The following is a 102,015-nucleotide window of genomic DNA, read 5'->3' on the forward strand; positions in this document are numbered from 1 at the left end:
CAATCCTGGCAGGGGGCGTGGCGCAGTGTAGCGCCGCCTGCACGGGGCCTGGCTTAAAATCGCCGTACCCCACACCGAAGCACCCCCATGACCCCGATCCCCGAGACCGTGCCGCCCACCGAAGTGCGCATGGCCGAAATCGTCTTCCCCAACCACACCAACCACCTCGGCACCCTGTTCGGTGGCCAGGCGCTGGCGTGGATGGACAAGGCCGCGTTCCTGGCGGCCGCCCGCTACTCGCGCCGCACCGTGGTGACCGCGCGCAGCGACCAGGTCGACTTCAAGCTGCCGATCCGCATCGGCCAGATGGTGGAAACCATTGGCCGCATCGTCGAAGTCGGCCGCAGCTCGATGAAGGTCGAGGTCGAACTGGTCGCTGAAGACCTGCACAGCGGCGAGCGCAAGCTGTGCACCCGCGGCCACTTCGTGATGATCGCGCTGGACGAGGAAGGCCATCCGATCGCGGTGCCGCCGCTGCCGGCGGCCTGAGCCCGCCGACTGAACCGGCGCTTGCGGGGGCGCTTGCGCGCCCCCATCTGGCAGCCATGACCCCACCGCTGACCGACTTCATCGACCGCGCCCAGCGCTTGTTCGTGCTGACCGGCGCCGGCTGCAGCACCGCCTCGGGCATTCCCGATTACCGCGATACCGACGGCCAGTGGAAACGCACGCCGCCGGTGACCTACCAGGCCTTCATGGGCGAGGCGGCCACCCGCCAGCGCTACTGGGCGCGCAGCCTGCTGGGTTGGCCACGCTTCGGCCTGGCCCGGCCCAACGGCACCCACCAGGCCCTGGCCGCGCTGGAAAGCCGGGGCAAGCTGCAGCTGCTGCTGACCCAGAATGTGGACGGCCTGCACCAGCGCGCCGGCAGTCACAACGTGATCGACCTGCATGGCCGCCTGGATCTGGTGCGCTGCATGGGCTGCGAGCGTCGCAGTGGCCGCGAGGACTTCCAGCAGCGCCTGCTGGACGCCAATCCCGGCTGGGACGCGCTGGAGGCAGGCATCGCGCCCGATGGTGATGCCGATCTGGAGACCGATTTTTCCACGTTCGTGGTGCCCGACTGTCCGCACTGCGGCGGCCTGCTGAAGCCCGACGTGGTGTTCTTCGGCGAAAACGTGCCGCGCGAGCGGGTGGCGGCGGTGCACGATCATCTGCAGCAGGCTGATGCGGTGCTGGTGGTGGGGTCGTCGCTGATGGTCTATTCCGGCTTCCGCTTCGTGCAGGCGGCGGCCAGGGCAGGGCTGCCGGTGGCGGCGCTGAACCGTGGCCGTACCCGTGCCGACGACCTGCTGTTGTTCAAGGATGAGCGGGACTGCGCTGAAGCGCTGGCGTCGGTTATCGCTGGATAGAGTCTGCTATCGCGTGCAGCGCGGGCTTTTCGCCGCCGTTGGAAAAGCAGTCGACTGGCAGTCGACTCTACCGAGAACCCGCCCCCGCGAAACAGCGATCCATCCAGACGGTTGATTCGCAGGCCGTGCGGCGGTGCAATACGCCCCCTCCATCCGCCTGACCCCCGCATCGCCGTGACCCAGCTGTTTTCGCCGATCTCGTTCGGCCCCCTGACCCTGTCCAACCGCATCGTCATCGCGCCGATGTGCCAGTACTCCGCCGAAGATGGCCGCGCCAGCGACTGGCACGCCATGCACCTGGGCAACCTGGCGCAGTCCGGCGCCGGCCTGCTGATTCTGGAAGCCACCGCGGTCGAACCGCGCGGCCGCATCAGCTGGGCCGACCTGGGCCTGTGGGACGACGGCACCGAGGCCGCGCTGGCACAGGTGCTGACCAGCGTGCGCCGCTGGTCGCCGATGCCGCTGGGCATCCAGCTGGGCCATGCCGGCCGCAAGGCCTCGGTGAGGCGTCCTTGGGACGGTGGTGGCCAGTTGCCGGCCGACGATGCGCGTGGCTGGGCCACCGTGGCGCCGTCGCCGCTGCCGTTCCATGCCGCCGATCCGGCACCGCAGGAACTGGACGAAGCCGGCATCGCCGAGGTCATCGCCGCCTTCGCCGCCAGTGCGGTGCGCGCCGAGCGCCTGGGCTTCGAGTTGATCGAACTGCATGGCGCGCACGGTTACCTGCTGCACCAGTTCCTGTCGCCGCTGAGCAACCGCCGCACCGATGGCTACGGTGGCTCGCTGCCGAACCGCCTGCGCCTGCTGGTGGAGGTGTTTGATGCGGTGCGTGCGGCGGTGTCCGACAAGGTCGCCGTGGGCGTGCGCATTTCCGCCAGCGACTGGGTCGATGGCGGCTGGGACCTGGTGCAGAGCGAGGCCCTGGCCCAGGTGCTGGACGCGCGTGGCTGCAACTTCCTGCATGTCTCCAGCGGCGGCCTCGACGAGCGCCAGAAGATCACCGTCGGCCCGGGCTATCAGGTGCCGTTCGCAGCGGCGATCAAGGCCAAGGTGCGCATGCCGGTCATCGCCGTGGGCATGATCACCGAACCGGAGCAGGCCGAATCGATCCTGCGCCATCGCCACGCCGATGCCGTGGCCCTGGCGCGCGGCATCCTCTACGACCCGCGTTGGCCGTGGCATGCCGCCGCCGCATTGCGCGACAGCGTGGAACCGGCGCCGCAGTACCTGCGTTGCGAGCCGCGCGATGCGCGCGGCGTGTTCAAGGCGCGCTGAGGCTCACACCCGCCAGGCCGGCGCCATGCCGGCCTGCAGGTGCTCGAACAGCGCGCGGATCTTGGCAGTGAAATCGCGGCGGTCGCTGACGCAGAAATAGACTTCCATCGGCTCCGGGCGCCACGTCGTGTCGGCGCCGAACACCGCCTGCAGGCGGCCATCGCGCAGGTACGGCTCGGCCACGAATGCAGCCAGCCGGGTGATGCCGGCGCCGGCCGCCGCCAGCGTCGCCAGCGCGTCGATGTCATCGCAGACCATGCTCGGCGGCAGCGCGGCGTCCACGCGCTGACCGTCCTTCAGCAGGCCCCAGCGCAGCGGCCGGCCATCGGTGGGGAAGCGATGCAGCAGCCCGCGATGGCCGCCCAGGTCGGATGGCTGCTGCGGGGTGCCGTGTGCCTTCAGATAGGCCGGCGAGGCGCAGAACACGAACGGCACGCGCGCCAGCTGCCGCGCGACCACACCGTCTTCCAGCTGCGCGCCGATGCGGATACTGGCATCCACCGCCTCTGGACCATGCTGCACGGCACGGTCGGTCAGCCGCAGTTCCAGCTGCAGCTGCGGGTAGCGTTGCTGCAGTGACGGCAGCAACGGTGCCAGCACGTGGCGGCCGAACGCGCTGCTGCTGGCGATGCGCAGCGGCCCGGCCGGTTCGATGTCACCGGAGGTGACCATCGCCTGTGCACGCGCCAGGTCGGCTTCGATGTGGCGCACCTGCGCCAGGTACAGCGCGCCAGCCTCGCTGAGCGCCAGCTGCCGCGTACTTCGGTTCAGCAACCGTACGCCCAGATGCGCCTCCAGCCGGTTGATGTTCTGGCCGACTGCGGTGGCGCTGATGCCAAGGATGCGGGCCGCGGCGGCAATGCTGCCGGTCTCTGCGGTGCGGGTGAAGCTGCGGATCAGTTGCAACAGGTTCATGACCGACCAGCTTGCCATGGAGAAACCCAAGTATCGCTTGGGACTGAACCAAGCAGGTCGGTTGCATCGGTGACCATCGATCCCGAGGACAGGCTGCTGCCCTACACTCGGGCGATGCGCCCCGATTCCATCCTCACCCTGTCCTGCCCCGACCGTACCGGCATCGTCTACCGCGTATCCGGCCTGCTGTTCGACCACGGCTGCAACATTCTCGACGCCCAGCAGTTCGGTGACGAGGAGAGCGGCCGCTTCTTCCTGCGCGTGCATTTCGATCGCGATGCCGGCCTGCCGCTGGAGACCGTGCACGCCGCCATGGCCACGCTCGCCGCCGGCTTCGGCATGGACTGGCAGCTGCATGATGGCCGCCGCCGCGCACGCCTGCTGGTGCTGGTCAGCAAGCAGGGGCACTGCCTCAACGACCTGCTGTTCCGTGCCCACAGCGGCCAGCTGAAGGTGGACATTGCCGCAGTAGCGTCCAACCACGCCGACTTCGCGCCATTGGCTGCGTCCTACCAGGTACCGTTCCACCACCTGCCGGTGACCGCCGATACGCGTGCGGTGCAGGAGCAGCAGATCATCGACCTGGTCGAGCGCGAACGCATCGACCTGGTGGTGCTGGCGCGCTACATGCAGATCCTGTCACCCACGCTGTGCCGCGCGCTGGCCGGACGAGCGATCAACATCCACCACAGCTTCCTGCCCAGCTTCAAGGGCGCGCAGCCGTACCACCAGGCGCACGCGCGCGGGGTCAAGATCATCGGCGCCACCGCGCACTACGTCACCGAGGATCTGGACGAAGGACCGATCATCGAACAGGACGTGGCCCGCGTGGACCACGCCATGGCGCCGCGCGAGCTGGTGCGGCTGGGCAGCGATACCGAATCGCTGGTGCTGGCCCGCGCCGTGCGCCGCCATGTGGAGCACCGCATCCTGCTCAATGGGCACCGTACAGTCGTGTTCCGGTAGTGCCGGCCGCTGGCCGGCACCGCAGAGATCCCGAGGCTGCCGGCCAGCGGCCGGCACTACCGTTTCGGGTCGGATTACCGGTAGCGCCGGGCCGTGCCCGGCGGTGGTGGCTCAGATGATCGAGATCCCCGCCTTGCCCAGCGTCTCGCGCACCATCGCGTCGTTGGCCTCGGTCACCGGCTTGGTCAGGTCCCACAGGAACTTTACCCGGAAGCCGGACTTCACCGCGTCCTGCGCGCTCCACAGCACGCAGTAGTCGCGGGCCAGGCCGCACACATGCACTTCGCGGATGCGGCGTTCGTGCAGCCAGCCGGCCAGGCCGGTGGCTGGGCGCTCGCCGTCGGGCCCGTGGTTCTCGCGGAAGGCGCTGTACGAATCCACCTGTTGGCGCGTGCCCTTGCGCAGGATCATGTCGGCCACCGTCCAGTCCACGCCCGGGTGCAGCGCGGCACCGGCGCTGCCCTGCACGCAGTGGTCGGGCCACAGGGTCTGCGGCTGCGCGTGCAGCAGGATGGTCTCGAACGGGCGCTGGCCGGCGTGCTGGCTGGCAAACGAGGCATGGTCGGCGGGGTGCCAGTCCTGGGTCGCCACCACGGTGCGGTAGCGGCGCTGTGCCAGCAGATCGGCAATCGGTGCCACCAGCGCATCGCCCTGGTCGCAGGCCAGCGCGCCACCAGGCATGAAGTCCGGCTGCAGGTCGATCACCAGCAGGGCGACATCGGCGGGCAGGGCAGTCATGGTGGGTCCAGCGCGAACTCAAGGGGCGACCAGCGTGGCCGCCCCATGCCTGCACGTCAATCGCCCTGCGGCGTCTCAGCGTCCTGCCCGTAGTACAGCAGGCCGATCTTGATCCGCTCGCGGCCATTCTCGCGGCGGTGGCGGTTGGCATCGCGCAGCGAGTACACGCAGCCGCAGTATTCCTGCTGGTAGAACTGCTCGCGCTTGCTGATCTCGATCATGCGGCTGGCACCGCCGCCCTTGCGCCAGTTGTAGTCCCAGTACTGCAGGCCTTCATAGCGCGAGGCGGCGCGGATGCCGCAGTCGTTGATCTGCGCCATGTTCTTCCAGCGCGAGATGCCCAGCGACGAACTGATGGTGTCGTAGCCGTGCTCGTGCGCATACAGCGCGGTGCGCTCGAAGCGCATGTCGAAGCACATCGTGCAGCGGATGCCGCGCTCGGGCTCGTTTTCCATGCCGCGTGCACGGCTGAACCAGTTGTCGGTGTCGTAGTCGCAGTCGATGAACGGGATGTCGTGCTGCTCGGCGAAGCGGATGTTCTCCTGCTTGCGCAGCTCGTATTCCCTCACCGGATGGATGTTGGGGTTGTAGAAGAAGATCGCGTAGTCGATCCCGGAGGCGGTGATCGCCTCCATCACTTCGCCGGAACAGGGCGCGCAGCATGAATGCAGCAGCAGGCGCGTGCCGTCGGCGGGCAGGGTCAGGGTAGGGCGTTGGAGCTCGGTCATCGTCAGGTACCGCATGGACCGCCGGCAACGGCGGTGGCCCATGCATCAGCGCGTGGGTGAACAGGTCTGGCCGGATACCGTGAACAGGACGCGCGCGGCCGCGCGGCCCGCATGCGCAGGACGACGACGGCCCCGGCAACCTCCCCGCGGAGATTCCAGGTCGAGTCAGGGGACGGTCGTGTCCCCCGGCCGGGGCCGGTATTCGGGCTGATGGACACGGGCCGCAGCCCACCTACTACCTGCCGCTTCCCAGGCGTGAGCCCAGTGCTGTTGGCAGGATTCGTTTCCATTCACCGCTGCGGGGCAGCTCCGGAATGGGCGCGCGAGGCGCCTTCACCGGATTCCCGTTTAAATCCCTCCCCGCGCCGGAGCGATGGGAGGGATACCTTCGGCGTGTGCAAAGTGGACCTATTGGTGGCGCGGGTCAAGAGCGCAGGGGTCAGAGCCCGTTGCGCTGCAACGGGATCCGACCCCAGCGGAAGGAAGGGGTCGGATCCCGCTGCCACGCAGCGGGCTCTGACCCCGGTCGGAATGCACCTTCAATGCCCCGCAGCGGCCCGCGTGCGGATGTCGTCCAGGCGCTGGTCGTGCAGCAGACGGCCGTTCTCCCACACGGTCACCATCGCATCCTCGAAGCCGTCCGGCAGGGTGTCGTCGCCGTTGGCCGGCAGCGGCACCGTGTGCAGGCTGCCGTCATCCAGACGCCGCAGCAGGCGCATGCGGCCGCGCTTGCTGGTCTTGCCGGCGTCGGTGATCGGGTCCTTGTAGACATCAATCCACTCACCGTCCACCCGTGCGGCCGAGCACTTCAGCGCGAACTTCTGCGTATCGCGGTCCAGCCGCTGCAGCAGTGCACCGCCCATGCCGAAGGCCACGTTGTCGGCGGCGTAGCCGTCGTCGGTGATGCGCTGCAGGATCGCCCGGATCGTGTCCGGATTGATGCCATCGCCCTGGATCACCCGCACGTGGTTGAGCACGCGGTAGCCCTTGCCGTTGAAGGTGTGGCCGAAGGCTTCGTCCAGCCGGCGCAGGCTTTCGGCCACCACCTCCACCGGGTCGCCCGAGTCGGGGCGGATGACCAGGGTGGCGCCCGAGGCGATCACTTCATCGCGCAGCGTCGTGCCCCAGTGCTCGCTGATCGCGTGGTAGATGTCGTAGCTGTCCGATACCACCGCCATGATCGCGCCGGGCTTGCCGAACCGGCGCAGCATGTTGCGGTAGGCGTCCACCTCGCGCTCGCGGCCCCAGCTGGTGATGGTGCTGTGCTCGGCGGCGGGAATCGAATAGCCGGCCATCGGCGCGTGATAGTGCGCACGGGCCAGGCACAGGGCCGAGACGGTATCGGTGCCGAGGAAGTTGACCAGATGCGCGGCACCGCCCAGCGCGGCCGACTCCAGGCTCGAGACACCGCGCGCGCCGAAGTCGTGCAGCTTGAACGGCAGCTGCCCCTGCGGGTCGTCGCTGGTCTGCTGCAGGAACGCGGCAATGGTCTGCCGTGCATGCCAGCTGATGGTGGCCACGGTGACCGGGTACCACACGCGCAGCAACAGCGTTTCCAGGTACGACGGTACCCAGAACGCGGCCGGATCGGTCGATTCGATGGTCATCAACGCCTGGTGGGTGGGCACCACGCTGCCCTCGGGCACGGCGCGGATGCGCACCGGCAGGTGGCCGCCAAGCCGGTCGACGATATCGCGCCAGCCGGCTTCGTTGAACGGTTCGCCATGCGCGGCGAACACCGCAGCGGCGTCGTCGATGTCGGCGTGGGTGACCGGCCTTGCCAGGGCGTCCTTGAGGATCGCCTGCAGGCCGAAGAACACCGTGCGATCGTGCAGGCCGCCGCGCGATTCCACGTAGAAGAAGGTGGCATCGGTACCCGGCGGGTACTGCAGCCAGTGGCTGGCCTTGTAGCTGTCGGTGTTGAGGAGAAGATTATCGAGGTAATGCATGACGGAAGCTCCTTCGCGTCGGGTGGCACCGGCGGTCTATCCGCCAGTGGGAAAGCCGGGCCTGTCAGCCGCGGCCGAGGAAATACTCCAGGATGTGCAGGTGGTCTTCGTACAGCTGCGGGCCCATCTCCAGTGCTTCGCTCACCGGGATCCAGCGTGCCTTGTCGGCGTCGTCGCCGCCGCGCACCGGCGGCAGGTCACCGGCCGGAAACTCGAAGTGGAAGCCGTGGGTGATGGTGCGGCCGCGCTGGCTGCGGTCGGGGTGGTCGAAGACCTGCTGGCCCTTCAGCGATCCCTTCAGCACCGGCAGCGGAATCTTCAGCCGGGTTTCCTCGCGCAGTTCGCGCAGGCAGCTGTCGAGCAGGCTCTGCTCCTGGCCGACGAAGCCGCCGGGCAGCGCCCACAGGCCCTTGCCGGGTTCCGAACGGCGACGCACCAGCAGCACGTGGCCCGAATGCACCACCACCGCATCGGTGGTGACGAAGGTGGGCGCGTAGGGCGCATCCTTCCAGGCGGCCTTGTACTGTTCGATGAAGCGGTACTCGGCCACCAGCTGGCCATAGGCAGGCGCGCTCCTGCGGAACGCTTCGAGCATGTCGTACACCGGCGCCGGCACATTGCCACGCAGCATCAGCAGCGCGCCGTGGAAGTCGACGTCGCCGGCTTCGAACAGGTAGCGCCGCAGCTCGGTGGCCGACAGGGTGGCGGTATGCTGCACGTCCACCAGCGGCCACTGCGGGAATTCGCGCAGGTAGTAGCTGGAGGCGTCCTTGTCCATGCCGATCAGGCCCACCTTTGCATCGGCGGCGGCACCGTCGTTGCGCAGGGCTTCGGCCACCTGGCGCTGCACATTGGCGATCCACTGCGCTTCGTTGTACAGGTGGTCGCGCAGCGGGCGGATCAGCAGGCGGTCGGTGTGGCCATCAAGGGCGGCCTGGATCATCACGGCGCGTTCGGCCACGGTCCAGGGGTTGCGCAGGCTGCGGGGGGTATCGGCAGAGCCGACCAGGAAGATCAGCTTGCGGGCCCGGCTCAGGGCCAGGCGGGCAACGGCGGCATGGCCGTTGTGGAAGGGCTCGAATCGCCCGATGAAGACGAGATAGTCGAATTCCATGAGAATCCCTCATGACGTTGTGGCAGCCGCGGGTCTGTCCCTTGGCTTGCTGCGGATGCTACGCCAATGGCGGGGCGGGTCAAGCCTGCAGGCATGCCTTCCGCTGAACGCCGAAGATTCGTGCCGGGACTGCGCTGCTGTTCTCAGGCCCTGAGAAGCCTCTGCGCCATACTGGCACCCACGCGGCGGACGGCATGCTCGGGGGCAAGACAGTGGCGGACAAGTACTGCGATCTGGTCATGAAAGGCGGCATCACCAGCGGCATCGTGTACCCCAATGCGGTGCTGGCGCTGGCGCGCGAGTACCGCTTCAAGAGCATCGGCGGCACTTCGGCCGGTGCCATCGCTGCGGCGGTGGCGGCTGCGGCGGCATGCGGTGATCGCCGCCAGCAGGCCGGCGAGCACCTGCCCGGCGATGCCGGCTATGGCGGGTTGTCGGCGGTGTCGGCGCAGCTGTCGCGGCGCGGTTTCATCTACAGCCTGTTCCAGCCGGCACGGGGCGCACGCGCCGCCTACCGGCTGCTGGTGGTGCTGACCGGCAATGCCGGCCTGCCGCACAAGCTGCTGTGCCTGGCCGTTGCCGTATTCGAGATCGCGCCGCTGGAAGTGCTGGTGTCGTTGGCACTGCTGCTCGGCCTGGGCTGGTGGGGCGGTGGCTGGAGCGGCGTGGCCGCCACGCTGCTGCCGTCGCTGCTGTGCGCGTACGGTGCCGGCGTGGCCGGTGCCGCGCTGCGGGTGGCGCGGGTGGCGCGGCGCAATCTGCTGGGCCTGTGCAGCGGCCTCGGCCGCGATGCACGCACGCCGGCGTTGACCGAGTGGCTGCACGCGTGCCTGCAGCAGTTGTCCGGCAAGCCGCTGGATGCACCGCTCACGTTCGCCGACCTGCACGATGCGCCGCGCTATGCCGGCGAGCCGGACAGCCCGCATGCGATCAGCCTGCAGATGATCACCACCTGCGTGTCGCACAACGAGCCGCGTACGTTGCCGCTGGGCGGCGCGCAGTTCTGGTTCCTGCGCGAGGAGTTCGAGCAGCTGTTTCCCGCCAGCGTGGTGCAGTGGCTGGTGACGCAGGCCGGCCCGCCGCTGGAGGTTGAAGGGCGCCGGTACTACCACCTGCCGCAGGGCCCGAAGCTGCCGGTGCTGGTGGCCACGCGCATGAGCCTGAGCTTCCCGCTGCTGATCAGTGCGGTGCCGCTGCATGAGCCCTCGCGCCGCGAGCGTCGCTGCGAACCGACCGCACCTGCGGCCGACCAGGAGCACAACGTGGCCGACAGCATGGAAGGGCTGACCAGTGCCGGGCAGACCTGCGGACCGGTGATCACCGCGTTCCGCATCTGCTGGTTCTCCGATGGTGGCATCAGCAGCAACTTCCCGATCCATCTGTTCGATGCCGCGTTGCCGCGCTGGCCAACCTTCGCCATCAATCTGGTTTACCCGCAGCATGCCGAAGACGTGAGCCACGGCAGCAGTGGCCGCCAGGCGCTGGAACATGCCGTGTTCCTGCCCACCGAGAACCGCCACGGCTGGCAGCGCACCTATCAGTCGATCGCCACGCCGTTGGCGGCCGCCGAGCTGGGCCGCTTCCTGTTCGCGGTGGTGGCGACCATGCAGAACTGGCGCGATCTGCTGCAGGCGCGCGCGCCGGGCTACCGCGACCGCATCGTGCACGTCAGCCTGCAGGGTGACGAAGGCGGCATGAACCTGGACATGACGCAGGACGTGCTGACCCGCATCGCCGACAAGGGCAGCCTGGCCGGTGCACGCTTCTGTTCGTTCTCGTTCGAGAACCATTACTGGATCCGCTGGCGCAACCTGGCCTCCGCCTACCAGCGCTACACGCTGGAAGTGGCGCGTACCGATGACCCGGCGCAGCAGGTACTGGCCTACCGTGCAGCGTACGCGATGGTTGCCAGTGGCCAGCCGACGCCACCGTCGTACAAGCTGGGCTCGGAAGACAAGCGGCTGGCCTCGCAGCAGCTGTGGGGCTTGATGGTCGAGCAGGGACGTACCTGGGAAGACCTCGGCCCGGACCTTACTGACGGCGCACCGCGTCCGCTGCCGCAGATGAAGGTCACGCCGATCTACTGATCTCCGCCGCAGCCGATTGAACTGTTCTGGTGGGTGCCGACCTTGGTCGGCACGATCTGACCCCTGCGGTGCCTCATCGCCACGACGCCACCACCGCATCACCCTGCAACGGCGCATACAACGGCAACGCCAGCTCCTGCTTCACCCAGCCCGGATTGAGCGCACGCAGTCCTGCCAGATACTCGCGCGCCAGCGCCGTATCGCCCTGCCGCATGGCCAGGCGCGCAGCGCGCGCCCAGGTACGGTCCCAGCCATGGGCCAGCGACAACGAGGTCGCCAGTGCTGCACGCGCCCCTGCCACATCGCCTTTCTCCCAGCGCTGCTCGGCGCGGATGATCGCCTCGTTGGACAGGCGCATGTCGTACAGCTCGCGCAGCCTTGCGACCGCGCGTGGGTCAGCGTCCACGCGCAGGTCGGTGTCCTGCCAGTCGCCGCCGGGCGTGCGTACCAGCAGCGCCGCCGACCATTGTCCACTGCGCTGCCCGCCTGCTGCCTGGCCAGCTTCCAGCGCCGCCAGCAAGCGCGCCGCCAACTCACCCTGAGATGCAGCGAAGACGCGTTGCATCGATGCCAGCACCTCTGGCCCGGCCAGACCATTGCCCTGCACGCTCAGCATGCCCTCGCCCTGCGCACCGGCCCAATCCGCCTGCTGCGCGGTGGCGCCGGTGTACTGCGCATTGCCGCCGCGCGCGCTGACCAGCCCCACCTGGCGCTCGGCAAGCGTGGTGCCATCGAAGTTGCCGTCTTCATCGAGCAGCTGCTTCAGCACCTGGGCAGGCGTGCGGCCTTTGGCCATCAACTCCAGACCCTTCGACCCATAGGTCGGGTTGGTCTCGAACTGGCTGGCGACCGCACCCACCTTCGCCTGCGCCCACGGCACACCCACGCCGCCGACCGCCAGGTTGTGCGTGGCTACCGCCACCCCGCAGTCGCCGGCCTCGTTGCAGGCCGCAATGGAGAACGTCGCCCACGCCGGCGCAGCGAAGGCAGCGAGCAGCAGGACCAGGCAGGAACGCAGCAGGAACATGGCCAACTCCGTGGGCAGGCATTGCAATGGGATGCAGCCTACGCACGAAAGGTTTAGTAGACCCACGCCATGCGTGGATGGAACCCCATCGAAATCGAGCATTTCGAACATCGAAGAGCATCCACGCATGGCGTGGATCAAGCGTGTCGACCAAGGTCGACACCCACCAACAGCAGCGTGCCGACCAACGGTCAGCACCCACCAACAGCAGCGTGCCGACCAACGGTCAGCACCCACCAACAGCAGCCGGAAACTGTCGAAGGCGGGGTGGGTCCGGTTGCGGGGGTGTCCGCGGGATGGATGCCGCGGCCAAGCCCCCAGGGACGGGTTCACGGCGTCCCCGCAATCCGACACGACACCGCCCCGCCATTCCACGGAATGCCAGCTGTTGCTTTTGAGGTTGCCGGCCAGCGGCCGGCACTACCGCAGGTGCAGGGCGCAGCCCTGCCGAACCACCCCTACCGCCCCGGCAACTGCGCGAACGCGCGCTGCATGCAGTCCTCACGTGGACACACCCGGCAACCCGGGCCGATCGACACCGAATTGCCCGGGCTCTGCACATCCAGCCCCAGTGAATACACCAGCCGCTCGGCATGCTGCAGATCGCAGCCCAGCGCCACCGCGAACGTCTTCCGCGGTTGGCCATGGCCCACCGGGCCACTGCTGACCTGCCGCGCCAGCCAGAAGTGGCGCCGCCCATCGGGCATGCGCGCGGTCTGTGTCAGGATCCGCCCCGGCTGGTTGAACGCCTCGTAGACGATCCACAGCGGGCACGAACCACCCACCTGAGAGAAGTGGAAATCGGTGGCCGAATGACGCTTGGACACATTGCCGGCGCGATCCACGCGGATGAAGAAGAACGGCAGCCCGGGCGCACTGCGCCGCGCCAGCGTGCTCAGCCGGTGGCAGACCGCTTCGAAGCCGACGCCGAACTGATGCGCCAGCAGTTCGATGTCGTAGCTGCTGGCTTCGGCCGCACGCAGGAAGCGCATGTACGGCATCACCAGCGCGCCGGCGAAATAGTTGGAAAGACCGATCCGCGCCTGCGCGATGCGTGCCTCATCGGTGAACCCGGCGCGCGCCACCACCGCGTCGATCTGCGGCAGGTAGCCGTGAAGGGCCAGCTCGGCCGCCATCTGGAACGCCTGCTGGCCGGGCTCCAGGTAATCGGGCAGCCACAGCCGCCGCGCACCGGCATCGTATTGCCGCTTTTCGCGCCCGGCCTGCAGTGCGGCCACCTCCACCAGCACGCCATGGCGGTCGGCCAGCAGCTGGCGCAGCCGCGGTGCCACGTGCCCGGGCGACAGCCCCCATTCGGCGAACAGCTGCTCGGCCAGCTCGTCCAGCTCGGGAATGTGGTTGTGCATGCGATTGAAGAATTCGCGGACCTGGTCGCCGGCCGGCAGGGTGCTGCCTGCGCCGGGCTCGCCCAGCTGGAACTCCAGCGCGGCGGCATGCTCGCGCAGCGCCAGGTGGCGGCGGTGCAGGTCCAGCAGCGCGCGGCTGACCTGCGGCAGGTTGCCGGCCAGCGCGCGCAGTTCGGTGGCGCTGACCTCGGACAGGCCCAGGTCACGCAGGGTTTCACCCAGTGCTTCCTGCAGCGCGGCGGGCTCATCCTCGTCGAACAGTGCGGAAACGTCGCCCAATACCTCGCCCAGCTTCTTCTGCACCGCTGGCGTGAGTGGGCGCTTGTTGCGCTCGATCTGGTTCAGGTAGCTGGCCGACAGCCCCAGCGCCCGTGCCAGATCCGCCTGGCTGTAGCCGCGCTGCTCGCGCAGCCGCAGCAGGCGCAGGCCAAGTTGTCGCTGGGGGGCTGAATAATTCACAAAATTAACATGAATCGTCTGGCGTGTTCGCCAGATTAAGCGGATTCAGCCCGGAAATCGAGGTGGACGCTGTGAATAATGCCAAGCATCTTTCGCACCCCGTGGGATTGTCGTCATGACTGTTGCAGCGCCCCGTATCCGCATGCTGATCGATGGCCAGTTCGTTGAATCGGCCACCTCCCACTGGCAGGACGTGATCAATCCGGCCACCCAGGACGTGCTGGCCAAGGTGCCGTTCGCCACCACCGGCGAAGTGGACGCCGCCGTCGCCGCCGCCAAGGACGCCTTCAAGACCTGGCGCAAGACCCCGATCGGCACCCGTGCGCGCATCTTCCTGAAGTACCAGCAGCTGATCCGCGAAAACATGAGCGAGCTGGCCCACATCCTTACCGCCGAACAGGGCAAGACCCTGCCGGACGCCGAAGGCGATGTGTTCCGCGGCCTGGAAGTGGTCGAGCACGCCGCCGCCATCGGCAACCTGCAGCTGGGCGAGCTGGCCAACAACGTGGCCAATGGCGTGGACACCTACACGATCATGCAGCCGCTGGGCGTGTGCGCCGGCATCACCCCGTTCAACTTCCCGGCGATGATCCCGCTGTGGATGTTCCCGATGGCGATTGCAACGGGCAACACCTTCATCCTCAAGCCGTCCGAGCAGGACCCGATGGTCACCATGCGCCTGGTCGAGCTTGCGCTGGAAGCCGGCATTCCGAAGGGCGTGCTGAACGTCGTCCACGGCGGCGAGGAAGTGGTCAACGCGATCTGCGACCACCCGGACATCAAGGCCGTGTCGTTCGTCGGTTCCACCCGCGTCGGCACCCACGTCTACAACCGTGCCTCGCTGGCCGGCAAGCGCGTGCAGTGCATGATGGGCGCCAAGAACCACGCCGTGGTGCTGCCGGACGCCAACAAGGAACAGACCCTCAACGCGATGGTCGGCGCCGCCTTCGGTGCCGCGGGCCAGCGTTGCATGGCCGCCTCCACCCTGGTGCTGGTCGGTGAAGCACGCAACTGGGTGCAGGACCTGGTCACCAAGGCCAAGACCCTGAAGGTCAGCGGCGGCACCGTGGCCGGCACCGACGTCGGTCCGGTCATTTCCTGCAGCGCCCGCGAGCGCGTGGAAGGCCTGATCGCCTCGGGCGTGGAGCAGGGCGCCAAGCTGGTGCTCGACGGCCGCAAGCCGCAGGTCGATGGTTTCGAGAAGGGCAACTTCGTCGGCCCGACCATCTTTGCCGGTGTCACCACCGACATGCGCATCTACCAGGAAGAAATCTTCGGGCCGGTGCTGGTCATCCTCGAAGCGGAGACGCTGGAAGAGGCCATCGCGATGGTCAACAGCAACCCGAACGGCAACGGCACCGCACTGTTCACCCAGTCCGGCGCGGCCGCGCGCAAGTTCCAGGAAGACATCGACGTCGGCCAGGTCGGCATCAACGTGCCGATCCCGGTGCCGGTGCCGCTGTTCTCGTTCACCGGTTCGCGCGCCTCCAAGCTGGGCGACCTGGGCCCGTACGGCAAGCAGGTGGTGCTGTTCTACACCCAGACCAAGACGGTCACCGCGCGCTGGTTCGATGACGAGACGCTCAGCCATGGCGTCAACACCACGATCAGCCTGAAGTAACGGCAGGAGCAGCCATGAGCCACTCGATGACGACGGAACTGGAAGAAGCGCAGCAGGCGTACCGCGAGGCGGCGCGCGACTTCGCACAGGCCGAACTGGCGCCGCACGCCGCGCGATGGGATGCGGAGGGCATCTTTCCGCGCGAGGCGATCGCCAAGGCCGGTGAACTGGGCTTCTGCGGTCTGTACATGGACCCGGAAGTGGGCGGCAGCGGCCTGAGCCGACTGGACGCCGCCGTCGTCATCGAGGAGCTCGCCAGCGTCGATCCGTCGACCGCGGCGTACATCAGCATCCACAACATGGCCTCGTGGATGGTGTCCAAGTGGGGCCAGCCGGCACTGCGCGATGCGTGGGGCCAGGATCTGGCCGCCGGCCTCAAGCTGGCCTCGTACTGCCTGACCGAACCCGGTGCCGGTTCCGACGCGGCCTCGCTGAAGACCACCGCCGTGCGCGATGGCGACTTCTATGTGCTGAACGGCTCGAAGGCCTTCATTTCCGGCGCCGGTGCCACCGAGCTGCTGGTGGTGATGGCGCGTACCGGTGGTGCCGGTGCCGGCGGTGTCAGCGCCATTGCGGTGCCGGCCGACCTGCCGGGCATCAGCTTCGGCCGCAAGGAAGAGAAGATGGGCTGGAACAGCCAGCCCACCCGTGGCATCACCTTCGAAAACGTCCGCGTACCGGTCAGCCACCTTCTGGGAGAGGAAGGCGGCGGCTTCAAGCTGGCGATGAAGGGGCTCGATGGCGGCCGCATCAACATCGCCGCCTGCTCGCTGGGCGCCGCGCAGGGTGCGCTGGACGCTGCACGCCGCTACATGGGCGAGCGCCGCCAGTTCGGCAAGGCACTGGCCGAGTTCCAGGCCCTGCAGTTCAAGCTGGCCGACATGGTCACCCAGCTGGTGGCCGCCCGGCAGATGGTGCACACCGCTGCGCGCAAGCTCGATGCCGGTGCCAGCGACGCCAACGTGTGGTGCGCGATGGCCAAGCGCTTCGCCACCGATGCCGGTTTCAACGTCTGCAACGAAGCACTGCAGATCCACGGTGGCTACGGCTACATCCGCGAATACCCGATCGAGCGCCTGCTGCGTGACTGCCGCGTGCACCAGATCCTGGAAGGCACCAACGAGATCATGCGGGTGATCGTTGCCCGTCACCTGCTCAACACCGAAGAGGAACTGCGATGAAGGATTGGCGTACCCAGGAGCACGTGGGCCTGAAGGTCGAGGCCGATGGCCACACCGCGGTCATCACCCTGCACAACCCGCCGGCGCATACCTGGACCGTGCACAGCCTGTCGGCACTGCGCGACCTGGTGGGCGCGCTCAACGCAGACCGCGAGATCTACGCGCTGGTGATTACCGGCGATGGCGAGAAGTTCTTCTCCGCCGGTGCCGACCTCAACCAGTTCGCCTCGGGCGACAAGGCCGCCGCACGCGAAGCCGCACGCCGTTTCGGCGAAGCCTTCGAGGCGCTGTCCGGTTTCCGTGGTGTGTCGATTGCCGCGATCAACGGCTACGCCATGGGCGGTGGCCTGGAATGCGCGCTGGCCTGTGACCTGCGCATCATCGAAGACCATGCCCAGGTCGCGCTGCCGGAGGCCACCGTCGGCCTGCTGCCGTGCGCCGGTGGCACCCAGAACCTGCCGCGCCTGGTTGGCGAGGGCTGGGCCAAGCGCATGATCCTGCTGGGCGAGCGCATCAACGCCGAGACCGCGCTGCGCATTGGCCTGGCCGAAGAAAAGGTCGGCAAGGGCGAAGCCAAGGCGCTGGCGCTGGAATGGGCGAAGAAGGCCGGCAAGCAGAGCCCGACCAGCATCGCCGCCTGCAAGACCCTGGTGCAGGCCACCCGCACCGGCACTCACGCTTCGGCGCTGGTGGCCGAACGCGAAGCCTTCGTCGACCTGTTCGACACCGCCGACCAGGTCGAGGGCGTGATCGCCTTCCTGGAAAAGCGCGCTGCGCAGTGGAAGAACGCATGAGCACCGACACCGCTGCCGACGACGCACCGGTGCTGTTCGAAGAGCGCGCAGCCGGCAATGGCACGCGCATCGGCATCGCCACGCTCAACGCGCCGCGCACGCTCAACGGCTTCTCGCTGCCGATGGCGCACCTGCTGCTGAAGCAGTTGAATGCCTGGGCCGACGACGACGGCATCGCCATGGTGGTGCTGCAGGGCGCCGGTGAAAAGGCGTTCTGCGCCGGCGGCGACCTGCACAGCCTGTACAAGAGCATGGCCGCCTTCCGCGAGGCCGGCCGCAGCGACATCCGCGAGAACGACTACGCGGCCGAGTTCTTCGACGTCGAATACCGCGTCGATTACCTCATCCACACCTATGCCAAGCCGATCCTGTGCTGGGGCCATGGCATCGTGATGGGCGGTGGCATCGGCCTGATGTCCGGTGCCAGCCACCGCGTGGTCAGCGAGCGCTCCAAGCTGGCCTTCCCGGAAATCACCGTCGGCCTGTTCCCCGATGTGGGTGGCAGCTGGCTGCTGCCACGCGTACCGGGCAAGGGCGGGCTGTTCCTGGCCCTGACCGGCGCACTGCTCAATCCAGGCGATGCCATCTATGCCGGCCTGGCCGATGTGCACGTGGCCGAAGAACGCCGCAGCGCGGTGTTCGACGCGCTGCTGCAGGTCGCGTGGTCCAGCAACGCCGCACACAACCACGAACGCCTCAGCCATCTGCTGCAGTCGCATGCCAGCGATGCTGCCACGGGTCCGTTGCTGGCCAATGCGGCGCAGGTTGATGCGTTGTGCGAAGACGATGACCTGCAGGCCATCATTGCGCGCATTGCCGGTCTGCAGACCGACGATGCCTGGCTGCAGGCAGCACAGAAGACCCTCGCCGCCGGTGCACCCGGTTCGGCACGGCTGTCGTACGAACTGCAGCGCCGCAGTGCCGGCCAGGACCTGGCCGCGATCTACCGCCTGGAGTACATCGTCGCCCTGCATTGCGCCGCCCACGGTGATTTCGCCGAAGGCATCCGCGCGCTGCTGATCGACAAGGACCGCAATCCGCAGTGGAACCCGGCCACCCTGGCCGAGGCCACCGGCGCGTGGGCCGACACCTTCTTCGCTTCCCCCTGGGCCGATGCCGCGCATCCGCTGGCCGACCTGGGCACTCCCCTTGTTGAAAGGAGCCTTGCATGAGCCGCATTGCATTCATCGGGTTGGGCAACATGGGTGGCCCGATGGCCGCCAATCTGGTCAAGAACGGCCATACCGTGCGCGTGTTCGATCTGGTCCCGGCCGCGGTGCAGGCCGCCGTCGATGCCGGTGCCAGCGCGGCCGCATCGGCGCGCGAAACCCTGGCCGGTGCCGAGGTGGTGATCTCGATGCTGCCGGCCAGCCGCCACGTCGAAGGCGTGTACCTGGGCGACGACGGCATCCTCGGCGCGATCCCGGCCGGTGCGCTGGTCATCGACTGCAGCACGATCGCCCCGGCCAGCGCCCGCAAGGTCTCCGAAGCCGCTGCCGCACGTGGCCTGCAGATGATCGACGCGCCGGTATCCGGCGGTACCGCCGGTGCCCAGGCCGGCACCCTCACCTTCATCGTCGGTGGCGAGGAGGATGCGCTGGAGCGCGCTCGCCCGGTGCTGCAGGCGATGGGCAAGAACATCTTCCATGTCGGCGCCAGCGGTGCCGGCCAGGTCGCCAAGCTGTGCAACAACATGGCGCTGGGCGTGATCATGGCGGTCACCGGCGAAGCCATCGCCCTCGGCGTGGCGCATGGGCTGGACCCGAAGGTGCTGTCGCAGATGATGGCGGTCAGCACCGGCCGTAGCTGGGCCACTGAAGTGTGCAACCCGTGGCCGGGCGTGCTGGAAAACGCCCCGGCCTCGCGCGGCTACAGCGGCGGTTTCGGCAGCGATCTGATGCTGAAGGACATGGGCCTGGCGGTGGAAGCGGCGATGAGTGTCGGCGCTTCGATTCCGCTGGGCGAAGTGGCCCGCAACCTGTACTCGATGAACCACCAGGCCGGCCGCGGCAAGCTGGATTTCTCCAGCGTCGTGCAGCTCATCACGAGCGAGAAGTGACCTGGTAGCGCCGGCCGCTGGCCGGCAACCTCATGCCCCCGTGCGGGACAACGAAGGTGGGATGGGCGGATGTTCGGTTTCGACCGGCATCCGCCCATTTTTTTTGGGGTCGGATCCCTTTCGCAACGCGAAAGGGCTCTGACCCCCGAGTACTCTGCGATGGGGTCAGAGCCCTTTTACCGGTGGCAAAGGGCTCCGACCCCGGTCCCATCAGGCAACGATCAGCGTCACGTCGATGTTGCCACGCGTGGCATTCGAGTACGGGCACACGATGTGCGCCTTCTGCACCAGCTCTTCCAGCTGCTCGCGCGGCACGCCCGGAGCGCTGATGGTCAGCTCGGCTTCGATGCCGAAACCGGTCGGGATCTGGCCGATGCCGACCTTGCCGGTCACGGTGGTGTCGGCCGGCAGCGCGACCTTGGCCTGGCCGGCCACGAACTTCAGCGCGCCCAGGAAGCAGGCCGAGTAGCCGGCCGCGAACAGCTGTTCCGGGTTGGTGCCCGGGCCGCCGGCGCCGCCCAGCTCGCGCGGGGTCGACAGCTGGATGTCCAGCACGTTGTCGGAAGAGACGGAACGGCCTTCACGGCCGCCGGTGGAGGTGGCCTGGGCGGTGTACAGAACCTTTTCGATGGACATCGGGATGCTCCTGGTCGGTGGGTGGGTGTTGCGTTGGAGCCTACTTTGCCCGGTTTCCGCGTACGTTGGGTTGCAATGCGTACGAAAAACTTGATCGATCGTCCTGCTGGCCTAGATCGTCCACTCGCGGTCAGTGGTGAACATGATGGTCAGCCAGCGATCCGGCGAGGCTTCGCCCAGCGCATCGCCGATCTCGTCGCGCAGCTGATCCCATTCCACCAAGGGCCGCGGTGGGTCGTTTTCCGGCACCACGAAGAACAGCTCGATCTGCTCGCCACGCCCCACCTGGGCCACGTAGCTGCGGTGCTCGACGAAACCGTGCTTGGCCACGATCCCGCGTGCCACTGCATCCACATGGGCCTGCAGTTCCGGCGGGGTGACCAGCAGGATGCCGGCCAGCGCCCGGCGCACGGTGCCGAGCGGGGCGATCATCACCAGCACGCAGACGAAGGCGAGGATGGCCGGGTCGATGTACGGCCCGACCCAGGCCCACGAGGTGCCCTGTACCAGCACGCCGCCGAGGAAGGCCAGCAGGTAGCAGGCCGACATGCTGGCGGCGATCACCCAGTTCTTCGCGTCCAGCGCGATGAACTCCGAACCGATGCGGCGGTTGGCGCGCAGGATGAACCAGGCCAGCGCGGCTTCGCCCACGATCGACAGCCCGGCGAAGGCGATGGCCGGGCCGAGCGCGATATGGCGGCCCCCGGACATCAACGCGTCCACCGCATTGACCAGCGCATACAGCGCCGCACCGATCATCAGTGTGCCGCTCACCCCCAGCACGATCGGCTCCAGGTGCCAGAAGCCCATGGTGAAGCGCTGGTTGAGCCGCGATTGCAGCGCATCGGTCTGTGTGGACAGTGCGATCAGGCGCGCCACCAGCAGCGACAGCCAGGTCATCACCACGTCGATCAGGCCGTAGATGCCGTCGAAGATGATCAGCGAAGAATTGGCCAGCAGGCCGAACACCACCGCCGCCGCGGCCAGCAGCAGCGAAGCGGCGATCGACAGGCGCAGCACCCCCTGTTCGGTGGCGGGGTCGAAGAACTGCGGGCGGTTGGCGGCCATGGTTCAATTGTAGAGCGGAGCCAGGCTCCGCTGCCTTCGCCGGCCAACCGCGCTACCCCCGTGGGGCCGCTTCCCGTAGACTGCGCCCCTCCCACGTACCGACGCCCGCCTGCAGTGATCACGCCACCCTGACCCTTGCCGCACATCGGCAGCCGGCCTGCCCGGCTCAGGAACCCGTGTCTTTCCACTGCAGCGCCATGCGGCCACGCCCGCCTGCGCGCGGAGCTTTCCCATGCAAACGTCCTACCCCCTGCGCCAGCAATGGCTCGGCAACATCCGTGGCGACCTGCTGTCCGGCATCGTCGTCGCCCTGGCCCTGATTCCCGAGGCCATCGCCTTCTCGCTCATCGCCGGTGTCGACCCCAAGGTCGGCCTGTACGCCGCGTTCTCGATTGCCGTCATCACTGCCATCGCTGGCGGCCGCCCCGGCATGATCTCCGCCGCCACCGGTGCAATGGCGCTGGTGATGGTCGACCTGGTCAAGGACCACGGCCTGCAGTACCTGTTCGCTGCCAGCATCCTGGCCGGGTTGCTGCAGGTACTGGCCGGCGTGTTCAAGCTCGGCGCGTTGATGCGTTTCGTCTCGCGCTCGGTCATCACCGGCTTCGTCAACGCGCTGGCGATCCTGATCTTCCTGGCACAGATGCCCGAGCTGATCGGCCGCGGCCCTGCGGTCTACGTGCTGTGCGCCGCCGCGCTGGCGATCATCTACCTGTTGCCACGCCTCACCCGCGCCGTGCCATCACCGCTGGTGGCCATTGTGGTGCTTACCGCCGTGGTGATTGGCTTTGGTGTGGAGGTGCGCAGCGTCGGCGACATGGGCCAGTTGCCTGACAGCCTGCCGCATTTCCTCATCCCCGATGTGCCGCTCACCTGGGAAACGCTGCGCATCCTGCTGCCGGTATCGGCCACGCTGGCCGTGGTCGGTCTGCTCGAATCGATGATGACCCTGCAGATCGTCGAGGACATCACCGAGACGCCCAGCGAGCGCAACCGCGAATGCGTCGGCCAGGGCGTGGCGAACACGGTCACCGGCTTCCTCGGTGGCATGGCCGGCTGCGCGATGATCGGCCAGTCGGTGATCAACGTGACCTCCGGTGGCCGCGGCCGCCTGTCCTGCCTGGTGGCCGGTGTGTTCCTGCTGGTGCTGGTGGTGTACGGCAGCGATCTGGTACGGCAGATCCCGATGGCGGCGCTGGTTGCAGTGATGATCATGGTCAGCATCGGCACCTTCAGCTGGCGCTCGCTGCGCGACCTGCGCACGCATCCGCGCAGTTCCTCTGCGGTGATGCTGCTGACCGTGGTGGTCACCGTGGCCACCCACGATCTGGCCAAGGGCGTGCTCAGCGGTGTGCTGCTGTCGGCCCTGTTCTTCGCGCGCAAGGTCGGCCGCATGCTGGACGTGCAGCGCGACGATGCCGGTGACACGCAGGTCTACCGCGTGCGCGGGCAGGTGTTCTTTGCCTCGGCGGGGCAGCTGGGTGCGGCGTTCGATTACCAGCACGTGGCGCCGAAGGTGCAGATTGATCTGCGCGATGCCCACCTGTGGGACCTGACTGCCGTGGCCGCGCTGGAGCGGGCGCAGGAAAAGCTGGCCGCGCACGGTGCGGAGGTGACGGTGGTGGGGCTCAATGCGGCCAGCCAGACGTTGATCGAGCAGGTGGGCGGCGCGCGCGGGGGGCATTGAGGCGGTAGCGCTTCAATGCCCGTGTCAATTCTGGGGGCGGCTAAGCCTCCAGAATTTTCCTGAATCGGCCTTTCAGTGCGGTAGTCCCATTACTGATGGAGAGTCCATATGCGGCCAGCGCCTTGGCAGACTCGGTGCCATCCTTTGCCTGCCATGAAAGGGCAGCGAGCAGGGCCCTGCGGACGCGTGTGATCGAACTGAAATGTGCCGGCGTCGAGTCGGCCTGAATGGCCGCGACCGTCAAAGCTTCGCAGATGGAATCGATGTCCTGGAACTTTGAAAAGAAGGGAAGGGCATTCTCTTTCAAAAGAGCATCCACCTCGGTCTTGAGCAGATCAGCATCCTGTTCAACGCTTATCCAATGGTCGCTTTTCCCCGGAGGAGCTGCCCTGCATCTCACGTCGCAGTCGGTTTCGTTGAGATTCGTGGTCTGATCCATGCAACGCCCCGGGATGAAGCGTGCAAACACGCCGACATTGAACGCGAGTGCCTTGCCGTCGCTTCTGGTCTGCAGTGAAAGAACATCTATGAAGTGCTCGCGCACTCTCATGAAAGCCGGCCCGTTGCGCACAAATCCTGCGTCCTTTATTGAGGCGTAGGCGGTGTCCAAAGCTTGCCTTTTCATTGGTCCTCACGAGGCGAGCATGGGCGGGAAGATGACTGCAGTTGGGGGCATGACATAACGGGTATGCCGGTGCGATGTACTAAAGCCTATCGGCTGAAAAGGAAGGTGCAATGGGAGCTGGCGTCAGAACATGTCGCATTTGACGCTGGCTGTGTGATCGCTACGCCCAAGCTCGTAAGCTGCGATACAACCTGGATTGTTGCACCGCGCAGATTGCAGCTTCTTTCATTGCCAATCACTTTGGAGTGAAAGCGGATGAGACGGTCTAGCGTTGGGCCCCGATCCTGCACGACCTGCAGCGTTACGAGGGTAGCGCCGAGTGATGCCCGGCGAGCGAAGCGGGCACGATGCGCGCCTACCTATAGGTTGTCGCGGCTAAGACCCGATTCTTCGGCATTGCCGCGTGAGCCGCGCGCTCGCACGACTGTTCCAAGCGCCTCCTGGAAATGGCTTGCATCACCAACCGCCAACGCTGCGCTCAGATAGGTGGCGATTGCGACGTCATCATCCAGATAGTCTGCGGGATCGAAGGGAATCGTCCTCAGCCTGCTCATTGCGAATCCAAGGAAAGCGTTTGCAACCTGCAACGCGTTGGACTGTACCTCACATGGCAGACCACCAGCTTGGTCGAGCTTTCCCGAGCGACGCGGTGCAGGGCATTGGAAGGTGCCGTTCGATAGCGCACATTGACGCTATAGGCTGCGACTGCAGCATTGCAACGCCATGGCCGCTGTTGCGGTTGCTGCATCTTCAGCCTGTGAACCCCACATCGGGTGGAAGAATCGCCGCGATCGTGCTCCGTTGTGATCCTCACGACGGAGTACTTCTTACGGGATGGATTCGCTCTTCAACAACGCCACCACGCTGCTGACCTTTCTGCTGCCGGGTTTCCTGTCTGCATGGGTGTTCTATGGGCTGACATCCCATCCCAAGCCGCCGCAGTTCGAACGGACCGTGGAAGCGTTGGTGTTCACCTTCGCGGTCCAGGTGCTGGTCAAGTTCACCGAACTGATGCTCCTGCTGGCTGGTCGCTGCTTTGTGCTGGGGACCTGGACCGAGACCAGCAGCCTGCTATGGGGTTTTGTCCTCGCCGCACTGCTGGGGGCAGGATTGGCCCTCGCTGCGAACAAGGATTCCCTCCACAGGGTTCTCCGTCGTGCAGGCTTCACCACGAGGACATCCCACCCGAGCGAGTGGTACTGCGTGCTGGGTACGCGTCCCGCCTTCGTGGTGCTGCAGCTGAAGGATGGCCGTCGGCTGACGGGATACCCCAAGGAATGGCCGATCAGCCCCGCTGCGGGACAGTTCTACATGCAGATGCCGGCCTGGCTCGTGGATGCGGATCCACCGGATGAAGGTGCCGATCCAGCAGCGGATCCCGTGGCCAGCCCCGCCATGGTCGAGCTTCCGCAGCTCGATGGCATACTGATTCACGCGGTGGATGTGCAGTGGGTCGAGATTCTCCAGGAGACAGACGATGGCTAAGTTGAGGAAGGGTTCCAATCCACCATTGGACCAGCTGGTCGTATCCATGGAGAACGCGAACCCCAAGCTCCCCGAGGGCAGGAGGCGTCCGCCTCCGCCACCCAGCCCGCCCCGGCCGCCAGCCGGAGCCGGGCCCAACCGGCGCTCGCCGCGCGGCTGACCGGGCGCATTCAGTCGCGCGGTGTAAACTATTGATCTCACTGGCAATGCCAGTCTCCACGATCAATGCCCCGATGACGTCCGCCACCGCCCGTTACGCCGATTCCCTGCGCCTGTCCGTTGCCCCGATGATGGACTGGACGGACCGCCATTGCCGCGTGTTCCATCGGGTGCTGGCGCCGGGCGCACGCCTGTACACGGAAATGGTGCATGCCAACGCGGTCATCCACGGCGATCGCGAACGCCTGCTCGGCTTCGACCGCAGCGAACAGCCGCTGGCGCTGCAGCTGGGCGGCAGCGATCCGGCCTTGCTGGCGCAGGCCGCGCGCATTGCCGCGGAGTGGGGCTATGACGAGGTCAACCTCAACTGCGGCTGCCCGTCCGACCGCGTGCAGGCCGGGCGTTTTGGCGCCTGCCTGATGCGTGAGCCGGCGCTGGTGGCCGAATGCGTCGCGGCCATGGTCGACGCGGTTGATATCCCGGTGACGGTGAAGTGCCGCCTGGGCGTGGACGAGGACAACGACTACGACGTGTTTGCCAGCTTCGTCGACCGCCAGGTTGCCGCCGGTGCGGCGATGGTGGTGGTGCATGCGCGCAACGCGTGGCTGAAGGGCCTGTCGCCGAAGGAGAACCGCGAGGTTCCGCCGCTGAAGTACGACTGGGCCTACCGTCTGAAGCAGGAGCGCCCGGCACTGCCGGTGGTGCTCAACGGTGGCCTGGCCAGCATCGAGGCGGTACAGGCGCAGGCCGCGCACGTCGATGGCGTGATGCTGGGCCGCGCGGCCTACCACGACCCCTACCTGCTGCATCAGCTGGAGGCGCTGCATACCGGCGCCCCGCTGCAGGCCCGTGGTGACCTGCTGCGCGCGCTGCGCCCCTACGTGGAAGCGCGGCTGGGCGAAGGCCTGGCACTGAAGCACATTACCCGCCACCTGCTCGGCCTGTTCCACGGCCAGCCCGGTGGCCGCGCATTCCGCCAGGTGCTGAGCGAGGGCGCACACCGCCCGGGCGCCGACTGGAGCCTGGTCGAACAGGCCTTGGCCGTCACCGAGCGCGACGCTGATCGCGCCGCAGCGTGACCGCAGTCACACTCCCGACTTGACAAGGGACGGCGATTCGTCCCGAATGTTCACTTAGCTGAACGACGCAGGCGAAGGGCCGGAAAAGTTCAGACCGGATTCACTGCCCCAAACCAAGAATTTGCAAAGGATTTGTAAAACGCCGGGTCCCGAACCCGGCACCCGGATTTACGACTTTTGAACGAATCGCCGAGCTCGGCTAGGATCGCATCGATGTCTTCCGCTCCCTTCCATTGCCGCATTGCCCTGGCCACCTGCGTGGTGCTGTCGGCTGTGCCGCTGTCTTCGGCGCTGGCACAACAGCCGCCGCGTGGCGAGCAGGCGAGGGCGGAGATGATGGAGCGGGGCGAGCGTGGCAATCGTGGCGACGAGCGATCGCTGTCCGATGCCGTGCGCCGCGTGCAGCGCACCACCGGCGGTCACATCCTCGGCGCCGAGCGTGTGCCGTTTGATGGTCGTGACATCAACCGGGTGAAGTACATGGACGACCGGGGCCGGGTCCGCTACATGGACGACCCTGCCCCGTCGCGTTCACAGCCGCGCACGCCGCGGTCGGATATGTCATCACTACGCGGCGATAACCCCTGAACAGGGATAGTCGTCGTTATCAACCCGTACCCCACAGGCCTCCGGGCCACACCCAGGACACTAGGGAGAGTTCATGCGTATCCTTCTGGTCGAAGACGAAGCCCCGCTGCGTGAGACCCTGGCAGCCCGGCTCAAGCGCGAAGGCTTTGCCGTCGATGCTGCGCAGGACGGCGAGGAAGGCCTCTACATGGGGCGCGAAGTCCCGTTCGATGTCGGCATCATCGACCTCGGCCTGCCCAAGATGTCGGGCATGGAGCTGATCAAGGCCCTGCGTGACGAAGGCAAGAAGTTCCCGGTGCTGATCCTGACCGCGCGTTCGAGCTGGCAGGACAAGGTCGAGGGCCTGAAGCAGGGCGCCGACGACTACCTGGTCAAGCCGTTCCACGTCGAAGAACTGCTGGCCCGCGTCAACGCGCTGCTGCGCCGCGCCGCTGGCTGGAGCAAGCCGACGCTGGAATGCGGCCCGGTTGCGCTGGATCTCGCCGCCCAGACCGTCAGCGTCGCCGGCAGCAATGTCGACCTGACCAGCTACGAGTACAAGGTGCTGGAGTACCTGATGATGCATGCCGGTGAACTGGTCTCCAAGGCCGACCTCACCGAGCACATCTACCAGCAGGACTTCGACCGCGACTCGAACGTGCTGGAGGTCTTCATCGGCCGCCTGCGCAAGAAGCTGGACCCGGATGGCGAGCTGAAGCCGATCGAGACCGTGCGCGGCCGCGGCTACCGTTTCGCGATCCCGCGCAACGAGGGCTGAGCCGGCTCACCCTGGCGATTACACGATGTCCGGCCGTCTGTGGTTCTTCCGACGCTGGCGGCCGCGCTCACTGCAGGCGCGCCAGATGTTCGCCGCGTCCGTGGGTCTGGTCGCGTTCCTGGCGCTGGCCGGTTACGCGCTCGACGCCGCCTTCGCCGATACGGCGAAGGCGAACCTGCGTGAGCGCCTGAAGAACTACGCCACCGCCTATGCGGCCGGCATCGATTTCACCCGCGACCGCTCGCTGTACATCCGCGAGCAGCCGCCGGATTCGCGCTTCGACGTGCCGGGCAGTGGCCTGTACCTGCAGGTGGTGATGCCGCACGGCAAGGGCAACTCGATGTCCGCCGAAGGCCCGATGCTGCCCACCGTCGGCGGCGGCCTGCTGGCACCGCGCCAGGAAGTGTTCGAAGGCCCGCTGCCGATGATCCAGATCGATGGCAGCCAGGGCTCGGTGTACCGCTATGGCCTGGGCCTGGTGTGGGACGCCGACGCCGACCCCGCCACCGAATTCCCGTACACCATCTACGTGATGGAAGACTCACGCGCGCTGGGCGCGCAGCTGCGCGTGTTCCGCAGCCGGGTCTGGTTCTACCTCGGCGGCATCGGCCTGATCCTGCTGCTGCTGCAGACCGTCATCCTGCAGTGGAGCCTGCGCCCGCTGCGCCGCGTGATCACCGAGCTGACCAAGGTGCAGCGCGGCGAGACCGAGCGCATGAGCGAGCGCCACCCGCGCGAGCTGGAACCGCTGACCGACAGCATCAACGCCTTCATCGAAAGCGAGCGCGAGAACCTGGAGCGCCAGCGCAACACCCTGGCCGATCTGGCGCACAGCCTGAAGACGCCGATCGCGGTGCTGCGCACGCAGATGGACAGCGGCGCCGGCGACGGCGCGCTGCGCGAGGAACTGGACGTGCAGCTGCAGCGCATGAACAACCTGGTCTCGTACCAGCTGGCACGCGCTGCGTCGTCGGGCCACAAGCTGTTCTCCGCGCCGCTGCCGATCGAATCCAACGCCGAGGAAATCGTGCGGGGCCTGGAAAAGGTCTATGCCTCCAAGGGCGTGCTGTGCGAATTCGACATCGACCCGGCCGCGCGCTTCCATGGCGAACCGGGTGACCTGCAGGAACTGCTCGGCAACCTGCTGGAAAACGCCTTCAAGTGGGCCAACCGCCGCGTGCTGCTGACCGCGCAGCCGCTGCCGGCACCGAACGCCCGTCGCGCCGGCCTGCTGCTGGCGGTGGACGACGATGGCCCGGGCATTGCCCCTGACGACATCGGCAAGGTGCTGCAGCGTGGCGTCCGTGGCGACGAGCGCGTGCAGGGCCACGGCATCGGCCTGTCGATCGTGCAGGACCTGATCAAGGATTACCGCGGAGAACTGGCCGTAGGCCGCTCCAGCGAGCTGGGTGGGGCGCGCTTCGAAGTGCGCCTGCCGCCGGGACCGTAAGCCGCGCGCTCCCGTCCGCCGGGCATCGCCTGGCGCAACAACGCGTGGTGTTCCGGTAGTGCCGGCCGTTGGCTGGCAACCTCATGATCTTCGGTGGCAGTGCCAGGATGCCGGCCAGCGGCCGGCACTACCGTATTTCGATCTTCGGCGGCTCGCCATAGAACCGCCGCAGCTGCGCGCTCCCGTCCGCGGGGCATCGCCTGGCGCAACAGCGCGTGGTGTTCCGGTAGTGCCGGCCGCTGGCCGGCAACCTCATGATCTTCGGTGGCAGTGCCAAGGTGCCGGCCAGCGGCCGGCACTACCGTATTTCGATCGCCGGCGGCTTGCCATAGAACCGCCGCAGCTGCGCGCTCCCGCCCGCCGGGTATCGCCTGGCGCAACAGCGCGTGGTGTTCCGGTAGTGCCGGCCGCTGGCCGGCAACCTCATGATCTTCGGTGGCAGTGCCAAGGTACCGGCCAGCGGCCGGCACTACCGTATTTCGATCGCCGGCGGCTTGCCATAGAACCGCCGCAGCTGCGCGGCCACTTCCGGCAACGCCTGCTGCAGCAGATCCGGCGCCGAGAAGTGGTACTCGCTGGCCACCGCGAAAAACTCTTCCGGCGCCTCGGCCGCATACGGATCGATCAGCGTTTCCTCGCCTGCGTCCACCTGTGCACAGAAGGCGTCGTAGGCGCGCTGGAAAATGCCCGCCCATTCGCGCTGCCATTCGCGCGGCAGCGGCGGCGTGCCGTCCATCGCACCATCCAGTGCATCCAGCTTGTGCACCATCTCGTGCACCGCCACGCAGTAGCCCTCGTGCGGCGCCGCCAGGTCGGCCTGCACATCGGCCCAGGACAGGATCAACGGACCGCTGTCCCACGACTCGCCAATCAGTTCGTCATCCCATTCGTGCAGCACGCCGGCCGCATCCATGTGGCTGCGATGTACGCGGAATGCATCGGGGTAGACGATCAGCTGCGACCAGCCTTCCAGGCCCACTTCGCCGAACTCCAGCAGCGGCAGGCAGCACAGCGCGGCCAGCAGCACACCGTCACCGGCCTGCAGCTGCAGCTCGCCGATCGGGGTAATGGTCTTCTCGTGCAGGAAGCGTGTGGCCAGTACGCGCAATCGCGCGCGGCGTTCGTCGTCCAGACCGTGCAGCCAGGCGGCGCGGCGGCAGGCCTCATTCCACAGTACATCGTCGATCGGCCGCGGCGCAGGCCGCACCCACTGCAGCAACGACTTGATCAGCGGAACATTCCCGGCAGGTAGCTGTGCCACTTCGGCGCACGGATGCGTTGCAGCACGTCATCGTCGCTGCCACCGCCGCCGGTGCTGGTGGCACTGCTGGCGGCCGGGCGTACTGCCGCCGGCTTGGTGGTGGCTGACGAGGCGGTCGCGGTCGGTGCGCGCTGAGAGGCGGCATCACCGTTGGACGACACGCAGGCGCCGCGGCTGTCGTCCAGCGCTGCTGTGGCAGACGCCGCGAAGGGCATCATCAGCAGGATCAGGCAATGGGCATAACGGCGCATTGACGACATCCACGTTAAGGGAAGGTGAGTTCCCGATTCTAGCCCGAACTTGCCGCTCCGTTGGAAGCCCCCGCGGAACCCAGCGTGGCGGGCGTCGCTGGCGGCTTTCCCGCATAATTCCTTCCTGACTTCGTGGAAGCTGCCGTGGACGATCGCCAATTGCTGGCCAAACTCGCTGCCGGTCGCCTGTCCGGCGACGCCCTGGCCCGTGAGCTGGGCCAGACCCGGGCGGCCATTTGGAAGCGTATTCAAGGACTTAGAGCCGCCGGTGTGGACGTCGAGGGCCGCGCCGGCGAAGGCTATGGCCTGACCCGCCCGGTCGACCTGCTGGACCCGGACGCGATCCGTGCTGGCCTGCCTGCCGGGGTTCTGCCCCTGCTGCACGACCTGCAGGTGGCCTGGACGGTCGACTCGACCAACGCCGAATTGCTGCGTTGCAGCGCGCCCCAGCGCGGGGTGAGCGTCCTGCTGGCCGAGCGCCAGACCGGTGGCCGTGGCCGTCGTGGCCGTACCTGGGCCTCGCCGCTGGCCGCGCATATCTACCTGTCGGTGCTGCGCCTGTACTCCGGTGGCCTTGGCCGCCTGGCCGGGCTGAGCCTGGTGGCCGGTATCGCCGTGGCCGAAGCGCTGCACGACCTGGGCTATACCCAGGCGCAGCTGAAATGGCCGAACGACCTGATCGTCGATGGCCGCCGCAAGCTGGTCGGCCTGCTCGCGGAAGGTGGTGGCGAATACGCGGGCCCGGCGCGCGCGGTGATCGGCATCGGCATCAACACGCACATGCCGCCGTCGTTCGCCGAGCAGATCACCCAGCCGTGGGTGGACCTGGATACGCTGGCCGGCAAGCCGGTGGACCGCAACGTGGTCGTTGCTGCCGTGCTGACGCGCCTGCTGCCGGCGCTGGAAGAATTCGATCGCGAAGGCCTCGCTCCGTTCCTGCCGCGCTACGCCGCGTTCGACATGCTGGCCGGCCGCGAAGTGCGCGTGGAACTGGACGGGCAGTGGCAGCACGGCACCGCACTTGGCCTGGCTGACGACGGCGCGCTGTGCGTGCGCATCGATGGCCAGGAACGCCTGCTGCACGCCGGCGAAGTCAGCGTGAGGGCGGCATGAGCGATTGGTTGTTCGACCTGGGCAACTCGCGCTTCAAGTTCGCGCCGTTGCAGGGTGACCGTGCCGGCGACGTGCAGGCCTGGGCGCACGGCGCCGAAGGCATGGCCGGGCAGCCGCCGCACAGCCTGCCCAGCGGCACCACCGCGTTCGTGGCCAGCGTGGCCGCGCCGTCGCTGACCAGCGCCATGCTGGACCAGCTGCAGCGCCGCTTCGAGCATGTGCATGTGGTGCGCACCAGCGCCGAATGCGCGGGCGTGCGCATTGCCTATGCCAAGCCGGAAAAATTCGGTGTCGATCGCTTCCTGGCCCTGCTGGCCGCTGCCAAGGCGCAGCGCCCGGTGCTGGTGGTTGGCGTGGGCACTGCCTTGACGATCGACCTGCTCGACGCCGACGGCCAGCACCACGGCGGCCGCATTTCCGCGTCGCCCACCACCATGCGTGAAGCGCTGCATGCCCGTGCCGTGCAGCTGCCCGCGACCGGCGGCGACTACAGCGAATTTGCCAACGACACCGCTGACGCGCTGGCCTCCGGCTGCGACGGTGCGGCGGTGGCGCTGATCGAACGCAGCGCGCAGCAGGCGCATGCGCTGCTGGGCGTGGCACCGTCGCTGCTGGTGCACGGTGGCGGCGCACCGGCGCTGATGCCGCTGCTGCCTGGCGCCGACTACCACCCGTCGCTGGTGCTGGATGGCCTCGCCCGCTGGGCGGTGCACCAGCCCGCAGGCTAGTATCCGCGCATGCTGACCCGTGCCCTGATCGTCGTACTGGCCATCCTCAATCTTGGCGTCGCCTGCTGGTGGCTGCTGCGCGATGCACCGCAGAAGCCTGCGCCGCCGCCGCAACCCGTTGGCGTGGCCGAGCTGCGCTGGGTGCCCGGTGGCGTTGATGCAACCGCGGCCGCCGCAGCCACCGTTGCCGCCCCGGCCTCGCCGCTGGTGGAACGCGAACCAGCGGCGAAGACCACCGTGGCTGCGACGCCTGCGCCAGCCGTGCCGGCAAAGCAGGACGTTGCCAAGCCGCAGACGGCCGAGGCTGCGCCTGCCGCTGCATCGATTGCCGCCGCTGCCAAACCCGTGGCGGCGCCCGCACCGGCACCGGAAAAGCCCGCAGCTCCGCCTGCGGCTGCCGAGCCGCCGCGCTGTATCGCGCTGGGTCCGTTCGCCGACCGTGCCGCCGCGACCAGTGCACAGGGCAGGGCCGGTGCTGTGCTCAACCAGGTGCGCCTGCGCGAACAGCCTGCTGCCAGCGGCGGCGCCCGCTACCGGGTGATGCTGCCGGCCGCCGCCAATCGCGACGAGGCCCAGGCCACGGTGAAGCGCATCGTCGCCGCAGGCCTGAGCGACTACTACATCATCAGCCAGGGCGAGGAAGCCAACGCCGTGGCGCTGGGCCAGTACCGCAACCGCGAAGGCGCCGAGCGCCGCATGGCAGCGGTGCAGGCCGCAGGCTTCCAGCCGCGCCTGGTCGCCAGCGGCGACGCCGGCCAATGGTGGCTGGAAGGGCAGCTGGCGGCAGGCACGCAGCCGGCCCAGGCCCAGCAGCGCAGCGGGGCGGCGCAGAGCCGGTCGCTGGAATGCGCGCGATTGCGCTAGAATCCCCCGGACCGCGGCACTGCCGCCGGTGATGCACCCATGCCGCTTTAGCTCAGTTGGTAGAGCAACTGTCTTGTAAACAGTAGGTCATCCGTTCGATTCGGATAAGCGGCACCATCGTACAGTCAGCGCCCCTTTGCTTTGCTCTTTCTGGACTTCGGCTGGAGTCTGGCAGCGCGCTGCTCGAGGTACTCGCCCAGCAGGCCGAGCGCCTCGGAGAACTTGATCCGCTCCCGGCCTCTATCCGACGTCCCCGCGCTCGCACTTCGACACGAGCGTCTGCGTGTTGCCCAGCCGTTCGGCCAGATCGACCTGCGACACGCCGGCCCGTTCACGGGCCCCCTTGGGACCCGGACGCCGTGCAGGTCCGGGACGTGTGCGCCAACTTCACTGAGGAGTTCGGCATCGTCGCCTGTGGCCGGGCCAACGCCAAGAATGAGTGTGGCGGGTACATCGGCCCCCTGGGCTTCATGTCGGGCGACAAGAGCGTCATCCTTTGGGGGATAACTTCGCCGTTGAAGAGTCGGGCGTCTGCCTGCAGGTCGAGGGTGGCAATTGGACAGTGGCCGTTGACAGCGCATAGGATCATCAGAGGGCAAGGGAAGGGAATGCCATGGGGAGACAGGCAAGCCGCCGATGGATCGAACGGGCTTGGGGCGCGTGTTTGTTTGCTCTGGCCCCGCTTGCCTTGGCCGCTGATGACCCTTCGCCCTTGCATGCCCAGTTTCAACTGCCTGACGATCGTGTCGACTATGTCGCCGCCAAGCTGGTAGTGGATAGCATCATTGATCCGTCCACTGACACTGTGGCAGTGCGTCGGCAAGTCGATCAGTGGGAGCACGCTGTACGCGGCAATGTGCCTGGCAACCCGACGGCGCGACAGGTCCTCGACGCTTTGCTCAAGACGCTTTACATGCCGGGCGAGTGGAACCAGGGGAAGCCTTTTACCTACGACCTGTCGGACCCACTGGGTAAGAATCCGAAGAACAAGCAGCTAGCTACCTACTTGGCCACACTCAAGGGCAACTGCGTCTCAATGCCCATTCTCTTTGTCATCCTGGGCCAGCGGCTGGGGCTGACTGTCGCGCTTGCTACGGCGCCCAATCACCTGCTGGTGAAGTTCGCCGACGACGAGCAGCAGATGTGGTTGAACGTTGAAGCCACTGCGGGCGGCTTCAAATACGACAGCAGCTACCAGCGTGAAACGGGGATCACCGAGGCGTCATTGGACAATGGACTTTACTTGCGCCCGCTGCTGCCGCACGAAGGGATAGGCGCCATCGCCAGCACACTGATGGAGCACTACGGGGCGAAGAAGGACGCCGATGCGCTCATGGCCGTGGCCGATCTGGCGCTGGCCGCCAATCCGAAGGACCCGGTAGCGATGATATGGAAGGCGAATGCCTACTACATCCAGACCCAGCAACGCATCCGCTCCAGGTATTCGAATGCGGAAGATCTGCCACCTGAGTTGCACGGGGAATTTCACCGTTTGACTCGCGAGAATCTGGCATGGCTTGCCAAGGCCGAATCACTTGGTTGGACGCAGAAAACGCCGGAGCAGGAAGCCAGCTACCTACAATCCATCCAGCGCGAACGCGCGAGAAGAGGACTGTGATGCGCATTGCCATTCCAGGGCTGTTGACCGTGGCGCTGTGCGCCATCGCTTCCAGTGCGTCGGCCCGGTTCGTTTCAGCCGATCCCGTACAAGCCGATCCAAATACGGGCGCCAACTACAACCGCTACTGGTATGGGAACAACAATCCCTATAGCTTTACCGACCCGGACGGGCGCCTGTCGCGTGGTACCGGCTGGACGGACAGGCAGTGGAATCAGTTCGACCGCGCCCAGCAGAGCGCCGCTGGCAGCTTGGAGAAAGCGGCGGGCAAGATCAACGGTGCACTGGCCGAAGGGGGCAAAGCACTCCAGCGTGCGGAGAAGTCTTTCCAACGCAACTTCGGTGCTGGCTCAGCCACTCCAGAGAACATGGCGAAAGCTGCCTCAGATATGAGCTCAATGGCTGCGGCATTGCGGGATACCAGTGCGGGCGCTATTCCAGCCAATGGTATGACGGGTGCGCAAATCAACGCGGCATATGGGGCCGGTGGAGATACCTTGGCGGGCGTGCCTACCACCGGGCCGAAAATGGTCATAGTCAATACTACGCACGTGAGTTTCAATGATCCGTCAAGGTTGGCTTGGGGGGCAGGTCACGAAACCGGGCATGCAGTGCTGGGGTATAAGGACCAGTTCTTTAATGGCGACACGGCATACAAGTTCGGATCCCCTCAGCAACAGAATATCTTCAAGACGCTGCCCAGCCAGCAGCGCCTTATCAATCCTGACCACATCATGGACCAAGCTCGATGAACAGGATTCTGGCAGGCACCTTGCTGTGCATGGCGATCGCTGCCTGCGCTAGTCCATTTCGGCGCGCAGAACCCCGGGATTTCAGTGTTTCGGTGGTTGATAACCCAACGAAGCGGCGATACGACGTAACCTTGGCGTCTGCCGTTGGCACGCCCTTATGCCTTTCGAAGGAAAGCTGGCCTGCCGAAGATGGCACATTTCCGATGGGGTACGAAGGTGCAGCCTTGACCACGGCCACTGGTCCTCTACATCCGAAGGCACTTATGACGACATACTGCCCTGGAGGATGTGGTGAGGTTCGCTTGGAGCCAGGCCAAACTTTACGGGCAAGCATTGCCTATGCTGCATTCGGTGATGCGGAGGTCATCGCAGCTGATCCCGTTCGCTCGCTATCGTTTCCCGTTTTTCCGTACTACTGTGCACGGTAGGTTCGACTTCCAATAGCGCTTTCGGCAACCTTTGATGGATGATCGGAAACGTTGGTATCGGCACGTGAGTCAGGCCAATACTATGTGAAATAACCGGTCTGACGATCTGGCCAGAGAATGGCCGGCAGTTGCCATGGCGGTCAAGGAGGCCTTCGGCGGCAAGAACAGCCGAGGCTCCCGGACACCGACTGATACGGGAGTAAGGGCCCATCTCTGCGACGAGCAGCCCGAACTACGCCCGTGTGGGTACTTGCCGCAGGCCTGTCACGGGAAAACTGGTATCGCGCACTGTCCGGCGAGCGCAGCCCTGATTTCGCGACCATCCTGAAGGTGACCCGTGCCTTGGATGTGAGGCTGCATGCCAGCGCCGTGTGAGGCATCAAGGCAGTGTGCTTCACCTCTTCCGCCTCGAGAACGCCGGAGCGATCAGCTTCAATCAAACCGAATGATGCGGATCAACCCTCTTCTTGCCGATCCATTTCCGAAGGCGGCCACGGTGCCATCGGGGAGTGCCTCCTTCGCACCGTCATGGTTGATGAATGAGATCGTGCAGTGTGCCCGCGTGCCAGGCGTGATCCGGGTGATGGTGCGGTCATTCAGTACGAAGCTGTACCACATGAGTTCAGGGCTTATCGAAAGCGCCATGGGCCGCGCGGTGGAGGCGATCATCTCGGCAACAGCGCCGCCGTGCGAATCCACTTCGTCCAATCGCAGCTCCACAAGTACAGGTTTCAGGTTTGGATAGGGTGTGCTCATGCCAGCAGCGGGCCTTCTTGATTCGATAACCGGGGCAGTGACGTTGTGAACCTGACAAACACGAGGGCCAAAATGCACCGCCCGCATTTTGATTCTCCTCACAGACCGCTTCCGACCCTAACCGCATACTGGGAGTACACATCCGTCAGGACTCGCCCATGCGTCGCCACGCCCTGCCGCTCACCGTCGCATTGTTGTCCGCCGCGTTCGCAGCCCCGGCCATGGCCGCCGTGCCGTTCTTCAACGCCAGCTGCCCGGGCGGTATCGATGTGCACGCAGATGAAGGCGGGCCGGTCTACGTGCAGGGCCGCGAGACGGCGTTGAAACGTTTCAACGACCGCTATTTCGAAGCACGCGATGTCAACAGCGGCATCACCCTGTCGATCAGCCGCAACGATGACGCCTCGCCGCAGGTCAGCTACACCGGCCGAGGCGGCGCCAATGGCATCTGCCAGGTCAGTAGCAGCGGTGCGCCCGCGCCCGCCACAAACAGCGCCCGCCCTGGCGACGCTGCCGCCGGGGATGCCGCGCTGCCGCGCGAAGTCACTTGCGAATCCACCGGCCAGCAACAGGTGTCGTGCGATCTGAATACCCGTGGCAATGTGGAAATCGTGCGCCAGCTCAGCCGTACCCGCTGCGAGGAGGGCAAGAACTGGGGCCTGTCGCGGCACTCGGTGTGGGTCAATGGCGGCTGCCGCGCGGTGTTCCGCAATGTGTCCTCGGTGACTACCCCCGCGCCGGCAGGCGATACCGCGTTGGGCGCCTGCAACATGCGCAAGGGCGCGCAGGGCGCTCTGGTCACCCAGATGCCGGTGGGCAGCGATTACCAGGAACTGATCATCGATTACCCCGATGGCCGCTTCCTGTGCATGATGCGCAACAACGGCCAGGTGCAGAGCGTGACGCCGGTGCGCCGCCGCGAACGCTGAGCGCGCAGCGGGTTGGGGCAGGCTTCAGCTGCAGGACCTATACAGCAACACCCACGCCAGCATCAGGGTGAACATGCCAACGAAGGTCAGGCCGAACCATAGCGCCGCCAGCTTCACGTTGCCGATCAATGCCGTCGCCACACGGGGCAGCTCGCTTTTCAGAATCGGGTGTTCGGCGTGTGCCTTGCGCATACGCTGCCAGCCAAGCCCAAGGAACACCAGGATGGAGAACGGCGCCAGCAGGAGCGCCGTCTGGATCAGCCAGCCGTGGTGTGGCGCATCGACCGTGCTGTTCAACAGAACCGCAAAAAGGGCGATGGGCAGCGCCCCGATGAAAAAGCGCGGCCAGGCCGTATTGATGAAGGGCGACATCGCAATCTTCCATGAAGCGGGGGCAGGTCCGCCCGGCATCATGCCATGTGATTGCCCTGCTGCACCGCCGCGAGTGGTGTCACACAGCTCTGGCTAGACTGTGCTTCTTTTTCCCCCGCAGGAGGCACCCATGGCCCATCCCATTTCCGTATCGCTGATTGGCGTTCCCACCGATGTGGGTGCGGGCCATCGCGGTGCCCGGCTGGGGCCGGAAGCGCTGCGCGTGGCGGGCCTGCCGGAGGCGCTGGAGGCGCGCGGCGTGGACGTGCGCGACCTGGGCAACCTGGATGGCCCGCGCAACCCGTGGACCGCGCCGGTGGAAGGCTACCGCCACCTGGATGAAGTGGTGGCGTGGAACCATGCGCTGATGGAAGCCAGCTATGCCGAACTGCAGGCCGGCCGCATGCCGATCATGCTCGGCGGCGACCACTGCCTGGGCATCGGTTCGATCACCGCGGTGGCGCGCTGGTGCCGCGAGCAGGGCAAGACCCTGCGCGTGCTGTGGCTGGATGCACATTCGGATTTCAACACCAGCGACGTGACTCCGTCGGGCAACATCCATGGCATGCCGGTGGCCTGCCTGTGCGGCCTCGGCCCGGATGCGCTGACCCGTCTTGGTGGCAGTGCACCGGCGATCACCCCGGCGCAGATGCACCAGATCGGCATCCGCTCGGTGGACCCGGAAGAGAAGCGCCTGATCAAGACCCACAAGGTCGATGTCTACGACATGCGCTACATCGACGAGAACGGCATGAAGCGCGCGGTGGAAGCCGCACTGGCCGGGATCGACGAGAACACCCACCTGCACGTCAGCTTCGATGTCGACTTCCTCGACCCGAGCATCGCGCCGGGCGTGGGCACCACCGTGCCGGGTGGAGTCAACTACCGCGAGGCGCAGCTGGTGATGGAAATGATTGCCGACACCGGACGCATGGGGTCGTTGGACATCGTCGAGCTCAACCCCTTGCTGGACAAGCAGAATGCCACCGCCGAGCTGGCCGTGGACCTGGTCGAAAGCCTGTTCGGCAAGTCCACCCTGATGCGCGACTGAGCACCCGGCCTGAACGGATCGTCGATCCGTTCACACCCGCTCCACGCCGCTGCCGCCAGATTGCACTTCACGCGGCGGTGGTGGGCGTTGGCCTTCTCCCGCCGAGCGAAAGAATCCCATCCGCGAATGAAGCGGTGTAGCGGCAAACCCAAGGAGAAGCCCATGAAGCGCGTAGTTGCCCTGATGCTGTTGTCGATGTTCTCGGTGGCCCTGCTGGCCGGTTGCAACACCATTGCCGGTGCCGGCAAGGACGTGCAGAAGGCGGGTGAGAAGGTTGAGGACACCGCCAAGGGCCGTTGAGCCCTGCACGGAACGGAAAGAGAAAAGGCCGGGGTTTCCCCGGCCTTTTTTGTGCGTGCTTTTCGCTGCGTGCTGTCGAAGCGGAGTGAACCATTCAAGCAGGTGAGCAGCGTTTTCATGGTCGGTTGACCGCTGCCCAACGGCTGCTGCGCGAAGCTGGAGCCACGGTAAGAACGCCGTTGCAACCAAGGACTCCCAGCAATGAACAAAGACATCATTTCCGGCAAGTGGTCGCAGCTGAAGGGCAAGGCCCAGGCCAAGTGGGGCGATCTGACCAACGACGACTTCGATGTGGCCGAAGGCAATGCCGAGTATCTGGCCGGCCGCCTGCAGGAACGTTATGGCTGGGCCAAGGACCGCGCCGAGAAGGAAGTCCGTGAGTTCCAGGACAGCGTGAGCAAGGACTATCCGGACTACAAGTAAGCCGCTTTCGTTTCCCCCGCAGCACAACGCCCGCACCGTGAGGTAGCGGGCGTTGTGCTGTCTGGGCGGGCGATCAGCGTGCCGGCGGATCCGGCACGTAGCGGTTGGGGAAGGCCTGCGGTTCGCGCGGCAGGCGCGACGGCGAATCCACCAGGATGCCGCGCGCGCGCAGGTTGCGGGCGCTGTCGTAGCGCAGCTGCAGCACCTGTGCGGGACTACGGCTGGCACGCTCGAAGTCGGTATCGCGCACCGAGGACTGTTCGCGTGCACCATGGCCGGTGCCCAGCGCTGGCGCCTGCGACTTGTTGGCGTAGCCCTCGATGCGGCTGGCGCTTGCGTCAGCGGCCGCTTCGGCGGCCGGTGCCGGCGCAGGCAGGCCACGGCGCAGGATCGGCTGCGGATACCAGCGGCGCGCCTCCTCGAACACGGCCACGCCGACCACGCCGATGTTGTCCGGGCGGCCGGTGCGGCTGGCATAGCTGCCGCTGGGGCTGCTGAACACGAACTGCGCCACTTCGTCCTGGCTCTTGCGCCAGCCGGTGATGTCGGCGCGCTGGCCGGGGTTGAGCACGTAGCCGGTCTGCGAAGGATCGGCATCTTCGCCGGAGATGGCGTTGACGCCGTCTACCGACAGCACCACCAGCACCCGGCGCGGGCTGTCGTTGTACAGGCGCACGGCGTAGCGATGGCCGCGCTCGCCGGCCACCCAGCGCTGGCCCTGGGCCGGGTAGCTGCGCAGTTCGGTGCCACGGTCGCGGTCGACCAGGGCCATGCGCACGGGGCCGCCTTCGTACACCGGCGGCGGCATCGGGGCCGGGCGGAAACCGGCCAGGGGCAGGATCAGCAGCAGGGGCAGCAGGCGTTTCATCGGGCGTCTCCAGCGGGGTTGCGTGAATGAACGCACCGCAGGCCCTGACGGGGTTGGTGGCGTGCAAGGTAAACTGGCCCCGTTCATCGAAGGTTACCCCACGCAGTCATGACGACCCGAGTCCTTACCGGCATCACCCCCTCCGGCACGCCCCACCTGGGCAACTACGTTGGCGCCATCCGTCCGGCCATCGCGGCCAGCCGCGCGCCGGGGATCGAGAGCTTCTTCTTCCTGGCCGACCTGCACAGCCTGATCAAGTCGCAGGACCCGCAGCGCACCCAGCGCGCGACCCTGGAGATCGCGGCCAGCTGGCTGGCCTGCGGCCTGGACCCGGAACATGTGTGGTTCTACCGCCAGAGCGACATCCGCGAGACCACCGAGCTGATGTGGTTCCTGACCGCCATCGCCAGCAAGGGCATCCTCAACCGCGCGCACGCCTACAAGGCGGCGGTGGACAAGAACCGCGAGGAAGGCGTGGACGAAGATGCGGGCGTCAGCGCCGGCCTGTTCATGTACCCGGTGCTGATGGCCGCCGACATCCTGATCTTCAAGGCCAACCAGGTACCGGTGGGCCGTGACCAGATCCAGCACATCGAGATGGCGCGCGATTTCGCGCAGCGCTTCAACCACGTGTACGGCAAGGAGTATTTCCCGCTGCCGGACGTGGTGATCGACGAGCAGGTGGCGACGCTGGCGGGCCTCGACGGCCGCAAGATGAGCAAGAGCTACCACAACACCATTCCGCTGTTCGTGCCGCGCGAGGAGCTGAAGAAGCTGGTGTTCTCGATCCTGACCGACTCGCGCGCACCGGGCGAGCCGAAGGACACCGAGGGCTCGGCGCTGTTCCAGATGTACCAGGCGTTCGCCACCCCGGAACAGACCGCGGAGTTCGCCAGGGCGTTCGCCGCGGGCATCAGCTGGGGCGATGCCAAGCAGCAGCTGTTCGAGCGCATCGACAGCGAGCTGTCGCCGCTGCGCGAGCGCTACAACGCGCTGATGGCCGAGCCGGAGAAGATCGAAGCATTGCTCAAGCGCCGCGGCCAGCAGCTGCGCGAGCAGCTGGCGGCACCGCTGCTGGACGAGCTGCGCCATGCGGTGGGCCTGCGCGACCTGTCCACTGCGGGCGACATCGCCAGCGAGGATGCCGGCGTGGCCCGCGTGGCACCGCCGCTGTTCAAGCAGTACCGCGAAAAGGATGGCCGTTTCTACTTCAAGCTGACCGCCGGTGACGGCACGCTGCTGATCCAGAGCGAAGGCTTCGATTCGCCGCGCGATGCGGGCCAGCTGATCGCGGTGATCAAGCAGGCCGAGCAGGGCGACCAGCTGCAGAGCGAGCTGTTCAAGCTGGACGCGGAAGTGGATGTAGTGCTGGCCGCGCTTGCGGCGCTGCGAGCCGACTGATCGGTAGATGCCGACCTTGGTCGGCGCCGTTGAAGGGCGGATGCCGGCCAGCGGCCGGCACTACCCGTGAACGAAGGTCATGGCATGATGTCCACGCGCCTCCGGCGCGATGACATGGAGTCTGCGATGGCCTGGTTGTCGCTGCTGCTGTTCCTGCCCTGGTTCCTGCTGCTGGGCAGCCTGTACTGGCTGTTCCCGCGCCAGCCGCGTACCGCGCGGCGGCGCCTGTTCGATGGCACCACCCTGGTATTGGCGTTCGCGCTGAGCATCGTGTCGATGCTGTGGGGCTACCGCATCGGTGTGGTGCAGCCCGGCGCCGGCCCGATCTGGCCGCAGGTGCTGGCGGTGCTGTATGCCTACGGGGCGTTCCTGGCGGTGCTGGTGCTGGCCCTGTTGCTGCGGCCGCGGTTCGCATTGCGCTCCGGCTGATCGGTAGTGCTGGCCGCTGGCCGGCACATGCATTCTCCTGGTTATCCCGAGGTTGCCGGCCAGCGGCCGGCACTACCCGACCAAAGCCGCATCGAACCCGGGCCGCCTGCGCGCCTACCATGGGGGTCTGTTCCCGATCCTGCCAGGTGCGTGCCGATGACCGCCGACCCCAGCATCCACACCATCGATACCGGCTTCCAGCGCCCGGATTTCGACGCGGCTTACCTGATCGTTGAAAACGGCCGCGCTGCGTTCGTCGACTGCGGCACCGGCCTGTCGGTACCGGCGATGCTGCAGGCGCTGGCGGATGCCGGCCTGGGCGTGGAGGCAGTGGACTGGCTGCTGCTCACCCACGTGCATCTGGATCACGCGGGCGGTGCAGGCCTGCTGATGCAGCAGTTGCCGAATGCGAAGGCGGTGCTGCACCCGCGCGGCGCGCCGCACATGATCGACCCGACCCGGCTGATCGCTGGCGCCACGGCGGTATACGGCGCCGAAGAGATCGCGCGCAGCTATGGCCGCATCGAGGCGATTCCGGAGCACCGTGTGGTGGTGGCCGAAGACGGCCACCGCATCGACCTGGCCGGCCGCGAGCTGGTGCTGCTGCATACCCCGGGCCACGCGCTGCACCACTACTGCGTGTGGGATGCACGCAGCCGCAGCTGGTTCACCGGCGATACGTTCGGCATCTCCTACCGCGAGCTGGACAGTGCGCAGGGCGCTTTCATCTTCCCGACCTCCTCGCCGGTGCAGTTCGACCCGGAGGCGATGAAGGCTTCGATCCGGCGCATGCTCGATTACGCGCCGCAGGCGATGTACCTGACCCACTATGGGCGCGTGCAGCAGGTTGAAAAGCTGGCCGAAGACCTGTTCGAGCAGATCGATGCGATGGCCGCCATCGGCCGCCAGTGCGACGGGCGACCGGACCGCCACCGCTGCCTGCTGGCCGCGCTGCAGGCGCTGTACCTGGAACGTGCACAGCTGCATGGCTGTGCGCTGGACGATGCCGCGGTGACTGCAGTGCTGGCGATGGACATCGAACTCAACGCGCAGGGCCTGGCGTGCTGGCTGGACCGCGTATCGCGCTGACCTGGGCGCGCCCTATTGGCGGGAATCCGGTGTGCCACTGGTAGATCCACGCCATGCGTGGATGACGTGGGCCCATGCTGCGCCGTGATGTCACGACCACGTTACACTCTGGTGACTTCCAAGCTAGCCGTGGTACTGCCGTGAATCCGATGCGCGTGTTGCTGCTGTCGTCCTGCCTGTTCGTCGGTGGCCTGGCCCATGCGGCCAACGATCTGCCCGGCGGCGGCATCGATCCGCAGGCACTGTCGCGCCATGTGCGCGTGCTGGCGTCGGATGAATTCGAGGGCCGCGCGCCGGCCACCGAGGGCGAAGAGCGCACGGTGCAGTACCTGATCGAGCAGTTCCGCAGCTACGGCCTGCAGCCGGGCGGCGTGGACGGCAGCTGGGTGCAGCCGGTGCCGCTGGTGCGCGCGCAGCTGGACGGCGCGGCCAAGGCCAGCCTGTCGCTGAAGCAGGGCAAGCGCGCGCTGGCCAACGGCGTGGACGTGACCCTGCAGAGCCTGCAGCCGCGCAAGCGCGTGCAGATCAAGGATGCGCCGCTGGTGTTCGTCGGCTACGGCATCGACGCGCCGGAGCGTCAGTGGAACGACTACAAGGACGTGGACCTGCACGGCAAGATCGCCGTCGTGCTGATCAACGACGCCGATTTCGAAGCCGATGCGCCGGGCGCGTTCGACGGCAAGGCGGTGACCTACTACGGCCGCTGGACCTACAAGTTCGAGGAAGCCGCACGCCGTGGCGCCGAGGGCGTGCTGATCGTGCACGAGACCGCACCGGCCGCCTATGGCTGGGCCACGGTGAAGAGCTCGGGCACCTCGCCGCTGTTCGACATCGAGCGCAGCCAGGCCGAGGCGATGGCGCAGCACACGCCGCTGCGTGGCTGGATGCAGCGCGAACTGGCCGAGGCGATCTTCGCCGACGCCGGCCTCGACTTCGATGCCGAGAAGCGCAAGGCGATGCGTGCCGACTTCCGCCCGGTGGCGCTGGACAACGCGAAGCTGAGCGTTGATTTCGCGCTCAAGCGCGAGCAGGTGGTGACCCGCAACGTGGTGGCCAAGCTGCCCGGTGGTGAACACGCCGACGAGGCCGTGATCTTCTCCGCGCACTGGGATGCCTTTGGTATCGGCCAGCCGGACGCCAAGGGTGACCGCATCCGCCGCGGTGCGATCGACAACGCCACCGGTGTGGCCACCGTGCTGGAACTGGGCCGCGTGTTCGCCGCCGGCCCGCAGCCGCAGCGCACGCTGTACTTCGTGGCCCTGACCGCCGAAGAGAAGGGCCTGCTGGGTGCCAGCTACTACGCCGCGCACCCGCTGGCGCCGCTGGACAAGACCGCTGCAGTGCTGAACATCGAGATGTTCAGCCCGGATGGCGCGACCCGTGACATCGCCTCGTGGGGCAAGGGCCGGGTCTCGCTGGAGGGTGACCTGGAGCGCGTGGCCAAGGCCCGCGGCCGCAGCTACAGCCCGGACCCGAACCTGGAAGCCGGCTTCTTCTACCGTGCCGACCACTTCGCCTTCGCCCGCCTGGGCGTGCCGGCGATCACCATCGGCCCGGGGCTGGACAAGCTGGACGGCGGCGTTGAAGCCGGCCGCGCGCTGCGCGAGAAGTACTTCGCTGACTGCTACCACCAGGCCTGCGATGCCTGGACCCCGAGCTGGGACCCGAGCGGCCACGCCGCCGACACCCTGCTGGTCTACGACCTGGGCGCCGAGCTGGCCAACAGCCGCCGCTGGCCGACGTGGGAAAAGGAATCGGAGTTCCGCGGCGCGCGCGACAAGAGCGAAGCGGCCCGCCGTTGAGGTAGTGCCGGCCGCTGGCCGGCAACTCCCTGCTCTTTCCGAAGGTTCATGAGGTTGCCGGCCAGCGGCCGGCACTACCGAAAGAGGTGGCGTTGCCGGCCAGCGGCCGGCACGCCCGGGTATTCGTCAGCGCCGGCGCAGCAGCGTCCACGCGCCCCAGCCACTGGCGGCGAGCGCTGCCAGATAGCACGCCACCATCGTGCGCAGTCCAACCGGCGACCCTGCATTGATGCCGCGATGCAGGCGCAGCTGCAGCGAGCTGTGGCCGCTGCCCAGGTCCACCGCCAGCTGCAGCGCCAGCGCGGCGCAGAACACCAGCAGGGCAATCCCGAATCCGATGCGCGGCCACGCGGCCTGCGCGTTGGGGCGGCGCAGCAGCCAGGCCAATGCCGTGGCTGCGGCCAGCGTCGCCGCGATCCACATCAATGGCGTGGCGGGAGACGTAGCGGCCACCGGCAATGCACCGGTGGCCGCGATCATGACGACGCGCTTACTTGCGGGTGCCGTCGAGCCAGTTCGGGCCCTTGTTGGTGAGGAAGAACACATAGACCACCAACGATACCGCGATCGTCGCGGTCACGTAGATGGCGAACCAGTCGACGTGGCCGGTCTTCAGCGCGCCCTGGTACAGCAGCGGGGCGGTGCCACCGAACAGCGAGTTGGCCAGCGCGTAGCCCAGGCCCACGCCCAGTGCACGCACGTGGGTCGGGAACAGCTCGGCCTTCACGACGGCGTTGATGGAGGTGTAGCCGGTGAGGATGACGAACGCCAGCGCCAGGGTCAGGAACGCCAGGGTGGCGTCATGCTGGTGCGGCAGCTGGGTGATCAGGTACCAGCTGTACAGCACGCCACCGACGCCGAAGAACACCAGCAGGGTCTTGCGGCCGATGATGTCCGACAGCCAGCCACCGACCGGCTGCAGCACCATCAGAAACGCCAGCACGCCCAGGTTGATCAGGGTGCCGGTCATCGGGTCGTTGCCGGCGAAGGCGCTCTGGATCATCTTCGGGCCGTTCACCGAGTAGGTGTAGAAGGCCACGGTGCCGCCGGCGGTGATCAGGAAGCACAGCAGCAGCGGCCGCCACTGGTGCACGAACAGTTCGTACATCGAGCCGGACTTCTGTGCCTTGCCCTCGCGCGCGGCCTCGATGGACGACTCCGACAGCGACTCGTCCATGCCCCGGCGCAGCCAGAACACCACCACCGCGGCGATGCCGCCGATGCCGAAGGCAATGCGCCAGCCCCACTCGGAGATTTCCGGCTTGCCCCAGAAGGTCAGCATCAGCAGCAGGGTCAGCTGGGCCAGCACATGGCCGCCGACCAGGGTGACGTAGTGGAAGGAGGACAGGAAGCCGCGGCGGCCGGGAATGGCGGCCTCGGACATGTAGGTGGCGCTGGCACCGTACTCGCCACCGGTGGCGAAGCCCTGCAGCAGGCGCGCAAACAGCAGGATGACCGCGGCCCAGATGCCGATGCTGGCGGCGGTGGGGGTGATGGCGATCAGGAACGAACACAGCGCCATCAGCGTGACCGAGACGGTCAGCGCCAGGCGGCGGCCATGGCGGTCGGCGAAGCGGCCGAAGAACCAGGCGCCGATCGGGCGCATCAGGAAGGTCGCCGCGAAGATCGCCCACACGTACATCGTGGAGTTCTTGTCATCGGGCGAGAAGAACTGCGATTCGAAGTACACGGCGAACACCGAGTACACGTAGACGTCGTACCACTCCACCAGGTTGCCGGCGGAGCCTTTGAGGGTGTTGGAGATCGACCGCCGCAGGGCGGCGCGGTCGTTCGCGGGGACAGCAGGTTGGGACGTGGTGCTCATCTGGGTGAGAATCCTCGATGCGGCGCGTCCGTGCGCAGGGAAAACGGCGCCCGGCCTTGGGGCGGCGCGGCCGGGCAGCCCTCTTGGTACTGCATCGACCGTCAACACGGGGTAGCAGACCAGAGCAGGGTGCATGGATGGATGACAGCGTGCCACCGTATGGGGTCCCGGACCATACTCAAAACGTCCTAGAATCCGCCTTCCCCCGGCTCCCTGGTGTGTCATGTCGGCTCCCCCCTCTTCGTCTGCGGCTGCCCCCCGGGGTGGCCTTGTCGCGCTGGCACTGCTGCTGGTCTACGTGGTCTGGGGCTCGACCTACCTGGGCATCGCCAAGGCCCTGCACGGCGGCGCACTGCCGCTGACGATGGTCTCCGGCAGCCGCTTCATCATTGCCGGCGGCCTGATGTTCCTTGCGCTGCGCCTGTTCTGGAAGCTGCCGAACCCGACCCTGCGGCAATGGCGCAACCTGGTCATCATGGGCGTGACCATGCTGGTGCTGGGCAACGGCATGGTGGTCCTGGCCGAACGCGAGGTGTCCTCGGGCCTGGCCGCCACGGCGGTGGCCTCGGTGCCGCTATGGATGGCGCTGTTCTCGGCGCTGCGCGGCCAGCACGCCAGCAAGGGCGAATGGCTGGGCATCGCCATCGGTTTCCTGGGCGTGGTCTGGCTCAACGCCGGCAGCAGCCTGACGGCCTCGCCGACCGGGCTGGTGCTGCTGCTGATCGCGCCGATCGGCTGGGCCTTCGGTTCGGTGTGGGCGCGTGGGCTGGACCTGCCGGGCCCGTTCATGACCGCTGCCGGGCAGATGGTCTGCGGTGGCGTGCTGCTGGTGCTGATCGGCCTGGCGGTAGGCGAGCGCCCGACCACGCTGCCCGATACCGGTGGCCTGCTGGCGATGGCCTACCTGTGCGTGTTCGGCTCCATCGTCGCGTTCACCGCCTACGTGTGGCTGCTGCAGAACGTGCGCCCCGCGCTGGCGGGCAGCTACGCGTACGTCAATCCGGTGATCGCGGTGCTGCTGGGCGCACTGCTCAACGGTGAGCGGTTCGGCTGGCGCGACCTGTTGGCGATGGTGGTGATTCTTCTGGGTGTGGTGGTGCTGACGATGGCAAGGACAAGAAAGAAATGAGCATGGATGAGAAAGAACAACGCCGGGGCCTGCTGGTCACCGCTTCCACCTTCGTGATCTGGGGACTGGTGCCGGTGTACTGGCACTTGCTCAACGAGGTGCCCTCGTTCCAGATCATCGCCCACCGCATCATCTGGAGCACCGTGCTGGTGCTGGGCTGGCTGCTGCTCAGCTCGCGCCTGGGCTGGTGGCAGAAGATCGCCGCACAGCCGCGCGCGCTGCCGATCCTGCTGGTGTCGAGCCTGACCATCGCCTTCAACTGGGGCCTGTACATCTGGGCGGTCAACGCCGGCCATGTCATCGAGACCAGCCTGGGCTACTTCATCAACCCGCTGGTGAACGTGCTGCTGGGCGTGCTGGTGCTGAAGGAACGCCTGCGCCGCCTGCAGTGGGTGGCGGTGGCGATGGCGGCGGTGGGCGTGGCCTGGCTGACCATCGACGCCGGCACACCGCCGTGGATCGCGCTGGGCCTGGCCTGTTCGTTCGGCCTGTATGGCCTGCTGCGCAAGCTGGTTTCAGTCGACCCGGTGGCCGGCCTGGGCGTGGAAAGCATGTACCTGTTCCTGCCGGCGCTGGCCTTCGCGATCTGGGCCGAGAATGGCCACGGCGGCGCGTTCTTCCATGGTTGGGGCTGGCGCAACGACCTGCTGCTGATCTTCGGCGGCGCAGTCACCGCAGTGCCGCTGATCGGCTTCGCCTACGGTGTGAAACGCATTCCGCTGTCGCTGGTCGGCATCCTGCAGTACATCGCGCCGAGCCTGCAGCTGCTGCTGGGTGTGTTCTTCTTCCACGAAGCGTTCGACACCGCCAAGGCGATCGGCTTTGCCGCGATCTGGGCCGGCCTGGTGCTGTTCGTCGGCGACAACATCCGCACGATGCGCGCCGCAAGGCGCTGACCAGGACGGGGTCGCATGGAACGGGGTCAGAGCCCTTCGCGGGGCGAAGGGATCCGACCCCGCTTCCCAAAAAAGAACGGCGCCCCGAGGGGCGCCGCTCTGCTTCCATCCACAGCCAGGAGAGAGATGGCTGTGGCGGGAACGCGGTTGCAGGCTTAGAAGCGCTGCTGATACTTCATGTACATGAAGCGGCCGATGTCGAAGCCACCGTAGTAGGTGAAGCTGCTGTTCGGCTGGCTGTACATGATCGGACCCTGGTGGTTGAACACGTTGTTCACGCCCAGCGACACGGTGCCATCCCACGGCAGGCTGTAGCGCACCTGCAGGTCGTGGAAGGTGTTGGAGCCCACCTTGTTGGTCGGCGATGCACTGGTGTACGACGAACTGAAGCCCGGCAGGTTGCACTCGTCCATGTACGAGCACTTCTCCTTCATGCTGGAGTAGTAGCGCGCGGTCCAGCCGATGCCGAGGTCGCCGTACTGCCAATCCAGGTTGAAGGTCGAGCGGACGCGGAAGTCGCCGCCCCAGCTGGTGCGCTGCTCCACCGGCGTGGTCGCGGCGTTGTCGTTGCGCTGCTTCAGGTAGTCGGTGTAGGTGGTGTTCCAGTTGACGGCGAACTGGCCGAACGTGGTTTCCGGCAGACGGTAACGCACGTTGACGTCATAGCCGGCGGTTTCGCGGAAACCGGCATTGACCAGCGAGCGGTCCAGGCTGTTGACCTGGCCGTTGCTGCCACGGGTGAAGCGGCCACAGGCGGCGTCCGAACCCTGCACATAGCACTGCTCGAGAATGCTGTTGGCGGTCTCGGAGACGATGGCGTTGTTGATGCGGATCTTCCACCAGTCGAGGCTGACATCCAGGCCGGCCACGAAGTCCGGGCTGTACACCAGGCCCACGGTCCAGGTCTTGGCGGTTTCCGGCTTCAGCGCTGCGTTGGAACCCGAGTTGAAGTCGACGGTCGACTGCTGGCCCGGCTTGGTGGCAACGGTGCCATCGCTGTTGAGCTGGCGGAAGTTGGCTGGCACCTTCAGCGCCTGGCAACGGGCAGCAACGGTCGGGCTGGTGGCCGCGGTACCGAACGAGGTATCGCACGGATCGGTGAACGAATCGCGGGTGGTGACGGTACCGCCGTACAGGTCATCCACGGTCGGCGCACGGAAGCCGGTGCCATAGGTTGCGCGGACCAGCAGGCTGTCGATCGGCTTCCACTTCAGGCCGAACTTGCTGTTGGTGGTCGAGCCGAAATTGTTGTAGTCCGAGTAGCGGCCGGCCACGTCCAGCGACAGCTCGCGGGCGAACGGCAGGTCGGCCAGCAGCGGCACCTGCAGCTCCAGGTAGACCTCGTTGAGCGAGTAGTCGCCACGCGTCGGCTGGCCGCTGGTGCCGGTAATCTCACCCTTCTGCACCCGCATGTCCGGCGTGTAGCTGGCTTCTTCGCTGCGGTGCTCGAAGCCCATCGCGCCCATGATGTCGCCGGCCGGCAGGGTGAACAGCGAACCGGAGATGTTGGCGCTGGCCACCTTGGTGGTGCTCTTCATCTTGTCGACGAAGCGGGCGAACAGGTAGTCCTGTACGTCCTGGTTGCTCAGCGAGCCAGGGCCGGTATAACCCATCGGCGCAGCCGGGTTCCACGGCACGCAGCCGGCGATCACCGCACCCGGTGAGCCGCAGCGGGCCACGTTGCCATCCATGAAGGACGGGCCGACGGCCTGGTTGACGTGCGGCTGGTACATGCTGCCGGTACCGATGCGCTCGCCTTCATTGCGGTTGTACATGTAGCTGACGTTCCAGTCCCAGTACCGCGAACCGGTTTCGAAGCTGCCTTCCAGGCCGATGCTGGCGCGCTTGGTCTCCAGATTGTTCTCGGTGCCGCGCGGCAGCTCCTCGGAGCGGTGCGCGAACAGCACATCCTGGCCCCACAGGTTGAACGTGCTGTCCTTGGACAGGGCGGCACGGCTGCCGTTGCGCGCCTGGGCGGCGCTGACCGAGTACGGGTAGCCGGCTAGCTGCTTGGTCGATTCGCGCTTGCTGTACAGCGCGTCGGCGACGATGCGCAGGTCGTCGGTGATCGAGAAGCCGCCGTTGGCGAACACCGAGGTGCGCTCCAGGCCGGTCAGCAGGCTCATGTTGGTCTTGCTGTTGGCACCATCGGCCGGATCCGGCGCGTGGAAGTTGCCCTTCTGGCTCGGATCGCCGCCCGGGCCCACGGTCAGGTTCTTGCCACCGACGGTGACGTAGCCCCACGGGGTGTTGCCGTTCAGGTTGTCGGTCGGGTGGCGCGGGCCGTTGGGATAGCGGCTGAACTCGCGATCCTTGCCCAGCACTTCGTCTTCCTTGGTGCGCTCAGCACCCACGGTGAACCAGCCGCGGTCGAAGGTCTTGCCGAAGGTGGCGCTGTAGGAGCGCTTCTGGCCGTCACCCTGGCCGTACTGGCCGACATAGACGCTGGCTTGGCCACCGTCGAAGTTCTTGCGGGTAATGATGTTGACCACGCCGGCGATGGCGTCCGAGCCGTACAGCGCGGACGCGCCATCGGTCAGCACTTCCACGCGCTCGACGATGGCCGACGGAATCGAGGCCAGGTCGGAGTAGCCGCCGGCGCTGACGCCCATGCGGCGGCCGTCGATCAGCACCAGGCTGCGTTCCGGGCCGAGGTTGCGCAGGCTGACGTACATGCCGCCGAAGTCGCGCGAGGAGGTCAGCGAAGACGCGCGGCCCATGCTCGGCGAACCTGCGGCGGGAATGTCCTGCAGGATGTCGGCGACGTTGACGTAGCCCTTCTTCTCGATCTCGGCGCGGTTGAGCGCGATCACCGGCTGTGCGGTCTCGACACTGGCCTGGCGGATGCGCGAGCCGGTGATTTCGATGCGGTCGAGGGTGGTGGTGGCGTCGCCGGTGCTCTGTGCGAAGGCGGGGGTGGTGCAGCTGGCGGCCAGCGCGATGACGATCGCGTTGCGCAGCGGAGTGGTTTTCAGGGACATCCGTGAAATCTCGTGTTTCAGGAAAAACATGCGCCCGTTCTATGGGCGCGTGGGGTGCTGCAAACCAACGTGGGGGGCGCGATTCTAGAATGTTTCCATTCGTAACTGTTTGTCTCTGCGCCACGGATGTGCGCGAAAATGAATCGCAACCAACAATCCACAGATGCGCTGTGCGCAGCGTCACGCGCGCTGCGTTTGCGATGGGCAGAGGCATCGATAGCGGCGCGAACCCGGCATGCTTGAGTGGTTGCGACAACACGTCGCAGAGCGCGGCGATGCGCAGGTGCTCTTCCGTTGTGATGCGCCTGCGTGCATGAAATGCTCTTCGCGATTTCGTCGAACGCAGGAGATGAAGGAATGATCCAGCTCGAAGAAGCACGCCGCCGCGTGGAGGCTGCACTTGCCAGCGACGATGAGCCGGTTGCCATCACGCACGAGCATGAAGTGGTTGAAGGCTGGCTGTTCTGTTTCCAGTCGCTGCGCTACCTGCAATCCGGCGAGATCTCGGATGCGCTGGCCGGCAATGGACCGATCTTCGTCGACCGTCATACGGGCGAGCAGCACGCGTTGGGCACGGCGTGCGCGCCGGAGGAGGCGCTTCGCCAGCATCTGGCCCAGCGGCGCCCGCCGTGTGATGTCGCGGCCGTGGATTGCTGAGACCGGCAACGAAAAAGGGACGGAGCCTTCGCTCCGTCCCCTGCGTGATGCGCGGTCTGTCGCTGCGTGATGCTCAGGTTTCGCGCAGCGCCGTGGTGATGGGCAAACGTGCCGCGCGCAGTGCCGGGAACAGGCCACCGACCAGGCCGATGCCCAATGCCCATTTCAGTCCGGTCCACAGCAGTTCCGGCGATACGTGGAACTTGAACACCACTGCGCTGAAGTTGCTGCCGATGGTGGACACGCTGTAGCCATTGAACAGCAGCCATGCCACTGCGCAACCGAGCAGGCCGCCGAGCAAGGCCAGCAGCATCGTCTCCAGCATCACCGCCGTCACCACCGGCAGGCCGCGGAAGCCGATCGCGCGCATGGTGGCGATCTCGCGCGCGCGCGTGGCCACTGCTGCATACATGGTGTTGAGCGCACCGAACACCGCACCCACCGCCATGATGGTGCCGATCACCTTGCCGAGGATGTCGATCAGCTTGGTCAGGCCACCGCCCTGCTTGCTGTAGTAGACGCGGGTGGTTTCCACGTCCAGTTTCAGGCGAGGGTCGGCAGCGACGGCGGCCTTGAACTGCTCGAAGCCGGGCTTGCCATCGGTGCGCACGCTGATCGACTGCCACGCACTGCGCTGGTAGGTGGTGGCCAGCGTGTCGGCGTCGGTCCACAGTTCCGAATCATGCGCGTCGCCGGTGACGAATACGCCCACAACGGTCCAGGTCTGGTTGCCCAGGGTCAACGTCTTGCCCACCTCCATATCGCGGAACTGGCCCTTGGCGCCCTGGCCGACCACGATCTCGCGCAGGCCGGTGGCGAACTTGCGGCCTTCGACGATCTTGACCTTGTCATGCACCGCCCACGCCTGCGGGCCGACGCCGCGGAATTGCGCATTGACGTCGGTGCCGTCGGACTTCGACACCAGGTTGACCACCTGCGACAGCTCCGGTGACAGCAACGGCCGGCCTTCGGCATCGCGGCTGATGCCGGGCAGGGTGGACAGCGTGGGTACCTGTTCGCGGGTGATGACCGAGTTGGTTTCGGCCTGCGAGCCGCCGCGCAGCACGATGGCAGTGGTGTCATCGCCGGTGTTGTTGAGCGTGGCCTGGAAGCCTTCGCCCATCGCCAGCATCGCCACCAGCACGCCGACCACGCCAGCGATGCCGACCACGATCACCGAGGACGCACCCCAGCGCTGCGGCAGGCTGGCCACGCCGATGCGGGTGGCGGCCAGTGCCAGTCGCCCACCGCGGGTCAGCAGCAGCCACAGTGCCACCAGCACGGCCACGGCCAGCACGCCGATCCACGGCAGGCTGATCCACAGCACCAGGCCGATCACCAGCAGCAGCACCGTCACGCCGTTGCCCAGCCACTTCTTGAGTTTGCTCTTGAACATGTCTGCGTTCTCCTCAGCGGCCGGCCAGTGCGTCGACGATCTTCAGGCGCTTGGCACGCAGCGCCGGCAACAGGCCGACGATGATGCCGATCACCACGATCAGGCCCAGCCCCATCAGCCAGGTCGGCGTCGGCACGTGCGGCGGCAGCATGCCCATGCTCTTCGGCCCGATCGCCGGCAGGATCAGCGCAGCCAGGCCCATGCCGATCAGGCCGCCCAGGCCGATCAGCAGCACCGACTCCACCATCACCAGGGTGAGCACGGTGCTGTCCTTGAAGCCCAGTGTCTTCAGCGTGGCCAGTTCGGGTACGCGCTCGCGCACGGCCTGCGCCATGGTGTTGCCGGTCAACAGCAGCAGGGTGAAGAACACCGCGCCCATGATCGAGGTGACGATCATGCCGATGTCCGCAAACTGCTTGACGAAGGCCTGCTGGAACGCCGATTCGGTCTGGGTCTTGGTCTCGTGGTCGGAGTTGGCCGAGATCGCATCGATCGCCTGCGCCACCCGCGAGGACTGGTCCGGATTGTCCAGCGTCACTGTGTACCAGCTCACCTGGTTCTTGATGTAGTCGTTGGATTCATCGAAGTACTTCCAGTTCATCATCAGCTGGCGTTCTTCGTTGGCGGCCAGCGCACGGTCCTTGGAGCGGTAGATGCCCTTCAGCTCCAGCGGCCAGTCGTTGCTGCCGCCACGCGGGAAGATCGTTGCCTGCAGCGGGATGGTGTCGCCGATCTTCCAGCCGAACTGCTTGGCCAGGGTCTCGCCGACGATGGCGCCGGTGCGGGTCTGCTTCCAGTCCTCCAGCTGTGCCGGATCGATCTGCAGCTCGCGGTAGACATCGAAGTAGTTGGGTGACACCGAGAAGTTCGGGAAGAAGTTCTTCGGGTCCTGGTAGATGCCGCCGAACCACATGCCGTAGGCCACGTCACGCACGCCGGCTACCTGCCGCACCTGGGCTTCCAGGCGGATCGGCAGCGACTGGGTGATCGACAGCCGCGAGGCGACCACCAGCCGGTTGGCGCCTTCCACGCTGCCGCCGGAGGTGAATGCCACGCGTACCGAATCGAGCATGCCGAACAGCAGGAACGCGGCCACCACCGAAAGCAGGGTCAACAACGTGCGGGTACGGCTGCGGAACAGCTGCGCCCACACCAACGAGAAGTATTTCATCGCCGTGGCCTCCGTCAGTGGGCCAGCGGCGCGTCGGCCAGCTCGCCCTTGTCCAGGTGCACCGTGTGCGTGGCGTACTCGGCGGCCTTCGGGTCATGGGTGACCATGATGATGGTCTTGCCATGCTCGCGGTTGAGCTGCTGCAGCAGGCCGAGGATCTCCTCGGCGGACTGGCGGTCGAGGTCGCCGGTGGGCTCGTCGCAGATCAGGAAGGTCGGGTCGGAGACGATCGCCCGCGCGATCGCCACGCGCTGCTGCTGGCCGCCGGACAGCTCATTCGGTCGGTGGTTGCGGCGGTCGGCCAGGCCGACCAGGGTCAGCGCGATCTCGGCATTGCGGCGGCGCTGCGCGGCATTGAGGTGGGTCAGCAGCAGCGGCAGCTCCACGTTCTTCTGCGCGGTCAGCATCGGCATCAGGTTGTAGAACTGGAACACGAAGCCGACGTGGTGGCTGCGCCAGGTCGACAGCTGGCCGCCGCTCATCTGGTCGATGCGCTCGCCTTCGATGCTGATCTCGCCGCCGCTGGGGTTGTCCAGGCCGCCGATCAGGTTGAGCAAGGTGGTCTTGCCCGAACCGGACGGGCCCATCAGTGCGACGAAGTCGCCGCTGGCGATGTCCAGGTCGATGCCGTGCAGCACCTGCACCTTTTCGGGGCCACGCTGGTAGGTCTTGGTGATGTTGCGCAGTGAAACCAGGGTCGACATGGGTGGTTCTCCACGGAAGGCGGGAAACGGGGAAGCGCCACGGCGGGGGCCGCAGGCGTGCGTCGAGCGGTGCTGCCGGCGGCGCCCGTGGGCGCCAGGCCGTTACTGCGCTTGTTTCTGTTGCACCTTGGCGCCATCGCGCAGGGTGTCGGGCGGGTTCACCACCACCGACTCACCCGCGCTGACGCCCTTGAGGATCTGGCGGTCCTTGCCCATCGCCTGGCCGGCCACGACCGTGCGCTGCTGCACGCGGTTCTGGTCGCCCAGCACGAAGGCCACCGAGGCGCCCTCGCGCTGGACCACGGCGCCCGCCGGCACGCGCACGCCCTGCGGTTTGGCCGCCGCCTGCGGCTGCGCCTGCTCCAGGAAGCTGACCCGCACGCCCATCTCCGGCACGATGCGCGGGTCCTTCACCTTCAGTGCCACGCGCACCTTCACCGTGGCCTTGCCGCGGTCGGCGGTGGGGATGATGGCGATCACCTCGCCGGGAATTTTCCACTCCGGATAGGCGTTGAGCGTGGCTTCCACCGGCATCTTCGGCTGCACGCGGCCGATGAAGGCTTCGCCCACCTCGACTTCGATCTCCAGCGAGTCCATGTCGACGATGGTGCCGATGCCGGTGCGGGTGAAGCCGCCGCCGGCCGACAGCGGCGAGACGATTTCGCCGGGCTGCGCGGCCTTGGCGGTGACCACGCCGGAGAACGGCGCACGCACGATGTTGTTATCGACGCCCAGGTCGGCGATGGCCAGCTGGTCGTTGGCAACCTTGACGTTGCGCTGCGCGGTATCCAGCTGGGCACGCAGGCTGTCGCGCTGGGCCACGGCCTGGTCGTACTGCGAGCGCGACACCAGCTGCTGGCCGACCAGCGCCTGCAGGCGGCTGGCTTCGGCGGCGGCCTGCTTCTGCTGTGCCTCCAGACCGGCCACCTGGCTGCGTGCGGCCTGCAGCTGCGAGGCATACAGGCTGCGCTGCGCGTCGGCATCGATCGGGTCCAGCGTGGCCATGATCTGGCCCTGCTCCACGCGCATGCCTTCCTCGATCATCACCTCGCGCACCTTGCCGGTGATCTTGGCCGAGACCGTGGCCATGCGCCGGGCGACCACGTAGCCGCTGGCATCGAGCACCGAACTGCTGGCGCTGCCCTGCTGGATGGCCACGGCGGGTGCGGTTTCCACTTCCACCGCTGGCGCACGGCCGAACAGGAAGGTGACGGCGGCGGCGACCAGCAGCACGACCACGATGATCGCGATCCACAGCCAGCGGCGGCCACCGCCATTGCTACCGCCACCGGAGGCGGGCGGCGGCGATTTGCGGTCGATACGGAGTTCCTTCAACAGCTCGGCAGAAGCGTTCATTCGTTCCATCACAGGCGTTCGGGCGGGTGTGGCCGGAAGAGCGGACGGCGGCGGTTCCGGCGGTGGAGCGTGCGGCACAGCATGAAGGCAGGCACAGCGATGACGGCAGTGACAGCTGTCACCCGATGACACTGACGGCGGAAACTGCGAAACGTGACCACGGCGGCACAGGATGGCAACGTCCCCGCTACCGGTACCGCCCATGGATCCGATCGCCCCGTCGCTGGCCCGCCTGCAGCAGGTGCAGGTGCGCTACCGCGACCATACCGCCCTGCAGGGCATCGACCTGCAGGTTCGCGCTGGCCAGGTGCTCGCATTGCTGGGCCGCAACGGTGCCGGCAAGAGTACCGCGATCAGCGTGCTGTTGGGCCTGCGCCGCGCCGACGCCGGCCAGGTCGAGCTGCTTGGCGGTGACCCGCAGCAGCGCGCCAGCCGTATCGGCCTGGGCGTGATGCTGCAGAGCACCAGCCTGCCGCCGATGCTGCAGGTGGACGAACTGGTGGCGCAGGCCAGCGCCTGCTATCCCGACCCGATGCCGTTGCAGGAGGTGCTGCAGCGTGCCGGCCTGCAGGCGCTGGCGCGCCGCCGCTACGGCCAGCTGTCCGGTGGCCAGCAGCGCGCCGTGCAGTTCGCCATCGCCCTTTGTGGCCGCCCGCGCGTGCTGTTCCTGGATGAGCCCACCACCGGCCTGGATATCCAGGCGCGGCAGGCGATGTGGCAGGCAATCCGGCAGCTGGTGGCCGAAGGCTGCGGCGTGCTGCTGACCACCCATTATCTGGAGGAGGCCGAAGCGCTGGCGCAGCAGGTGGTGGTGCTGGAGCAGGGCCGGGTGCTGGCCGATGCACCCTTGAGCGAGCTGCGCCTGGCCGACCGGCCACGCCGCATCCGCTGCCGCAGCGTGCTGACTGCTGAAGACGTACAGCAGTGGCCGGGCGTGCAGGACGTGCAGCGCGACGGCGAGCACCTGCAGCTGCTGGCGAGCCCGGCCGAGCCGGTAGTGGCGCGCCTGCTGGCCGCCGATGCGCAGCTGCGCGAACTGGAAGTACAGGGCGCGGCGCTGGCCGACGCCTTCCTCGACATGACCCGGGAGGCCGCATGAACACGATGACCCGTACCGGCACCACACCCGCGCCGCCATCTGCATGGCGCCAGGCACTGCGCCCGTACCGCGCCGAGCTGATGGCCGAACTGCGCCGCGCCTGGCGCACGCCGGCGTTCGCGGTGCCCTCGCTGCTGTTCCCGGTGCTGTTCTACCTGCTGTTCGGCGTGCTGCTCGGACGTGGTCACGCGCCGCTGTACCTGCTGGCCACCTACTGCGTGTTCGGTGCGATGGCCCCGGCCCTGTTCGGCTTCGGCGTGCAGCTGGCGCTGGACCGAGAAGGCGGCCTGCTGACCCTCAAGCGCGCGCTGCCGATGCCGGCGGCGGCACCGCTGCTGGCGCGGCTGGCGATGGCGGTGATGTTCGCGCTGCTGGTGGCGTTGCTGCTGATCGGCGTGGCGCATGTGCTCGGTGGTGTGCAGCTGCACGCCCTGCAGGTGCTGCAGCTGCTGGCGGTGGCGGGCCTGGCGGCGCTGCCGCTGGGGGCGATCGGCCTGCTGATCGGCAGCCATGTCAGTGCCAGCGCGGCACCGGCGATGGTCAACCTGGTCTACCTGCCGCTGGCCCTGCTGTCGGGCCTGTGGCTGCCGCTGTCGGCGCTGCCCACGCTGTTCTCGACGATGGCCCCACTGTGGCCGACCTGGCATCTGGCGCAGCTGGCGCTGCCGGTGGTCGGGCTGCCGTCGGTGGGCAGCGTGGCCGGCCACCTGCTGGTGCTGCTGGCGGTCACGGTGGTCGCGCTGCTGCTGGCGCGCCGTCGCCTGCGCCGGATCGGCTGAACTGGCATGATCGGCAGCGATCGTCCCCGCCTGGATTCTCCCGTGTCGTCGAGCTGGCTTGCGTCCCTGCTGCGCCCCGCACCGGATTCGGCGGTGGCCGAGCTGCTGCGACGTGGCAAATCGCCCTGGAGCGGTGCGATCCACCTGCTGTGGTCGGTATGGATCTTCCTCACCCCGGTGCTGGGGAACGGCTTCACCCTGCGCTGGCTGTTGCTGACCCTGGTCAGCTATCCGATGTTCCTGCTGTTCTACGCCAAGGTGATGCTGGCGCCACGGCACCATGCATGGCGCTACGCGCTGGGCATGATCGTGATGGCCCTGGTACTGCTGCCGTGGTATCCCTCGGGACTGAGCTATTTCGTGTTCGGCTGCGTGATGATCCGCATGAGCAGCCGCGGCGGCTGGTGGCAGTACCTGCTGCAGCTCACCGGGCTGAACCTTCTGTTCTGCGGCACCGCGCTGTACTTCGGTTATCCGTGGCAGGCCATGGTGTGGATGCCGGCGGTCTCGTTCATCGTCGGGCTGGTGGTGAACGTGGAGGCCCTGAGCCAGCAGCGCGACGTCGCACTGCAGCTGTCCCAGGACGAGGTGCGGCGGCTGGCCACCACCGCCGAGCGCGAGCGTATCGGCCGCGACCTGCACGACCTGCTGGGCCATACCCTGTCGTTGATCACGCTGAAGCTGGAACTGGCGCGCAAGCTGCACGACCGCGGTGATGCACGCGCGCGGCAGGAGATCGGCGAGGCCGAGGACATTGCCCGCGAAGCGCTGGCACAGGTGCGCAGTGCGGTGACCGGCATCCGCGCCAGCGATCTTGCTGGCGAGCTGGCATCGGCGCGCCTGCTGCTGGAATGCCAGCAGGTACATCTGCAGTACACGACGCCACCTGCGATGCCGGTGGACGTGGAACGTGGCCTGGCGCTGGTGCTGCGCGAGGCGGCAACCAACATCGTGCGCCATGCGCAGGCGACCCGGGTACAGGTGGATTTCATGCTTGAGGAACGACAGTTGGCGATGCAGATACGCGATGACGGCCGTGGCGGCGTGCAGGCCGAGGGCAATGGACTTTGCGGCATGCGTGAGCGGGCCGCAGCACTGGGTGGCCAGTTGACGCTGCAGTCGCCGCGCGGGGCGGGCACCGTGCTGACGGTGCGCGTGCCGTTGATGGCCGCGACTACGCCGCTGTCGCCTACGTCGTTGGCGCAGGACGGTGCCGCATGATCCGCATCCTGCTGGCCGAAGACCAGGCGATGGTGCGCGGTGCGTTGTCGGCGCTGCTCGGCCTGGAGCCGGACATCGAAGTGCTGGGCAGCGCCGCCGATGGCGAAACCGCGTGGCGGATGCTGCAGCAGCTGCAGCCGGACATCCTGGTCACCGACATCGAGATGCCGGGCCTGAGCGGACTGGAACTGGCGCAGCGCATCGCCCGCCAGGAACTGCCGATCAAGGTGGTGATCGTGACCACCTTCGCCCGTGCCGGCTTCCTGCGTCGCGCGCTGGAGGCGGGGGTGCTGGGCTACCTGCTGAAGGACGCACCGGCCGAGAACCTGGCCGATGCCCTGCGCAAGGTGAAGCAGGGCATCCGCGCGATCGACCCGCAGCTGGCACTGGATGCGTGGTCGCAGGCCGACCCGCTGACCGACCGTGAGCGCCGCGTGCTGCGGCTGGCGGGCGAGGGCCGCACCGCCAGCGAGATCGCCGAGCAGCTGGGGTTGTCGCACGGTACGGTGCGCAACTACCTGTCCGAGTGCATCGGCAAGCTGGGCGTGGCCAATCGGATCGAGGCGTACCGGCTGGCGCGGCAGAAGGGGTGGTTGTAGGGGCGGCCTGCCTTTCCCGGTGATGTCATTTCCGCGACCGCGGGGGGTGTCACTTTCTTTGCTCGTGCACCACGCTGCAGGAGCAGCGTGGAACGGCGTAGCCGGCCCGCAGGGTGGCGCACATGGATGTGCGCCATCAAGAAAGTAACCAAAGAAACGCTCCGCCGGCCGCGAGCCGGCGTGCTGCGCACGCCGGTGCCCTGCGCTCCTCGGTCCGTCGAGGGACGGCGCGGGAACTCGCTGCGCTCAGACACCCGCACCTCTTCGCCCTCGCCGGACCTGCGGTGCTCGGCTCGCTCAAGGCGGACTTGAAGGGCAAGATCAACAGCTAGAGCATCCACGCATGGCGTGGATCTACTGGGTGCAGCTGTGGCATTTGACCTTGGGTCCGCCTTGAGCGAGCCGAGCATCGCAGGGGAATCAGGGGCGAAGAGGCGCCGGTGTTTGAGCGCAGCGAGTTCGGCGCCGTCCCCTGATTCACCGAGAAGCACAGGGCACCGGTGCGCAGCACCGGCTCGCGCTCTGGCGGCGCGTTTCTTTTGGTTACTTTTCTTTTCGCGCGAAAAGAAAAGTGACACCCCCCGCGGTCGCGGAAACAATCCGCCGGGAACGCCCGGCGAACCCGATCAATCCTTCCCGCGCGCCATCGCCTGGAACACGCCATCCCGCCGCACCCACAGGTGGAACAGCGCCGCACCCACATGCATCAGCACCGTGGCGAACAACACATATGCCAGCAGGCTGTGCGCATTGCGCAACGCGGCATACAGCGCCGGGGTGTGCGGCACGATCGGCGGCAGGTGCAGGCCGCCCCACAGCACGATCGGGTAACCGCCGGCCGACAGCATCGCCCAGCCGATCAGCGGCATCGCCAGCATCAGCGCGTACAGCATCCAGTGCGAGGCCTTGGCCGCCATCACCTGCCACACCGGAAGATCCGCCGGCAGCGGTGGCGGGCGATGGCGCAGCCGGTTGTACAGGCGCAGCAGCACCAGTACGCCGATCGCGATGCCCAACGGGCGATGCAGATCGATCAGCATCGGCCGCAGGTGCAGCGAGGCGACCATGGTCACGCCGATGAACAGCATGGCGATGATCATCAGTGCCATGGACCAGTGCAGCACCCGCGCCAGCAGGTTGAAGTGGCCGTTGCCGGTGCTCATCGTGCGGCCTCCTTCGGTTGCTCGACGTTGCCGGTGGCGCGCTCGCGTTCGCGGCGGTTGAAGGATTGCGAATACACCGCCGAGCGGGCCGCCAGGATCGGATCGTCACTGCCACGCACGCCACTGGGCAGGATCAGCGGATCGAAGTTGATCTGGCCGCACGCGCCTTGTTCCTGCGACTGCATGCGGTCCAGGCTGAGTACGCCGGCCACCACCTGATCACGCGATTCGGGCCACGGTACCGACGGATCATCGATGGCATCGCCAGGCTCGGCGGTGGTCACGACCAGGTTCCAGCGCACCGGGCCGCTGGCCAGGCGCTGCTGCAGTTCCTGGCTGAGGAAATCGACGCTGGCCTGCTTGCGGGTTTCCGCATCCATCTCGACCACCGGCGCCTGCGGTTGCCAGCGCCAGCGCACCGCGCGCTTCTGGCCCTGCGCGTTGGTGAACCAGAAGCTGTTGACGCTGTTGAAAGTGGTGTCGGCCCAGCTGCTGGTCCACGGCGCCGTCTTGGCCCACTGCTGGAAAGCCTGCGCACTGGGGTACCTGGCCAGTACGGCGGCCATCTTCTGCGGGTCGGGCTTGCCGGTGGCCGGGTCGGGGATGGCGGCGCGCGTCTGCTCGTAGAACGCCTCGGCGTTGGGCACGGCGAAGAACGGGAAGCTGTTCATCGCCATGCGCCATTCCTGGCCATCATCGCTGACCATCTGCACCGCGAGGCTGCGTACGCGTGCGGTGTTGTCGGCGCCGTAGGGATCGCCGCCGCCGATCGACAGGCGGCCCATCACCGGTACGCGTGACTGCGAGAACACGCGGGCGCTGGACAGGGTAGGGGCCTGCGCACTGGGTTCGAACCAACCGCTTACGCAGATGCCCTTGCTGTGCGCACGACGGAACCCGGGATGGGCGGGGCCGGTAGCTTCGATGGTGTCGGTGAAGCGCTGCGCGGTCAGGCGGTCGCCAATCCAGCCGGCCAGCCAGGCGAAGGCCAGCGCCACCGCACCCAGAATGAGTGCGATCAGTGCGATCCAGGGCAGCGGCGAATGCCTGCGCGGTGCGCCCGGCGTCTGGCCAGCGCGGGTGTAGCGGAAGAGCGACATGGTCGGAGTCCTGCCTTCACGGAGCGTGTGGGTGGTCGACCCACACATCCTCGCAGAACCCTTCCAGGCCCGGTATTCAATTTTTCGTCAAGTTTGCCGGGGACGGCGTGCCGACCAAGGTCGGCACCCACCCGATCAGCTGTAGCGCTGCTTCAGCATCGCCCACGCCGAACGCAGCGCCAGCGCTTCGCCACCGGCCGGACGGCCCGGGCGTTCGCCGTCGTTCCAGGCGTACACGTCCAGGTGCGCCCAGCGCTGGCCGTCTTCCAGGAAACGCTCCAGGTACAGCGCGGCGGTCACCGAGCCGGCCATGCGCGAACCGGCGTTGGCCAGGTCGGCGATGCCGCTGCTCAGGTAACGCAGGTAGGGGCGCCACAGCGGCATGCGCCAGACCGGGTCGCGTGTCGCGTCGCCGGCCTGCAGCCACTGCTGGGCCACGCTGTCGTCGTTGCTGAAGAGCGCCGGCAGGTCCGGGCCCAGCGCAATGCGCGCGGCGCCGGTGAGGGTGGCGAAGTCCAGCACCAGGTCCGGTTTCTGCTCGCTGGCGAAGGTCAGCGCATCGCACAGGATCACGCGGCCTTCGGCGTCAGTGTTGTCGATCTCCACGCTCAGGCCCTTGCGGGTGGCGATCACTTCGCCCGGGCGGAAGGCATCCGGTCCGATCGCGTTTTCCACTGCCGGCACCAGCAGGGTCAGCCGCACCGGCAGGCCGCGCGCCATCACCAGGCCGGCCAGGGCCAGCGCGTGTGCCGCACCGCCCATGTCCTTCTTCATGTTGCGCATGCCGTCGGCGGGCTTGATGTCCAGGCCGCCGGTATCGAAGCACACGCCCTTGCCGACCAGCACCAGCGCCGGATCGGTGTCCTTGCCCCAGCGCAGCACGACCAGGCGCGGTGCGCGGTGCGAGGCGCGGCCCACGGCGTGGATGGCCGGGAAGTTCTGCTTCAGCAGTTCATCGCCGGTGATCGCATCGACCTGCGCACCATGTGCATCGGCCAGCGCGCGCGCGGCGTCTTCCAGCTGCTGCGGACCCATGTCTTCGGTCGGGGTGTTGACCCAGTCGCGCACGCGCAGGCTGGCGGCGATCAGGTCGGCCACTTCGCCGGTCGGCTCAGCCACCAGGCGTGCCGGTGCACGGTGGCGCTTGCGGTAGCGATCGAAGCGGTAGCTGCCCAGGCCCCAGCCCAGCTGCAGCAGCGCCAGTTCGGCGGCCGGCAGTTCGCTGGCCAGCTGCCACACGCTGCCTTCCGGCAGCGCGTGCGGGGCATGCGAGTAGCTGTAGGCATCGGCGCGATCACCCACGCCGATCACCGCACCGGCCAGGCCATCGGCGCCGGGCAGCAATACCGTGGTGAAGGCACCGGCGGTGAAGCCCTGCGACGCCAGCCATGCCTGGGTGGCGGCCGGCTGGCCGTCCTTCCAGGACGCGAACTGCTCGCGGTCCAGCACGTACAGCGGCAGTGCTGCGGCGGTGTCGGCAGTGAAACCAGTGATCTCGCTCATGCGTCAGGTACTCCGGGGTGCGGCAGCGTCGAGGTTGGCATCCAACCAGTCGGCCAAACCGGTGAGGGTGTCGAACTGCAGGTCCGGCTGCAGCTGCGGATGGGTCCAGGTGGCTGCTTCGCGGTTGATCCAGCATCCGCGCAGGCCGGCGGCGATCGCCCCGGCCACGTCCATTTCGGCATGGTCGCCGACGTGCAGTACCTGTGCCGGCGCCACACCCAGGCGGGTGCAGGCGGCATGGAAGATGCTCGCCTCCGGCTTGGCTGCGCCGTGTTCGCGCGCGCCCAGCTGGAAGGCGAAATGATGGGCCAGGCCGATTCGCTCCAGATCGGCATTGCCGTTGCTCAGCGCCGCCACCGGCACCCGCGCGGCAATCCGCGCCAGTGCGTCGATCGCATCGGGGTAGCACTCGACCTGGTTGCGCGCGGCGTAGAACACTTCATACGCCGGTTCCAGCAGCTCCAGGCTGGCACCGCTGGTGTGCAGCGCTTCGTGCAGGGTCAGCCGGCGCAGTGCGCTCAGGTCGTGATGGAGGTGCGGATGGGCGTGGTACAGGCGCTCGCGCAGTTCGCGCATCGCCGCCACCGGATACATTTCGGCGGTGGCGGGGCTGTGTTCACGCATCCACTCGTGCAGGACCAGGTCGATGCGGGCGCCGATCGGAGCGAACGGCCACAGCGTGTCGTCAAGGTCGAGGGTGATGGCTTGGACTGGGAAATTCACCCCGCCATTCTACCCCTGCCCGCACGGGCTTTCATTCCAGCAGCCGCGCCCAGCCCTGCATGCCGTCCAGCCGTGCCAGCACCAGCTTGATGCAGACCAGCAGCGGCACCGCCAGCAGCAGGCCGATCATGCCCCAGGCCCAGCCGAACACCATCAGCGCCAGGATCAGCACCAGCGGTGACAGCTTCATGCGCCGGCCCAGCACGATCGGGGTCACCATCTGCCCTTCCAGGGTGTGCAGGCCCAGATAGGCGGCGGCCGGCAGCAGGGCCTGCAGGGGGTCGCGGAACTCGACGAAGCCCATCAGCAGCATCAGCGCCACGCCGATCAGGGGGCCGACATACGGGGCGAAATTCAGCAATGCAGCCACCGTGCCCCACAGCAGGGCTTCCTGCAGACCGATGCCGAACAGCATCAACACACCGGCGAACACCAGCCCGACCAGGGTGTTGATCACGCTGATGGTCAGCACGTAGCGAGAGACCTCGCGCTCGATCGACCGCAGGATGTCGCTGGTGAAGCGCTGCTGCTGGCGGTTCGGGAACAGGGCGATCGCTGCGCGTTGCAGGCTCTGCCCGTAGATCATGAAGAACAGGGTCAGCAGCACCACCGCCAGTACCGAAGCCGCCAGCCGCGGCGCGCGGGTCAGCATGCGGTACGGGTCGTCCAGCTGGGTGCGGATCACCTGCACCTTGTGGTTGCTGTCACCACCGGCCACGCGGGCGAAGTTCTCCGCCGCCTGGTTGGCCTGCTGCACCGGCTTGGTCAGGTCCTGCACCTGACGGGCGACCTTGCGCAGCTGCTGTGGTGCTTCCTGCGCCCATTCCATCGCCGGGCCGATCAGCTGCACGGCCAGCGAACCGGTCACGCCCAGGCCCGCACCGAGGATCAACAGTGCGCCCAGCGCGCGCGGAATCCACAGCTTCTGCAGCAGGCGCAGGATCGGGTTGCCGACCAGCGCGAAGAACATCGCCAGCAGCACCGGCAGGATGATGTCCTGTGCGGCCCACAGCGTGTAGCCCACCGCCAGGGTCGCAAGCACCACCAGCGACATCGGCCCGCGCGGGCGCGACGGCGGTGGCAGCGCTGCCTCTGGCTCGTCGGGGCCGGCCGGTGGCGGGGACAGGAGGGACTCGCTCATCGACGCATCAACCGGAAAGGGGAGCGCATTATCCGCCGGCCGCGATCGGCGCGGCGGATTTCGTGGATCAACGTTCGGACAGCTCGGTGGCGGCCTCGGCCGGGCGCGGTTCGCGCAGTTCCGGTTCCGCGGCGGATTGCGCCGCTGGTGCCGGCCGAGCGGTGGATGCCGACGCGGTCGCCTGCACCTGCTCACTGGCTTCGTCGGCTTCTTCGGCCGCGTCGTCGGCGCTGGCTGCCGCCTGCGCCGCCATCGCCGTGGCGAACGCGGCCTGCGCGCTGGCGAACAGGTTCGAGACCGAACCCACCATCTGCAGCCAGCGGGCACCGTTGACCTTGCCAGGTACTTCCAGCTTGCCGGCAATGAAGCCACCGGCCAGACCGACCACCACGATGCGCAGCGGTGACCAGCCCTGTCGCCAGACCTGGCTGAGCGTGGACCAGTGGTCCTGGGTTTCAACCAGGCGCACGGTCACCACCTGTTCGCAGCGTTTCACCCGCCGTTGCAGCGCACCGAACTTCATGGCTTGCCCTCCGGCAGCTGCACATCGGCATCGGGATCGTCTTCGCTGGGCTCGTCGAACAGGCCCAGGCGTGACAGCTGGCGCCGGGTGGCGTGCATGCCGGTGTGGTGGAAGAAGTAGGACACCCGCCAGATCGCGTAACCGGTGACGGCCAGGCTGAGCAACGAGGTGATCAGCAGGGCCTGCAGCCAGCTCAGGCCCCAGCTCTGCAGCAGGGCGATGAGGGTGGCGGCCATCAGCAGCCAGGCAGAGGCACCGAACACGATCGCCACGCCGGCCCAGGCCAGCGCACGGCCGAACGCGCTGCGTGCCAGCGCGAAGTCGGCCGAGGCCAACCGGCGCAGCGAACGCAGCGAATGCTTGGCCGAATCGGCAGCGGCACGACCGGCCGCGCCGACCTGGCGGATGCTCTCATCCAGCGGCGGGGTGGCCGCCGGATCAGGGGCTTGCGCGTTGTCTTCGCTCACGCCGCGGCTTACTTGTCGCTGCTGCCGCGGGCCAGCTTGGCGATGATCCAGCCGGCAGCGAAGGCGACGCCGAACGAGGCCAGCGGACGCTCACGGATCAGCTCGGCGGCGCTGTCGATCAGGTCCTTGCCCTTGTCCATCAGTGCGTCGACCTGTTCCTTGGCAGCGGCACCACCGAACTCGGCGGCGGCCAGGCCGGACAGCGCGCTGTCGGACAGTTCGGCCTTGACGTTGGCCTTGCCGATGCGCAGTTCGTCGGTCGCGGCACCGGTTGCGCCCTTGATCGCACCGCCGGCGGCCGTGGCGGCCTGCTTCAGGTGGGAACCGGCTTCACCCAGGTGTTCCTTCAGGTTCTCGGTATTGGTGGGGCTCATCGAATCACTCCTGTTGCGATGGGGGAACGGGTGTCGGCGGTGCCGACCTGGACTAACAGCAATAGCATTGCCGGGGTATAGGAGGTGTTACGGCTGGGCGATCAGCGCATCACGAGCTGGCCCTGCTGCTGGCCATTGTTGCGCAGTACGCGCACGACCAGCGTTGGCGGGCGCTGCTGGAAATTGGCGCGCCAGCTGGCGAGGTCGGCGAATTCACCCACCGTTGCATCGGTGATGATGTCGCCCTGCTGCAGGCCGTTGGTGGCGGCGCGGCTGCCGCGCTTGACCTCGCTGACCAGTACGCCACCAACGCCCGATTGGCGCAGCGACTCCGGCAGGTCGACGAAGGTGGCGCCGCCCAGGCGCGGATCCAGGCTGTCGCCGGTGACTGCGCGGGCCTGTTCCTTCAGCGTTGCCTTGATCTGCAGCGGCTTGCCTTCGCGGCGCACGTCCAGCGTCAGCGGGCTGCCGACCGCGGCCAGGCCTTCCACGTTGTGCAGGGCTTCAGCGCTGTCCACGCGTTGGCCGTTGGCCGAGACCACCACATCGCCCGGCTTCAGCCCGGCTGCGGCAGCGGCCGAACCGGCCAGTACCCGGGTGATCAGCGCACCACGGGTTTCACCCAGGCCCAGCCCCTGCGCGATCTGTGCGGTCAGGTTCTGGCTCTCCACGCCCAGCGTGCCACGCACCACCACACCGTGCTTGACCAGCTGGTCGACCACGCTGCGCGCCAGGTTGGACGGAATCGCCAGGCCCAGGCCGATGTTGCCGGCCATGCTGCCCTGTGGGTTGAAGCTGGCGGTATTGATGCCGACCAGCTGGCCCTGCAGGTCGACCAGCGCACCACCGGAATTGCCCGGGTTGATCGACGCATCGGTCTGGATGAAGTTCTGGTAGCCCAGCCCGCGGATGCCGCTGCGGCCCACCGCCGAGACGATGCCCGAGGTGACCGTCTGGCTGAAACCGAACGGGTTGCCGATCGCCACCACGAAGTCGCCCACCCGCAGCTGGTCGCTGTTGCCGAGCTTGATGTCGGTCAGGTTCTGCGCCGGGATGCGGATCAGTGCGATGTCGGTATCGCGGTCCGAACCGAGGAACTCCGCCTTGACCGTGCGCCCGTCGGCCAGTGTCACCTGCACGTCATCGGCGTTGTCGATGACATGGTGGTTGGTCAGTACCAGGCCTTCCTTGGCGTCGATGATCACGCCGGAGCCGAGCGATTCGTTGATGCGTTCCTGCGGGATGTCCGGGAACAGGCGGCGGAAGAACGGGTCATTGAAGAAGGGGTTGCGCACGCGCACCACCTGCTTGGTGTTGACGCTGACCACCGCCGGCATCGCCTTTTCCAGCATCGGTGCCAGCGACGGCACCGCCTGCCCGGCCACCGAGGCCGGCAGTGCGGCGCTGGTCGGCAAGACCGCTGGCAGCGGTGCGGCATCGGCCCGGTTGTCCAGGTGCGCATTGATGCCGGTGGCAACGAAGCCACCGAAGGCGGCGGCGATTGCGAGCGTGAGCAGGGTGGGAAGCGGTCGCATGGGAGTCGGTTCGCTGGCGTGGGTGGGGGCGGTTCGGCCCTACGGTAAAACAAGCTGAATGAGTGTGTCGCGATCTGGATAAATGCGCCATGAAAACCGGGCGCCCGGAGCGCCGACCGCGCGCGCCGCGAATGAGCCGTTGGCGACAGCGCGATCCGTGCGCCACGCACCGTGGATACGCGCCCGGGCGTGGCGCGATACAGGCCGATACTTGCGCAGTTCTGCGCATCCCGGTGCCGCGATGCGCCATATCGCACGCCTTCGGCTGCAATTGAGCGGGCGCATGCGACGAACGCTTCCGCCCGCCGTGACCTTGCGGCGCAGCACTGAAAAGAAGGGGTTTCGTGCACGACGGCAGCGTTGATGAGGGTGGTGGGCTACACCATTGCCGTCGCATCAGATGCGATTGCGGGCGCATGCCCCGTTCCACGATCGTCAATGTCGGTATAGCATCGCCCCGTTTTGATACTTAAGGCCCCCAGGAGGGCAACATGAGCAACGGTAATGGTGTGTCGGTCGTGACCGACGCCGTCGAGAACGTGAAAGAAACCGCCACCAACGTCGGCGAGACCATCGCCCACGCCGCCGAAGACGCCGTGAAGTCGGTCAAGAAGACCGTCAAGCGCGCCACCAAGGCTGCCGGTACCCGCGTTGCCAAGGCCAAGAAGGCTGTGGCCAAGGTCGAGAAGACCGTTGCCAAGAAGGCCGAGAAGGCTGCCAAGTCGGTCGGCAAGACCGTTGCCAACGCCAAGAAGAAGCTGGAAGCCGCCAAGAAGAACGCCAAGGCCGAAGCCGCTGCCCTGAAGAAGGAAGTGGCCAAGAAGAAGGCGGCTGCAGGCAAGGCCGTGACCAAGAAGGCCGCTGCTGCCAAGAAGACCACCAAGGCCGCCACCAAGGCTGCCGGCAAGAAGGTCGCCACCGTGAAGAAGGCCGCCACCAAGAAGGCCGGCGTCGCCAAGAAGACCGTTGCCAAGAAGACCGCGGCCGCCAAGAAGGTTGTCGGCAAGAAGGTCGCTACCGCCAAGAAGGCCGTGGCCAAGAAGACCGTCGCCGCCAAGAAGGTCGCTGGCAAGAAGGCCGTGGCTGCCAAGAAGGTTGTCGGCAAGAAGGTTGCCGCTACCAAGAAGGTCGCCACCAGGAAGACCGCGGCCGCCAAGAAGGTTGTCGGCAAGAAGGCTGCTGTCGCCAAGAAGGCCGTCGGCAAGAAGACCGCTGCTGCCAAGAAGGTTGTCGGCAAGAAGACCGCCGTTGCCAAGAAGGCGGTGGGCAAGAAGGTTGCCGCCACCCGCAAGACGGTCGCCAAGAAGGCTGCGCCGCTGAAGAAGGTCGCCGCCAAGAAGGCTCCGGCCAAGAAGGCCGTGCGCAAGGTCGCCAAGCGCAAGTAATGGCGCCGTGACCGAAGGCCCTGCCACCCAACGGGTGGTGGGGCCTTTCGCGTTTCTGGGACACCCCATGGGGCAAGATGCAGGTTCTTCCCGCCGGAGCCCCGGGCATGCGTGGTATCGACTTCAGTTCCTGGCAGGGCGTGCTGTCCACGTTGGCTGGCCTGGTCCTGATCACCCTGCTGGGCGTGGGCATCCGCCTGCTGGTGATGCAGACCCTGCAGCAGCGCCGCGAGCGCGAGAACCGGCAGATCAATGAGCGGCTGCGCACGCTGATGGCGGCCTACAAGACCCTGGGCGGTTCCTTCACTGGCGAACTGGGCGTGGATCCCAGCCATCGCCGCGACCTGCGCCAGCGCGAAGATGCCGAAGGCATCGCCGAACCCCGCTCGGATCGCGCGCGCCGCATCCGCGATGCCGTCGAGGCCGCGTTGTCGGACATCCTGTTGCTGGGCACCGACGAACAGGTGCGGTTGGCCGCGCGCGCGGCCAACGAACTGGCACAGGGGCGGCCGGTGCACACCCACGAACTGGTGGTCTCGCTGCGCGACTTCGTGCGCGAAGCGCTGGATCTGGCGCCGATTCCGACCGACCTGCAGATACCGCCGCAGGGACCAACCCGACCCGCTGCCAGTGGTGGCGGCAAGGGCCGCAACGACGGCGATGCCAAGGGCGGTCGTGCGGGTGGTGGTGGCGGTGGCGGAATGGGGGCCGGCATGGGCGGTGTGGGCCTCGGCGCCGGCGCCGCTCTGGGCGCCGGCCATGCGTCTGCCAGCGATGACACGGACGCGCGCTGAGCACGTCCGCCGGATTCAGCGCGTCAGCTCGTAGAGCGGTACGAACCCACCGTAGATCATCCGCGCGCCGTCGAACGGCATCGGATTCTTCGCCGGATCAAACCGCGGGTCTTCCATCATCTTCTTCATGCCGGCGTCGCGGGTCGGCTTGTCCGGCCATTCGATCCAGGAAAACACCACCGTCTCATCCGGCGTGGCTTTCACCGCGCCGAAGAAGTCGGTGGTCTTGCCGTGCGGTACGTCGTCACCCCAGCATTCGACCACACGCAGCGCGCCGTACTCGATGAAAACGGGATCGCCTGTGCGTGCATGGGCGAGGAACTTCTCCTTGTTGGCGGTGGGCACCGCCAGGACGAAACCATCGATGTAGCTCATTGCCTGCCTCCGGATGGACCGTGCCGCATGCACGGCCTTCAAGTACCCGACGAACCAGGGCGTCATGGATCGACAATTCAGCAGCGCACGTTCGTTGTAGCCCATGAAATGCACGCGCGCCGCGCGCGTGTGCCAGACGCAGCCTGAATCAAGCCAAAAAATTCAGCAATGCGAAGACCGCTGTTTTCAGGGAGCGTTGTGGCGAATAACGGAGAATTTACATTCCCGATGCGATGGCGCCCTGGCGCTGCTGCACACCATAAGAAAGTAAAGGTGTACCCCCATGAAGAATTCGCTGATTGCTCTGGCCCTGGCCGCTGCCCTGCCGTTCACCGCCTCGGCTGCTGAGAACCTGTCGTACAACTACGCCGAAGCTGACTACGCCAAGACCGACATCGACGCGTTCAAGGCCGACGGCTGGGGCGTGAAGGGTTCCTACGGCTTCCTGCCGAACTTCCACGCCTTCGGTGAGTACAGCCGCCAGGAAATCGACCACACCAACATCAAGCTGGACCAGTGGAAGATCGGCGCCGGCTACAACGTTGAAATCGCTCCGACCACCGACTTCGTTGCCCGCGTTGCCTACCAGAAGCGCGACCAGAAGCACGGCCTGGACTTCAACGGCTACAGCGCTGAAGCCGGTATCCGCACCGCCTTCGGTGCCCACGCCGAAGTCTACGGCATGGTCGGCTACGAAGACTTCTCGAAGAAGCACGGCATCAATCCGGAAGGCCAGTGGTACGGTCGCCTGGGCGGTCAGGTCAAGCTGAACCAGAACTGGGGCCTGAACGGCGAGCTGAAGATGAACCGCGACGGCGACAAGGAATACACCGTCGGCCCGCGCTTCAGCTGGTAATTGCTTCCTCGGCGCGCCTGCGCGCTGAAGATGCCTCGACAGGCCCGGCTTCTGCCGGGCCTGTTGCGTTGTGGGGAAACGAAACCGCGCCTGACCACACGCCCCGGTCGTGCTCTGTTGCAATAAATTGGATTCCGCTGACCGCAGCACCGACCTACGGTGGGTACTTCGTATTGCCGGATCTGTGTGATGCCGCCTGCCGTTCCCGCTCTGTGTCTCGACCGGCCCTGCCGCCTGGCCATGCTGGCGCCGCATCCAGTACTGCGGCTGGGGGTGGAAGTCGTACTGCGCCGGCACGCTGGCGTGCAGGTCTGTGCCAGCTTCACCTGTGAGCGCGAACTGTTCGACCTGCTGCAGCGCCAGCCCGGCGACATCGACCTGTTGCTGGTCGATCTGCTGGCACCGCATGGGCCCGGGGAAGGATTGTCCCTGCTTCGCCTGCTGTCACGGCGCTGGCCGCTGCTGCCGGTGCTGGTGCTGTCCGCACACTGCAATGCCAGCACGGTGACCCTGGCGATGCAGGCCGGCGCGCGCGGCTTCCTGTCCAAGGAGACTTCGCCGGACATGCTGCGACGCGCGGTCGATGTGTTGGTCCGTGGCGGACACTTCGTACCGCCGGAACTGCGCACGCCGTTGAGTCGATCGCGGATGCGGCGGACACCGGAGCCGCTGCTCGCAGCATTGAGCCGACGTGAGCGCGAAGTGCTCCGGCTGGTCCTGCAGGGCTGCAGCACCGGTGAGGTCGCACGGCGTTTCGGCCGTACGGCCAGCACGGTCAGTACGCAGAAGCGGACCGCCTATCGCAAGCTCGGCATCCGCAGTGACGGCGAACTGTTCCGCATCCGGCATCTGCTCGAATGAGGGTGAGCCGGCTTATTCGCCCTGGTACTGCTTTTCTTCCACCAGCGCCGAACCGGCCACGCGGTTGATCTCGTTCTTCACCTGCACGCGCTCGCCATTGGTGCCATAGACACCACGCGCCAGCTGGATGAACGCATCGTCGAACACCTGGGCTGCTTCCTTGTCGCGCAGCTGGTCCTGGATATCCCACATGCGCTCGTTGATCGCCTTCAGCTGCTGCTTCAGCACGGCCAGTGCCGGCTGTGCCTGCAGCTGCTGCTGCAGCAAGGGCAGCAGGCCGTCCAGCTCGGTGCGGACGTTGGCCAGCTTGGCCACATCGTCGATGCGCTCGGCCTTGATCTCGAGAATGGTGATCTTGTCGATCAGCTCGCCGATCGATACCGGGGTCAGGATGGCGTCCACGCGGTTGGTTCCTGGAAACAAGTCGCCATGATACCGCGCCGCTGGCACGCGGCCCCCGGTCCACGGGATTTACGCCGAATTTGCGCCACGGGCCCGGCAGCACCCTCGATCCGTTACGGCCACCACCTCGACACTGCGCTCCCGGCGGCGCAACCGCCTTCAACGAGGAACACAGTGCAGTGAACAGCAAGGGGATGATGGCGGCGATGGTGGCCGCCCTGGCAGGGCTGCTCGGCATCGGCAGCGCCCAGGCACAGGTGCAGGTCAGCGGCAGTGCCACACTGACCAGCGACTACGTGTGGCGTGGCAGCTCGCAGAGCGATGGCGACCCGGCGGTGCAGGCGGGCGCGAAGATCTCGGTTGCATCGGGCTGGTATGCCAGCGTGTGGGGCTCCAACGTTTCGTTCAAACCGGACAATGGCGCGCGCAGCGAGTTCGACCTGGTGGCAGGCTGGTCCGGCGCGCTGGCACCGGACTGGACACTGGATGCCAACCTGACCCGCTATGTGTATCCAGGTACCGGCCGCGCGCTGGACTGGACCGAACTCAATACCACCGTGACCTGGAAGCAGCGCGCCTGGTTGCAGATCGCGCATTCCAACGACGCGTTGGCCGGTGGCCATCGCGGCACCTATGCCCAGCTGGGGGTGCGGGTGCCGCTGCACGAGCGGTTCCGCCTGGAAGCGGCGGTAGGCCAGTACTGGCTGGCCACCGCACAGGGGCCTGATTACCTGCATGGCCAGCTCAGTGCCATCGCCTCGCTGACCCCGGCATGGGAGCTGCGGGCCACCGTGCATGACACCGACAACGCAGCGAAGCGGCTGTTCCCGGGCAATGCCGGTGGGCGGTGGGAGCTGGCGCTGCAGGGCAGCTTCTAGTCAGTCACCGAAGCCTGGCGTGCGCGCAGCGCGCCGGGCATCCACAGCAGCAGGGCCAGCACGGCCACTGCAGCACCGGCCACGCAGACCCCGGTCCAGCCGAAGCGCTGGTAGACCTGCGCCGACAGCAGCGAGCCCAGCGAACCGCCGATGAAGTAGCCGGTCATGTAGCCGGCGTTGAGCCGGTTGCGCGCCGCCGGTTGCAGTGCGTAGATCAGGTTCTGGTTGCTGACATGCAGCAGCTGCGCGGCCAGGTCCAGCACCACCACACCGGCCAGCAGTGCCAGCAGCGAGTGTGCCGACAGTCCCAGCGGCAGCCATGACAGCAGCAACAGCACCAGCGCGATGGCGGTGGCGCGTCCGGTCTGGCCGCGGTCGGACATGCGCCCGGCCAGGCCCGCAGCCAGCGTGCCGGCGGCACCGACCAGCCCGAACAGGCCGATGGTGGCGTCGCTGTAGGCGTAAGGTGGCTGCGCCAGCAGGAACGCGAGCGGGGTCCAGAAGATCGCGAACATGGCGAAGCTGCAGGCGCCCAGCAGGGTGCGCTGGCGCAGCACCGGCTCCTGCACGAACAGCACGCCGATCGAGCGCAGCAATGCGAAATAGCCGAGGCCGGCGCTGTGGTGGAATCGCGGCAGGCCGCGCTGCAGCGCCAGCGCGGCCAGCACCAGGGTGCCGGCGGCGATGGCATACACCAGGCGCCAGTCGCCCAGGCTGGAAAGCAGTCCGGCCACGGTGCGCGCCAGCAGGATGCCCAGCAGCAAGCCACTCATCAATGTGCCGACCACGCGGCCACGATGTTCCGGTGCGGCCAGCGTGGCCGCGAACGGCACCAGTACCTGTGCCACCACCGAGAACAGGCCGGTGATCGCGGTACCCACCAGCAGCCAGGCCAGCGACGGCGCACAGGCACTGATCACCAGCCCGCCGGCGGACAGCAGGCTCATCACCACGATCAGGCGGCGGCGTTCGAACAGGTCACCCAGCGGCACCAGCAGGATCAGTCCGGCGGCATAGCTCAGCTGTGCGGCGGTGACCACCATGCCGACCTGGCCGAACGGCACACCGAAGGCATCGGCGATGGTGTGCAGCAGCGGCTGCGCATAGTAGTTGCTGGCCACGGCCACGCCGGTAGCCACCGACATCAGCAGCACCTGCCAGCGGTGCAGAGGGGGAAGGGACGGACTCACGCGGTGTTCCAGGAAGCGGGGGAGCACAGTGTCCGCCTGCTGCAGTCATGATGGAAATGAATCATCATCATCCCTGTCATCTGGAAATGAGATGGTTGCGTGAATCTCAAGCAGCTCGAGTTCGCCGTCGCCCTGGCCGAGGAGGGCAACTTCACCCGCGCCGCCGAGCGCTGCCACGTGGTGCAGTCCGCGCTCAGTCACCAGATCGCCCATCTTGAGCAGGAACTGGGCACAACGCTGTTCGAGCGCCTGCCGCGCCAGGTGCGGGCCACCGCCGCCGGCGAGGCGCTGCTGGTGCATGCACGCCAGGTGCTGGCCAGCCTGCGCCACCTGCGCGCCGACGTGGCCGCCGTCACTGGCGAGGTGCGTGGCCTGCTGGCGATCGGGCAGATCTCCTCGCTGACCGACATCGATGTGGTGGCGATGCTGGCGGCCTTCCAGCAGGCGCACCCGCAGGTGGAGTTCCAGCTGCGGGTCGACAAGAGCGAGGACCTGATCGCGCAGGTGCAGTCGCGAGAGCTGGACGTGGCACTGGTCGGATTGGCGCCGTCGGCGGGGTTGGACGGGGTCTGCCACCAGATGCTGCAGGAAGAAGACCTGGTGGCGGTGCTGGCGCCGTCGCACCGCTTGGCCCGCCACAAGCGGCTGCCATTGACCGAATTGCAGGACGAGGCGCTGGTCGACTTTCCGCGCGGCACCGGTGCACGCCGCCAGACCGACGATGCCTTCGCCGCCGCTGGCCTGCCGCATACGGTGCGCTTCGAGGTCAATCTGATGGAACTGATCGAGCGCTTCGTCCGCCATGGGTTGGCGGTTGGCATCGTGCCAGCGTTGATCGCCGACGGGTTCCAGGGGGTGGTACAGATTCCGCTGCAGCCGACCCCGACCCGCCGCGTGCACCTGGTCTGGCAGCGACTGCCGACACCGGCGGCGCGGGCGTTTGTCGAAGCCGTGCTCAGCCGCGCAGGCGCAGGCTCAGGCCCTTGAGGAAATTGCGCAGCATCTGGTCCAGGCAGCGCCGGTAATTGGTGTGCCCGGGCTGGCGGAACAATGCGCCCACTTCCGACTTGGAGACGTTGAAGCCGGCGCTGGCGAAGATCTCCATCAGATCGACGTCGCGCAGCTGGAAGGCGACGCGCAGCTTCTTCAGCACCAGGTTGTTGTCGATGCGGGTTTCCACCGCACGCTGAGGCTGGCTCTCATCGCGACCGCGCAGGTGCACGATCAGGCCGTCGAGGAAGTGCGCCAGCGCGCTGTCGCTCATCGCTTCGAAACCGGCTTCGTCCTCGCGGCGCAGCCAGGCTTTCACCTGTTCCGGATCCACGGCGAAGGCGGGGTCGGCCATCTGGCACAGAGTCACCACGTGGTGGTCGCCCAGGTCCAGGGAGTAGCGCACGCTGCGCAGGACATCGTTGTTGATCATGGCCCCAATTGTACCGGTCACCCCGACAGGCGGGGCCGAATCTGGCCGATCAGGCAACGCAACCCCCGGCCGACGGTGCCAGAATGGGGGTCTGGTTTTTCCCCTGGAGTTGCCTGATGACCCGCACTGTCCTGATTACCGGCGCCACGTCCGGCTTCGGCGCCGCCGCCGTCCACCGCTTCGCCCAGGCGGGCTGGAAGGTGATCGCCACCGGCCGCCGCGGCGAACGCCTGCAGCCGCTGGTCGAGCGCTACGGCAAGGACGTGGTGCATGCCGCCGCCTTCGACATCCGCGATCCGGTGGCGATGGAAGCGGCGCTGCTGGCACTGCCGCCGGCCTTTGGCGAGATCGATCTGCTGGTCAACAACGCCGGCCTGGCGCAGGGCACTGCGCCGGCACAGAGCGCCAAGTTGTCGGACTGGACCACGATGATCGACACCAACATCACCGCGCTGGTGACGCTGACCCACCGCCTGCTGCCGCAGCTGGTGGAGCGCAAGGGTGCAATCATCAATATTTCGTCGGTGGCCGGTGTCTACCCGTACCCGGGCGGCAATGCCTACGGTGGCACCAAGGCTTTCGTCAGCCAGTTCTCGCTCGGCCTGCGTTCGGACCTGCACGGCACCGGCGTGCGCGTGACCACGATCGAGCCGGGCATGGCCGAAACCGAGTTCACCGTGGTGCGTACCCATGGCGACCAGGCAGCGTCGGACAAGCTCTACACCGGCGCCAACCCGATGACCGCCGAAGACATCGCCGAACAGATCTTCTGGGTGGCCACGCTGCCGCCGCACCTGAACATCAATCGCCTGGAACTGATGCCGGTCAGCCAGTCCTTCGCCGGTTTCCAGGTCGCCCGCGAAGGCTGACCGCCATCTGTAGAGTCGAGCTTGCTCGACTGTTGCTCTACCCCCAGTCGAGCATGGCTCGACGCTACAGAAACAAAAAAAGCCGGGCAGTGCCCGGCTTTTTCATTCACTTCGGCAGGCTCACTGCGCCTTGATCGCCATCGCCTGCAGGCCGGTGCCATCCAGCTTCTGCTTGGCTTCGGACAGTTCGCCGGCGCTGCCGTACGGCCCCATGCGCACGCGGTACACGGTCTTGCCGTTGATCTGCGCCGATTCCACGCGTGCCGCCAGGCCCATCATGGCCAGCTTGGCCTTGGTGGCTTCGGCGTCGCCGGAGGCGCCGAACGCACCCGCCTGCAGGATGTAGCGGGCGTTGTCGGCAGCAGCCGGTGCCGCAGCGGCCGGGGGAGTGGCCGCGGTCGGCGCGGTTTCCGCACGCGCTGCCGGAGTGGCGGCGGCGGTGCTGGTCGACGCCGGCGGCGTCGCCGCAGCCGGTCGTTCGCTCAGCGGTGCCGGCAGCGGACGGCTGGTGGCGGTCACCGGTGCGGTGCTGGCCACGCTGGCCGTGGCCGTCGGTGCCGGCGCGGTAGCCGCTGGCGGCGGAACCGGCTTGCCTTCCAGTGCCGCCTGCGCGCGCTGCGCTTCGGCCTTGGCCCGGCGCTGGTCCTCGGCACGCGCGCTGGCGGCCAGTTCGGCGTCGGACATTTCAACTTCCTTGCCCGGCAGCAGGGTATAGAAGTCGTACTGGGTGGCGGCCGGCTTTTCCGGTTCGGCCGGCTTCGGCGTGGTCGGCTGCGCGGCCGGCTGGGTGCCGACATCGCTGTCGGCATCAGCAACCGGGGCCGGCTGCGCATTCGGGTTCGGCTGCGGACCGGCGCGCAGGAAGCCATCGCCTTCGCCCTTGAACAGGTTCGGCGCCGCCAGGAACACCACGGCCGCGATCGCTACACCGGCCACCAGCCACACCCATCCGGGTGTGCCCTGGCTGCCGCTGTTGCGTCGTGCCTGGCTTTTGCCGCGTCGTGCTGCCATGAGTACTGCGTCTCCTGATGCTTACATTTTTTCCGGGGCGCTGACGCCCAGGAGGTCGAGGCCATTGGCCAGCACCTGGCGTGCCGCGCAGGCCAGGGTCAGCTTGGCATTGCGGTCGGCGGTGTCTTCCACCAGCACCGGCGTCCCGTGATACCACGTGTGGAACGCGTGCGCCAATTCACGCAGGTACTGCGCCACCAGATGCGGCTCCAGCGCCACGCCGGCTGCTTCCACCACTTCCGGATACCGCGAGATCTCGTTCATCAGCAGCAGCGAGGCGTCGTCGGCCAGGCGGCCGAGGTTGGCCAGGCCGTTGCCCTGTTCGTACACCAGGCCCTTCTCCTGTGCCTGGCGCAGCAGGCTGCAGACGCGGGCGTGCGCATACTGCACGTAGAACACCGGGTTGTCGTTGCTCTGCTGGCGGGCCAGGTCGATGTCGAAGGTCAGCTGCGAATCGGGCTTGCGCGCGATCAGGAACCAGCGGGTCGCATCGCGGCCGGCTTCCTCGATCAGGTCGCGCAGGGTGAAGTAGCTGCCGGCACGCTTGGACAGCTTCACTTCCTCGCCGCCGCGCATGACGGTGACCATCTGGTGCAGCACGTATTCCGGCCAGCCCTGCGGGATGCCCACTTCCATGGCCTGCAGGCCGGCACGCACGCGCGCCAGCGAGCCGTGATGGTCGGCACCCAGCTCGGTGATCGCACGCTCGTAGCCGCGCTGCCACTTGGACAGGTGGTAGGCCACGTCCGGTACGAAGTAGGTGAAGGTGCCGTCGGACTTGCGCATCACGCGGTCCTTGTCGTCACCGAAGTCGGTGCTGCGCAGCCACAGCGCGCCGCCTTCCTCATAGGTGTGGCCCGAGGCCTGCAGCTTGGCCACGGCTTCGGCAACCTTGCCGTCGGCGTACAGCGAGCTTTCCAGGAAATAGATGTCGAAGTCGACGCCGAACGCGGCCAGGTCCAGATTCTGCTCGTTGCGCAGGTAGGCCACGGCGAAGCGGCGGATCGCCTGCATGTCGTCCGGGTCCTTGGCACCGACCACGGTGCTGCCTTCCAGATCGACACTGGCGCCGGCCATGTAGGCGCGGGCGACGTCGGCGATGTATTCACCGCGGTAGCCACCCTCCGGCCAGCCATCCTGGTCCGGCGCGATACCCTTGATCCGTGCCTGGGTGGACAGCGCCAGGTTCTCGATCTGCACGCCGGCGTCGTTGTAGTAGAACTCGCGCTTGGCGTTCCAGCCGTTCGCATCGAGCACGCGTGCCACGCAGTCGCCGATCGCCGCCGCGCGGCCATGGCCGACATGCAGCGGGCCGGTCGGGTTGGCCGACACGTACTCCACACCCACCGTGCGGCCATTGCCGGACAGGTTGCGGCCGTAGTCGTGGGCTTCCTTGATGACCGAGGCGGTTTCGCGCTGGTACGCGGCCGGGGCCAGGTGGAAGTTGATGAAGCCGGGGCCGGCGATCTCGACCTTGCTCACGTCCTCGCTGCGCGGCAGCGCCTCGACCAGCGCCTGTGCCAGTGCGCGCGGATTGCTGCGCGCGGCCTTGGCCAGCAGCATCGCGGCATTGGTGGCGAAGTCGCCGTGGTCACGGGTCTTCGGGCGCTCGACCACGAAGTCCGGCGGCAGGGAGTCGGCGGGCAGGGTGCCATTGGCGCGCAAGGCTTCGATGCCTTGGCTGATCAGGGCGCGGAGGAGATTTTTCACGAGGCCTGCTGTGAGAATGAGCGGCGGAATCGCCCATTTTAGCGCAGATACCAGCGGCCACGCTGACCGAAACCTGCCTGTGGGGGCGACCGATGGCGCCTGGAGGGCGGGCGCTCAGCCGAACAGGCGGGGCTGGGGCGGCGACAGCAGGCCTCGTTCAGCAAACGAAACGGGGCGGCCCTCACCGACCACGAAGTGGTCCAGCAGGCGCACATCCACCAGCGCCAGTGCCTGCTGCAGTTCGTCGGTGATGCGGGTATCGGCACCGGAGGGTTCCGGGTCGCCGGAGGGGTGGTTGTGGCTGAGGATCACCGCCGCCGCGTTGTGCAGCAGGGCGCGCCGCACCACCTCGCGGGGGTAGACCGGGGCGGCGTTGATGGTGCCGTGGAACAGTTCCTCGCAGGCGATCAGGCGGTGGCGGTTGTCCAGGAACAGCGCCATGAAGATTTCCCGCGCCTGCCCGCGCAGGCGGTGCTGCAGGTAGCGGCCGACCGCGGCCGGGTTGTTGCCGACCGCTTCGCCGTGCTCCAGCTCTGCCGCCAGGTAGCGGTGGGCCAGTTCCAGCCCGGCGGCCAGCGTACAGCTGCGCGCCGGGCCGAGCCCGGGCAGACGGGCCAGGTCGCCTGCGGAGCGGTCCAGCAGCACCCGCAACGGGCCATGCGCCTGCAGCAGGTCGCGCGCGGTCTGCACGGCATCGCGGCCACCGAATCCGGAGCCGAGGAACAACGCCAGCAGTTCGGCGTCGGAAAGTGCGGTGGGCCCACGTGCGATGAGCTTCTCGCGGGGGCGTTCCTGTTCGGGCCAGTCATGGATGGGCATGCCTGCATCATCGCCAGCCCGCATGGCGGCTCCCATCGGTGCACACCGCAGCACCGGGTCGGGCGATGCCTCACCCGCGCCGGGTCTGCAGATAGTCGAACAGTTCCTGGTTGTTCTGCAGGCCCAGCTTGCGCTTGGCTTCGGCCTTCTGCCGGCTGATCGTCTTGGGGCTGCGCCCGCAGCGTTCGGCGACGGCATTCACGCTGAGCCCGGCCGCCAGCAGATCCAGCACTTCCTGTTCCCGCGCCGACAGCGGCGCCGGTTCGCGCGGGAACAGCAGGTCGCGGGCCTGCAGGTGGTGGCGCAGTTGTTGGGAAACGAACACCTGGCCGGCCAGTGCCGCGCTCAGCGCCTGCGGCAGCTCGGTGAAATCGGCGCATTTGTCGACCAGGCCGCTGATGCCCTCGCGCAGCAGGCCGTCAAGCAGTCCAGGATGACGAGCTCCGGTGAGCACCACCACCGGCAGCCCGGGATGGCGCTCGCGCAGTGCATCGATCAGTTCCGGGCCATCCGGGCCGTCGCCCGGCATCGACAGATCGGTCAGCACCGCATCGCAGTCATGCCGATCCAGCAGCTGCAGCAGCTCCGCGCCGTCACTGGCGCTGCCGACGATCTCCATCAGGTGGGTCTGCAGCACGATGCGGATGCCGTGCAGAACCACCGGATGGTCGTCGGCAATGATGATGCGCGGGTGCACGCGGCTCCTCGGGGATCGGACGGACCGCAGCACACAGCGGCCAACGCCTGATTCTGCAAAAGGGCAGGGCCGCAGAGGTATAGGAAAGGTCCGAAACCGATGCCCGGCAAACCCCGGGTCAAGCGCAGCGCGCTCCATCTGCTGATAGCTGTCCGCTATGTGCACCGTGCACCGGGACATTACCGACCATCGGGTAAGCTAACGCCCTCGTTTGCACAGGAATTCCAGGTGGCTGACTCCCCCAACGCTTCCCCCGCGCCGGCCCGCGCGCTGGAAGGTCAGAAACTGCTGTTGTGCGTCGGAGGCGGGATCGCGGCCTATAAGGCCCTGGAGCTGGTGCGGCGCCTTCGCGACGCCGGTGCCCAGGTGCAGGTGGCGATGACCGCCGGTGCCCAGCAGTTCGTCACTCCGCTCAGCTTCCAGGCCCTGTCCGGGCAGCCCACCCGCACCACGCTGTGGGACAGCGCCGCCGAACAGGCCATGGGCCACATCGAGCTGGCGCGCTGGGCCGACCGCATCGTGGTTGCCCCCGGTACCGCCGATCTGCTGGCGCGGCTGGCCCAGGGCCACGCCGATGACCTGGTCAGCACGCTGTGCCTGGCCAGTACCGCGCCGCTGACCCTCTGCCCGGCGATGAACCACCGCATGTGGCTGCATCCGGCCACCCAGGCCAACATCGCCCTGCTGCGCCAGCGCGGCGCACAGGTGATCGGCCCGGTCGACGGCCCGCTGGCCGAAGGTGAATCCGGTCCCGGCCGGCTGGCCGAACCGGCCGACATCGTTGCCGCGCTGGCCGCCAACGGCGGTGCCGCCGCTGCGGTTGCCGCACCGGAAACCCGCGCGCTGCAGGGCCTGCGCCTGCTGATCAGTGCCGGCCCGACCTATGAAGACATTGATCCGGTGCGCTATGTCGGCAATCGCAGCAGCGGCAAGATGGGCTTTGCCCTGGCCGCTGCCGCCGCCGCGATGGGTGCTCAGGTGGTGCTGGTCAGCGGCCCGGTACAGTTGCCGACGCCGCCCGGCGTGCAGCGCGTCGACGTGCGCTCGGCCGCGCAGATGCGCGATGCCGTGCTGAAGTCGCTGCCAGCCGACATCTATATTGGTGCCGCAGCGGTGTCCGACTACACACCGCGCCAGGTAGCCCAGCAGAAGCTGAAGAAGACCGCCGACAGCCAGTCGCTGGTGATCGAGCTGGTGCGCACGCCGGACATCCTTGCCGAAGTCGCCGCGCAGACCCAGTCGCTGAAGCTGGTGGTCGGCTTCGCCGCCGAGACCCACGACGTGGAGAAATACGCGCGTGGCAAGCTGGTCGACAAGCGCCTCGACCTAGTGATCGCCAACCAGGTCGGCATCAGCGGTGGCGGTTTCGAGAGCGACAACAATGCCGCCACGGCCTTCTGGCAGGACGGTGAACAGGTATTCCCGGCCACCTCCAAGCGTGAGCTGGCCGAACAACTGCTGGCGCTGATCGCGCGGAGACTCCAGGCATGACCCAGGCTTTCACTTCCCAACCGCTGCAGGTCAAGCTGCTCGACCCGCGTTTCGGCGACAGCTGGCCACTGCCAGCCTACGCTACCGAGGCCAGCGCCGGCATGGACCTGCGCGCGGCGCTGGATACCGCGCTGACCCTGCAGCCGGGCGACACCGCGCTGGTGCCCAGCGGTCTGGCCATCCACATCGCCGATCCGCACCTGTGCGCGGTGATCCTGCCGCGCTCGGGGCTGGGCCATCGCCACGGCATCGTGCTCGGCAACGGCACCGGCCTGATCGACGCCGATTACCAGGGCCCGCTGCTGATCAGCGTCTGGAACCGTGGCCGTGAGGCCTTCACCATCGAGCCGGGCGATCGCATCGCGCAGCTGGTGGTCGTGCCGATTGCCCGCGTCAACCTGCAGGTGGTGGATACTTTCACCGACAGCGTGCGGGGAACGGGTGGATTCGGCCATACCGGGGTGCGTTGACGGGGGACATCGATGAGCGGCATCGGGGAAGGACAGCGGGGACGGTCGTTGGGTCGCAGTGCACCACTACTGGGGGTGCTGCTGATCCTGCTGGCCGGCTGGTTCGGATGGAGCGCGGTGCAGCAATGGCGTCAGGAGGCCAACGGCCAGGCGCTGGAAGAAGCACGTGACCAGGCCGTGCAGGGCCTGCAGGACGCGGCCGCCGGCCAGCTGAAGCAGCTGCAGCAGCAGCTGAAGAACGAACGCGTGCAGCAGGCGTTGCAGGCCGGTGATGCCGCGGCAGCGGCGCTGGCCGTGCGCGAGAGCTGGACCGGCGTGGAGCAGGCTGACGTGCTGACTGCCGATCTGGCCAACGCCTACGCCGACCCGGCCGTCTTTGGCTATGCCCGATTGGCGCTGCTGGAAGCGGCATTGGCCGAAGGCAAGCCCAGCCTGCGCGTGGTCCGCGATGGCGGTGGCAATCGCCTGGGCCTGGCAGCGCCGGTTCAACTGGGCAGCCTCGGCCCGGCGGTGCTGTATGTGCGCCAGCCGTTGCTGCGGCTGACCTCACCGCTGGATCAGGTCAGCGCGCCGTCCACGGGTTTCCTCGGATTGCGCCAGGGCGCGCACGACCTCGTCGCCCAAGGCGATTCCGGCCTGGCGGAAAGCGCCGAGGCACTGGCACGGCCGGTCGCCGGTACACCGCTGCGGCTGGTCGCCGCGGTGCCCAATGTTGAAGCCGGCCCGCTGGGCCTGGGCGCGCTGGCCAGCGCCATCGTCGCGCTGCTGCTGGCGTTCATCGCCGTGCTGCTGGTGGTCGGTCGTGGCCGACTGCCGAAGACCCTGCCACTGCCGCGCCGTGCCGCTGCAGCGGAGGCCGACCATGGCCCGACCCTGAGCGAGAGCCTGCAGATGGCGCCGCCCCCGCTGGCCGCCGCCAGCGAGGAAAGCACGCCACCGCCGCCGCCGCCGGTGCCGGCCGAGGAACTGGCCGCCGGCATTTTCCGCGCTTACGACATCCGCGGCGTGGTCGGCAGCGAACTGACGCCGAAGACCGCTGCGTTGATCGGTCAGGCCATCGGCACCGTGGCCCTGGAACAGGGGCTGCGCGAGGTGGTGGTCGGCCGTGATGGCCGCCTGTCCGGGCCGGAGCTGGCCGCAGGCCTGGCCGAGGGCCTGCGTCGGGCCGGTTGTGCGGTGATCGACATCGGCCTGGCACCGACGCCGCTGGTGTACTACGCCGCCTTCCACCTGCGTACCGGTACCTGCGTGGCAGTCACTGGCAGCCACAACCCGCCCGAGTACAACGGTTTCAAGGTGGTCATCGGCGGCGAGACGCTGTCCGGCGATGCCATCACCGATCTCTACCAGCGCATCATTGAAGGCCGGTTGGTGCAGGCCGCCGAACCGGGCGATTACCAGCAGCGCGATGTCAGCGCCGACTACATCCAGCGCATTGCCGACGACGTGCAGCTGGATCGCCCGTTGAAGGTCGTGGCCGATGCCGGCAACGGCGTGGCCGGCGCGCTCGCGCCGCAGCTGCTGGAAGCGATCGGTGCGGAAGTCATCCCGCTGTACTGCGATGTCGACGGCAGCTTCCCCAACCATCATCCCGACCCCAGCGAGCCGGCGAACCTGGAAGACCTGGTGCAGACGGTGAAGCGCTTCGGTGCCGATCTCGGCGTCGCCTTCGATGGCGACGGTGACCGCCTGGGCGTGGTCACCGGCGAAGGAAAGATCATCTATGCCGACCGCCTGCTGATGCTGTTCGCCGCCGACGTGCTGATGCGCAACCCCGGCGCGATGGTGATCTACGACGTGAAGTGCACCGGCAAGTTGTCCGACCACGTGCTGCGCAATGGCGGCAGTCCGCTGATGTGGAAGACCGGGCATTCGCTGATGAAGGCGAAGATGCGCGAGACCGATGCTGAGTTGGCCGGCGAGATGAGCGGCCACTTCTTCTTCAAGGAACGCTGGTTCGGTTTCGACGATGGCCTGTATGCGGCTGCGCGCCTGCTGGAGATCCTGGCCCAGCGCGAGGAAACGCCGGATGAGGTGTTGGCCGAGCTGCCGGAGATGGTGGCCACGCCTGAGCTGAAGGTGCCGGTGGCCGAAGGCACGCCGCATGCGCTGGTGGCGATGCTGGTGGCGGCGGCGCAGTCGCCGGACAACCCGTATGTGGGCGGTCGCCTGTCGACCATCGACGGCCTGCGCGTGGACTTCCCCGATGGCTGGGGCCTGGTGCGCGCCTCCAATACCACGCCGGTGCTGGTGCTGCGTTTCGAGGGCAATGACGAGGCGGCGCTGGAACGTATCCAGGCGCTGTTCCGCAGCCAGCTGCAGCCAGTGCTGGGCGACACCCCGCTGGGGTTCTGATTGATCGGGATTGGATCGATCGGGTAGTGCCGGCCGCTGGCCGGCAACCACAGGATGGTTCTGGGGTTCAGGAGGTTGCCGGCCAGCGGCCGGCACTACCCCTTGAACCGCAAGCCCACGCCCGGTTCGGTGAACAGGTAGCGCGAATCCAGCGCTGAATCGCCCAGCTTGTGCCGCAGCTTGCCGACCAGGATGCGCAGGTAGTGGGTGTCGTGCTGGTGGGTCGGTCCCCAGATCTCCTGCAGGATCTGCGGCTGGGTCACCACCCGCCCGGCGTTGCGCAGCAGCAGCGACAGCAACGCGTACTCCTTGCGGGTCAATGCGACGGGTTCGCCGTCGAGCGCCACTTCACGGCGCACCAGGTCCACATGCAGGTGGCCGTCGTCGAACACCGGCGGTGTGCCGTCGCTGGGCACGCTGCGGGTGCGCAGCAGCGCCCGCACCCGCGCCATCAGCTCCTGCGTGCCGAACGGCTTGGTCACGTAGTCGTTGGCGCCGGTGTCCAGCGCCCGTACCTTCTCGGCTTCGCCGGCGCGCACGGTCAGCATGATCACCGGCACCTGGCTCCACTGCCGCAGCTGTTCCAGCACCTCGTGGCCTTCCATGTCCGGCAGGCCGATATCCAGGATCACCAGATCCATGTCCTCGCTGGCGGCCAGTTGCAGGCCTTCCTGACCGGTGGCGGCCTGCCGTACCTGGTAGCCCTGCGCGCGCAGGCTGATGTCCAGGAACCGGCGGATCTGGGTTTCATCATCGATCACCAGCACGCGCGCGGCCGGCACGCTGGCATCAATCGGGGTCGGGCTCATCGTGGGAGGCTGGCTTGAGCAGGGGCAGGGTGATGCGGATCAGAGTACCGCGACCGTCGCGCCCGGGCAGCGCCTGCACGCTGCCGCCGTGCGCGCCGATCATGCCCTGGCAGATGGTCAGGCCCAGGCCGGTGCCGTGGCGGCCACGGTCACCGCGCTCCACGCTGTAGAACATGTCGAAGATGCGCGCACGCTCGTCGTCGGGAATGCCGGGGCCGGCATCGATCACGTCGATGCGCAGCTGGCCGTCCAGCTCGCGCGCCTGCACCTGCACGGCGGCATCGGGCGGTGAGAACTTGGCCGCGTTTTCCATCACGTTGAACACCGCCTGTTCGACCAGCGCCGGGTGTACCCAGATCGGCGCCAGCGTGGCCGGAATGTCCAGCTCCAGCCGCACCTTCGGCTGGTAGCGCTGCAGGCGCCGTGCGGCCGAGCCGATCAGTTCGTCCACGCCGATCCAGTCGCGGTTGATCTTCAATCCTTCGTGGCCGAGGCGGGTCATGTCCAGCAGGTTCTGGATGTAGCGGTCCAGCCGCTCGCCCTCGACCAGGATGGTGTCGAGCAGGGCTCGGCGATCGGCCGTATCCATTGCCGCACCATAGCTGGCCAGGCTGTCGGCCGAGCCGATCATCGCCGCCAGTGGCGAGCGCAGGTCGTGCGACACCGAAGAGAGCAGCGCCGAGCGCAGTCGCTCGGTCTCGTTGCTGACGTGCGCCTGCTCCAGTTCGGCCACCAGCCGCGTGCGCAGCGCGGCCTGCGCGATGTCATCGACCATTGCTTCGGCCAGCTGCCGTTGTTCGGGCAGCAGGCGCGCCTGTGCGCCGGGCAGGTACAGGCCGGCCACGCCGATCGCGCGGTCCTCGCCATCCAATAGCGGCAGGAACCACCACTGCGCACCGGCCAGGGTATCGGTGAAGCGTCCACTGGGCTGGCCATGGCGCAGCGCCCAGTCGGCGGCGGCCAGGTCGGTGTCGCCGGGCTGGCTGCGGCCACCGGTTGCGGTGTCGGCGCCGATCCGCAGCCATGCCGGCACGTCCATCGCCTGTTCCAGTGCATGCCGACCCGCCTGTGCCACCTCGCCGTTGCCGGCGGCACTGGCCAGCTGCCGGCCCAGCTGCTGGCGCGCACGTGCATGGCGGTTGGCCGCACGCAGCGCGATCACCTGCATGCGCAGGCGCGAGGCCAGGCGTCCGGCCACCAGTGCGGCGGCCAGGAACAGGAAGACGGTGATCACGCCCTGGCGTGCGCCGATGGCGAAGGTAAAGCGCGGTGCGATGAACAGGAAGTTGTAGGCGAGGAAACACAGGATCGCCGCCATCACCGCCACGCTGGCGCGCGTGCGTGCAGCCACCAGCACCACCGCCACGATGAACACCATCGACAGGTCGGCCATGCCCACCCAGCGTTCGGCCAGCCAGGCAACCACGCACGCCAACGCCGTGGCGATCAGGGCCTGCACGGGTTCATGGCTGAAACCACGCACCGGTGCCATCAGCCCCTCGCGGCGTGAGCGTGCACGTGCCTGCGGCGTGCTGATGATGGTGATCTCGTAGTGCGCGCCGCGCTGGATCAGCTGCTGGGTCAGGGTGCGGTTGAACATCCGCGCCAGCGGACGTTCGCGGGTCCGGCCGAGCACCAGGGTCGACACGCCGTTGTGCGCGGCATGGTCGAGCAGGGCATCGGCGATGCTCGATCCGTGCAGCAGTTCGGCGTCGCCGCCCAGGCGCCGTGCCAGTGCGAAGGCCGCATCGATTTCGCGCCGGGTCGCCTCGTCCTGGCGTCGGCCCTGCACGGTCACCACCGTCCACGGCGCATCGCGGCGTTCGGCGATGCGACGCGCCACCCGCACCAGGTATTCGCTCTGACCGCCGCCATCAATGGCCACCAGCACGCCGCGACGCAGCGGCAGGTTGCTCTCGCCGCGTGCGGCGCGTGCTTCACGCAGACTGCTGTCGACGCGGTCGGCGGCTTCCTGCATCGCCAGTTCACGCAGCGCGGTCAGGTTGGCCGGCGAGAAGAATGCCTGCAGCGCCTGCGCGGCCTGTTCGGGCACATAGACCTTGCCCTGCTGCAGGCGCGCGATCAGTTCGCGTGGCGGCAGGTCGACCAGCACGATGTCATGCAGGCGGTCGAGCACGCCGTCCGGCACGGTCTCGCTCACGCGTACGCCGGTGATCCGCATCACCACGTCGTTGAGGCTTTCCAGGTGCTGGATGTTGACCGTGGTCCAGACGTCGATGCCGGCGTCCAGCAGCTCCATCACGTCCTGCCAGCGCCGCTCATGGCGGCTGCCCGGCGCATTGCGATGGGCCAGTTCGTCCACCAGCACCAGCGCCGGATGCCGTGCCAGCACGGCATCCAGGTCCATCTCCTGCAGGGTATGGCCGTGGTAGGCCACTGCCTTCAGCGGCAACTGCGGCAGGCCCTCCAGCAGCGCCTGGGTATCGGCGCGGCCGTGGGTTTCCACCAGGCCCACCACCAGGTCGACACCGCGGCGCAGCTGTTCCTGTGCGCGGGTCAGCATGGTGTAGGTCTTGCCCACGCCCGGCGCCGCGCCGAGGAACACGGTCAGCTTGCCGCCGGCTTCGCGTTGCAGGCCTTCGACCAGGGCATCGGCCTGGCGGGTACGCGCATCAGTCATGGGTGCCATTGTGCGCGCAGCCGGTGCAGGCCGGCATCACGGTGCCTTGGCCGCATGGTCCAGCGCGAAGTTCAGCGTCACCACGTTCACCCGCGGCTGGCCGAACAGGCCCCACTGGCGACCTTCGGTATGCGCCTGCACCAGTGCCTGCACGCGTTCCACCGGCAGGCCACGGGCGCGCGCCACGCGTGCCACCTGCAGCTGCGCCGCGGCCGGCGACAGCTGCGGATCCAGGCCACCCGCGGACTGCGTGACCAGGTCTGCCGGTACCTGCGCCGGGGTGACGCCTTCGCGCGCGGCCACCGCAGCGGTGCTGGCGGCAACACGCTCGGCCAGGGCCGGATTGCTGCGCGCCATGTTGGAACCGGCCGCGGCCATCGGGTCGTAGTTGGCTGCCGACGGACGTGCCTGGAAGTAGCCGTCACCGTTGAACGGCTGCGACAACCATGCCGAGCCGCGCACCTGGCCGCTGCCATCGCGCAGCAGGCTGCCCTCGGCCTGGGTCGGGTAGGCCAGGCCGGCGAAACCGGTGGCGATACCGGCGTAGACCGCACCGGCCAGCAGCAGGGTAGCCAGGCCCAGGCCGATCGCCGGGCGCCAGCTGGCACCATCCTGCAGGCTGGCCACGCGGGCCTCGGCCTTCTGTTCGCGCGGAAGGGAAGATGAAGTGGAAGCAGTACGGTTCATGCGCCGAATACCAGGACAAGAAGAAGGTCGATCGCCTTGATCGCTGCGAACGGCAGCAGCACGCCGCCGAGGCCGTACACCAGCATGTTCCGGCGCAGCAGTGCGGTTGCAGTGGCCGGGCGGAAGCGCACGCCACGCAGGGCGAGCGGGATCAGGGCGGGAATCACCAGGGCGTTGAAGATCAGCGCTGCCAGCACCGCATTGCGCGGGCTCGACAGCTGCATCACGTTCAAGGCGGCCATGGTCGGAACGGCCGCGGCGAACAGCGCCGGCAGGATCGCGAAGTACTTGGAGACGTCGTTGGCCAGCGAGAAGGTGGTCAGCGCGCCGCGGGTGATCAGCTGCTGCTTGCCGACTTCCACCACTGCCAGCAGCTTGGCCGGATCCGAATCGAGGTCGACCATGTTGCCGGCCTCCTTCGCCGCCTGCGTACCGGAGTTCATCGCCAGGCCGATGTCGGCCTGGGCCAGTGCGGGGGCGTCGTTGGTCCCGTCACCGACCATCGCCACCAGGCGGCCGCCGGCCTGCTCCTGGCGGATGCGTGCCAGCTTGTCCTCCGGGCGAGCCTCGGCGATGTAGTCGTCGACGCCGGCTTCGGCAGCGATCGCGGCGGCGGTCAGCGGGTTGTCGCCGGTGATCATCACCGTGCGGATACCCATCGCCCGCAGCTGCGCGAACTTCTCGCGCATGCCGTGCTTGACCACGTCCGACAGCTCGATCACGCCCAGCACGTGGCGGCCCTCGGCCACCACCAGCGGGGTGGCACCATTGCGTGCGACCTGCTCGACGCGACCGGCCAGTTCCGCCGGCACGTTGCCGCCCAGCGCCTGCACGTGGGTGCGGATCGCATCGGCGGCGCCCTTGCGGATCTGCCGCCCATGTTCCAGATCCACGCCGGACATGCGGGTCTGCGCACTGAACGCCAGGTACTCGGCGTGGTCCGGTTCGGCGGTGGCACAACCCTGTTCGCGCGCCAGGCGCACGATCGACTTGCCTTCCGGGGTCGGGTCGGCCAGCGAGGACAGCAGTGCCGCCTCGCGCAGTTGGCTGGCGTCGATGCCGGCCAGCGGATGGAAGTGGCTGGCCTGGCGGTCGCCGTAGGTGATGGTGCCGGTCTTGTCCAGCAGCAGCACGTCGACGTCGCCGGCCACCTCCACCGCCTTGCCCGACTTGGCCAGCACGTTGGCGGCCAGCGCACGGTTCATGCCGGCGATGCCGATGGCCGGCAGCAGGCCGCCGATGGTGGTCGGGATCAGGCACACCAGCAGCGCGATCAGCAGCAGCGGGTCGACCTTGACGCCGACGGCGGCACCAATGGCCGGCAACGTGGCCACCACCACCAGGAAGGTCAGCGTCATCGCGGCCAGCAGCAGGGTCAGCGCGATCTCGTTCGGGGTCTTCTGGCGGTTGGCGCCCTCCACCAGCGCGATCATCCGGTCCAGGAAGCTGTGGCCCGGCTCGGCAGTCACCCGCACGATGATCTGGTCGGACAGCACCTTGGTGCCGCCGATCACGCCGGAACGGTCGGTACCGGCCTCGCGCAGCACGGGGGCCGATTCGCCGGTCACCGCCGCTTCGTTGATGGTGGCCAGGCCTTGCACGATCTCGCCATCGGCCGGCACCAGTTCACCGGCGCTGACGATCACATGGTCGCCCGGGCGCAGTTCGGCGGCCGGCACCTGGGTTTCGGCGGCGCCCGGCTGCGGCGCCGCCAGCCGGCGTGCCACCAGGTCCTGGCGGGCACGCCGCAGCGAGGCGGCCTGGCCACGGCCACGCGCTTCGGCCACCGCTTCGGCGAAGTTGCCGAACAGCACGGTCACCAGCAGGATCACGGTCACTGCCAGGCCGAAGCCCAGCGGCGCATTGCCGGTCAGGGTGACGATCGCGGCCACGATCGTGCCGGCCATCACCACCGCCATCACCGGGCTGCGCACCAGATGCATCGGCGACAGCTTGCGCACTGCGTCGACCAGCGCACGGCGCAGGCCGGCGCCATCCAGCAGGGCAGGGCGCGCTGCATGGGTACTACGGGTTGAACTTGCTTGGGTACTCATCAGGGTGTCCTTAGTGCAGTCCCAGGCTCAGGTGGTCGGCGATCGGGCCGAGTACCAGCGCCGGCATGAACTGCAGCACGGTCAGGATGACGATCACCGAGACCAGGGTCAGGGCGAAGGTCGGGGTTTCGATCTGCAGGCTGCCGGCAGACTCCGGGGCCTGGCGCTTGGCAGCCAGCTGTGCGGCCACCACCAGCGGAATGATCAGCAGCGGGAAGCGGCCCAGCAGCAGTACCAGCGAGCAGCTCAGGTTCCACCACAGCGTGGCGTCGCCCAGCCCTTCGAAGCCCGAGCCGTTGTTGGCGTAGGCCGAGACGTACTCGTAGAAGACCTGGCTGATGCCATGGAAGCCGGGGTTGGAGGTCCCTGCCAGGCCGGGCACGGCCAGGGTGATCGCGGTGAACACCAGCAGGGTGATCGGCTGCAGCAGCACCAGCAGGGCCAGCAGGCGCACCTGTGGCGTCTCCAGCTTGCGGCCGAACAGTTCCGGCGTGCGCCCGGTCATCAACCCGGCCAGGAACACACCCAGCAGCAGATAGACGATGAACTGCTGCAGGCCACAGCCGATGCCGCCCCAGATCGCGCTGACCAGCATGTTGACCATCGCGATGCCGCCACTCAGCGGTGCCAGCGAATCGTGCATGCCGTTGACCGAACCGTTGGAGACCTGGGTGGTCACCGCCGCCCACAGCGCAGTGCCATCGGCGCCGAAGCGCACCTCCTTGCCTTCCATCAGCAGCGGAGTGGCGGCGCTGGCGCTATGCCCTTCGCTCCACATCATCGCGCCGGTGGAAAGCAGCGACATGCCCAGCATGCAGCTGAACACCAGGGCGCCGAAGCGACGTCGGCCGGTGAACGCACCGATCATGAAGATCACCGCCATCGGCACCAGCAGGATGCCGACGATTTCCAGCGCGTTCGACAGCGGGGTCGGGTTCTCCAGCGGGAAGCTGCTGTTCGGGCCGTACCAGCCGCCACCGTTGGCGCCCAGCTGCTTGGCCGCGACCATCGCCGCGACCGGGCCCAGCGGCAGCTTCTGTTCGGCCATGCCGGCGCTGGCGTCGATCGGCGTGGCCTGCGGCCCACCGGTCATCGTCGACGGCACGCCCTGGCTGGTCAGCAGCAGGGTCCACACCAGGCACAGCGGCAGCAGGAAGCGCACGCACAGGCGCACCACGTCCACGTAGTAGTTGCCCACCGCCACCTGGCGGTCATCGCCGGTACCCGTCGCCGCCGCCTGCGGCGCACGCGAGAACAACGCCCGCAGCGTCGCCACTGCCAGCGCCAGGCCCATCATCGGCGTCACCACCTGCAGGCCGGTGATGCCGGTCATCTGCGAGAGGTAGGACAGCTGCGCCTGGCCCGAATAGTGCTGCTGGTTGGTGTTGGTCAGGAACGAGATCATCGTGTGCAGCGCGGTGTCCCAGCGCATGTTCGGGATCTGGTCCGGATTCAGCGGCAGCCAGGCCTGGGTCATGAACACCGCCTGGGTCAGTACCGCGACCACCACGTTGCTCAGTACGAAGGCCAGCACGTAGCCGCGCCAGGACATCGAGCGCGACGGATCGACCCCGAACACCCTGTACAGCGGCTTCTCGATCCAGTGGAACAGCACGTCGACCTTCATCGGCGTGCCACGCATCACGCGGGCCAGGTACAGGCCCAGCGGCCACGCCAGCAGCAGGCTGGCGGCAATAATCACAAGCATCTCAGTCATGGCCGGCTCCGCTCAGAACGACTCGGGCCGCAGCACGACATAAAGAAGATAGGCGGCGGCGACCAGCACCAGCACGCCACACAACAACGACAGCCAGGGGGACATTGCAATAGCGTCCTGGTGGAACCCCTCCACCTCAGGCCGTCATCGTCGTCCTGCCGCCCATAAACGCACTACGCGCCGGACCGGGCCGACGCGTAAAGAGTGCATAAATTCCGTGGGCCAACCCGTAACCAGGCGCCGCCTGCTGTAGAGCCGAGCCCATGCTCGGCTGCTCTTTCCCAAGGTCACGCAGAGCCGAGCGCGGGCCCGGCGCTACAGGCGAATTACGGAGCCTGGCTCGCCGGCACCAGCCCCTTCAGCTCGCGATAGCGCTGCAGGGTGCTTTCAATTTCCACCTTCAACGCCTGCTGCTGCTGCAGGAACCCGGCCTGCAGGCGTTGCTGCGACTGCAGTTGCACGTGCCGCTGGCGGATCGCCTCGGCCTGCTTGTCGGCCACCTTGCCACCGGCCAGTTCGCGGTCACCTGCGGCCGCCAGCAGCGCCACCAGCGACTCACGCAGGCTGGTGACGTTGTACTCGGCGGTCTTCAGGTTGTTGTCCAGCACTTCCTGGCGCTCGGCGAACACCCGGCGCAGGTCGTCCTCGCTGCCATAGGTGGTCAGCATGGCCTGCTCGGTGCGCTGGCGGGTCTGCGCGGCCATCAGGTCCAGCTGCTGCTGCGCCGCCTCCGTGCTGGCGGCGGCGCGCTCTTCGTCGGTCAACGCGCGCTGGACCTGCGCATTGCGCAGGCCGCTCTTCGCGTTGAACTCCTCGCGGGCATGGTTGACCGCGTCGGCCGGCAGCGAATCACTGCAGATCCGCTCCTTGCCCTCGTTCCAGCAGTACAGCTTCTTTTCCGTCTTGCCGCTGTCGCGCGACTGCGCCGGTACGGTGAACGGCACGGCCAGCAGCAGGCCGGCAAAGAGGACAGCAGGAACTCGGGACATGACCTTTCCCCTGGGTCGGTCAGCGGATCGAACGGACGCCGTACTGGGCCCGGTAGGCTTCCAGCGGCTGCCGGTAACCCACAAGTTCCGGGTTGCCGGAGGCGAAATCAAGCAGGTCGGCCAGTGACGCCACGGCGATCACCGGAATGCCGGCCTCTTCGGCCACCGACTGTGCCGCCGAACGGCGATCGGTTTCCGAAGCGATCTCCTGGCGGTCCAGCGCCACCACGATGCCGGCCGGGGTGCCACCGGCGGTGCGGATGATGCCCAGCGCTTCACGGATCGCGGTGCCAGCGGTGATCACGTCGTCGACGATCAGCACGCGCTTGCCGTTCATGTCGGCGCCGATCAGCTGGCCGCCTTCACCGTGGTCCTTGGCTTCCTTGCGGTTGAACGACAGCGGCAGGTCGCGGCCACGCTGGGCCAGTTCGCAGGCCATCGCGGTGGCCAGCGGAATGCCCTTGTAGGCCGGGCCGAACACCACGTCGTACTTGATCCCGGTGGCATCGATGGCATCGGCGTAGCAGGCGCCGAGCTGCGACAGCAGCGAACCGGAGTCGAAACGACCGGCGTTGAAGAAATAGGGGCTCAGCCGGCCGGACTTGAGGGTGAACTGGCCGAAGCGCAGGGCGTCGGCGGTCAGGGCCAGCTGCAGGAAACGGTGGCGGTGGTCGCTCATCAAAACTCGATTCATCTTCATTTGGAGCACAAATCCTAATCCAGCTGGGCGTTTCGCGCTCGTCCGGGGCCCTGTGAAGGGTGTCGCGGCCCGGCCTGGCGGACTGCGCAGCCCCGCGGGCAACCGGTATGCTTGCCCGGTTTCCCGCCGCAGGTCCCCCGCATGCGCATCATCAGTTTCAACGCCAATGGCATCCGCTCCGCCGCAACCAAGGGCTTCCTCGACTGGTTCCGGTCCCAGGACGCCGACGTCCTGTGCATCCAGGAGACCAAGGCCCAGGAAGACCAGCTGACCGATCCGATGTTCCGCCCGGACGGCCACCACTGCTTCTACCGCGACGCCATCACCAAGAAGGGCTACAGCGGCGTGGCGATCTACAGCAAGCGCGAGCCGGACCAGGTGATCACCTCGCTGGGCTGGGCCCCGTTCGACGACGAAGGCCGCTACATCGAGGCGCGCTACGGCAACCTCAGCGTGGTCTCCTTCTATATCCCGTCGGGCAGCTCGGGCGACCTGCGCCAGGGCTTCAAGTTCGAAGTGATGGAATGGCTGCGGCCGATCCTCGAGGAATGGGCGCGCAGCGGCCGCGACTACGTGCTGTGCGGCGACTGGAACATCGTGCGTTCGGCGCTGGACATCAAGAACTGGAAGTCCAACCAGAAGAACTCCGGCTGCCTGCCGGAAGAGCGCGACTGGCTCAACGCCCTGTGCGCCGACCATGGCCAGGCCACCGATGTCGCCGCCGGCCGTGGCTGGGCTGACGCCTACCGCCTGCTCAACCCCACCGGCGAGGACTACACCTGGTGGAGCAACCGCGGCGCTGCCCGCGCCAACAACGTTGGTTGGCGCATCGACTACCAGTTCATCACCCCGGGCCTGCGTGACCGCCTGCGCAGCTGCTCGATCTACCGCGACGAGCGCTTCTCCGACCACGCGCCGTTCATCGTGGACTACGACCTGTGACCGAGGCGGCCACGCCGGTCAGCTACAAGGGCTGGGCAGGAATCAAGCGTGCCTTCGGTACCCCGTCGGCGCTGACCATGGCCATGCTTGGCTTCGGCAGCGGCCTGCCGTTCCTGCTGATCGCTTCGCAGACCCTGTCCACGCGCCTGCGCGACGTCGGCCTGGACCTGGGCAGCATCGGCCTGATCAGCCTGGCCAGCTTCTTCTACCTGCTCAAGTTCCTGTGGGCACCGTTGCTGGACCGCTATGCCTTCCCGTTGCTGGGTGGGCTCGGTCGCCGTCGTTCGTGGCTGCTGGTGTCGCAGGCGCTGGTGCTGGTCGGCCTGGTGGCACTGGCCTTCGTGCGGCCAGAACAGGGTGTCTGGCCGCTGGTGATGTGGGTGCTGGTGGCGTCGTTCGCCGGCGCCACCCAGGACTCCGCCGTCGATGCCTATCGCATCGAGATCGCGCCGCAGGCCGCCCAGGCTGCGCTGGCTGCGACCTATACGCTGGGCTACCGGATCGGCTTGATCCTGGCGGGCGCTGGCGCACTGTACCTGGCCCAGTTCGAAGGCTGGATCGTCGCCTATCTGGCGATGGCGGCACTGATGCTGCTGCCGATCGTCACCACCCTGCTGTGTGCCGAGCCGGAGCGCCCGGTCACCGCCGTGCAGCGCCGCATCGATATCGCCGAAGCCTTCATCCAGCCCATTTCCAGCTTCTTCAGCCGCAATGGCGTGGCGCTGGCACTGGTGCTGCTGGCCTTTGTCGGCCTGTTCAAGTTCCCCGACCAGGTGATCGGTGTGATGGCCGGGCCGTTCTATCTCGATTCGGGGTTCGACAAGGCCGACATCGCCACCGTCTCCAAGCTGTTCGGCGTGTGGATGGGGATCGGTGGTGCGTTCCTGGGCGGTATCGCGGTGGCCGCGTTCGGCTTCCGCCGCATGCTGCTGGTGGCCGCACTGGGCGTGGCGCTGTCCAACCTGGCCTTCCTGCTGATGGCGCACAACCCGGGCAAGCTGTGGGCGTTCTATGCCGCACTCAGTGCCGACAACCTGTTCCAGGGCTTTGCCGGCACCGTGCTGGTTGCCTTCATGTCGTCGCTGACCGACCGCAACTTCACCGCCACCCAGTACGCGCTGCTGGTGTCGCTGGCCAACCTGCCCGGCAAGTTCGTCGGCGGTGTCTCCGGCTACATCGTCGAAGCCACGTCCTACAGCACGTTCTTCATCCTCAGCTCGATCACCGTGGTGCCGACCCTGTTGCTGCTGGCGTGGCTGTGGCCGCGGATCGCCGACCGCGGGCCGCCGCCGGTCGCCTGATTGCCTGCCCGCCCGGTCTGCGGGATCATCGCCCCCGACGCGCCGAGGGGGCGGTGCCTTGCGAACGGGGAAGTGAGCATGGCCGACGTTGTGCTGCGGGACCTGGACCCGCTGCTGCTGGAACGTATCCGACGCGTCGCGGTCGCCCGCGGCTGGACCCACGAACAGACCTGCACCGCCTTGCTGGAGCAGGGCCTGTTCAGCAGTGAACTGGAGGTCCGCTCCGGCTTCGGTGATCCCGAAGTGGACGCGCTCTCCGACGCCATCGCCGCCCTGCAGGCCCTGCCCGCAGGGCAGGGCTTCGATTAGTGCTTTTGTAGAGCCGAGCCATGCTCGGCTGCTCTTGGCCCGGCCCGCGCGAAGCCGAGCATGGCTCGGCTCTACAACGGCGCCTCACCTGCGTGGATGACGCCACCTCACGCCAGGTGGATCGCACCCAGGATCCGCGGCCCCGTCGCCCCGGTCACGCTCGGCAGGTTGCCGGCCAGCCCGTCCATCGTCCGCTGCGCCAGCCACGCAAAGCCCATCGCCTCCACGTACTCCGGGTCCAGCCCATGCACCGCGCTGGACTCCACCTGCACCTCCGGCAGCCGCGCCGCCAGCCGCTTCATCAGCTGCCGGTTGCGCACCCCGCCGCCACAGACCAGCAGGCGCCGGGTCTGCGGCTGCTGCGCCAGCAGCGCATCGGCCACCGTCGCCACGGTCAGCTCCAGCAGGGTGGCCTGCACATCAGCGGCGGCGTACTGGCCTTCGCCCATGTGTGCCTCGGCCCAGGCCAGATGGAACTGTTCGCGGCCGGTGCTCTTCGGAGGCGGCAGGTCAAACCACGGCTCCGAACGCCAGCCGGCCAGCAGGCCCTCGTCCACCGCGCCACTGGCGGCATACGCGCCATCGGCATCGAAGGTGCGGCCGGTGTGGCGCTGGCACCAGGCATCCATCAGCGCGTTGGCCGGGCCGGTATCGAAGCCACGCACCGCGCCTTCGCGCGGGATCAGGGTCAGGTTGGCGATGCCGCCCAGGTTCAGCACCGCGCGGTCTTCGTCGGCGGTGCCCAGCATGCCGAGGTGGAAGGCCGGCATCAGCGGCGCCCCATGGCCCCCGGCCGCCACGTCGCGGCGGCGGAAGTCAGAGACCGTGGTGATCCCGGTCAGCTCGGCGATGCGGTTGCCGTCGCCCAGCTGCACGGTGAAGGCGGGGTTGGCCAGCGGACGATGGCGCACGGTCTGGCCGTGCGAGCCGATCGCGCGCACCTGGCTGCGGTCCACCCCGGCCTCGGCCAGCAGCTGGTTGGCGGCCTCGGCGAAGTTGATCGCGATCCGCGCGTCCAGCTCGCCCAACTCCTCCAGCGAGTCCAGCGGGCCACCTTCGCCCAGCGCCACCAGCCGCGCCCGCAGCACCGGCTCCCAGCGGGCAGTCAGGCCGTGCACGAAGCGGCAGCCGCCACTGCTCGGGAACTGCACCAGTGCGGCATCGATGCCGTCGGCGCTGGTGCCCGACATCAGGCCAAGGTACAGGGGGGCGTCAGCGTCGGTAGTCGTGTTCATGGCGGGCATAAAAAAAGGACGCGGCAAGCTTGGGCTGCCGCGTCCTTCTTCGTCAACGCAGGGGCTCAGCCGCGCTTGCGGCCGGTCGCCTGCTTGTCCCTGGCGCTGGCCACCTCGGGGGCGGCTTCGTCGCGGCTGGTCGGCGCCGGGCTGGCGTCGGCGTAGATCAGCTTCTCCATGCCCTGGATGCGGGCCATCGCCGGTGCGGTCTGCGCGCGGAAGGCGACCAGCTCGGCGCCCTTCAGCGGCTCCGGCGGCGGCATGGTCACGGTCAGCGGGTTGCGGTGCTCGCCGTTGACGCGGAATTCGTAGTGCAGGTGCGGGCCGGTCGCCAGGCCGGTCGAGCCGACATAGCCGATCACCGTGCCCTGGGCCACGCGCTGGCCGGTCTTGATGTTCGCAAAGCGCGACATGTGGCCGTACAGGGTGGTGTGGCCGCGGCCGTGGTCGAGGATCACCACGTTGCCGTAGCCGCGCTGCACCCCGGCGAACTGCACGCGGGCGTCGCCGGCGGCCATGATCGGGGTGCCGGTGCGCGCGGCGTAGTCCACGCCCTTGTGCATGCGCATCTTGCCCAGCACCGGGTGCTTGCGCGCGCCAAAGGTCGAGCTCAGCCGCGCGAACGGGATCGGCATGCGGATGAAGCTCTTCTTCAGCGAACGGCCGTTGATGTCGTAGTACTCGGACTTGCCGTTGCGGTCGAAGCGGAAGCCGGAATAGGTCTTGCCACCGGTGGTGAAGGTCGCGGCCAGGATCTTGCTGGTGTCCACCTTCTCGCCTTCGCGCCAGGTTTCATCCATCACCACGCTGAAGCGGTCGCCCGGCTGCAGGTCCTTCGAGAAGTCGATGTCATACTTGAAGATGTCGTCGGTCATCGTCGCGATCGCCGACGGCGACAGCCCGGCGCGCCGGGCCGCGGCATACAGCGAGCTGGTGATCTCGCCGCTGGTGACCACCGTGCGCGTGGAGGTCTCGCGTTTGGTCACCTTCTCCTTGATGTCATCGCCGGCCAGGCTCAGTTCCACCCGGTTGTCGGCATCGCGGTCGAAGCGGATGCTGCGCAGGTCACCGGACAGCGGCATGTCGAAGGCGATCTCGGCCC

General features: G+C 67.4%; 101 protein-coding genes, 1 tRNA gene and 1 riboswitch (1 of these 103 cut by a window edge). Of the genes, 51 read left to right on the forward strand and 51 right to left on the reverse strand.

All coding sequences use genetic code 11. The features are described 5' to 3' along the window. Positions 1-87: 87 nt before the first annotated feature. From SriyCCGPB3_RS00990 to SriyCCGPB3_RS01000, 3 genes are all read left to right on the forward strand, one after another. Entirely contained in the window at positions 88-489 is a 402-nt protein-coding gene (locus SriyCCGPB3_RS00990; RefSeq protein ID WP_004153688.1) for an acyl-CoA thioesterase, read from the forward strand. A 56-nt stretch (positions 490-545) separates the two neighbouring features. Further along, positions 546-1,352, forward strand: coding sequence for an NAD-dependent protein deacetylase (locus SriyCCGPB3_RS00995; RefSeq protein ID WP_164161773.1), 807 nt, complete (start codon positions 546-548; stop codon positions 1,350-1,352). A 174-nt stretch (positions 1,353-1,526) separates the two neighbouring features. Continuing rightward, complete coding sequence (locus tag SriyCCGPB3_RS01000) at positions 1,527-2,627, forward strand: NADH:flavin oxidoreductase/NADH oxidase (RefSeq protein ID WP_110710751.1); 1,101 nt, start codon at positions 1,527-1,529, stop codon at positions 2,625-2,627. 3 nt (positions 2,628-2,630) lie between these two features. Here SriyCCGPB3_RS01000 and SriyCCGPB3_RS01005 read toward each other — a convergent pair whose 3' ends face one another. Beyond that, positions 2,631-3,542: a LysR family transcriptional regulator gene (locus SriyCCGPB3_RS01005; protein WP_110710752.1), complete on the reverse strand. Its 912-nt coding sequence runs from the start codon at positions 3,540-3,542 to the stop codon at positions 2,631-2,633. A gap of 114 nt (positions 3,543-3,656) precedes the next feature. Here SriyCCGPB3_RS01005 and purU point away from each other — a divergent pair, with 114 nt between their 5' ends. Further along, positions 3,657-4,508 carry a formyltetrahydrofolate deformylase gene (gene purU, locus SriyCCGPB3_RS01010; protein ID WP_032128205.1) on the forward strand — a complete coding sequence of 284 codons (852 nt, stop codon included), beginning with the start codon at positions 3,657-3,659 and terminating at the stop codon, positions 4,506-4,508. Between the two features lie 111 nt (positions 4,509-4,619). Here the strand turns inward: purU and pncA are convergent, their stop codons facing one another. From pncA to SriyCCGPB3_RS01030, 4 genes are all read right to left on the reverse strand, one after another. Beyond that, a complete protein-coding gene (pncA, locus tag SriyCCGPB3_RS01015) occupies positions 4,620-5,246 on the reverse strand; it encodes a bifunctional nicotinamidase/pyrazinamidase (protein ID WP_350259747.1) in 627 nt (208 codons plus the stop codon). A 56-nt stretch (positions 5,247-5,302) separates the two neighbouring features. After that, positions 5,303-5,989 (reverse strand): epoxyqueuosine reductase QueH, encoded by a 687-nt coding sequence (locus SriyCCGPB3_RS01020; protein ID WP_350259748.1) that lies wholly within the window; start codon positions 5,987-5,989, stop codon positions 5,303-5,305. Positions 5,990-6,150: 161 nt separating this feature from the next. Then, a riboswitch (cobalamin riboswitch) is annotated at positions 6,151-6,380 on the reverse strand. A 133-nt stretch (positions 6,381-6,513) separates the two neighbouring features. Next, the gene (locus tag SriyCCGPB3_RS01025) at positions 6,514-7,923 is read right to left on the reverse strand and encodes a nicotinate phosphoribosyltransferase (RefSeq protein WP_153856740.1); all 1,410 of its coding nucleotides are present in this window, start codon (positions 7,921-7,923) and stop codon (positions 6,514-6,516) included. Between the two features lie 64 nt (positions 7,924-7,987). Then, positions 7,988-9,037: a bifunctional nicotinamide-nucleotide adenylyltransferase/Nudix hydroxylase gene (locus tag SriyCCGPB3_RS01030; RefSeq protein WP_219635027.1), complete on the reverse strand. Its 1,050-nt coding sequence runs from the start codon at positions 9,035-9,037 to the stop codon at positions 7,988-7,990. Between the two features lie 194 nt (positions 9,038-9,231). On the opposite strand from SriyCCGPB3_RS01030, the gene SriyCCGPB3_RS01035 reads away from it, so the two are divergent. Then, positions 9,232-11,124, forward strand: a complete 1,893-nt coding sequence (locus SriyCCGPB3_RS01035; RefSeq protein ID WP_110710756.1) for a patatin-like phospholipase family protein — start codon at positions 9,232-9,234, stop codon at positions 11,122-11,124. A 73-nt stretch (positions 11,125-11,197) separates the two neighbouring features. Here SriyCCGPB3_RS01035 and SriyCCGPB3_RS01040 read toward each other — a convergent pair whose 3' ends face one another. Together SriyCCGPB3_RS01040 and SriyCCGPB3_RS01045 are read right to left on the reverse strand one after the other, a co-directional pair. After that, positions 11,198-12,151 (reverse strand): DUF1028 domain-containing protein, encoded by a 954-nt coding sequence (locus SriyCCGPB3_RS01040; protein ID WP_164161774.1) that lies wholly within the window; start codon positions 12,149-12,151, stop codon positions 11,198-11,200. A 458-nt stretch (positions 12,152-12,609) separates the two neighbouring features. After that, positions 12,610-13,977 (reverse strand): helix-turn-helix domain-containing protein, encoded by a 1,368-nt coding sequence (locus SriyCCGPB3_RS01045; RefSeq protein ID WP_180846172.1) that lies wholly within the window; start codon positions 13,975-13,977, stop codon positions 12,610-12,612. Positions 13,978-14,092: 115 nt separating this feature from the next. Here SriyCCGPB3_RS01045 and SriyCCGPB3_RS01050 point away from each other — a divergent pair, with 115 nt between their 5' ends. The 5 genes from SriyCCGPB3_RS01050 to mmsB are packed head-to-tail and all read left to right on the forward strand — an operon-like array spanning position 14,093 to position 19,632. After that, positions 14,093-15,598: a CoA-acylating methylmalonate-semialdehyde dehydrogenase gene (locus SriyCCGPB3_RS01050; protein WP_248858697.1), complete on the forward strand. Its 1,506-nt coding sequence runs from the start codon at positions 14,093-14,095 to the stop codon at positions 15,596-15,598. A 26-nt stretch (positions 15,599-15,624) separates the two neighbouring features. Further along, a complete protein-coding gene (locus SriyCCGPB3_RS01055; protein ID WP_433963293.1) occupies positions 15,625-16,779 on the forward strand; it encodes an acyl-CoA dehydrogenase family protein in 1,155 nt (384 codons plus the stop codon). Then, positions 16,776-17,573, forward strand: coding sequence for an enoyl-CoA hydratase (locus SriyCCGPB3_RS01060; RefSeq protein ID WP_350259749.1), 798 nt, complete (start codon positions 16,776-16,778; stop codon positions 17,571-17,573). The genes SriyCCGPB3_RS01055 and SriyCCGPB3_RS01060 overlap by 4 nt, the downstream gene beginning before the upstream one ends. Next, a complete protein-coding gene (locus SriyCCGPB3_RS01065; RefSeq protein WP_153856746.1) occupies positions 17,570-18,745 on the forward strand; it encodes an enoyl-CoA hydratase/isomerase family protein in 1,176 nt (391 codons plus the stop codon). The genes SriyCCGPB3_RS01060 and SriyCCGPB3_RS01065 overlap by 4 nt, the downstream gene beginning before the upstream one ends. Next, positions 18,742-19,632 carry a 3-hydroxyisobutyrate dehydrogenase gene (mmsB, locus tag SriyCCGPB3_RS01070; protein WP_350259750.1) on the forward strand — a complete coding sequence of 297 codons (891 nt, stop codon included), beginning with the start codon at positions 18,742-18,744 and terminating at the stop codon, positions 19,630-19,632. The genes SriyCCGPB3_RS01065 and mmsB overlap by 4 nt, the downstream gene beginning before the upstream one ends. Before the next feature lie 210 nt (positions 19,633-19,842). On the opposite strand, the gene SriyCCGPB3_RS01075 is transcribed toward mmsB, so the two are convergent. Together SriyCCGPB3_RS01075 and SriyCCGPB3_RS01080 are read right to left on the reverse strand one after the other, a co-directional pair. Next, on the reverse strand, positions 19,843-20,268 hold the full coding sequence (locus SriyCCGPB3_RS01075) for an organic hydroperoxide resistance protein (protein ID WP_014035621.1): 426 nt from the start codon (positions 20,266-20,268) through the stop codon (positions 19,843-19,845). Between the two features lie 111 nt (positions 20,269-20,379). Further along, positions 20,380-21,336 carry a cation diffusion facilitator family transporter gene (locus SriyCCGPB3_RS01080; protein WP_049399847.1) on the reverse strand — a complete coding sequence of 319 codons (957 nt, stop codon included), beginning with the start codon at positions 21,334-21,336 and terminating at the stop codon, positions 20,380-20,382. Positions 21,337-21,568: 232 nt separating this feature from the next. Here SriyCCGPB3_RS01080 and SriyCCGPB3_RS01085 point away from each other — a divergent pair, with 232 nt between their 5' ends. Beyond that, on the forward strand, positions 21,569-23,023 hold the full coding sequence (locus SriyCCGPB3_RS01085) for a SulP family inorganic anion transporter (RefSeq protein WP_248858710.1): 1,455 nt from the start codon (positions 21,569-21,571) through the stop codon (positions 23,021-23,023). 40 nt (positions 23,024-23,063) lie between these two features. On the opposite strand, the gene SriyCCGPB3_RS01090 is transcribed toward SriyCCGPB3_RS01085, so the two are convergent. Both SriyCCGPB3_RS01090 and SriyCCGPB3_RS01095 read right to left on the reverse strand, forming a co-directional pair. Further along, on the reverse strand, positions 23,064-23,648 hold the full coding sequence (locus SriyCCGPB3_RS01090) for a DUF4304 domain-containing protein (protein ID WP_350259751.1): 585 nt from the start codon (positions 23,646-23,648) through the stop codon (positions 23,064-23,066). A gap of 359 nt (positions 23,649-24,007) precedes the next feature. Continuing rightward, positions 24,008-24,202 (reverse strand): addiction module antidote protein, encoded by a 195-nt coding sequence (locus tag SriyCCGPB3_RS01095; RefSeq protein ID WP_350259752.1) that lies wholly within the window; start codon positions 24,200-24,202, stop codon positions 24,008-24,010. Between the two features lie 280 nt (positions 24,203-24,482). On the opposite strand from SriyCCGPB3_RS01095, the gene SriyCCGPB3_RS01100 reads away from it, so the two are divergent. From SriyCCGPB3_RS01100 to SriyCCGPB3_RS01120, 5 genes are all read left to right on the forward strand, one after another. Then, positions 24,483-25,133, forward strand: a complete 651-nt coding sequence (locus SriyCCGPB3_RS01100) for a DUF6338 family protein (RefSeq protein WP_350259753.1) — start codon at positions 24,483-24,485, stop codon at positions 25,131-25,133. 206 nt (positions 25,134-25,339) lie between these two features. Beyond that, positions 25,340-26,371: a tRNA dihydrouridine(20/20a) synthase DusA gene (gene dusA / locus SriyCCGPB3_RS01105; RefSeq protein WP_194936658.1), complete on the forward strand. Its 1,032-nt coding sequence runs from the start codon at positions 25,340-25,342 to the stop codon at positions 26,369-26,371. A gap of 213 nt (positions 26,372-26,584) precedes the next feature. Continuing rightward, a complete protein-coding gene (locus tag SriyCCGPB3_RS01110) occupies positions 26,585-26,959 on the forward strand; it encodes a hypothetical protein (RefSeq protein WP_110710766.1) in 375 nt (124 codons plus the stop codon). A 73-nt stretch (positions 26,960-27,032) separates the two neighbouring features. Beyond that, positions 27,033-27,716: a response regulator transcription factor gene (locus SriyCCGPB3_RS01115; protein ID WP_004136763.1), complete on the forward strand. Its 684-nt coding sequence runs from the start codon at positions 27,033-27,035 to the stop codon at positions 27,714-27,716. Between the two features lie 25 nt (positions 27,717-27,741). Then, the gene (locus tag SriyCCGPB3_RS01120; protein WP_094001618.1) at positions 27,742-29,166 is read left to right on the forward strand and encodes an ATP-binding protein; all 1,425 of its coding nucleotides are present in this window, start codon (positions 27,742-27,744) and stop codon (positions 29,164-29,166) included. 469 nt (positions 29,167-29,635) lie between these two features. On the opposite strand, the gene SriyCCGPB3_RS01125 is transcribed toward SriyCCGPB3_RS01120, so the two are convergent. Further along, positions 29,636-30,427 (reverse strand): zinc-dependent peptidase, encoded by a 792-nt coding sequence (locus SriyCCGPB3_RS01125; RefSeq protein ID WP_324187363.1) that lies wholly within the window; start codon positions 30,425-30,427, stop codon positions 29,636-29,638. Beyond that, positions 30,394-30,678: a hypothetical protein gene (locus tag SriyCCGPB3_RS01130; protein ID WP_110710769.1), complete on the reverse strand. Its 285-nt coding sequence runs from the start codon at positions 30,676-30,678 to the stop codon at positions 30,394-30,396. The genes SriyCCGPB3_RS01125 and SriyCCGPB3_RS01130 overlap by 34 nt, the downstream gene beginning before the upstream one ends. A gap of 144 nt (positions 30,679-30,822) precedes the next feature. Here SriyCCGPB3_RS01130 and birA point away from each other — a divergent pair, with 144 nt between their 5' ends. The 4 genes from birA to SriyCCGPB3_RS01150 all read left to right on the forward strand — a co-directional run bounded on the left by birA (position 30,823) and on the right by SriyCCGPB3_RS01150 (position 33,500). Next, positions 30,823-31,791: a bifunctional biotin--[acetyl-CoA-carboxylase] ligase/biotin operon repressor BirA gene (gene birA / locus SriyCCGPB3_RS01135; protein WP_350259754.1), complete on the forward strand. Its 969-nt coding sequence runs from the start codon at positions 30,823-30,825 to the stop codon at positions 31,789-31,791. Then, positions 31,788-32,519 carry a type III pantothenate kinase gene (locus SriyCCGPB3_RS01140; RefSeq protein ID WP_004153755.1) on the forward strand — a complete coding sequence of 244 codons (732 nt, stop codon included), beginning with the start codon at positions 31,788-31,790 and terminating at the stop codon, positions 32,517-32,519. Before birA ends, SriyCCGPB3_RS01140 begins: the two co-directional genes overlap by 4 nt. A gap of 9 nt (positions 32,520-32,528) precedes the next feature. Further along, entirely contained in the window at positions 32,529-33,383 is an 855-nt protein-coding gene (locus SriyCCGPB3_RS01145; protein WP_164162504.1) for an SPOR domain-containing protein, read from the forward strand. A gap of 41 nt (positions 33,384-33,424) precedes the next feature. After that, positions 33,425-33,500: transfer RNA gene (locus SriyCCGPB3_RS01150), tRNA-Thr, on the forward strand. Positions 33,501-33,623: 123 nt separating this feature from the next. Here the strand turns inward: SriyCCGPB3_RS01150 and SriyCCGPB3_RS01155 are convergent. Continuing rightward, positions 33,624-33,704 carry a hypothetical protein gene (locus SriyCCGPB3_RS01155; protein WP_197592592.1) on the reverse strand — a complete coding sequence of 27 codons (81 nt, stop codon included), beginning with the start codon at positions 33,702-33,704 and terminating at the stop codon, positions 33,624-33,626. A 367-nt stretch (positions 33,705-34,071) separates the two neighbouring features. Between SriyCCGPB3_RS01155 and SriyCCGPB3_RS01160 the strand changes: the two genes are divergently transcribed. The 3 genes from SriyCCGPB3_RS01160 (at position 34,072) to SriyCCGPB3_RS01170 (ending at position 36,556) form a co-directional block, all read left to right on the forward strand. After that, on the forward strand, positions 34,072-35,001 hold the full coding sequence (locus SriyCCGPB3_RS01160; RefSeq protein WP_350259755.1) for a transglutaminase family protein: 930 nt from the start codon (positions 34,072-34,074) through the stop codon (positions 34,999-35,001). Further along, positions 35,001-35,753, forward strand: a complete 753-nt coding sequence (locus SriyCCGPB3_RS01165) for a hypothetical protein (RefSeq protein ID WP_228756465.1) — start codon at positions 35,001-35,003, stop codon at positions 35,751-35,753. Before SriyCCGPB3_RS01160 ends, SriyCCGPB3_RS01165 begins: the two co-directional genes overlap by 1 nt. A 668-nt stretch (positions 35,754-36,421) precedes the next feature. Further along, the gene (locus tag SriyCCGPB3_RS01170; RefSeq protein ID WP_258011623.1) at positions 36,422-36,556 is read left to right on the forward strand and encodes a DNA-binding protein; all 135 of its coding nucleotides are present in this window, start codon (positions 36,422-36,424) and stop codon (positions 36,554-36,556) included. A 57-nt stretch (positions 36,557-36,613) separates the two neighbouring features. On the opposite strand, the gene SriyCCGPB3_RS01175 is transcribed toward SriyCCGPB3_RS01170, so the two are convergent. After that, positions 36,614-36,937, reverse strand: coding sequence for a hypothetical protein (locus tag SriyCCGPB3_RS01175; protein WP_110710773.1), 324 nt, complete (start codon positions 36,935-36,937; stop codon positions 36,614-36,616). A gap of 158 nt (positions 36,938-37,095) precedes the next feature. Here SriyCCGPB3_RS01175 and SriyCCGPB3_RS01180 point away from each other — a divergent pair, with 158 nt between their 5' ends. Continuing rightward, on the forward strand, positions 37,096-37,866 hold the full coding sequence (locus SriyCCGPB3_RS01180; protein ID WP_110710774.1) for a DUF3011 domain-containing protein: 771 nt from the start codon (positions 37,096-37,098) through the stop codon (positions 37,864-37,866). A gap of 24 nt (positions 37,867-37,890) precedes the next feature. Here the strand turns inward: SriyCCGPB3_RS01180 and SriyCCGPB3_RS01185 are convergent, their stop codons facing one another. After that, positions 37,891-38,238, reverse strand: a complete 348-nt coding sequence (locus SriyCCGPB3_RS01185) for a hypothetical protein (protein ID WP_153856752.1) — start codon at positions 38,236-38,238, stop codon at positions 37,891-37,893. A gap of 130 nt (positions 38,239-38,368) precedes the next feature. Here SriyCCGPB3_RS01185 and rocF point away from each other — a divergent pair, with 130 nt between their 5' ends. From rocF to SriyCCGPB3_RS01200, 3 genes are all read left to right on the forward strand, one after another. Beyond that, positions 38,369-39,289 (forward strand): arginase, encoded by a 921-nt coding sequence (rocF, locus tag SriyCCGPB3_RS01190; protein ID WP_049431469.1) that lies wholly within the window; start codon positions 38,369-38,371, stop codon positions 39,287-39,289. A 162-nt stretch (positions 39,290-39,451) separates the two neighbouring features. Continuing rightward, positions 39,452-39,589, forward strand: coding sequence for an entericidin A/B family lipoprotein (locus tag SriyCCGPB3_RS01195; RefSeq protein WP_008266021.1), 138 nt, complete (start codon positions 39,452-39,454; stop codon positions 39,587-39,589). A 201-nt stretch (positions 39,590-39,790) separates the two neighbouring features. After that, complete coding sequence (locus tag SriyCCGPB3_RS01200) at positions 39,791-40,012, forward strand: CsbD family protein (RefSeq protein WP_004137109.1); 222 nt, start codon at positions 39,791-39,793, stop codon at positions 40,010-40,012. Positions 40,013-40,085: 73 nt separating this feature from the next. On the opposite strand, the gene SriyCCGPB3_RS01205 is transcribed toward SriyCCGPB3_RS01200, so the two are convergent. Continuing rightward, positions 40,086-40,880, reverse strand: a complete 795-nt coding sequence (locus SriyCCGPB3_RS01205; RefSeq protein WP_153856753.1) for a hypothetical protein — start codon at positions 40,878-40,880, stop codon at positions 40,086-40,088. A 108-nt stretch (positions 40,881-40,988) separates the two neighbouring features. On the opposite strand from SriyCCGPB3_RS01205, the gene SriyCCGPB3_RS01210 reads away from it, so the two are divergent. The 4 genes from SriyCCGPB3_RS01210 to SriyCCGPB3_RS01225 all read left to right on the forward strand — a co-directional run bounded on the left by SriyCCGPB3_RS01210 (position 40,989) and on the right by SriyCCGPB3_RS01225 (position 45,601). After that, the gene (locus SriyCCGPB3_RS01210) at positions 40,989-42,281 is read left to right on the forward strand and encodes a tryptophan--tRNA ligase (protein ID WP_164162508.1); all 1,293 of its coding nucleotides are present in this window, start codon (positions 40,989-40,991) and stop codon (positions 42,279-42,281) included. Between the two features lie 126 nt (positions 42,282-42,407). Then, positions 42,408-42,710: a hypothetical protein gene (locus SriyCCGPB3_RS01215; RefSeq protein ID WP_014035662.1), complete on the forward strand. Its 303-nt coding sequence runs from the start codon at positions 42,408-42,410 to the stop codon at positions 42,708-42,710. Between the two features lie 156 nt (positions 42,711-42,866). Beyond that, positions 42,867-43,799 (forward strand): MBL fold metallo-hydrolase, encoded by a 933-nt coding sequence (locus SriyCCGPB3_RS01220; RefSeq protein ID WP_153856755.1) that lies wholly within the window; start codon positions 42,867-42,869, stop codon positions 43,797-43,799. A 149-nt stretch (positions 43,800-43,948) separates the two neighbouring features. Beyond that, on the forward strand, positions 43,949-45,601 hold the full coding sequence (locus SriyCCGPB3_RS01225; RefSeq protein WP_153856791.1) for a M28 family metallopeptidase: 1,653 nt from the start codon (positions 43,949-43,951) through the stop codon (positions 45,599-45,601). Between the two features lie 126 nt (positions 45,602-45,727). On the opposite strand, the gene SriyCCGPB3_RS01230 is transcribed toward SriyCCGPB3_RS01225, so the two are convergent. Together SriyCCGPB3_RS01230 and SriyCCGPB3_RS01235 are read right to left on the reverse strand one after the other, a co-directional pair. After that, on the reverse strand, positions 45,728-46,081 hold the full coding sequence (locus tag SriyCCGPB3_RS01230) for a hypothetical protein (RefSeq protein WP_258011622.1): 354 nt from the start codon (positions 46,079-46,081) through the stop codon (positions 45,728-45,730). Positions 46,082-46,091: 10 nt separating this feature from the next. Then, complete coding sequence (locus SriyCCGPB3_RS01235; RefSeq protein WP_043035190.1) at positions 46,092-47,426, reverse strand: MFS transporter; 1,335 nt, start codon at positions 47,424-47,426, stop codon at positions 46,092-46,094. A 223-nt stretch (positions 47,427-47,649) separates the two neighbouring features. Here SriyCCGPB3_RS01235 and yedA point away from each other — a divergent pair, with 223 nt between their 5' ends. Beyond that, complete coding sequence (gene yedA / locus SriyCCGPB3_RS01240; RefSeq protein ID WP_110710779.1) at positions 47,650-48,555, forward strand: drug/metabolite exporter YedA; 906 nt, start codon at positions 47,650-47,652, stop codon at positions 48,553-48,555. Further along, positions 48,552-49,451, forward strand: coding sequence for an EamA family transporter RarD (gene rarD / locus SriyCCGPB3_RS01245; protein ID WP_110710780.1), 900 nt, complete (start codon positions 48,552-48,554; stop codon positions 49,449-49,451). Before yedA ends, rarD begins: the two co-directional genes overlap by 4 nt. Positions 49,452-49,606: 155 nt before the next feature. On the opposite strand, the gene SriyCCGPB3_RS01250 is transcribed toward rarD, so the two are convergent. Continuing rightward, the gene (locus SriyCCGPB3_RS01250; protein ID WP_350259756.1) at positions 49,607-52,432 is read right to left on the reverse strand and encodes a TonB-dependent receptor; all 2,826 of its coding nucleotides are present in this window, start codon (positions 52,430-52,432) and stop codon (positions 49,607-49,609) included. Between the two features lie 357 nt (positions 52,433-52,789). On the opposite strand from SriyCCGPB3_RS01250, the gene SriyCCGPB3_RS01255 reads away from it, so the two are divergent. Beyond that, positions 52,790-53,089 carry a YrhB domain-containing protein gene (locus SriyCCGPB3_RS01255; protein WP_180855227.1) on the forward strand — a complete coding sequence of 100 codons (300 nt, stop codon included), beginning with the start codon at positions 52,790-52,792 and terminating at the stop codon, positions 53,087-53,089. Positions 53,090-53,162: 73 nt separating this feature from the next. Here SriyCCGPB3_RS01255 and SriyCCGPB3_RS01260 read toward each other — a convergent pair whose 3' ends face one another. From SriyCCGPB3_RS01260 to SriyCCGPB3_RS01275, 4 genes are all read right to left on the reverse strand, one after another. Continuing rightward, complete coding sequence (locus SriyCCGPB3_RS01260; protein ID WP_350259757.1) at positions 53,163-54,485, reverse strand: ABC transporter permease; 1,323 nt, start codon at positions 54,483-54,485, stop codon at positions 53,163-53,165. Between the two features lie 13 nt (positions 54,486-54,498). Then, a complete protein-coding gene (locus SriyCCGPB3_RS01265) occupies positions 54,499-55,656 on the reverse strand; it encodes an ABC transporter permease (protein WP_032128170.1) in 1,158 nt (385 codons plus the stop codon). Between the two features lie 14 nt (positions 55,657-55,670). Continuing rightward, positions 55,671-56,360 (reverse strand): ABC transporter ATP-binding protein, encoded by a 690-nt coding sequence (locus SriyCCGPB3_RS01270; protein WP_071229387.1) that lies wholly within the window; start codon positions 56,358-56,360, stop codon positions 55,671-55,673. A gap of 102 nt (positions 56,361-56,462) precedes the next feature. Next, on the reverse strand, positions 56,463-57,716 hold the full coding sequence (locus SriyCCGPB3_RS01275) for an efflux RND transporter periplasmic adaptor subunit (RefSeq protein WP_350259758.1): 1,254 nt from the start codon (positions 57,714-57,716) through the stop codon (positions 56,463-56,465). 202 nt (positions 57,717-57,918) lie between these two features. Between SriyCCGPB3_RS01275 and SriyCCGPB3_RS01280 the strand changes: the two genes are divergently transcribed. Genes SriyCCGPB3_RS01280 through SriyCCGPB3_RS01295 form a run of 4 tightly spaced genes read left to right on the forward strand, consistent with a single transcriptional unit; the run spans position 57,919 to position 61,414 of the window. Next, a complete protein-coding gene (locus tag SriyCCGPB3_RS01280; RefSeq protein WP_350259759.1) occupies positions 57,919-58,815 on the forward strand; it encodes an ABC transporter ATP-binding protein in 897 nt (298 codons plus the stop codon). Then, on the forward strand, positions 58,812-59,594 hold the full coding sequence (locus tag SriyCCGPB3_RS01285) for an ABC transporter permease (RefSeq protein ID WP_049399875.1): 783 nt from the start codon (positions 58,812-58,814) through the stop codon (positions 59,592-59,594). Before SriyCCGPB3_RS01280 ends, SriyCCGPB3_RS01285 begins: the two co-directional genes overlap by 4 nt. Positions 59,595-59,600: 6 nt before the next feature. After that, a complete protein-coding gene (locus tag SriyCCGPB3_RS01290; protein ID WP_153856759.1) occupies positions 59,601-60,815 on the forward strand; it encodes a sensor histidine kinase in 1,215 nt (404 codons plus the stop codon). Then, positions 60,812-61,414 (forward strand): response regulator transcription factor, encoded by a 603-nt coding sequence (locus SriyCCGPB3_RS01295; RefSeq protein ID WP_014035676.1) that lies wholly within the window; start codon positions 60,812-60,814, stop codon positions 61,412-61,414. The genes SriyCCGPB3_RS01290 and SriyCCGPB3_RS01295 overlap by 4 nt, the downstream gene beginning before the upstream one ends. 626 nt (positions 61,415-62,040) lie before the next feature. Here SriyCCGPB3_RS01295 and SriyCCGPB3_RS01300 read toward each other — a convergent pair. The 9 genes from SriyCCGPB3_RS01300 to SriyCCGPB3_RS01340 form a co-directional block, all read right to left on the reverse strand. Beyond that, on the reverse strand, positions 62,041-62,577 hold the full coding sequence (locus SriyCCGPB3_RS01300; protein WP_012509795.1) for a cytochrome b: 537 nt from the start codon (positions 62,575-62,577) through the stop codon (positions 62,041-62,043). Next, positions 62,574-63,677: a catalase family peroxidase gene (locus SriyCCGPB3_RS01305; RefSeq protein WP_110710788.1), complete on the reverse strand. Its 1,104-nt coding sequence runs from the start codon at positions 63,675-63,677 to the stop codon at positions 62,574-62,576. The genes SriyCCGPB3_RS01300 and SriyCCGPB3_RS01305 overlap by 4 nt, the downstream gene beginning before the upstream one ends. 135 nt (positions 63,678-63,812) lie before the next feature. Continuing rightward, a complete protein-coding gene (locus tag SriyCCGPB3_RS01310) occupies positions 63,813-65,180 on the reverse strand; it encodes a leucyl aminopeptidase family protein (protein ID WP_350259760.1) in 1,368 nt (455 codons plus the stop codon). A gap of 3 nt (positions 65,181-65,183) precedes the next feature. Beyond that, entirely contained in the window at positions 65,184-65,903 is a 720-nt protein-coding gene (locus tag SriyCCGPB3_RS01315) for an HAD family hydrolase (RefSeq protein WP_350259761.1), read from the reverse strand. A 31-nt stretch (positions 65,904-65,934) separates the two neighbouring features. Continuing rightward, positions 65,935-67,044: an AI-2E family transporter gene (locus SriyCCGPB3_RS01320; protein WP_110710791.1), complete on the reverse strand. Its 1,110-nt coding sequence runs from the start codon at positions 67,042-67,044 to the stop codon at positions 65,935-65,937. A 67-nt stretch (positions 67,045-67,111) separates the two neighbouring features. Continuing rightward, on the reverse strand, positions 67,112-67,567 hold the full coding sequence (locus SriyCCGPB3_RS01325) for a protein sip-5 (RefSeq protein WP_110710792.1): 456 nt from the start codon (positions 67,565-67,567) through the stop codon (positions 67,112-67,114). Further along, the gene (locus SriyCCGPB3_RS01330) at positions 67,564-68,034 is read right to left on the reverse strand and encodes a phage holin family protein (protein WP_004153834.1); all 471 of its coding nucleotides are present in this window, start codon (positions 68,032-68,034) and stop codon (positions 67,564-67,566) included. The genes SriyCCGPB3_RS01325 and SriyCCGPB3_RS01330 overlap by 4 nt, the downstream gene beginning before the upstream one ends. Positions 68,035-68,042: 8 nt before the next feature. Next, the gene (locus SriyCCGPB3_RS01335) at positions 68,043-68,408 is read right to left on the reverse strand and encodes a hypothetical protein (protein WP_004153835.1); all 366 of its coding nucleotides are present in this window, start codon (positions 68,406-68,408) and stop codon (positions 68,043-68,045) included. Positions 68,409-68,509: 101 nt separating this feature from the next. After that, on the reverse strand, positions 68,510-69,943 hold the full coding sequence (locus SriyCCGPB3_RS01340; protein ID WP_110710793.1) for a Do family serine endopeptidase: 1,434 nt from the start codon (positions 69,941-69,943) through the stop codon (positions 68,510-68,512). A gap of 491 nt (positions 69,944-70,434) precedes the next feature. Between SriyCCGPB3_RS01340 and SriyCCGPB3_RS01345 the strand changes: the two genes are divergently transcribed. Further along, positions 70,435-71,328, forward strand: a complete 894-nt coding sequence (locus tag SriyCCGPB3_RS01345) for a histone (RefSeq protein ID WP_350259762.1) — start codon at positions 70,435-70,437, stop codon at positions 71,326-71,328. A 107-nt stretch (positions 71,329-71,435) separates the two neighbouring features. Beyond that, a complete protein-coding gene (locus SriyCCGPB3_RS01350; RefSeq protein ID WP_110710794.1) occupies positions 71,436-72,122 on the forward strand; it encodes a hypothetical protein in 687 nt (228 codons plus the stop codon). Positions 72,123-72,137: 15 nt separating this feature from the next. On the opposite strand, the gene SriyCCGPB3_RS01355 is transcribed toward SriyCCGPB3_RS01350, so the two are convergent. Then, positions 72,138-72,497: a DUF1428 domain-containing protein gene (locus SriyCCGPB3_RS01355; RefSeq protein ID WP_049455507.1), complete on the reverse strand. Its 360-nt coding sequence runs from the start codon at positions 72,495-72,497 to the stop codon at positions 72,138-72,140. 283 nt (positions 72,498-72,780) lie between these two features. Between SriyCCGPB3_RS01355 and SriyCCGPB3_RS01360 the strand changes: the two genes are divergently transcribed. Then, the gene (locus SriyCCGPB3_RS01360) at positions 72,781-73,353 is read left to right on the forward strand and encodes an OmpO family porin (RefSeq protein WP_032130335.1); all 573 of its coding nucleotides are present in this window, start codon (positions 72,781-72,783) and stop codon (positions 73,351-73,353) included. Between the two features lie 189 nt (positions 73,354-73,542). Further along, positions 73,543-74,214 carry a response regulator transcription factor gene (locus tag SriyCCGPB3_RS01365; protein ID WP_350259763.1) on the forward strand — a complete coding sequence of 224 codons (672 nt, stop codon included), beginning with the start codon at positions 73,543-73,545 and terminating at the stop codon, positions 74,212-74,214. Between the two features lie 12 nt (positions 74,215-74,226). On the opposite strand, the gene SriyCCGPB3_RS01370 is transcribed toward SriyCCGPB3_RS01365, so the two are convergent. Further along, positions 74,227-74,616 (reverse strand): DUF6165 family protein, encoded by a 390-nt coding sequence (locus tag SriyCCGPB3_RS01370; protein ID WP_110710796.1) that lies wholly within the window; start codon positions 74,614-74,616, stop codon positions 74,227-74,229. 179 nt (positions 74,617-74,795) lie between these two features. On the opposite strand from SriyCCGPB3_RS01370, the gene SriyCCGPB3_RS01375 reads away from it, so the two are divergent. Next, a complete protein-coding gene (locus SriyCCGPB3_RS01375) occupies positions 74,796-75,494 on the forward strand; it encodes a TorF family putative porin (RefSeq protein WP_350259764.1) in 699 nt (232 codons plus the stop codon). On the opposite strand, the gene SriyCCGPB3_RS01380 is transcribed toward SriyCCGPB3_RS01375, so the two are convergent. Beyond that, the gene (locus tag SriyCCGPB3_RS01380) at positions 75,491-76,639 is read right to left on the reverse strand and encodes an MFS transporter (protein ID WP_350260352.1); all 1,149 of its coding nucleotides are present in this window, start codon (positions 76,637-76,639) and stop codon (positions 75,491-75,493) included. The genes SriyCCGPB3_RS01375 and SriyCCGPB3_RS01380 overlap by 4 nt on opposite strands. Positions 76,640-76,783: 144 nt before the next feature. On the opposite strand from SriyCCGPB3_RS01380, the gene SriyCCGPB3_RS01385 reads away from it, so the two are divergent. Further along, positions 76,784-77,671, forward strand: a complete 888-nt coding sequence (locus SriyCCGPB3_RS01385; protein WP_110710799.1) for a LysR family transcriptional regulator — start codon at positions 76,784-76,786, stop codon at positions 77,669-77,671. Here the strand turns inward: SriyCCGPB3_RS01385 and SriyCCGPB3_RS01390 are convergent. Further along, positions 77,640-78,107, reverse strand: coding sequence for a DUF1456 family protein (locus SriyCCGPB3_RS01390; RefSeq protein WP_005411992.1), 468 nt, complete (start codon positions 78,105-78,107; stop codon positions 77,640-77,642). The two genes, SriyCCGPB3_RS01385 and SriyCCGPB3_RS01390, sit on opposite strands and share 32 nt — an antisense overlap. Positions 78,108-78,223: 116 nt before the next feature. Here SriyCCGPB3_RS01390 and SriyCCGPB3_RS01395 point away from each other — a divergent pair, with 116 nt between their 5' ends. Further along, complete coding sequence (locus SriyCCGPB3_RS01395) at positions 78,224-78,976, forward strand: SDR family NAD(P)-dependent oxidoreductase (RefSeq protein ID WP_110710800.1); 753 nt, start codon at positions 78,224-78,226, stop codon at positions 78,974-78,976. A 120-nt stretch (positions 78,977-79,096) separates the two neighbouring features. On the opposite strand, the gene SriyCCGPB3_RS01400 is transcribed toward SriyCCGPB3_RS01395, so the two are convergent. From SriyCCGPB3_RS01400 to SriyCCGPB3_RS01415, 4 genes are all read right to left on the reverse strand, one after another. Continuing rightward, complete coding sequence (locus tag SriyCCGPB3_RS01400; RefSeq protein WP_164162255.1) at positions 79,097-79,987, reverse strand: SPOR domain-containing protein; 891 nt, start codon at positions 79,985-79,987, stop codon at positions 79,097-79,099. Positions 79,988-80,008: 21 nt separating this feature from the next. Then, positions 80,009-81,697, reverse strand: a complete 1,689-nt coding sequence (gene argS / locus SriyCCGPB3_RS01405; protein ID WP_110710802.1) for an arginine--tRNA ligase — start codon at positions 81,695-81,697, stop codon at positions 80,009-80,011. A 114-nt stretch (positions 81,698-81,811) separates the two neighbouring features. Continuing rightward, positions 81,812-82,516, reverse strand: a complete 705-nt coding sequence (radC, locus tag SriyCCGPB3_RS01410; protein WP_110710803.1) for a RadC family protein — start codon at positions 82,514-82,516, stop codon at positions 81,812-81,814. A gap of 70 nt (positions 82,517-82,586) precedes the next feature. Continuing rightward, on the reverse strand, positions 82,587-83,213 hold the full coding sequence (locus tag SriyCCGPB3_RS01415; protein ID WP_110710804.1) for a response regulator transcription factor: 627 nt from the start codon (positions 83,211-83,213) through the stop codon (positions 82,587-82,589). 228 nt (positions 83,214-83,441) lie between these two features. On the opposite strand from SriyCCGPB3_RS01415, the gene coaBC reads away from it, so the two are divergent. The 3 genes from coaBC to SriyCCGPB3_RS01430 are packed head-to-tail and all read left to right on the forward strand — an operon-like array spanning position 83,442 to position 87,529. After that, entirely contained in the window at positions 83,442-84,704 is a 1,263-nt protein-coding gene (gene coaBC / locus SriyCCGPB3_RS01420) for a bifunctional phosphopantothenoylcysteine decarboxylase/phosphopantothenate--cysteine ligase CoaBC (RefSeq protein WP_164162253.1), read from the forward strand. Next, on the forward strand, positions 84,701-85,174 hold the full coding sequence (gene dut, locus SriyCCGPB3_RS01425; RefSeq protein ID WP_110710806.1) for a dUTP diphosphatase: 474 nt from the start codon (positions 84,701-84,703) through the stop codon (positions 85,172-85,174). Before coaBC ends, dut begins: the two co-directional genes overlap by 4 nt. 12 nt (positions 85,175-85,186) lie before the next feature. After that, a complete protein-coding gene (locus SriyCCGPB3_RS01430) occupies positions 85,187-87,529 on the forward strand; it encodes a phosphomannomutase/phosphoglucomutase (RefSeq protein WP_350259765.1) in 2,343 nt (780 codons plus the stop codon). Between the two features lie 95 nt (positions 87,530-87,624). Here the strand turns inward: SriyCCGPB3_RS01430 and SriyCCGPB3_RS01435 are convergent, their stop codons facing one another. From SriyCCGPB3_RS01435 to pyrE, 8 genes are all read right to left on the reverse strand, one after another. After that, positions 87,625-88,338, reverse strand: a complete 714-nt coding sequence (locus SriyCCGPB3_RS01435) for a response regulator transcription factor (protein ID WP_004153862.1) — start codon at positions 88,336-88,338, stop codon at positions 87,625-87,627. After that, entirely contained in the window at positions 88,319-90,979 is a 2,661-nt protein-coding gene (locus tag SriyCCGPB3_RS01440; protein WP_110714244.1) for a sensor histidine kinase, read from the reverse strand. Before SriyCCGPB3_RS01440 ends, SriyCCGPB3_RS01435 begins: the two co-directional genes overlap by 20 nt. Positions 90,980-91,015: 36 nt before the next feature. Further along, positions 91,016-91,666, reverse strand: a complete 651-nt coding sequence (gene kdpC / locus SriyCCGPB3_RS01445; protein WP_110710808.1) for a potassium-transporting ATPase subunit KdpC — start codon at positions 91,664-91,666, stop codon at positions 91,016-91,018. Continuing rightward, a complete protein-coding gene (kdpB, locus tag SriyCCGPB3_RS01450) occupies positions 91,663-93,720 on the reverse strand; it encodes a potassium-transporting ATPase subunit KdpB (protein WP_110710809.1) in 2,058 nt (685 codons plus the stop codon). Before kdpB ends, kdpC begins: the two co-directional genes overlap by 4 nt. 10 nt (positions 93,721-93,730) lie before the next feature. Next, entirely contained in the window at positions 93,731-95,437 is a 1,707-nt protein-coding gene (gene kdpA / locus SriyCCGPB3_RS01455; protein ID WP_110710810.1) for a potassium-transporting ATPase subunit KdpA, read from the reverse strand. Positions 95,438-95,449: 12 nt separating this feature from the next. After that, the gene (locus SriyCCGPB3_RS01460) at positions 95,450-95,542 is read right to left on the reverse strand and encodes a potassium-transporting ATPase subunit F (RefSeq protein ID WP_005407770.1); all 93 of its coding nucleotides are present in this window, start codon (positions 95,540-95,542) and stop codon (positions 95,450-95,452) included. A 221-nt stretch (positions 95,543-95,763) separates the two neighbouring features. Then, positions 95,764-96,426 (reverse strand): hypothetical protein, encoded by a 663-nt coding sequence (locus tag SriyCCGPB3_RS01465; RefSeq protein ID WP_110710811.1) that lies wholly within the window; start codon positions 96,424-96,426, stop codon positions 95,764-95,766. Positions 96,427-96,445: 19 nt separating this feature from the next. Further along, positions 96,446-97,105 carry an orotate phosphoribosyltransferase gene (gene pyrE, locus SriyCCGPB3_RS01470; protein ID WP_350259766.1) on the reverse strand — a complete coding sequence of 220 codons (660 nt, stop codon included), beginning with the start codon at positions 97,103-97,105 and terminating at the stop codon, positions 96,446-96,448. 162 nt (positions 97,106-97,267) lie between these two features. On the opposite strand from pyrE, the gene SriyCCGPB3_RS01475 reads away from it, so the two are divergent. From SriyCCGPB3_RS01475 to SriyCCGPB3_RS01485, 3 genes are all read left to right on the forward strand, one after another. Then, entirely contained in the window at positions 97,268-98,068 is an 801-nt protein-coding gene (locus SriyCCGPB3_RS01475) for an exodeoxyribonuclease III (protein ID WP_032128444.1), read from the forward strand. Then, positions 98,065-99,369, forward strand: coding sequence for an AmpG family muropeptide MFS transporter (locus SriyCCGPB3_RS01480; RefSeq protein WP_180855591.1), 1,305 nt, complete (start codon positions 98,065-98,067; stop codon positions 99,367-99,369). Before SriyCCGPB3_RS01475 ends, SriyCCGPB3_RS01480 begins: the two co-directional genes overlap by 4 nt. Positions 99,370-99,447: 78 nt before the next feature. Continuing rightward, complete coding sequence (locus SriyCCGPB3_RS01485) at positions 99,448-99,678, forward strand: hypothetical protein (RefSeq protein ID WP_088023589.1); 231 nt, start codon at positions 99,448-99,450, stop codon at positions 99,676-99,678. Positions 99,679-99,785: 107 nt separating this feature from the next. Here the strand turns inward: SriyCCGPB3_RS01485 and SriyCCGPB3_RS01490 are convergent, their stop codons facing one another. Both SriyCCGPB3_RS01490 and SriyCCGPB3_RS01495 read right to left on the reverse strand, forming a co-directional pair. Beyond that, positions 99,786-100,913, reverse strand: a complete 1,128-nt coding sequence (locus SriyCCGPB3_RS01490; protein WP_153856769.1) for an anhydro-N-acetylmuramic acid kinase — start codon at positions 100,911-100,913, stop codon at positions 99,786-99,788. Positions 100,914-100,978: 65 nt separating this feature from the next. Beyond that, a protein-coding gene (locus SriyCCGPB3_RS01495; RefSeq protein WP_110710813.1) for a M23 family metallopeptidase crosses the window boundary here: on the reverse strand, positions 100,979-102,015 show its 3' portion. It continues 436 nt past the right edge of the window; only the last 1,037 of its 1,473 coding nucleotides appear in the window; its start codon lies off the right edge, out of view — the gene reads right to left on this strand; it ends in the stop codon at positions 100,979-100,981.

The organism is Stenotrophomonas riyadhensis (assembly GCF_040256885.1).
In the GTDB taxonomy this organism is placed as follows: Bacteria; Pseudomonadota; Gammaproteobacteria; order Xanthomonadales; family Xanthomonadaceae; genus Stenotrophomonas; species Stenotrophomonas riyadhensis.

What these genes read in the sequence shown, in the direction of transcription:
- SriyCCGPB3_RS01175 (WP_110710773.1), bottom strand. Translation starts at nt 36,937, where the DNA reads ATGAGCACACCCTATCCAAACCTGAAACCTGTACTTGTGGAGCTGCGA.
- SriyCCGPB3_RS01430 (WP_350259765.1), top strand. Translation starts at nt 85,187, where the DNA reads ATGAGCGGCATCGGGGAAGGACAGCGGGGACGGTCGTTGGGTCGCAGT.
- kdpA (WP_110710810.1), bottom strand. Translation starts at nt 95,437, where the DNA reads ATGACTGAGATGCTTGTGATTATTGCCGCCAGCCTGCTGCTGGCGTGG.
- SriyCCGPB3_RS01210 (WP_164162508.1), top strand. Translation starts at nt 40,989, where the DNA reads ATGACGACCCGAGTCCTTACCGGCATCACCCCCTCCGGCACGCCCCAC.
- SriyCCGPB3_RS01055 (WP_433963293.1), top strand. Translation starts at nt 15,625, where the DNA reads ATGACGACGGAACTGGAAGAAGCGCAGCAGGCGTACCGCGAGGCGGCG.
- SriyCCGPB3_RS01380 (WP_350260352.1), bottom strand. Translation starts at nt 76,639, where the DNA reads ATGTCGGTGGCTACCGGCGTGGCCGTGGCCAGCAACTACTATGCGCAG.
- SriyCCGPB3_RS01335 (WP_004153835.1), bottom strand. Translation starts at nt 68,408, where the DNA reads ATGAGCCCCACCAATACCGAGAACCTGAAGGAACACCTGGGTGAAGCC.
- SriyCCGPB3_RS01090 (WP_350259751.1), bottom strand. Translation starts at nt 23,648, where the DNA reads ATGAAAAGGCAAGCTTTGGACACCGCCTACGCCTCAATAAAGGACGCA.
- SriyCCGPB3_RS01230 (WP_258011622.1), bottom strand. Translation starts at nt 46,081, where the DNA reads ATGATCGCGGCCACCGGTGCATTGCCGGTGGCCGCTACGTCTCCCGCC.
- SriyCCGPB3_RS01180 (WP_110710774.1), top strand. Translation starts at nt 37,096, where the DNA reads ATGCGTCGCCACGCCCTGCCGCTCACCGTCGCATTGTTGTCCGCCGCG.
- rocF (WP_049431469.1), top strand. Translation starts at nt 38,369, where the DNA reads ATGGCCCATCCCATTTCCGTATCGCTGATTGGCGTTCCCACCGATGTG.
- SriyCCGPB3_RS01435 (WP_004153862.1), bottom strand. Translation starts at nt 88,338, where the DNA reads ATGAGCCCGACCCCGATTGATGCCAGCGTGCCGGCCGCGCGCGTGCTG.
- SriyCCGPB3_RS01365 (WP_350259763.1), top strand. Translation starts at nt 73,543, where the DNA reads ATGCCGCCTGCCGTTCCCGCTCTGTGTCTCGACCGGCCCTGCCGCCTG.
- SriyCCGPB3_RS01300 (WP_012509795.1), bottom strand. Translation starts at nt 62,577, where the DNA reads ATGAGCACCGGCAACGGCCACTTCAACCTGCTGGCGCGGGTGCTGCAC.
- SriyCCGPB3_RS01440 (WP_110714244.1), bottom strand. Translation starts at nt 90,979, where the DNA reads ATGACTGATGCGCGTACCCGCCAGGCCGATGCCCTGGTCGAAGGCCTG.
- SriyCCGPB3_RS01075 (WP_014035621.1), bottom strand. Translation starts at nt 20,268, where the DNA reads ATGTCCATCGAAAAGGTTCTGTACACCGCCCAGGCCACCTCCACCGGC.
- SriyCCGPB3_RS01035 (WP_110710756.1), top strand. Translation starts at nt 9,232, where the DNA reads ATGCTCGGGGGCAAGACAGTGGCGGACAAGTACTGCGATCTGGTCATG.
- SriyCCGPB3_RS01280 (WP_350259759.1), top strand. Translation starts at nt 57,919, where the DNA reads ATGGATCCGATCGCCCCGTCGCTGGCCCGCCTGCAGCAGGTGCAGGTG.
- dusA (WP_194936658.1), top strand. Translation starts at nt 25,340, where the DNA reads ATGCCAGTCTCCACGATCAATGCCCCGATGACGTCCGCCACCGCCCGT.
- SriyCCGPB3_RS01030 (WP_219635027.1), bottom strand. Translation starts at nt 9,037, where the DNA reads ATGGAATTCGACTATCTCGTCTTCATCGGGCGATTCGAGCCCTTCCAC.
- SriyCCGPB3_RS01400 (WP_164162255.1), bottom strand. Translation starts at nt 79,987, where the DNA reads ATGGCAGCACGACGCGGCAAAAGCCAGGCACGACGCAACAGCGGCAGC.
- radC (WP_110710803.1), bottom strand. Translation starts at nt 82,516, where the DNA reads ATGCCCATCCATGACTGGCCCGAACAGGAACGCCCCCGCGAGAAGCTC.
- SriyCCGPB3_RS01140 (WP_004153755.1), top strand. Translation starts at nt 31,788, where the DNA reads ATGAGCGATTGGTTGTTCGACCTGGGCAACTCGCGCTTCAAGTTCGCG.
- SriyCCGPB3_RS01460 (WP_005407770.1), bottom strand. Translation starts at nt 95,542, where the DNA reads ATGTCCCCCTGGCTGTCGTTGTTGTGTGGCGTGCTGGTGCTGGTCGCC.
- SriyCCGPB3_RS01395 (WP_110710800.1), top strand. Translation starts at nt 78,224, where the DNA reads ATGACCCGCACTGTCCTGATTACCGGCGCCACGTCCGGCTTCGGCGCC.
- SriyCCGPB3_RS01310 (WP_350259760.1), bottom strand. Translation starts at nt 65,180, where the DNA reads ATGAGCGAGATCACTGGTTTCACTGCCGACACCGCCGCAGCACTGCCG.
- SriyCCGPB3_RS01145 (WP_164162504.1), top strand. Translation starts at nt 32,529, where the DNA reads ATGCTGACCCGTGCCCTGATCGTCGTACTGGCCATCCTCAATCTTGGC.
- SriyCCGPB3_RS01490 (WP_153856769.1), bottom strand. Translation starts at nt 100,913, where the DNA reads ATGAACACGACTACCGACGCTGACGCCCCCCTGTACCTTGGCCTGATG.
- rarD (WP_110710780.1), top strand. Translation starts at nt 48,552, where the DNA reads ATGAGCATGGATGAGAAAGAACAACGCCGGGGCCTGCTGGTCACCGCT.
- SriyCCGPB3_RS01235 (WP_043035190.1), bottom strand. Translation starts at nt 47,426, where the DNA reads ATGAGCACCACGTCCCAACCTGCTGTCCCCGCGAACGACCGCGCCGCC.
- SriyCCGPB3_RS01225 (WP_153856791.1), top strand. Translation starts at nt 43,949, where the DNA reads ATGCGCGTGTTGCTGCTGTCGTCCTGCCTGTTCGTCGGTGGCCTGGCC.
- SriyCCGPB3_RS01285 (WP_049399875.1), top strand. Translation starts at nt 58,812, where the DNA reads ATGAACACGATGACCCGTACCGGCACCACACCCGCGCCGCCATCTGCA.
- kdpC (WP_110710808.1), bottom strand. Translation starts at nt 91,666, where the DNA reads ATGAACCGTACTGCTTCCACTTCATCTTCCCTTCCGCGCGAACAGAAG.
- SriyCCGPB3_RS01020 (WP_350259748.1), bottom strand. Translation starts at nt 5,989, where the DNA reads ATGCGGTACCTGACGATGACCGAGCTCCAACGCCCTACCCTGACCCTG.
- SriyCCGPB3_RS01095 (WP_350259752.1), bottom strand. Translation starts at nt 24,202, where the DNA reads ATGAGCAGGCTGAGGACGATTCCCTTCGATCCCGCAGACTATCTGGAT.
- SriyCCGPB3_RS01355 (WP_049455507.1), bottom strand. Translation starts at nt 72,497, where the DNA reads ATGAGCTACATCGATGGTTTCGTCCTGGCGGTGCCCACCGCCAACAAG.
- SriyCCGPB3_RS01050 (WP_248858697.1), top strand. Translation starts at nt 14,093, where the DNA reads ATGACTGTTGCAGCGCCCCGTATCCGCATGCTGATCGATGGCCAGTTC.
- SriyCCGPB3_RS01085 (WP_248858710.1), top strand. Translation starts at nt 21,569, where the DNA reads ATGCAAACGTCCTACCCCCTGCGCCAGCAATGGCTCGGCAACATCCGT.
- dut (WP_110710806.1), top strand. Translation starts at nt 84,701, where the DNA reads ATGACCCAGGCTTTCACTTCCCAACCGCTGCAGGTCAAGCTGCTCGAC.
- SriyCCGPB3_RS01185 (WP_153856752.1), bottom strand. Translation starts at nt 38,238, where the DNA reads ATGTCGCCCTTCATCAATACGGCCTGGCCGCGCTTTTTCATCGGGGCG.
- SriyCCGPB3_RS01110 (WP_110710766.1), top strand. Translation starts at nt 26,585, where the DNA reads ATGTCTTCCGCTCCCTTCCATTGCCGCATTGCCCTGGCCACCTGCGTG.
- purU (WP_032128205.1), top strand. Translation starts at nt 3,657, where the DNA reads ATGCGCCCCGATTCCATCCTCACCCTGTCCTGCCCCGACCGTACCGGC.
- SriyCCGPB3_RS01005 (WP_110710752.1), bottom strand. Translation starts at nt 3,542, where the DNA reads ATGAACCTGTTGCAACTGATCCGCAGCTTCACCCGCACCGCAGAGACC.
- SriyCCGPB3_RS01120 (WP_094001618.1), top strand. Translation starts at nt 27,742, where the DNA reads ATGTCCGGCCGTCTGTGGTTCTTCCGACGCTGGCGGCCGCGCTCACTG.
- kdpB (WP_110710809.1), bottom strand. Translation starts at nt 93,720, where the DNA reads ATGAGTACCCAAGCAAGTTCAACCCGTAGTACCCATGCAGCGCGCCCT.
- SriyCCGPB3_RS01060 (WP_350259749.1), top strand. Translation starts at nt 16,776, where the DNA reads ATGAAGGATTGGCGTACCCAGGAGCACGTGGGCCTGAAGGTCGAGGCC.
- SriyCCGPB3_RS01265 (WP_032128170.1), bottom strand. Translation starts at nt 55,656, where the DNA reads ATGAAATACTTCTCGTTGGTGTGGGCGCAGCTGTTCCGCAGCCGTACC.
- SriyCCGPB3_RS01220 (WP_153856755.1), top strand. Translation starts at nt 42,867, where the DNA reads ATGACCGCCGACCCCAGCATCCACACCATCGATACCGGCTTCCAGCGC.
- SriyCCGPB3_RS01025 (WP_153856740.1), bottom strand. Translation starts at nt 7,923, where the DNA reads ATGCATTACCTCGATAATCTTCTCCTCAACACCGACAGCTACAAGGCC.
- SriyCCGPB3_RS01040 (WP_164161774.1), bottom strand. Translation starts at nt 12,151, where the DNA reads ATGTTCCTGCTGCGTTCCTGCCTGGTCCTGCTGCTCGCTGCCTTCGCT.
- SriyCCGPB3_RS01350 (WP_110710794.1), top strand. Translation starts at nt 71,436, where the DNA reads ATGCGTGGTATCGACTTCAGTTCCTGGCAGGGCGTGCTGTCCACGTTG.
- SriyCCGPB3_RS01320 (WP_110710791.1), bottom strand. Translation starts at nt 67,044, where the DNA reads ATGAGCGAGTCCCTCCTGTCCCCGCCACCGGCCGGCCCCGACGAGCCA.
- SriyCCGPB3_RS01195 (WP_008266021.1), top strand. Translation starts at nt 39,452, where the DNA reads ATGAAGCGCGTAGTTGCCCTGATGCTGTTGTCGATGTTCTCGGTGGCC.
- SriyCCGPB3_RS01275 (WP_350259758.1), bottom strand. Translation starts at nt 57,716, where the DNA reads ATGAACGCTTCTGCCGAGCTGTTGAAGGAACTCCGTATCGACCGCAAA.
- SriyCCGPB3_RS01305 (WP_110710788.1), bottom strand. Translation starts at nt 63,677, where the DNA reads ATGTCGCTCTTCCGCTACACCCGCGCTGGCCAGACGCCGGGCGCACCG.
- yedA (WP_110710779.1), top strand. Translation starts at nt 47,650, where the DNA reads ATGTCGGCTCCCCCCTCTTCGTCTGCGGCTGCCCCCCGGGGTGGCCTT.
- SriyCCGPB3_RS01165 (WP_228756465.1), top strand. Translation starts at nt 35,001, where the DNA reads ATGCGCATTGCCATTCCAGGGCTGTTGACCGTGGCGCTGTGCGCCATC.
- SriyCCGPB3_RS00995 (WP_164161773.1), top strand. Translation starts at nt 546, where the DNA reads ATGACCCCACCGCTGACCGACTTCATCGACCGCGCCCAGCGCTTGTTC.
- SriyCCGPB3_RS01250 (WP_350259756.1), bottom strand. Translation starts at nt 52,432, where the DNA reads ATGTCCCTGAAAACCACTCCGCTGCGCAACGCGATCGTCATCGCGCTG.
- SriyCCGPB3_RS01290 (WP_153856759.1), top strand. Translation starts at nt 59,601, where the DNA reads ATGATCGGCAGCGATCGTCCCCGCCTGGATTCTCCCGTGTCGTCGAGC.
- SriyCCGPB3_RS01270 (WP_071229387.1), bottom strand. Translation starts at nt 56,360, where the DNA reads ATGTCGACCCTGGTTTCACTGCGCAACATCACCAAGACCTACCAGCGT.
- SriyCCGPB3_RS01390 (WP_005411992.1), bottom strand. Translation starts at nt 78,107, where the DNA reads ATGATCAACAACGATGTCCTGCGCAGCGTGCGCTACTCCCTGGACCTG.
- SriyCCGPB3_RS01065 (WP_153856746.1), top strand. Translation starts at nt 17,570, where the DNA reads ATGAGCACCGACACCGCTGCCGACGACGCACCGGTGCTGTTCGAAGAG.
- SriyCCGPB3_RS01080 (WP_049399847.1), bottom strand. Translation starts at nt 21,336, where the DNA reads ATGGCCGCCAACCGCCCGCAGTTCTTCGACCCCGCCACCGAACAGGGG.
- SriyCCGPB3_RS01295 (WP_014035676.1), top strand. Translation starts at nt 60,812, where the DNA reads ATGATCCGCATCCTGCTGGCCGAAGACCAGGCGATGGTGCGCGGTGCG.
- SriyCCGPB3_RS01360 (WP_032130335.1), top strand. Translation starts at nt 72,781, where the DNA reads ATGAAGAATTCGCTGATTGCTCTGGCCCTGGCCGCTGCCCTGCCGTTC.
- SriyCCGPB3_RS01215 (WP_014035662.1), top strand. Translation starts at nt 42,408, where the DNA reads ATGGCCTGGTTGTCGCTGCTGCTGTTCCTGCCCTGGTTCCTGCTGCTG.
- SriyCCGPB3_RS01465 (WP_110710811.1), bottom strand. Translation starts at nt 96,426, where the DNA reads ATGTCCCGAGTTCCTGCTGTCCTCTTTGCCGGCCTGCTGCTGGCCGTG.
- SriyCCGPB3_RS00990 (WP_004153688.1), top strand. Translation starts at nt 88, where the DNA reads ATGACCCCGATCCCCGAGACCGTGCCGCCCACCGAAGTGCGCATGGCC.
- SriyCCGPB3_RS01205 (WP_153856753.1), bottom strand. Translation starts at nt 40,880, where the DNA reads ATGAAACGCCTGCTGCCCCTGCTGCTGATCCTGCCCCTGGCCGGTTTC.
- SriyCCGPB3_RS01130 (WP_110710769.1), bottom strand. Translation starts at nt 30,678, where the DNA reads ATGCGCCGTTATGCCCATTGCCTGATCCTGCTGATGATGCCCTTCGCG.
- pyrE (WP_350259766.1), bottom strand. Translation starts at nt 97,105, where the DNA reads ATGAGCGACCACCGCCACCGTTTCCTGCAGCTGGCCCTGACCGCCGAC.
- pncA (WP_350259747.1), bottom strand. Translation starts at nt 5,246, where the DNA reads ATGACTGCCCTGCCCGCCGATGTCGCCCTGCTGGTGATCGACCTGCAG.
- SriyCCGPB3_RS01340 (WP_110710793.1), bottom strand. Translation starts at nt 69,943, where the DNA reads ATGCGACCGCTTCCCACCCTGCTCACGCTCGCAATCGCCGCCGCCTTC.
- SriyCCGPB3_RS01115 (WP_004136763.1), top strand. Translation starts at nt 27,033, where the DNA reads ATGCGTATCCTTCTGGTCGAAGACGAAGCCCCGCTGCGTGAGACCCTG.
- SriyCCGPB3_RS01485 (WP_088023589.1), top strand. Translation starts at nt 99,448, where the DNA reads ATGGCCGACGTTGTGCTGCGGGACCTGGACCCGCTGCTGCTGGAACGT.
- SriyCCGPB3_RS01200 (WP_004137109.1), top strand. Translation starts at nt 39,791, where the DNA reads ATGAACAAAGACATCATTTCCGGCAAGTGGTCGCAGCTGAAGGGCAAG.
- SriyCCGPB3_RS01345 (WP_350259762.1), top strand. Translation starts at nt 70,435, where the DNA reads ATGAGCAACGGTAATGGTGTGTCGGTCGTGACCGACGCCGTCGAGAAC.
- mmsB (WP_350259750.1), top strand. Translation starts at nt 18,742, where the DNA reads ATGAGCCGCATTGCATTCATCGGGTTGGGCAACATGGGTGGCCCGATG.
- SriyCCGPB3_RS01100 (WP_350259753.1), top strand. Translation starts at nt 24,483, where the DNA reads ATGGATTCGCTCTTCAACAACGCCACCACGCTGCTGACCTTTCTGCTG.
- SriyCCGPB3_RS01255 (WP_180855227.1), top strand. Translation starts at nt 52,790, where the DNA reads ATGATCCAGCTCGAAGAAGCACGCCGCCGCGTGGAGGCTGCACTTGCC.
- SriyCCGPB3_RS01325 (WP_110710792.1), bottom strand. Translation starts at nt 67,567, where the DNA reads ATGAAGTTCGGTGCGCTGCAACGGCGGGTGAAACGCTGCGAACAGGTG.
- SriyCCGPB3_RS01475 (WP_032128444.1), top strand. Translation starts at nt 97,268, where the DNA reads ATGCGCATCATCAGTTTCAACGCCAATGGCATCCGCTCCGCCGCAACC.
- SriyCCGPB3_RS01260 (WP_350259757.1), bottom strand. Translation starts at nt 54,485, where the DNA reads ATGTTCAAGAGCAAACTCAAGAAGTGGCTGGGCAACGGCGTGACGGTG.